Genomic DNA, 93,532 nt, shown 5'->3' on the forward strand with positions numbered 1-93,532 from the left:
GCCCTTGCGGGGGCGGACGGGGGTGGGAGCAACCCCGTCCGCCAGGGGTGCCCGCCGGGGAGGAGGCGGGCGGTTTGCGCGCGGCTTTTCAGGGAGGGGCCGCGCGCGAAAATCTCATTGCGGCCTCATCGGGGCCTGCGACAGAAGTGACCCAAGCTGCCCGGCGAGGGCGATCAGGCGGCGGTCGGAATAGCGGGGGCCGGTCAGCGTCAGACCCACGGGCAGGCCCTGCGGCCCGGTCAGGCCCGGCACGTTGACGCATGGCATGTGCAGCAGTGTCCAGATCCGGTTGAAGGTCGCGGCGCCGGTGTTCTCGGGGCCTACGGGGGCCTCGCCGGCGGTCGAGGGGGTCAGCACCGCGTCGAAGGGCGCGGCGAGGCGGTCGAACTCGGCCCGGCAGGCGGCGGCGAGGTCCAGCGCGGCCAGCAGATCGGCGCGGCTGTCGCCCTTCTCGTTTTTCAGGATCGAGACCATTTCTGGGTAAAGCGCCTCGCCCAGCTCGCGGTATTCGGCAAGGAAGGACACCCGCATCTCGGCCTGCATGATGATGCGATGCGCCTCGGTCAGCCCGTCGAAGGCGGGGGGCAGGTCCAGCACGCGGATCTCGGCGCCGGCAGCGCGCAGGCGGGCCTCGGCCTCGGCCATCGCAGCCACTGTCGCCGGCTCCGCCTTGTCCCAGACCGGGCTGCGGCAGATTGCGATCGTCGCGCCCTGCAGCGATGCCGGAGCGGGCACGTCTTCGATGCCGAAGACCTCGGCCAGCAGGTCCAGATCTTCGGCGGACCGGGCGTACCAGCCGAGCGTGTCGAAGCTGGCCGCGCAGACCTTGAAGCCTTCGTGGCTGACGAGGTTCCACGTCGGTTTGATCGCATAGACGCCGCAATAGGATGCGGGCCGGATCACCGAGCCGCCCGTTTGCGTGCCGAGCGACACCGGCACCTGACCATCCGCCACCGCCGCGGCCGAACCGGACGACGAGCCACCCGGCGTGCGGGTCAGGTCATGCGGGTTCATCGTGGCGGCGCGGCGGCCGTTCACGGCGAATTCCACTGTGTCGAGTTTGCCCATCATCACCGCGCCCGCCTTGCGCAGCATCGCCACAGCGGCGGCGTCGATATTCGGCCAATGATCCTGGAAATGCGGCGAGTTGAAGCTTGTCGGCATCTCCTCGGTGTACAGGATGTCCTTCACCCCCACCGGCAGCCCGTGCAGGGGGCCGGGCGTCGCGTCCTCGGCCCGAGCCAGCGCCGCCTCGGGGTCGAGGTGCGTCCAGGCGCGGACCTCGGCATCGCGCGCGCGCCAGCGGTCAAGGCAGGCGTCCATCAGCGCGACGGGCGTCAGATCGCCCGCCTCGATGAGGGCCAGCGCCTCGCGCGCGGTCAGCCAGTTGGGGGAGAGGGAGGTGGTCATGTCAGGCGATCCCGAGGGCGTCCCATTGCGAGCGGATCTCTTCGCCCGTGGCCGAGGCGACACCGTCGGCGGCCAAGAACCGACCCAGCAGCCGGTCGAGCGCATCAATGCGACCGGGCTGGGCGATGATCCAGGGCGAGAGCGACAGCGACAGGATGCGCCCGCCGCGCAGACGGCTTTCGTCCAGCAGCACGTCGAAGGCGGCGTCGAGCTGATACTCGTAATCGTCGATCGGCATGTTTTGTAGCCCGAGGATCTTGTGATCCGACAGGTCGTAGCTCAGCGGCAGATGGGTCAGATCCCCGGCGCGGGTGTGGAAGGCATAGGGCAGATCGTCGTTGATCCAGTCGCACAGGTATTTCGCGCCCGCATCGGCCACCAGATCGGGGGTCAGGGCGGATTGCGAATGGGACGGCGAATGCCAGCCGGTCACGGCTTGACCCGAGGCCGCACGGAGCGTGGCGAAGGCCTCGGTCACGAGAGCCTTCTCCACCTCCTCGGTGAGCTGCGAATGGTGCAGATGCCCCATGTCGACGCCCGCCGCCGCGACTTCCCAACCGCGTTTGACGATTTCCTGCATCAGATACGGATAGCGCGGGGCGAGCGCCGAGTTCATCGCCGCCGTCGCCTTCACGCCGTGCTTGTCCAGCACCTTGAACAGCCGCTCGATGCCGACGCGGTTGCCATAATCGCGCGTCGAATAATCCCAGACGGAAGGGTAGGGCCGGTCCATGCCGCCGATGGGCTTCACCGGGCTTGCCGGCATGTCCATCGGGAAATGTTCCAGATGCACGGTCGCCCAGACCAGCAGCGTCTTGCCGCCCTGCCATTGGAACGCCGGCACGTCGCGCAGATAGCGCGCGGCATAGCGGTCGTGGTCCATGCCCTTCTTGCGCAGCGGATAGTCGAAATAGCTGTCGGGGATCAGGCTCATGCCGGCTGCTCCGGGTTGAACGGCTTCATCCAGTCGGTGAAGCTGTCGTAGTAATTGGCCTCGAAATGCGCGGCGATCTCGCGCCCGGTCGCCAGCCACACCTTGTCGTGGCCAGTGACGTATTTCAGGGCTTCATCAAGGATATGCAGCCGGTGCGGCTGGCCGATCAGATAGGGGTGGAGCGGGACGCACATGACGGTGCCCGACTCCTCGCCCTCGGCATAGAGCCGGTCGAAATGGGTCTTGATGATCTCGAGGTAGTTCTTCGGCGAGATGTTCTTGAAGTTCAGCACCGGCACGTCGTTGCATTCCATCATGTAGGGAACGCTGACCAGACGGTTCTTGCTGCGGGTTTTCACCGGCATTGGCTGATCGTCATGGAACAGATCGAGCGTGTATTTGATGCCTTCCTCGGCCAGCAGATCCTGCGTCGTCTCGCCGTTCGAGATGGCAGGGCTCAGCCAGCCGTCCAGATCCTGACCCGAGGCGCGTTTGATCGTCTCGCGCGACTGGCGGATGATCTCACGCTGCTGGTCCTCGGTCATGTTGTAGAGGTAGCGGGTGTTGTAGACGCCGTGCGAGAACAGTTCCCACTCCAGCTCGCAGCAGCGTTCGATGATCTCGGGGAAGTGGTCGCAGACCGCCACGTTCAGCGAGACCGAGCCGCGCACGCCGTATTTCGCCATGACATCGGCCATGCGGTCGAAGCCGACGCGGTTGCCGTAGTCGCGCATCGAATAGTTCAGGATGTCGGGCTCAGGCCGGTACCAGACCGCACGGGTGGGCGAGGGCGGCGGGGCGAGTTCGTAGAACTCGATGTTCGGGGCCACCCAGAAGGCCACGCGGGCGCCGTTCGGCCATTCGATCTTCGGGCGGCCGGCATAGGGGGCGTGGTCATAGGCGAAGGGTTCGCGCCATTGCGTCATGGTCAGGACTCCTCGGCGCGCGCGGCCAGCTGGGCGAGAACCTCGTCCAAGGGCTTCACGTCGCCGTATTTGAAGGCAATGTCATAGAGGTTGGCGTAATGCGCGCCCTCCTCGCGGTCGGCGACCGTCTCTTCGGGGACGCAGACATGGTAGCCCAGCGACAGGGCGTCCATCACCGTGCCGCGCACGCAGCCCGAGGTCGCGCCGCCGGTGATGATCACCGTGTCGACCCGGTGCCAGTTCAGGTAGCTGGTCAGATGGGTCTCGAAAAAGCACGACGACATGCGCTTGTGCAGCTTCAGGTCGCCCTCCAGCACCTCAAGACGCGGGTCGATCTGCGCCTGCGGGTTGTCATGGCCGACCTTGTGCAGCGCCCATTCCGTGGTGCTGAGGCGCGACCACATGCCGGCGTCCGAGCCGTCCGGCAGATAGGCGACATAGCCCCAGACCACCGGCCCGCCGAGCTTGCGCACCGCCGCGGCCAGCGCATTCACGCCCTCGAACTGGCGCGGATGGCCGTCATAGGCGGTAGGAAAATTGGCCGTATCAGTATAGCGGCGCTGCAGATCCACGTTGATCAGCGCGATCTTCTGGCCCAGACCGCGTTCCGGCACGCGCGGATTGGCCTTGTAATCAAGGTAGATCTGCTTCGAGGTCTTGTCGGTGGGCAGCATCGGCTCAGTCCCGGACCATGCTCAGGGGCGCGCCATGCGACAGCGCCAGATCGAAGTCGCGCGCCTCACCGCCCGAGAGCACGGCCTTGACCATGCCCCCGCCGGCGCGGGCCTGCGGCGCGTCGAGCGGCAGGATCTCGACCCAGCTTGCGCCGAAATCGTAATGGCCGGGCGCGGTTTCCGTTCCGCCGAGCGCCGCCAGCGTCTTGCCCACGATCGCCGCATCAGCGGTGGAGATCGTCAGGCCCACGAGGCCCGTCGCACCATTCACATGCGGCACCGGCGCGGGGATGCGGGCCGAGCGGCCCTCGACGTCCGAGACGACGAAGGGCAGCGAGACATCGCCCTCGGCGCCCCAGCCGCACATCAGCAACTCCAGCGCCCAGCGGCTGCCATCGGCGATCACGTTCGACACCGGCACCGGGCCGCGGTTGGGCAGACCGGCGGCGCTCAGCGCCTCGGCGGTGGCTTGCGCCGAGGGAACGGTGAAGCTCCAATCCGCCCAGCCTTCGCCGGCTTCCAGGACGCCGCCCAGACGGTGCGAGGCCTGCGCCTCGGCCGAGGTGAAGGCGGTCAGCAGGATGTAGCTGCCGTCATCGAAGCAGACGAACTTGAATTCGGTCTTGCCGTGCTCGGTATCCGCGCGTTCGAGGATCGAGAAGCCCATTGCCGCGAAATCGGCGGCAGCGGCATCGAGGTCGTTCACGAGCAGGACGAAATGGTCGAAGGGAAGGGACACGTCAGGCTTCTTTTTTGGCTGTGATGACAGGAGGCTGCGTCACGCGCAGCGGAGGCAGGGGGGCGTCGTGGCGCGCGACCTGCACAAGACAGGATTGCGCGGAACAGCCCTGTCCCAATTCCGAGGTGCCGATATCGCGGGTCAGCACATTGGGGTTCGAGGACCGATCGGTCATGCCGTCCGGATCATAGGTCGCGCCGGTCGGCAGCAGGACGACGCCCGGCATCACACCCGCGTCGATCTGGGCGATGGCGAAGCAGGCGCCACGGGCGTTGAACACACGCAGCACGTCGCCGTCCTTGATGCCGCGCGCCTCGGCATCGGCCGGGTTCAGCTGCAGCCGCTCACGGTCCTGCACCTTGCCCTCGCGCGAGTAGCTGGAGAAATCCATCTGCCCGTGCAGCTTGCGCGGCGGCTGCGGGGTCAGCAGATGCAAGGGGGCGTCGGACGTGGCGGTGCCGAGCCATTCCTCGGGGTCCAGCCAGCAGGGGTGGCCGGGCTGGCCGGGTTCGGCAGCGGCGAGGGCCGAGTAGAGCTCGATCTTGCCCGAGGGCGTCGAGAGGGGATGCGCCAGCGGGTCAGCGCGGAAGTCGGACAGCATGACGTAATCTTCGGTGGGCTCGGGCATCTTCAGATAGCCCTGATCCCAGAAATCCTGAAACTCCGGCACGTTGATCCCGCGCGACGCCAGACGGCCCGAGATCTTCTCCCAAGCCCAGCCCAGCCAGTCGGCACTGCTGCGGCCTTCGGTGAAGGTCTCGCCATTGCCCAGACGCTCGGCCAGCGCGGCGAAGATGTCGTAATCGTCCTTCGCGCCGGCATAGGGCTCGACGACCTTGTGCATCGCCAGCAGGAACCGATCGCGCGAGGCGCCGCCGATGTCCTCGCGCTCCAGCGTCACCGTGGTCGGCAGGACGATGTCGGCATGCCGCGCGGTCGAGGTCCAGTAGCCCTCATTGACGATGATCGTCTCGGGCTGGCGGAAGGCCTCGCGCAGGCGGTTCAGATCCTGATGGTGGTGGAACGGGTTGCCGCCGGCCCAATAGACCAGCTTGATCTCGGGATAGGTCCGGGTCTCGCCGTCATAGCGGTAGTCCGCACCCGGATTGAGCAGCATGTCCGAGACGCGGGCGCAGGGGATCGACAGGCCGGTCGAATTCTTCAGTCCCGGCAGGCCGGCGAGCGGCGTCTTGTAGTCGGGATTGCCCATCGCGTTGGAGGAGCCGTAGCCGAAGGCGAAACCGCCACCCGGCAGGCCGACCTGCCCCAGAACGCAGGCCAGCGCGATGGCGGCCCAGTACGGCTGTTCGCCGTGGCGCGAGCGTTGCAGCGACCAGTTCAGCGCGACCATCACCCGTTTGCCGGGCAGGGAAAGCGCAAGGTCGCGGATCTGATCGGCCGGAATGCCGGTGATCTCGGCCGCCCATTCGGGGGTCTTCGCCACGCCGTCCGACTTGCCCGACAGATAGTCGAGATAGGGCTGCGCGTCGTTGACATGCGAGGCGAGGAAGGCCGTTTCCGCCTTGCCCTCGGCCACCACCACCTGCGTCAGCGCCATGATGAGGGCCGCATCGGTATTGGGGCGCACCGGCAGCCATTCGACTCCGAACTGATCCTCGATATCCTTGCGATAGGGCGAGACGTTGATCGTGCGCACGCGCCCACCGTCTTGGCCGGTGACGCCCGCCATGAAGCCGTCGTAACGGTGTTCGCCAATGCCGCCCGACTGGATCTCCCAGTTCTTCGCAGGCAGACCCCCGAAGGCGAGGAAGATGTCGGTATTCTCGCGGATCGAGGCCAGCGAGGTGACGGACGAGCCGATCATATTGTCGCCGACGATGCGCGGCAGGAAGGCCATTGCCGCGCCGTAGGAATAATTCGTCTCCTGATCCACATGCCCGCCGATCGCCGCGAAGAAGCGACGCACCAGCGTGCGGGCGTGGTGGATGCGGCCGGCGCTGGACCAGCCGTAGCTGCCGCCGAACAGCGCGCCGTTGCCGTGATCCCGACGCACGCGACCGATTTCACCGGCGACCAGATCCAGCGCCTCGTCCCAGTCGAGCTCGACATAGGAATCCTCGCCGCGCGCCGCGCCCTTGTCGCCCTCCAGCCAGCCCTTGCGGACCACCGGACGGGCCACGCGCAGGGGGTGATCCAGCATCTCGGGCCAGGCCTCGTTCATGCGCGAGGGGCGGGGATCATGCTCGAACGGATGCAGCGCGCGGACCTTGCCGTCCACGGTCTCGACGCGGAAGGCGCCCCAATGGGAGGCAGCGAGAGGGAGGGGTTTCGTCGAGGTCATGGGGCTGTCCGAATACGGAAGATGCGGCTGTGATGCCGGATTGAGGTCGACGCTAGGTCATAACATTTTGGCCGTCAACAACCCTATTGACGTGCCGACTGTTATGTAGGAATTTCATTTTACAGGCGCAGCTTCGTGCCTGTTTTTTGTGCATTCCTTCATCGTCCTGTTCCAAAGGAGAGCGGAATTTGAATCGCTTCAACGTCAGACAGATCGAGGCCTTCCGGGCCGTCATCACTCTTGGTGGTATGACCAAGGCTGCGGAATCATTGGGAATTTCCCAACCCGCTGTGTCACGTCTGATGGTCGATTTCCAAGAAGCGGTCGGATTCAAGCTGTTCCGGCGCTCGCGCGGGGGTGCTGAACCAACAGACGATGCCCGCCGTCTTTTTCAGCTTGTCGACAAATTCTTCGTCGGGCTCGAAGAGATGAATCAGGAAGTCCACGCCATCCGCTCGCTCGCCAGCGGGTCGGTCACCGTGGCGGCGATGGGCCCCTATGACAACGGTCTGATCCCCGAGGTCGTCGCCGGTTTTCGCCAGCGTTACCCGGATATTGCGATCCGTCTTGAAAGCCAGCCGCAGGACCGCGTGGGCGAATGGGTCGCCTCGCGCCGGGCCGATATCGGCATCGTCTCGCTGCCCATCGCCAATGGTGCGCTGAGCGTGCAGGAGCTGGTGAAGATGCCCGCGCTCTGCGTCGTGCCCGCCGGTCACGCGCTGGCCGCGAAGGAGACGATTCGCGCCGAGGATCTGTCCGACGAAAGCTTCGTCAGCTTCCCGCGCGGCGCGCCCTTCCGCTTCGAGACCGACATGCTGTTCGAGAAAAAGGGCGTCGAGCGGCGGATGCTGACCGAGGCCACGACGCATGAAGCGGTGTGCAACCTCGTGGCGGCGGGCCTCGGCGTGTCGATCGTCAGCCCCTTCTCGCCCCATCTGCGGCGCAACCCGCGCCTCGAATTCCGCCCCTTCCTCCCCGCCATGCCGATCACCCTCGGCATGGTCTCGGGCGAGGACTCCCTCTCGGTCGCGGCTCAGGCGTTCCACGATTTCATTCTGGAACAGACCGAGTCCTACAAGGCCTCGCTGGCCATGGCCGCGCGCTGATCACTCCCTCCCGACCATGGCCGCGACCCTCCCCCCGCCGGCCCCTTAGCAGGATCCTCCCATGAACGCAGAAACCTCCTTCACCCACGACTTCGATGTCGTCCCGCGCGAGACCGAGGTGGTCATCGTCGGCGGCGGCATCGTCGGCGTCTGTACCGCGCTGTCGCTGGCGCAGCGGGGCATCCCGGTCGTGCTGTGCGAAAAAGGCACGCTGGGCGAGGAGCAATCCGGCCGCAACTGGGGCTGGGTGCGCAAGATGGGCCGCGACCCGCGCGAAGTGCCGCTGATGCAGCACGCGATGAAGCTGTGGGGCAACATGACGCCCACGGTCGGCGCCGATGTCGGCTTCCGGGTCCGCGGCATCACCTATTTCGTCAACGAAGAGAAGGACCTCGTCCGTTACGAGGCCTGGATGAAAGAGGTCGAGAAATTCGGCATGGACACCCGCTGGGTGTCGAAATCCGAGATCAACTCCTTTGTCCCCGGCGCGACGCGTCAGTTCGGCGGCGGCCTGCACACGGCTTCCGACGGCTTCGCCGAGCCGCATCTGGCGACGAAGCTGATCGGCCGTGGTGCGGCCAAACTGGGCGCCAAGATCGTCGAGGGTTGCGCCGTGCGCGGCTTCGAGACCGAGGGCGGCCGCGTCACCGAGGTCGTGACCGAGAAGGGCCGCATCAAGTGCAAGCATGTGGTGCTGGCCGGCGGCATCTGGTCGTCGCTGTTTGCCCGCAGCGTCGATGTGAAGATGCCGCAGCTGAAGATGCTGAGCCAGGTGATGCGCACCCGTCCGATCGCCGGCGGTCCGCAGGGCTGTGGCTCGGGCCCCGGCTTCGGTTTCCGCGAGCGTCTGGACGGCGGCTACAACGTCGGCATGCGCTCGGCCCATGCGGTCGACATCGTGCCGGACAGCTTCCGCTACCTGAAGGATTACGTCCCGGCGCTGAAGAACGAATGGCGCGCGATGAAATTCCGCATCGGCAAGCGCACCTTCCAGGAGGTGATGATGGAGAAGGGCTGGAAGCTCGACGGCCGCTCGCCCTTCGAGAAATACCGCATCATGCGTCCCGAGCCGGGGCACAAGATCCTCGATCAGGCGACGATCAACATCAAACAGCTGTTCCCGCAGTTCAAGGACATGGTGGTGAACGAGCGCATGTCGGCCTGGATCGACGTGTCGCCCGATGCGATCCCGGTGATCTCGCCGGTCGAGGCGATCCCCGGCTTCTACATCTCCACCGGCTATTCGGGCCACGGCTTCGGCATCGCGCCGGGCGCGGGCCAGCTGATGGCCGAGTTGATCACCGGCGAGACGCCCTGCGTCGATCCGACCCCGTTCCGCCATTCGCGCTTCATCGACGGCTCGCAGATCGTCCATTGGCCGATCGGGTTCTGACCATGGGCGCGACGATGGACAACTTTCTTGTCGAGCCGGATTGGCTGCAGGCCCAGCTGGGGCAGGCCGATCTGGTGGTGCTCGATTGCTCGTGGTCGATCCCCGAGGCCGGGGTCGACAGCCGCGCCCAGTTCGAGGAACGCCACCTGCCCGGCGCGCGTTTCTTCGATCTCGATGCGGCCTCGGACGCCGGCAGCCCTTATGTGAACATGCTGCCGAGCCCGGAGCGTTTCGCCGAGGTGGCGGGCGCTTTGGGCATTGGGCCGGACACGCGGGTGGTGATCTATGATTCCAGCTACGTCTCGGCCCGCGTCTGGTGGATGTTCCGCCATTTCGGCCATGCCCACGTCGCCATCCTGAACGGCGGGTTGAAACGCTGGCTGGCCGAAGGGCGGCCGCTGGAGCAGGGGCCGGCCTCGATCCCCGCACCCGCGCTGTTCACCGCCCGGCCCGCTGAGGGCGCGGTGGCCGATTGGCGCGACGTGCAGGCGGCGCTGGCCTCTGGCAAGGCGACGGTGCTCGATGCGCGGACCTCCGAGCGGTTCACCGGCGCGCTGCCCTCGGGCTATCCGGGGGTTGCGGGCGGGCATATGCCGGGGGCGGTGAACCTGCCCTGGGGCAAGCTTCTGCCGCAATCGGGCGATTTCACCTTCGTCGCGCCGGACACCGCCGCCGAGCTGATCGAGGGCGTCGGTGTCGATCTGTCGAAGCCGGTGATCGCCACCTGTGGCTCGGGCGTGACTGCGGCGATCCTGCTGTTCCAGCTGGCGCGGGCGGGCAAGTCCGATGTCACCCTCTATGACGGCTCGTGGCACGAATGGGGCCAGCGCGACGATCTTCCGAAGGAAAGCCTATGAAATCCGACACTTTGCTGGTGTCCGCCGGACGCGCCCATGGCAATGCGGTACCGGTCAACCCGCCGGTTGTGCGCGCCTCGACCTTCCTGTTCGACAGCCTCGCGGCGTTTCAGGCGGCGGGCAAGACCCCGTTCGACGGCCCGTTCTACGGCCGCGTCGGCACGCCCACGACCTTCGCCTTCGAGGACGCGATCTGCGCGCTGGAAGCCGGGCATCGGTCGATCGCCACGGCCTCGGGGCTGGCCGCGATTTCGGCCACATTGATGGCTTTCGCCGAGACCGGCGCGCATATCCTCGTGGTCGACACGGTCTATGAGCCGGTGCGCCGCTTCTGCAACCGGACCCTGAAGCGCATGGGGGTGGAGACCACTTACTACGACCCCACCCTGGGCGCCGGCATCGCCGATCTGATCCGCCCCGAGACGACACTGATCTATCTGGAAAGCCCCGGCTCCGGCACGTTCGAAGTGCAGGATCTGCAAGCCATCGTCGCCGCCGCCAAGGCGCGCGGAGTAGCGACGGCGATCGATGCGACCTGGGCCACGCCCTTGCTGCTGAAGCCGCTGGCCTTGGGGATCGACGTATCGATCCACGCGGCGACCAAATATATCGTCGGCCATTCCGACGGCATGCTGGGCGTGATCACCACCAATGCGGCGGTGCATGACCGGGTGCGCGCGGCCTCGCAGGATCTGGGCAGCTGTGCCGGGGTCGAGGAATGCAACCTCGCACTGCGCGGCCTGCGCACCCTCGGCGTCCGGCTGGAGCGGCAAGGCGCAACGGCGCTGGCACTGGCCGAATGGCTGGAGACCCTGCCGCAGGTCGCCCGCGTGTTGCACCCTGCCCTGCCCTCCTTCCCCGGCCATGCGCTGTGGAAACGAGACTTCACCGGCGCCGCGGGTCTGTTCTCCGTCGAGCTTTCGGACCGGACCGACGGCGCCGCCGCGCGCTTCATCGACTCGCTGAAGCATTTCTCGGTCGGCTTCAGCTGGGGAGGGTTCGAGAGCCTCGTCCTGCCGATGCATCCTGAAAGCCGCTCGCTGGGCCTGTGGTCGGATCTGGGGCCGGTGATCCGGTTGCAGATCGGGCTGGAAGACCTTGAGGACCTGAAGGCCGATCTGGCTCAAGCCCTCGCAAAATGACGGCCATGGGCTGATCGACCCGGAATGGCGTCCCCGAAACGGGGCGCCTTTCACACTTGTGAAACTCTCTGCCCAGCATGCGATAGGTTTTGACAAAAACCGCCCCAAGCCGCCTCCTGTAGTCGGAGAGCGCGGCATTCGCCCGCGGGGGAGGACAATCGGCATTCGGGGCGCGATCGCACAAGGTGCGACGACGATCCTCTATTGCCCCGCCCCTGCAGGCCCGCGTTTCAACGCGATGCAACTGCCGGAGGCGCCATGCCCCTCATCCAACTCGACGACCCCGATTCCACGCTGGCGATGCTGCGCGACAGCGTCGCGGCGCTGGCCACCCGCGCCGATGGGCCCGCCACCTTCCGCCGCCGCCGCGCGGCGCAGGGCGATCTGGACCGCGCCACCTGGAGCGCCATGGCCGAGGCGGGCTTCCTCGCCCTGACCCTGCCCGAGGATATGGGCGGCATGGCGCTTGGCGATGCCGAGCTGACGGTGCTGGCCGAGGCCCTCGGCCGCGCCCTGCTGACCGAGCCTTTCGCCAATCTGGCGATCTTCCCGACCGCCCTGCTGCAAGCCCTGCCCCGGACCGATGCCAGGACCGAGCTGGCCATGGGCATCGGCAGCGGCGAGGCCATCGTGCCGGTCCTGTGGCAGGACGCACGCGGCGCCACCGCGCCCCTGACCCTGTCGGGCAGCCGGCTGAACGGCTCGGCCCACCTCGTGTCCGGCGCACTGTCGGCCACCGGTTTCCTTGCGCTGGCGCAGGACGGCGACGCGCTGGTGCTGCTGCATCTCGACGCCTCGGCCGAAGGGCTGCGCGTCACCACCCGGCCGGGCCTCGATGGGGCCGTGCTGGGCCAAGTGACGCTGCACGACACCCAAGCCGGTACGGAACTGGCGCGGGGGGCACCGGTGCAGGAGGCGCTCGACACCGCCATCGCCCGCACCCGCCTCGCACTGGCGGCAGAGCTCGCTGGCCTCGGCGCGCGGGCGCTGGAGATCACGGTCGAGTACACCTCGCAGCGGGTGCAGTTCGGCAAGACCATCGCCAGCTTTCAGGCGATCCAGCACCGGCTGGTGGACATGTGGGCCGAGGCCGAATTCGCCTGTTCCGCCTGCACCAACGCCGCCACCGCCCCCAGCGCTGAGCGTGCGCAGGCCGTGCTGGCCGCCAAGGCCCGAGCCGGTGACAGCGCCACCTCGATCACCCGGAAATCCATCCAACTGCATGGCGCGATGGGCTTCACCGACCAATGCGACATCGGCCTGTATCTGAAGCGCGCGATCACCCTGAACGCGACGCTGGGCCAACCCGAAGATCTCCGGCTGGCGTTCCTCGCTGCCGAACGCGTCGCCTGAAAGGACAGATGATGAGAAACGACCTGATCAAGACCGAGATCACCGACCACGTGGCCGTCATCACCATGGACGCGCCCCCCGTGAACGCCCAATCGCGCGCCTTCATGGAGGAACTGATCGAGGTCTTCGACGAACTCAATGAAACCCCCGGCGTGCGCTGCGTCGTGCTGACCGGCAACGGCAAATGCTTCTCGGCGGGCGCGGACATCAAGTCGCGCGCCAAGGTCGCCGATGGCGAGCCGGGCGACACCTACCGCCACCTGCGCCGCGCGCGGGAGGTGGGCTTCGTCATCATGGAGATGAACGTCCCCGTCATCGCCGCCGTGAACGGCCCGGCCTTGGGTGCGGGCATGGGGCTGGCGATCTGTTCGGACATGATCGTGGCCTCGACCAACGCGGTGTTCGGCCTGCCCGAGATCGACATCGGCCTGATGGGCGGTGTGCGTCACACGATGCGTGTGTTCCCGATGTCGCTGACCCGCCGCATGGTGCTGACCGGCTGGCGCGTCCCGGCGGCGGAACTCTATCGTCGCGGCCTGATCGAAGCCTGCGTCGAACCTGATGAGCTGATGCCGACCGCGATGGAACTGGCGCGCAACATCGCCTCGAAAAGCCCCGCCGCGATCCGTCTGGCCAAGCGCGCGCTCAACACCGTCGAGACGATGGGTCTGAAGGACGGCTACCGCTTCGAGCAGAACCTGACGGTCGAGATGACCCGCCATCCCCACAGCAAGGAAGCCATGCGCGCCTTCATGGAGAAGCGCCCCGCCGTCTTCGGGGACGACCTGTGATGCTGACACAAGCGATGCCCGAACAGCAGGATTGGAACGCGCTGACGGACGAAGACTTCCGCGCGATCTTCCGCGACTGGGTCGATCAGAACTGCCCCGCCCATCTGCGCTTCATGCGCAAGCAGCGCCCGGTCTTCGACGAGGTGGCGGAATGGTATCACGCTCTCGCGCGCAAGGGCTGGCTCTCGCCGGTCTGGCCGCAGGAATATGGCGGGATGGGGCTGAATGCCGCGAAGCACATTGTTTACGTTGAGGAATGGGCGCGCCTTGGCTGCCCGCGCATCCCCGACCACGGCATCGGCCTGACCGGGCCCTTGCTGATCGAATTCGGCACCGAGGAGCAGAAGGACTTCTTCCTGCCGCGCATCCTGTCGGGCGAACATGTCTGGTCGCAGGGCTATTCCGAACCCAACGCGGGCTCGGATCTGGCGTCCTTGCGGACCTCGGCGGTGCGCGACGGGGATGAGTTCATCATCAACGGCCAGAAGATCTGGACCACGCTCGCGCATTGCGCGAATTGGATCCTGTTGCTCGCACGGACGGACAAGGAGGCCGCGAAGCCGCAGAACGGGATCACCGTGCTGCTGGTGGATCTGACCTCGCCCGGTGTGGTCGTGCGCACCATCCCCAACTTGCGCGAGGAGGCCGATTTCTGCGAGGTCTTCTTCGACAACGTTCGCGTGCCCGCCAAGAACGTCGTGGGCGAGGTCAACGCGGGCTGGGCCTTGGCGAAGGCCGTGCTGGGCCATGAGCGCATCTTCCTCGGCGCGCCCTCGCGTCCGGAATACGCGCTGACCCGGCTGGAGATGCTGGCCGAAGATCGCGGCGCCTTTGACGATCCCGCCTTCTGCTCGCGCTACGCTAAGCTGCGGCTCGATCTCTACGACCTCGGCTCGGCCTTCGAGCGCTTCGCCAAGGTCCTGCGCGAAGGCGGCACCTTGGGCGCGGATGTCTCGGTATTGAAGCTGTTCTGCACCGAACTCTATCAGCGCATCACCGAGGAAACGCTGGCCGTCGCCGGCGAAGAGGCCCGGTTCTATGACGACCTGCCCTTGGGCGACGGCGGCCATGTCGACGCGATGAACCTGTTCCTCGATGCCCGCGCGCCGGCGATCTTCGGCGGCTCGAACGAGATCCAGCGCAACATCCTTGCCAAGGCCGTGCTCGGCCTGCCCTCACGGTGAGCGCCATGAGCGACTATGCACTCGAAGCGCGGGGGCTGACGAAGAGTTTCGGCGGCTTCCACGCGGTCAAGGACGTGGATCTGAAGGTCAAGCGTGGCTCGATCCATGCGCTGATCGGACCCAATGGCGCGGGCAAGACCACCTGCTTCAACCTGCTCACGAAGACCCTGACCCCGACCGCGGGTCAGGTGCTGCTCGACGGGCAGGACATCACCAAACTACGCTCGGCGCAGGTGGCGAAGCTGGGGCTGGTGCGCAGTTTCCAGATCTCGGCCACCTTCCCGCATCTGACCTGTCTGGAAAACGTCCGCGTCGCGCTGCAATCGAACAACGGCACCGCCTTCCAGTTCTGGCGCTCGCTGAAAGCCGTCGAACCGCTGAACGAGCGTGCCCGCGATCTGCTGGCGCAGGTGGGGCTTTCGGGGCGCGAGGACACGCCCGCGACCGAACTCAGCTACGGCAAGAAACGCGCGCTGGAGATCGCCACAACCCTCGCGCTCGATCCCAAGGTGATGCTGCTCGATGAGCCGACGGCCGGCATGGGGCACGAGGATATCGAACCGATCACCGACCTCATTCGCAAGGTCTCGGCCGGGCGGACGATCCTGATCGTCGAGCATAACCTGTCCGTCGTCTCCAGCCTCTGCGAGCGGATCACCGTGCTGCAGCATGGCGAGGTGCTGACCGAGGGGACCTATGCCGAAGTGTCCAACGATCCCGAGGTGATCACCGCCTATATGGGAGGCGTCGATGACTGAGCCCCTGCTCAAGATCCAGAATCTGGAAGCCTGGTACGGTGAATCGAAGGCCCTGCACGGCATGAGCTTCGACGTGCGCCCCGGCGAGCTGGTCACGCTGATCGGCCGCAACGGCGCGGGCAAGTCGACCACGTTGCGCTCGATCATGGGGATCGTACCGAAGCGCACCGGATCGATCCTGTTCGACGGCACCGAGCTGACCGGCAAGCGCACCTTCCAGATCGCCCGCACCGGCATCGCCTATTGCCCCGAGGAGCGCGCGATCTTCTCGTCGCTGAACGTGGCCGAGAACCTGACCCTGCCCCCGGTGCTGAAAGCCGGCGGCATCGCGGATAGCGAGCTCCTTCGACAATTCCCGAACTTGCAGCGGCGGCTGAAAAGTCAGGGCACCAAGCTCTCGGGTGGCGAGCAGCAGATGCTGGCCATCGCCCGCATCCTGCGCACCGGCGCGCGGTTCCTGCTGCTCGACGAACCCAGCGAGGGTCTGGCCCCGGTGGTTGTCAAGGAGATCGGCGAGCAGATCCGCCAGCTGAAGGCGCAGGGTTTCACCATCCTGCTGGTCGAACAGAACCTGTCCTTCGCCCGCAAGGTCGCCGACCGGCATGTCGTGGTGGAGAATGGCGTCGTTGTCGACACGCTGACCAATTCCGAGCTCGAGGCCGACATGGCCCGGGTCAAGACGTATCTGGGGGTCTGAGCCATGTTCGACCATATCTCGATCCAATTGCTGCTGGGCCAACTGCTGATCGGCCTGATCAACGGGTCGTTCTACGCCATGCTCAGCCTCGGTCTGGCGATCATCTTCGGCCTGATCCATGTGGTGAACTTCGCCCATGGCGCGCAATACATGCTGGGCGCCTTCGTGGCGCTTCTGCTGCTCAACCACCTCGGCATCCCCTATTGGGGCGCGCTGTTCATCGCCCCAGTGGTGGTGGGTGCCATCGGCTATGCGATGGAGAGGACGATCCTCAAGCCCCTGAGGAACCTCGATCATCTCTACAGCCTGCTGGCCACCTTCGCCGCCGTCCTGATCATCGAGGGGCTGATGCGGCTGGAATTCGGCTCGACCGGCCTGCCATATGCCTCGCCGCTGCCGGGCGGGATCAACCTCGGGTTCATGTTCCTGCCCTGGTATCGCGGATGGGTCGTGGTCTTCTCGCTGGTGGTCTGCATCGCGACCTGGCTGTTGATCGAAAAGACGAAGCTCGGCTCTTATCTGCGTGCGGCCAATGAACGGCCCGAGATCGTCGAGAGCTTCGGCATCAACGTGCCGCTGATGATGAGCCTGACCTATGCCTTCGGCGTGGGCCTCGCGGGGCTTGGGGGCGTGCTGGCCGCGCCGATCTATCAGGTCTCGCCGTCGATGGGCTCGAATCTGATGATCGTCATCTTCGCGGTGGTGGTGATCGGCGGTATGGGCTCGATCCTGGGGGCGATCCTCACGGGCTATCTGATCGGCATCGTCGAGGGCCTGACCAAGGTCTTCTATCCCGAAGCCTCGAACCTCGCGATCTTCGTCATCATGATCATCGCGCTGATCCTGCGGCCGAATGGCCTGTTCTCTTCGCCGGAGTCCTCCCGATGACCCGCTACCTGCTTCTGGCCGCGCTGGCCGTCGTCGCGCTGATCGCGCCGTTCTTCGTCTACCCGATCCTGCTGATGACCATCCTCTGCTTCATGGTCTTCGCCTCCAGCTTCAACCTGCTGTTGGGCTATGCGGGGCTTTTGTGCTTCGGCCATGCGATGTTCTTCGGCACCGGGGCCTATATCGGCGGCTGGCTGATGAAGGAGGGCGGGCTGTCGATCGAATTGGCCTTCCTGGTGACCGCGCTGTCGATGGCGGTGCTGGGCTGGCTGGTGGGCCTCATCTCGGCCCGTCGTGGCGGCATCCAGTTCGCGATGATCACGCTGGCAATCTCGCAATTCATCTACTTCCTGCTGCTGCGCGCGCCCTTCACTCATGGCGAGGACGGCCTGCAACGCATCCCGCGCTCGGACCTGTTCGGCGTGGTGGATGTGTCGTCGAACCTGTCGCTCTATTACCTCGTGCTGGCGATCTCGGTGGCGGCGATCTGGTTCTTCTACCGCATCGTGCATTCCCCCTTCGGCGAGGTCCTCCGGGCGATCCGCGACAACGAGGGCCGGGTGGAGTCGCTGGGCTTCGTGCCCGAACGGTTCAAGATCGTGGCCCTCACGCTGTCGGCCGGGTTGGCGGGGCTGGCGGGGGCGATGAAGGCCTCCGTGTTCCAGATCGCCACGCTGCATGACCTGTCGTTCCATGTGTCCGGCACGATCATCTTCATGGCGCTTCTGGGCGGATTGGGGACATTGGCCGGCCCGATAGTCGGCGCCGCGCTGATCGTCCTGCTGACCGACCATCTTGCGCAATTCGGCGAATGGGCGTTGATCATCCAGGGGAGTGTGTTCCTGGCGGTGATCCTGTTCTTCCGGAAGGGTCTGGTGGGCGAGCTTCAGGCATTCGTGAAGCGGAGAACGGCGCGGGCGTAGGCCTAGAAGCTTTGAAGAAACGGAAAGGCCCCGCGAGAGCGGGGTCTTTTGCATTGGCACCAGGAGATCACGGGCACGGAACGGGAGTTCGTCGCGGCAGGCCTGAATGGCCGCTTGAAGCGCGACCTGCACCCCTGAAACGCGGCAATCTTTGCGACGCCCGCGCAGGTTGATAATGTCAAACCTCGGTAGGACTCGGACCCGATATTCCGTTGATAGGTGTGTGGGGACGTCAGAGCACCCAAGAAAAGGTTGCTTTAGAATGATTTTGTCAGGACTTGATCGTGCCGACTTCGGAGCGAAGGGATAAATCTATGGCAAGCAGTTCCTATAAATTGATCATCATCCTTTTATATCTCGCGTGCTTTTTGGTTGGGTTGAGTAGGCCGAATTTCAGAGAATCATTGATTAGATGGATGACGCTTCAGGATCCCCTTGGCGTTAGGTTCCTTTTTGAGAACTTGTGGTTCGCTTTTATTAGTGCCGTTGCTTTTCTTGCATGCCTGTTTCTTATTTGAAACTCGGATCTGATGATTTCAGAAGATGCTTCACTGGCCATCTCTAGGGAACGGCAGCGTTGGCGGCCTGATCAGCAATATTGACATAGGCCCTGCTGCGTTCCCGTTTGGCGTGAGACGCTATGAGAGGAGTCCAAATTCTGTCCAATTCTACGGTGCTACGTTTAGTTTAAACCTTCCTCTTGAAGTGTCGATAACTTGCGCTCACAACTTCATGTCTCTGCGCATTGCTGCCAATACTTACGGCCAGCGCTGCACGGGCCTGCGGATGACCGGTTTGACGAAGCTGCGCCGTCACGGTGCCGGCTTGGTGAATGTCCGCACAAGGCCGAAAGCCAATAAGCAAACCATCCGCTCTCCGTCAGTAGAAAGGCCCCGCTTGCGCAGGGCCCTTTCGCCTTCCACCCACCAACCTCACACCCCCGCCTTCACCAAATGGTCCTTCCACGCCTCGCGCAGGACCTTCTTGTCGAGCTTCCCTGTCGCCGTCAGCGGCAGGCTTTCGACGAAGACCACGTCGTCCGGCAGCCACCAGCGCGCGACCTTGTCCTCGAGATAGGCCAGCACCTCGGCCGGCGCGACGCTGCTGCCGGGCTTCTTCACCACCAGCATCAGCGGACGCTCCTGCCAGCGGTCATGGGTCACGCCCACCACCGCCGCGGCCTCGACCGCCGGGTGACCCAGCGCGGCATTCTCCAGCTCGATCGAGCTGATCCATTCGCCGCCCGACTTGATCACGTCCTTCGACCGATCGGTGAGCGTCACAAACCCCTCGCCGTCGATCTTCGCCACGTCGCCCGTCGCGAACCAGCCGTCCTTGTCGACGACCTGCCCGCCGACCCCGCCGTAATAGCCCGAGGTCACCCAAGGCCCCCGCACCATCAGCTCGCCGGATGCCGAACCGTCATGCGGCAGCTCGGTGCCGTCCTCAGCGACGATGCGCAATTCGACCCCGAACATCGCCCGCCCCTGCCGCACCAGCACGTCGATCTGCTGCGCCTTCGGCAGCTCCTTGTGATGCGGCAGCAGGGTCGCGACGGTGGCGACGGGGCTGGTTTCCGACATGCCCCAGGCCTGGAAGGCGTGGATCTCGGCGGCGTGAAACCGCTCCAGCAGCGCGCGGGGCGCGGCAGAGCCGCCCATCAGCACGCGCTCGAACGGCAGGTTCGAGGTCTTCAAACCGGCTTCGTCGAGATATTTGAACAGGCCGATCCAGACGGTCGGCACACCCAGCGAGAAGCTGCATTTCTCGGCGCGAGACAGGTCGTACAGCGACTGGCCGTCCAACTTCGGCCCCGGCAGCACCAACTTCGCCCCGCACAAAGCCGAGGCATAGGGGATACCCCAGGCGTTCACATGGAACAGCGGCACCGCGAGCAGCGTCGAATCCGCGCGCGACAAATGCAGACCGTCGACCTGACAGCACAAGAAGGCATGCAGAACGGTCGAGCGGTGGGAATAGAGCACGCCTTTCGGATTGCCCGTGGTGCCCGAGGTGTAGCACAGGCCGGACGCCTGCTTCTCGTCGAACACCGGCCAGTCCAACGTCCCGTCTTCCGAGGCCAGAAGCGCCTCATAGCAGGCGAGGTCCGCGCGGCCCTTCGGCATGTGATTGGCGTCGGTCATCACGACGCGATGCTTCACCTTGCCCAACTTGTCTTCCAGCCCGTCGACCAGCGGCAGGAAGGGCGCATCGAGCAGCAGAACCTCGGCCGCGCCATGGTTCAGGATATAGTCGATCTGTTCGGGGAACAGCCGCGGATTGACCGTGTGCAGCACCGCGCCGATGCCGGCGGCGGCGTAATAGAGCTCTAGATGGCGGTGAGTGTTCCACGCCAGCGTCGCCACCCGGTCGCCCGGCTTAACGCCCAGCCGGCGCAGGGCCTGCGCGGCCTTCTTGGCGCGGCGGGCGATGCCGGCCCAATCGGTGCGAACCGTCTCGCCCTCGCAGGTGACCGAGACCACCTCGCTGCGGGGATGATAGCGTTCGGCATGGGTGAGAAGGGACGAGATCAGCAGCGGCCGATCCTGCATGAGACCCAGCATTCGCGTTCTCCAAAGTTGAAAAGGCCCGGCCACGTCGCGCGCAGCCGGGCGTTGAGCCTCACCGGGCGTCAGCCCGCGACGGCTTCAGTCTGATGCGCCGGCTCGAAGGCCAGATCGCGGTAGCCGTTCGCCGCCACGGCCTCGCAGGCCTCGCGGTATTTGTGGAAGCCGCCGGTGAACATGATCATGCCCTGCGGCTTGCCCTTCACGTTGGTGCCCATCCACCAGGTCTTGGCCTTCAGCATCAACGACCGGCTGGCGAGGACATGGATCTGGTCCATCCAGGCGTTCTCGGCCCTGAGTGAGGCCTCGACAGCGCCCTGCCCCGTCTTCTGCATATGGGCGATCAGGCCGGCGATGAAATCGACATCGTTCTCCGAGATGGTGAAGATGTTGGCCAGCGCCGCCGGGCCGTTCGGACCCGTCGTCATGAACAGGTTGGGGAAACCCTCCATGACGACGCCGAACAGCGACCGGGGACCGCCCGACCATTTGTCCTTCAGCGCCACGCCATCCTTGCCGGTGATCTCGAAGGCTAGGAGCGCCCCGGTCAAGGCGTCATAGCCGGTGGCGAGGATCAGCACGTCGAGCTCATGTTCGCCCGATTGGGTGCGGATGCCCTTCTCGGTGATCTCGACGATCGGGTCTTCGAGGCAATCGACCAGATGCACGTTCGGCCGGTTGTAGGTCTCGTAATACCCGGTATCGAGGCAGGGCCGGCGCGCGAAGATCGGATAGCCGCGCGGCTTCAGCTTCTCGGCCAGTGCCTTGTCCTCGACCGTCTCGTGGATGCGGTCGCGGACGAAATCGGCGACCTGGTCATTGGCCGATTGGTTGACCATCAGGTCCGAGAAGATGCCGAGGAAGGTATGCCCGCCATGCTGCCAGGCCTGTTCCATCAACTCCTGCCGGTGGTCGGCGGGGATGGAGAAGAACGGCCGGGTCGAGACGGGGCGCGCGCCGCCAGTGGGGTTCAGCTTGCAGGCCGCGCGGATCGAGGCGTAGTTCGCCTTCAGTTCCTCGACGTCGCGGTCCGAGACCTTGCGGTTGCGCATCGGCAGGGTGAAGCTGGGGGTGCGCTGGAACACGAACAGCTCGCAATCGGTGCGGCCGAGCGTCTGGATGATCTGCATTCCCGACGAGCCGGTGCCGAGGACGCCGACACGCTTGCCCTTCAGATCCGGCTCCTCATGCGGCCAGCGGGCGGCGCGCAGGGTCTGGCCCTTGAATGTCGAGAGGCCCGGAATGTCGGGATCGGTCGGCTTCGACAGCGGTCCGGTGGACATGACGCAATAGGTCGCCTCCAGCACCCTGCCGTCACTGGTGCGCACGACCCAGAGCTGGCGCGCGTCGTCCCATTTCGCGCTCTCGACACGCGTGTTGAAGCGGTAATGCGGCCGCAGCGTCAGCCGGTCGGCGACGAAATTGGCATAGGCGAGGATCTCGGGCTGGGCCGCGAATTGCTCGGACCAGGTCCATTCCTGCTGCACTTCCTCGGAGAAGCCGTAGCTGTAATCGACCGACAGCAGGTCACAGCGCGCGCCCGGATAGCGGTTCCAGTACCAGACGCCACCGACATCGCCGCCTTCCTCGATGCTGACGATGTTCAGGCCCATCTCGCGGAACTTGTAGGTGGCGTACATGCCGCCGAAGCCCGCACCGACGATGACCATGTCAATCCGTTCGGCCCCCGCGCCTGCGGTGGCCGTTTGTGCTCGACTCATGTCGATCCTCCCTTTGAACGAAGGCGCACGGAACCCGGCTTGCGGGTCTGCGCCGAGGGCGGCCTCCTCTGCCGCCCGATCTGGGGAGAATGAAACGCCCTCTTGCGCCGGCGATCAACGATTACAGTATATCGGTCACCTACATTCACATCCGTGAAAAGCCGGGCGTCTGACGGGCTCTCACAATTCGATATGGATCGGCGTATCGAAATCGGGCTCGGCCGGGACCGAGCGCGCGGCGTTGCGCAGGGCGCCCAGATACTTGTCGAAGTTCTTCTTGATCCGGTCGGCCACACCGCCGAGGCCCAAGGTCACCGGGCTGCCCAGAATCGTCCCCGGCATCAGCACGGCGATCGTGGCACCGCCCGCGAAGGGCACATCCTCGGCCCAGCCATAGCCACGGGCGCGAATCTCGGCGATGCGCTCGAAGATCTCGGGCACCAGCACGCGCTCGGCCGGGTTCTGCGTGGCGATATTGGCCCGGCGCACCATGTTCTCGATCTTGTCGTCGCTCATCGTCGACATCAGCACCCAACCCGCCGCCGAGCGGGTGATCGGCCGCACAGTACCCTCGTCGATGAAGAAGCGCAGGGCGTGCAGCGACTGCTTGGTCTTCAGATACTGCAGATAGACGTCGTTGCGGGTGCCGACGAAGATCCCCTCGCTGGTCGCGGCATGCACATCGTTCATCGCGTCGATGATCTGGCCCGAGCCGAACAGCGCGCGCGGCACCCAATCGCCAAGGCCCGTGACCTTGGTCGTCGGGAAATACACCCGCTTGCCGCGGTCGTAGTTCAGATAGCCGAGGTTCACGAGCGTCTTCAGCAGAACGGTGGTTGAGGACAGGGGATAGCCCAGATCCGTCGAGAGTTCGGACATGGTGCGCGGCTGCTGCGACAGGCGGAAATGTTCGAGGATCTCGAACGCGCGCATCGCGGATTTGACCTGGGCATTGGACATGGACGGGGCCTCCCCTCCCCTGAGCGACCGGAATTCACAAGTGTGAAACTCCACTTCACTCACGGATTTTTCTAGCCGCATCCAAACCTCCGTGCAATCTTTCCTGCACACCCACAGACCAGCCGCTTCCGGCGGGCATCGGACGGAAAATCAGGCGCTTGCGCCTCCGGCCCCGGTTTGCCTGCCCCCCTGAGGAGAGGGGTGCGGCGCGTCTGATGGACCGGAGGAAAGGAAGAAGTCGATGGTGGGCAGACTGGCCAACCGGGTCGCCCTTGTGACGGGCGGCGGACGCGGGATCGGCCGCGCAATCAGCGAGGCCTATGCCCGCGAAGGCGCGAAGATCGGCGTGCTGGACCTGAAGCTTGAGGTGGCCGAGGAATGCGCCGCGGCGATCCGTGCCGCCGGCGGCGAGGCCATCGCGTTGAAGGCGAATGTGGCCGACCGCGAGGAGGTCTTCACCGCCGCCGCACAGCTGAAGCATGCCTTCGGGCCGATCACCGTGCTGGTCAACAACGCGATGTACAACCGCTACGGCCCGCTGGAAGAGCAGACCGAGCCGATGATCTCGCGCATGATCGACGTGGGCCTGAAGGGCGTGATCTGGGGCTATCAGGCCTGCGTGCCACAGATGCGCGATGCAGGCGGCGGCGTGATCGTCAACATCGCCTCGCCCTCGGCCGTTTTGGCGATGAAACACGGCATCATGTACTCGGCGATCAAGGCCGCGGTTGCTGCCGCGACCCGCTCGGGCGCGGCAGAATTCGGGCCGGACAATATTCGCGTCACCGCCGTCGCACCGGGGCCGACGCAAACCGACGGCGCCAATCTGGTGGTGAGTGAAGAGGCCTGGGAACGCCGGCGGCAGCGCATGCCGATCGGCCGTCTGGGCCAGCCGCAGGACATGGCCAATGCCGCCGTGTTCCTCGCCTCGGACGAGGCCAGCTTCGTCACCGGCGACATGCTTTTCGTGGATGGGGGCGTGACCTACGCCTTCTCGTGATGACCCGGCGGGGAAGGAGGAGCCCCGCCAAACCCTTGGGAGGAAGACCATGACGACATTGAAGAAAACCGGCGCCTCGGCGCTGTTCCTTGCCTGCACCGCGCTGACCGCTGCCCCCGCCTATGCCGATTTCTCGGACGGCGTGATCCGCATCGGCGTGATGAATGACCAATCGGGCCCCTATGCCGACAACTGCGGCACGGGCTCGGTGACCATGGCGCGCCTCGCCATCGAGGACCACGGCGGCGAAATCAACGGCACGCCCATCGAACTGGTGATCGCCGATGACCAGAACCAGCCCGACATCGGCGTCTCGACCGCCCGTCGCTGGGTCGAGGAAGAGGGCGTCGACGCCATCGTCGGTTGCTCGGCCTCGTCGATCGCGCTGGCCGTGCAGGACGTGATGCGCCAGAACAACCGCCCCTATCTGGTGGCCGGCACCGCGACCACGGAAACCACAAACGGCCAGTGCTCGCCCATGACGACGAACTGGGCTTATGACACCTATACGCTGGCCCGCGGTTCGGTGAATGCGCAGCTGGAGCAGGACAACCTGAGCTGGTACTTCATCACCGTCGACTACACCTTCGGCCACCAGTGGCAGGAAGACGCCACCCGCTTCATCGAAGCCGCCGGTGGCGAGGTGCTCGGCTCGACCCTGCATCCGCTGGGCGCCACCGACTTCTCGTCGCAACTGCTGCAGGCGCAGGCCAGCGGCGCGCAGGTGATCGGTATCGCCAACGCCGGCGCCGACCTTGGCAACGTCATCAAACAGGCCGAGGAATTCGGCATCGTCGCCGCCGGCCAGACCATCGCGCCGCTGGGGATCTTGGTGAACAACGTGCACGGCATCGGCTTGCAGGCGACGCAAGGTCTGATCTTCTCGGCCGCCGCCTATTGGGATTACGACGAGGGCACCCGCGCCCTGACCGCGCGCTACAACGAGGCCTATGACGGCCGCTACCCGAACGAGGCCCAGCTGGTCACCTATTCGGCGGTGAACCACTTCCTCACCGCGCTGGAATCGACCGGCACGGACGAGGGCGTCGCGGTCATGGACCAGATGCGCGCCACCCCGGTCAACGACCCGATCATGCACGATGTGTCGATCCGCGAGGACGGCGTGGTCATGCATCCGATGGTCATGGTCCAGGTGAAGGCGCCGGGCGATTCCTCGGGCGACTGGGACTACTACCAGCCGCTGGGCCAGATTGCCGCCGACCAATCCTGGCGGACCCGCGAAGAGAGCGCCTGCTCGCTCTTCACGCAGTAACCCTTCCTCCCCGCCTCGGGCGACCGGCCTTCGTCGGTCGCCCCTTTTCCTTTTCGGACCCGATGATGACAGCCCAATCCGACGCCAAGATCGTCGCGACCCGCGTCGTGGCGACCCCTGACATGCTGGGCGAGAGCCCGCTGTGGGACGCCCGCCGCGCCCGGCTTTACTGGGTGGACGGCGTGTCGCGCCTGATCCGCTACCACGAGCCCGCCACCGGCACCTCCGGCCAATGCGAGACGCCGACCACCGTCGGCTCCATCGGCCTGTGCGAGGATGACCGTCTGGTCGCCGGTCTGGTCGACGGCTTCTACCTGATCGACGCCGACACCGGCGCGGTCGCGCCCCTCTACCTGCCGCCCCGCAACGAGAAGATGCGTTTCAACGACGGCAAGGTCGACCGGCAGGGCCGTTTCGTCTGTGGCGGCATGGGCGTCTTCGCCGAGCCGGTCGGAGAACTGGTGCGCGTCGATGGCGCCGGCCGGGCCGAGGTTCTGGCCAACGGCATCCGCATCTCGAACGCGCTGTGCTTCAGCCCTGACGGCAAGACGATGTATTTCGCCGATAGCCTCGACCGCTTCATTCGCGCCTATGACTATGAGGATGGCGAGCTGTCGCGCCCGCGTGTCTTCGCCGATACCCAGCAGTTCAACTCGGGCCCCGATGGCGCAACCGTCGATGCCGAAGGACATGTCTGGGTCGCCTTGGTGAACGTCGGCAAGATCGCCCGCTTCACCCCGTCCGGCAAGCTGGAGCGCGTGCTGGAGGCCCCGACCGACATGCCGTCCTGCATGGCGTTTGGCGGGCCGGATCTGTCGACGCTTTACGTCACCTCGATCAAGGACAGCGGCTCGGGCCGCGCCATTTCGCGCCATCCGCAGGGTGGCCATCTCTTCGCCATCGACGGCCTCGGCATCAAAGGCCTTGAGGAACCGCGCATGCGCCTGACGACCCCGGAGACCCCCGATGCGTGACGCTTTCGACGCCCTTTTCGCGCCCGCCAGCGTGGCCCTCGTCGGCGCCTCCGACGATGCCTCGCGTATCGGCGGCCGCCCGTTGCGCTACCTGCGCGAGGCCGACTTCAAGGGCCGCGTCCTGCCCGTGAACCCCAAGCGCGAGACGGTACAAGGCCTGCCCGCCTTCCCCTCGATCACCGAACTGCCCGAGGTTCCGGATACCGCGATCCTCGCCCTGCCCGCTTCGGCCACCCTGCAGGCCGTGCAGGATTGCGCCGCGAAGGGCGTGAAATCCGCCGTCATCTTCTCGGCCGGATTCGCGGAAACCGGACACGAGGGCGAGGCCCTGCAAGCCCGCCTCACCGCCACGGCGCGTGAGGCCGGGATGCGGCTTCTCGGCCCGAACTGCCTCGGCGTGTTCAACCCGGCGCTGGGGTATTACGGCACGTTCAGCGTCGTGCTGGACACGGCCTTCATCACCCCCGGCCCAGTCGGCATCGTCTCGCAATCCGGGGCTTACGGCGCGCATCTCGCGCATCTCGCGCGCAATCGCGGCCTTGGCATCAGCCAATGGATCACCACCGGGAACGAGGCTGATATCGACGTGGCCGAGGCGCTGAACCACATGGTCCGCCAGCCCGATACACGCGTCGTCATGGCCTATGCCGAGGGCGTGCGCGACCGCGATCTGTTCATCGAAGCGCTGGAAACCGCGCGTCAGCTGCACAAGCCCATCGTCTTCATGAAGACCGGCCGTTCGGCTGTCGGTGCGGCGGCGGCCGCCTCGCATACCGCGGCTCTGGCCGGGTCGGATGGCGTGTTCGACGCCGTGTTGCGCCAATTCGGCGTACACCGCGCCGCGACGACCGCCGAGCAGATCGACGTCGCCTATGCCGCCGCCTCGGGCCGGTTCCCGCAGGGTGACCGGGTGGGCATCTTCACCATGTCCGGCGGCTTCGGCATCCAATTGGCCGACGATCTGGAGAGCGCGGGCCTCGATGTCGCGCCGATGCCGGATGACGCGCAGAAGGAACTTCTGGACCTCCTCCCCTATGCCTCGCCGCGCAACCCGGTCGATGCGACCGCGCAGGCGGTGAGCGATCTCAACGTTCTGAAAGCCTGCGTGCGCACGATGATGGAGCGCGGCAGCTATGACGCCTTCTCCGCGATCCTCGGCACCGGGCCGGGGTCCAAGACCTATGCCGACCCGCTGCGCAAGGCGCTGATGGAGGCATTGGCGGGCCACGACGACAGCATCCGCGCGCTGACCATGTCCGCCCCGGTCGATGCGGTCCGCAGCTACGAGGCCGACGGCTTCCTCGTCTATGAGGACGGCTCGGCCCTGGCGCACTCGCTTGGGGCTTTGGCGAAATTCCGGCAGGCCTTTGCCCGACCGGCCTCCAACCCCGCGCCGATGGCCCCTCTGCCCTTGCCCAAAGGCCCGCTCTCCGAGGCCCGCGCCAAGGCGCTGCTGAAACAAGCCGGCATCCAGTTCGCCGACGAACAGCTCGCCACCGATCCCGACGCAGCGGTCACGGCGGCCGAGGCACTCGGCTATCCGGTCGTGGTGAAGATCTGCTCGCCCGACATAGCCCACAAGACCGAGATCGGCGGCGTCGCGGTGAACCTGAAGGACGCCGCTGCCGTCCGGCAAGCGACGCAAGACATCCTCGCCCGGGCCGCCGAAAAGGCCCCCGGCGCGACGGTCGAAGGCGTGCTCGTCGCGCCCATGGTGCAAGGCGGGGTTGAGACCATCGTCGGCGTCACCCGCGACCCAGTCCTTGGGCCGGTCGTCATGTTCGGCTTGGGCGGCATCTTCGTCGAGGTGCTGAAGGACGTGACCTTCCGCGCCGCCCCCTTCGACGTCCCTGAAGCCCACCGCATGATCCGCGAAATCCGCGGCTTCCCGCTTCTGGAAGGCGTGCGCGGGGCCGGAGCCTCGGACATCGACGCATTGGCGCAGCTGCTCTCGGACCTGTCGCGCTTTGCCGCCACGCATCGCGACGGGGTGATCGGCATCGACCTGAACCCGGTGCGTGTGCTGCCCGCGGGCCAAGGCGTCATCGCCCTCGACGCCCTCATCGAACTGGAGGCCTCATGAAAGATCTCGCCGCCCAAGTGCAGGAGCTGATGGACCGCGAGGCGATCCGCGACTGCCTCTACCGCTATTGCCGGGGCATCGACCGCGCCGACGAGGCCGCCCTTCGCTCCAGCTACTGGCCCGATGCCACCGACCGGCACGGACCCTACTCAGGGCCGGTCGAGGGCTTCATCGACTGGGCCAAACGCGTCTGGGCCACCGGGCCGCGCAACATCCATGTCGTGTCGAATATCCTCATCACCTTCACCGGCCCCGAGGGCGCCGAGGTCGAAAGCTACTTCACCGCCCATCAGCGCGGCGCCGGCCCGGATGGCGTAGTGCGGCAGGTGATGCTGATCGGGCGCTATTGCGACCGGTTCGAGAAGCGCGGCAGCGAATGGCGCGTCGCTTCCCGCACCGTGGTCTATGACTGGGCCGAGGATCAGCCCGTCCCCGAGGGGACAGAGGCCGAGCACTTCGGCCCGCGCCAGCCGATCGGCGGCAGCCATCCGCAGGACCCCGTCTACCATATCGGCGCGCCCGCCCCGGCGCAGGAAGGACGCGCATGACGACAGACCTCCAGCCCGTGTCCGTCGATGATTACAAACAGGCCATGCGCCACGTCGTCTCGCCGGTCGCCGTCGTCACATGGCTGCATGCCGACACGCCCGAGGGGCTGACGGTCACCGCCATCTGCTCGGCCACCACAGAGCCACCGACCCTCGTCGTCTGCATCCGCGGCGACAAGCCTGCGGCCGAGCGTATCCGGCGAGCGGGCCATTTCGCCGTGAGCTTCCTCAGCGATGAACAGGCCGAGATCGCCCGCCGCTTCTCGTCCCACCCCGGCGACGAGGCCGAGGCCTTCGACCCGGCGCTCTGGTCCACCGGCCCCTCCGGCGCGCCCCGGCTGGACAAGGCGATCAGCCGCTTCGACTGCGCCGTGGAACAGGCCTTCGACCAAGGCAGCCACACCGTCTTTCTGGGCCGCGTCACCGATCTGGGCACCGCCCCCGGCGCGAGCCTGCTGTACCGCGACGGCTTCTTCCGTCGCCTATCCCCGGAGTAAGACCCCATGACCCGAACCTGCCTTGTCACCGGTGCCGCAGGCGGCATCGGTCGCGCACTCATGTCCGAATTGTCCGAACCCGGCACGGAGATGATCGCCGTCGATCTGCCCGGCAGCGGCGTTCTGGACCTGCCCGACAGCCGGAATTTCGAATGCGACCTCTCCGACGAGGCGCAAATCCTCGCCCTCTGGCAGCAGCTGGATGCCGAGGGTCTGGCGGTCACCGTGCTGGTCAACAATGCCGCCATGGGCCCCACGATGGCCCCGACAGTTGAGACTGACATTGCGCATTTTCGCCTAACTTTGCGCACTAACTCGTATGCGCCATTTCTGATGGCCCGAGAGGCCGCGACGCGCATGCCGAACGGCGGGGCGATCGTGAACACCGCCTCGCTGGCCGGCGTCCTTGGGAACCCGTGCCGGAACGCCTATGCCGCGTCGAAAGCCGCGCTGATTTCGATGACACGCTCGCTGGCCTGCGAATGGGCCGCGCGCGGCATTCGCGTGAACGCCATCGCGCCGGGCTATGTCCGCACGCCGATGGTCGCCGCGCTGGAGGCCGCCGGGAAAGCCGACCTCAGCGCCGTGCGGCGCCGCATCCCGATGGGCCGTCTGGCCCGCGCCGACGAGATGGCTTCGGCCATCGGCTTCCTCGCCTCGGACCGCGCGCGCTATGTCACGGGCACCATACTGGGCGTCGATGGCGGGTGGCTGTCCTTCAACCAGCCGGGCGACGCGCATCCCCCAGCCGACACGGTGCCCGAGGCCGAACTCAGCCCCCCTGCCCCGCCGACCGGCCCGCGCCGCGTGGTCATCACGGGGGCGGCGGACGGCATCGGCGCCGCCCATGCCGCGCGCTTCATCGCCGGCGGGGACAGCGTCATCCTGCTCGACCGCAATGCCGAGGCGCTGGCCGCCCGCGGCAAGGCTCTCGGTCCCCAGGCAACCGCCCTGCCCTGCGACGTCAGCGACGATGCCGCGGTCGAGGCCGCCTTCGCCCAGATCGGCGCCGTTGATGTGCTGGTCAACAACGCGGCCATCGCTGACACGTTCAAACCCGCCGAGGAACAGGATTTCGCCGACCTGCACCGCACCTTCGAGGTCAATCTCACGGGCGCCTTCGCCTGCATCAAGGCCGCCCTGCCCCGGCTCCGTCCGGGCGGCGTGATCGTCAACATCGGCTCCATCGCGGGGCTGGTCCCCATGGCCCCGCGCCACGCCTACGGGGCCTCCAAGGCCGGGATCGACATCCTCACCCGCTGCCTCGCGGCCGAGCTGGGACCGCAGGGCTTCCGCGTCGTCACCGTCGCGCCGGGCTACATCCGCACGCCGGGCGTCGCCGCGCTCGAGGCCAAGGGGCAGGTCGACAGCCGATCGATCCGCGCGCGGATCCCGATGGGCGACCTTGGCCGGCCCGAGGATATCGCCGAGGCCGTGCATTTCGTGGCCTCCCCCGCCGCCAGCTATATCAACGGCACGCTCTTGGGCGTGGACGGCGGCTGGAACGCCTTCGGCAGCGCCGGAGAGGCCAGCGAGCAGCCCTGATCAGGCGTCGTCGGCACCGATCTCGATGGCCTGCACGCGCGGCTCCAACCGCCGTGCAGCGCCCATCAACCGACCCATCAGATGGGTGCGCAGGTAATTCGCCTGATAACGCCCCTTGGTGCGCAACATCAGCGTGCCGCCCACGATCCCTTCCTCAGTGATGCCCTGCATCCACGCCCGCGCCGTCGCCGGATCCCCCGCCGCCAGCAGCGTCAGCAAGCGCGGCCAGACCTGCCCCTGCGGCACTTCCGTGGGGGCGCTGGCGGGGAAGCGGACGATCTTGCTCTCCTCCGCCTGCGGGACGGCGGCTTGGCCCTCCTGCGGATTCATCCGCGCCTCGAAATCGCGGCCGACGCGCGCCCAGTCGGGGCGGCTGGCCGCCAGCAGCTCGTCGATCCCCAGACCGTATTCCGCCACCCTGCCCCGCGCCGAGGCCCGCTTCAGCTTCAGCCACTCTCGCGCCCGGAACTCGGCCATCACCCGCTTGACCGTGCGCTCATCCACCGACCACATCCGTGCCAGATCGGCCTGCGCCACCGCCAGCGTATCCGTCGCCCAATTGTAGCGTGCGGTGATCGCGAGGATCAGGCGCAAGACCAGCCGCTGCTCTGCCGGGCTTGAGGCCAGCGCCATGGCCCCCAGCGCCGTGAGCAGGTCGTACTTGCGCGAAGCGGCCCCGTTGCCAACGGGTTTGAGGACGCTCATGGCGAATCCTTGGGTTTGTCCGTATGGACGTGTTGCTCGATCCGGGTCGTTGCCCGAGAGGTGGGATTGCGTCGTTTCGGGCCGTTCTGGTCCACTTCCGTTGGAAGGTCCAGACCCGGATCCAACGCTTTTCCCATCTTCCACGGAATTTACGTTGGGACGGTTCCGAGTGTCAACGATTCTGTGACCAAAGCCTGCCAGCCGGGCCTGGTGATCCCTGATCCTGACCCAAAACCGATTTAAAAAATCGGGTTGCTTGGTATTAGGGGACATCCTGTGTGTCACCCCATTGCGGGTCCTTTGTCCCCCCAAGCGTGGTGGCGGGCCTTCCGGTGTCCCCCTAAGTCTGGGGTTTCGCGCCGTATTCGCCCTGCCGACCCTGCCCGGCCGAATCGCGGTACTGCGGGTGCATTTCGTCCCCGCCATCCGAATCAGCGACGGGCCAAAAGTCCCTGTAACCAAAGTGCTATCCGGACCCGAGGGACGTCGCAGTGTCCCCGCGGGGACAGAATGCATCAAAACGTCCTTTAGGGAAAGATCCGGATTTACGCTTTCTGCATTTCCGCGTAAATTCCGATCATCGAGCAAACAACGTTGAGAGACCGCCATGTTCACGCATGAAGACCTGTCCCGCCTTCAGGCGCAGTCCCTGAAGATGCAGGGCTGGATCCGGCAGCAGACCTATTCGCCCGAGCACGAGAAGACGCTGCGCCGTTTCTCCAGCTGGGAATTGGGAGAGTTGATCCTGAAGGTCAACCAATCCACCCTGCGCGGCAAACTGGCCGCGGACCCCTCGCTCCCTCAGGGCCTTGTTGAGGAGGATGGCCGCCAACGCTGGTTCACCCTCGACGAGATCAACGAGATCCGCCGCCGTCTGCGCATCAACCGCCAGTCGCTGCAGCCGCGCCGCCCCGCGGGGAAACGCGCGCTACGGGCCGCCATCGCCAACTTCAAAGGGGGCGCCGGCAAGTCGACCGTCGCCCTGCACTTCGCCCATGCCGCGGCGCTGGATGGCTACCGCGTGCTGACCGTCGACTTCGACCCGCAGGCGACGCTGAGCCACTCGATGGGCCTATCCGACGTGGCCGAAGAATACACCGTTTGGGGCATCATGGCGCGCGACCTCATCCGCGAGACGGAGCGCATGAACTCCACCGCCCGCGGCGCTGAGAGCGGGACCGCCCTGCCCCAGCGCAAGCTGCCCTCGTCGATCACCGAGATGGGCCTCGCCGATCTGCGCCTCACCGACTTCATCAAGCCGACCAGCTGGTCCACGATCGACATCGTCCCCAGCTGTGCCAACGCGGCCTTCGTCGAATTCGCCAGCGCGCAGTATCGGCACCTGAACCCGGAATGGTCGTTCTTCGCGGCGGTCTCGCGCTTCCTTGATAGCCTGCCCGACGACAGCTACGACTTCATCATCTTCGATTGCCCGCCCGCCATTGGCTATCAGTCGATGAACGCGGTCTTCGCGGCGGACATGCTCTATATCCCCTCGGGCCCCGGCTATTGGGAATACGATTCCACCACCTCCTTCATCGGCCAGCTCGGCGAGGCGCTGGAGGATTTGAGCGGGTTCTCGGGTCTTGTCCCCGCGGGGACATTCTCGCTGCCGAAGGCGTTTCTGGACCTGCGCTTCCTGATTACGCGCTATGAGCCGAACAATGATCTGCATCGTGCGATGCAGGAAGCCTTCGGCAAGGTGTTCGGCGATAGGATGGCCGAGCACCCGATCGAGCTGACCCGCGCGGTCGAGCAATCGGGACGCTTCCTATCCTCGGTCTATGAGATCGACTACCGGCAGATGACGCGGGAAACCTGGCGTCGGGCGCGGCTGTCCTTCGATCGGGCCTACGAGGAATTCCGCACCCATGCGCTGAACGCCTGGGATCAGATGGAGGATAAGGCATGAGCAAGCGCCGGATTTTCGACATCGGCTTTCCGGCCGACGAGACGCCCGCCGCGCAGCCTGCGGCGCCGGCTGTCCCCGCGGGGACAGAAGCCTCGGCGCGTCGCGGGCCGATGGCCGCCGCGATCACCGAGAACGCCGATGCCCTGCGCGAGCGCGCGCAGATCGAGACCCGGATCCGGGCCGAGAATGACGAGTTGGCGCATGAGTTCGTGCGGCTGCGCAAGCTGGGACTGGTCGTCGACCTGATCGATCTGGACGCCATCCGCGCCGAGGAGCTGACCCGCGACCGCGCCGCCGGACGGGACGAGGATATTGACGAGCTGAAGGAATCGATCCGAGAGATCGGCCTGTCGAACCCGATCCGCGTCGTCGCGCGCGGTGACGGGTTCGAGCTGATCCAGGGCTTCCGCCGGTTGATGGCTTTTCGCGAGCTGCACGCGGAAACCGGTGACGAGCGGTTCGCGAAGGTCCCCGCGGGGCTGGTACCGCCGGGTGACGGGATCGACATGCTCTATCGCCGGATGGTCGATGAGAACATGGTGCGCCGGGACATCTCGTTCGCCGAGATGGCCGAACTGGCGCGCGCCTATCACGCCGATCCTGAGACGCCGGCAGGCACGTTGGATGCGGCGATCGCGGCGCTGTTCGGCTCGGCCAATCGGCAGAAGCGGGTCTACATCCGTAACTTCGCCAAGCTGCTCGATGCGCTTGGTGGGGCGCTGATGCATGCGCCGTCGATCCCGCGGGCGCTGGGGTTGTCGCTTTGGAAGGCCGTGGATCGTGACCCGTCGCTGGTCGCGCGGGTGTCGCGCAAGCTGGCCGCCGAGCCGCAGCGAGACGCGGATCGGGAGTTGGCGATCCTGCGCGAGATGGCCGAGAGCCCGGCGCCCGTCAGTTCTGAGGTCGAGGCCAAGCCGCGCAAGCCCGGCGCGAAGACAACGCTGCGCGTGCCGCACGGTGGGATGATCGCGCAGTGCACGGCATCGGACGGCCGCGTTGAGCTGCGCCTGCCGCGCGACTTTTCGGCGGTGGACCGGATGCGGCTGGAGAAGGCGGTGGCGGCGTTTCTTGCTTCGCTCGACGACTGAGTGTCCCCATGGGGACGGGAAAATTGGAGGGCCCCGGCGCGAGAGTGCCGGGGCCTTTTCCTTGATGTGGGCCGTGGTGATACGGCGGGGCAGGGCAGGGCGGCGGATGCTGGTTCGGCGGATTGACTCTGCGAGGGGAGGATTGGTGGCGACCGGATGGTGCGGCTCTCCCGGTGCATGTTCAGTTGGGTTGGGTGACGAGATTGCGGCCTGTCCCCGTGGGGACAAGGGGACGAACTGGCGCGGCGTCGGGCACACGTTGCGCCAGGGTGAGGCATCGGTTTTCGCCTGTGGTGATGAGTGTTTAGAGTTATGCTCAAGTGGTGCGCAAAAGGATCGAATTATGCGCAACAATGGAGTGAAGGTTTTCTTCTGTCTCGGGATGCCGCGCCGCCTTGCGTCCCCGCGGGGACAGCTCTGAAAGCCCTCATTTGCCACTTTCCGCCAACTTCCCGGCGGGGCTTCCGGCGCCGTAAGATCCCGGCCGGGAGGAACGGATATGGCGGCGCTGTCTCAGCACATTGCGAAGGTCTATCAAACGGCCAGCGATCCGGGCGCGGCGGCGCGCTCGCGTCTGGCGGCGTCGTGGCGCCGGTCCCTGGCGCATCACGGGTTGGACCCGGCGCAGCGGCGCGAGGTGCATCGGGTCACCGACACCACGCTCTCCAGCCATCGCGAACGGGCCGAGGCGATGCTGCTCGTTGCGCGACCCAAGCTGGATCAGTTGTACCAACTCGTCGGCAGCTCGGGCTGCGGGGTGTTGCTGACCGACGCGCAGGGCGTGGTCCTGGATCTGCGCGCGTCAGTCAGTGACCAATCGGTGTTCGAGGCCTGGGGGCTGCATCCCGGCGCGGATTGGTCCGAGGCCTCGGAAGGTACCAACGGCATCGGTACCTGCATCGCGGAACAGCGCCGGGTGATCATCGACCGCGAACAACATTTCTTCGCCCGCAACACCGCGATGAGCTGCATGGACGCGCCGATCTTCGGGCCTGAGGGCGAGCTGATCGGCGCGCTGGACGTGTCCTCGGCCCGGGCGGACCAGACCGAGGGGTTCAACCGGCTGATCGCCGCGACGGTCGCGCAGACCGCCCGGCAGATCGAAGCCGACCATTTCCGCGCCTCGTTCCCGCGGGCCCGGATCGTCGTCGCCGATCAGGACGACAGCGAGGCCGCGACGCTGCTGGCCGTCGACAGCGACGATCTGGTGATCGGCGCGACGCGGGGGGCGCGCAAGGTCTTCGGGCTGAACGCGACGGGGCCGGTGCGGTCGGTGCCGGCCTCGGATCTGTTCGGGCGCGAGGACGGCGCGCGCGGGTTCGAGAAGGCCGAACGCGCAGCGGTGATGCGGGCCTTGGCGCGGGCGCAGGGCAATGTGTCCGAGGCCGCGCGGGCGCTGGGGGTCGGGCGGGCAACGCTCTATCGCCGGATGAACCGGCTGGGGATCGACCAGAACCTCGCCTGACCTGTCTCAAACATGAGACAGGTGGCCGCGACAGGCCGCTTGCCCCCGGCTGACAGACTCAAGCCCGCCGCACATCCTCAACTCATCCCCGGTGGAGGACCGGGACGGGTAACGGAGGATCCCATGAACGAGATGACGCAGATCGCCGGCGAGTACACTTCGCCGTTCAAGACCCGCTACGACAACTTCATCGGCGGGAAATTCGTGGCCCCGGTCAAGGGCCAGTATTTCGACAACATCACCCCGATCACCGGCGCCAAGGTCTGTGAAGTGGCGCGTTCCTCGGCCGAGGATATCGAGCTGGCGCTCGACGCCGCGCATGCCGCCAAGACCGCCTGGGGCAAGACCTCGGCGGCAGAACGCTCGAACGTGCTGCTGAAGATCGCTGACCGTATTGAGGCCAACCTCGAGCGCATCGCCACCGCCGAGACCTGGGACAACGGCAAGCCGATCCGCGAGACGATGGCCGCCGACATCCCGCTGTCCGTCGATCATTTCCGCTACTTCGCCGGTGTCCTGCGCGCGCAGGAAGGCAACATGTCGGAAATCGACCATGACACCGTGGCCTATCACTTCCACGAGCCGCTCGGCGTCGTCGGCCAGATCATCCCGTGGAACTTCTCGGTGCTGATGGCGGCGTGGAAACTGGCGCCTGCGCTCGCCGCCGGCAATTGCATCGTGCTGAAGCCCGCCGAGCAGACCCCGGCCGCGATCATGGTGCTGGCCGAGGTCATCGCCGACCTGCTGCCCGCCGGTGTGCTGAACATCGTCAACGGCTATGGCGCCGAAGTGGGCGCCCCGCTGGCCCGCTCGCCGCGCATCGCCAAGATCGCCTTCACCGGTTCGACGGAAACCGGCCGCAAGATCATGCAGGCCGCGACCGAGAACCTGATCCCGGTCACGCTGGAGCTGGGCGGCAAGTCGCCGAACATCTTCTTCTCGGACGTGATGGCGCAGGATGATGCGTTCCTCGACAAGGCCGTCGAAGGCTTCGTGCTGTTCGCCTTCAACCAGGGCGAAGTCTGTACCTGCCCGTCGCGCGCGCTGATCCAGGAAGACATCTACGAGGAGTTCATCGCCCGCTGCATCGCCCGCGTGAAAGCCATCAAGCGCGGCGACCCGCGTGACATGGCCACCATGGTCGGCGCGCAGGCCAGCGAAGAGCAGCAGAACAAGATCCTGTCCTACCTGACCATCGGCGTCGAGGAAGGGGCCGAGGTTCTGGTCGGCGGTGGCGCCGAGCGCTTCAACGGCGAGCTGTCGAACGGCTTCTACATCCAGCCGACGATCCTGAAGGGCCACAACAAGATGCGGGTCTTCCAGGAGGAAATCTTCGGCCCGGTCGTCTCGGTCACGACCTTCAAGACCGAGGAAGAGGCCCTGCAGATCGCCAATGACACGATGTACGGCCTCGGCGCCGGCGTCTGGACGCGGGACGGCACCCGGGCCTATCGCTTCGGCCGCAACATCGAGGCCGGCCGCGTCTGGGTCAACAACTATCACGCCTATCCGGCCCATGCGGCCTTCGGCGGCTACAAGCAGTCGGGCATCGGTCGCGAGACGCACAAGATGATGCTCGACCACTACCAGCAGACCAAGAACATGCTGGTCAGCTACAACCCGAACAAGCTGGGCTTCTTCTAAGGTTGGACGTTTAAGCCACGCATCGGGTTGATCCGGAACCCCGTGGGTCCGGTGCCGAAAGGGACCGGATCCTCCTCCCCTCGGGGTATCGAGCCGCCGACCTCCTCCCGGGTCGGCGGTTTTTCGTTGTGCCGTCAGAGGGCGGGGCAGGGGGGCTTTACAATCCTGACAAAAATAATAAGAAAAAAGATACCCAGTCTTGGACCCCGACTCGAATGCGGGGGCGCGGCCCGGCAGCAACGTCATCTTCTGATCGGAGGCTTCCGTGCGACATGCCGAGACACGCGATTTTCTTCAGCGCCTTCTGGCGAGCGATCCGGGCGCGGGCGGGGACACCGGCTGCGACGCCGGTATCGACGGCGGCGTCAACTGGGGCCTTGTCGAAGGTCTCCTCGATCGCAGCCGGGCCGAAACACGCCGCGAGAACACGGGGCGTCGCGATGGCCTGCGATAAGTCCGACCAACCCCGCCTGCGCCCCGGCCGTCCGGATGAGCAACGGTTGGACGATCTGCAGGCCGATCCTTTCGACCGCTTCACCCTGTCGTTGATGCGCTGGCATTTTCAGGGCTTCGCCGAGCCCGAGTGCCAAGGATGGCTGAGCGCCCTGCGGCTGGCGACCGAGGTCGTCGGTCCCGCCCGCGCCCCCGCGCTGTGCTATGACATCGTGGCCTTGGTCGAGGTGGTGCGTGCGACCCGGCGTAGCGTTTTCCGCTTCAACCCCGAGGCTTGCGCCGGCTGTCGCCAATGGGTGACGCCGGAAGAGCGCCGGATGCTGTCACTGCTGTCGGCCCTGCGCTCGGGCCGCGACGGCCTTGCGGCGACGCAGGCGCAATTGCTGAGCGACGGGCGGCCCAATGCCGATCTGATCCGTGTGGCCGGGGTCTATCTGGCCCGCCATGACGAGCGCGCGCGACAGGCGGCGTGAGTGTGAGTTTCCTCGACGATTGATCTGCCATCGTTCCCGGCAGGACAGTCGACCTTGCCGCGTCGGATCTCTCCGGCGCGGCCTTTTGTTGCCCACCATCCGCATCGCAGCCGCGATCAGCCGTTCCGCGTGGTCTCGTAGCCATAGTCGACGGCGAGGTTGGTCATTGCTTTCAACGCGGTGCGCAGGCCTTCCTCGTTCACGCGGAAGGTCGGCTCGTGGTGGAAGCCCGAGCGGTCGGGATCGCCCTCGTCCAGCCCCACGCCCACGGTGAAGAACATCAGGGGCGCGATGGCCGAGAAGTTGGACACATCGTCGAGGAAGCAATTGTCGACCTCGACGACCGGCTTGTCCGCCGGCGCCGCCCGGTCGAGCGAGGGACGCATGCGCCGGGTCAGCTCGGGGTCGTTCTGCACCAGCGGCACGCGCATGTACCAATCGACCTCGGCCCGCCCGCCGGCCGCTTCGGCGATGCCGCGGCAGACGGCCTCGACCCGTTCCTCCAGATAGGGGCCGGTCGCGGGATCGGTGAAACGCAGGGCGCCCTCCATCTCGGCCGTCTCGGGGATCACGTTGAACTTGGTGCCACCCTTGAAGATGCCGATCGACAGCGTCACGGCATTCTCGTTCACGTTGACATTCTTCGCCGGGATCGCCTGCAGCGCGGTCAGGATCTGTGCGCCGATCAGCAGCGGATCGACGGTGCGCCAGGGGAAGGCGCCATGCCCGCCGCGCCCGTGGATCTTGATGCGCATCAGGTTCATCGCATAGGTGCCCGCGCCCTCGTGCACGCGGATCTCTCCGGCGGTGCCGGGACGTTCGTCCTGCAGGACGTGGAAGCAGAAGAAGGCGTCGGGCTTGGGGTCGTCGAACACCCCGTCCGCCACCAGCCGCGCCGCGCCCGAGAGCCCCTGCCAGTCCGGCGCGGGGCCTTCCTCGGCCGGCTGGAACACCAGCATGACCTTGCCCTTGATCGAGGCGCGTTCGGCCACGAGGATCTCGGCCACCGCCATCTGCACCGCGGTATGCGCATCATGGCCACAGGCATGCATCACCGGCACCGTCTCGCCGCCCCAGATCCCGGTCTGGCCCGAGGCGAAGGGCAGGCCCGTCGTCTCGCGCACCGGCAGCGCATCCATGTCGGCCCTGAGCGCCACGCAGGGGCCGGGCTGGCCGCCCTGCAGGATGCCGATCACCCCGGTGCTGCCGCCGAGGCCGCGGCGGACCTCGTCAAAGCCCAGCCGCTCCAGATGGTCGGCGACGATGCCGGCGGTGCGGAACTCCTGATTGCCGAGCTCAGGGTTGGCGTGGAAATCGCGGCGCCATTCGATCATGCGGTCGAAGATCGCATCGGCATGGGCGGAGAGGCGCGCGGCCAGAGGGGTGTCGGTCATGGGATCGGGCTCCGGTTTCAGGCGACCAGCCACAGCGAGATCGCCGGGAACAGGATCAGCAGGAGAAGGCGCAGGATGTCCACACCGATGAAGGGCATCACCGCCCGGTAGATCCGCCCAAGGCCGATGTGCCGAGCGATCGAGTTGATGACGAAGACGTTCATGCCGATGGGCGGGGTGTTCACGCCGAGGGTCACGGTCATCACGAAGATCACCCCGAACCAGATCGGATCGAAACCCAGCGAGGTGATCACCGGGAAGACGATTGGCAGGGTCAGGAGGGTGATCGCCAGCTCGTCCATGATCGCGCCGAGGATCAGGTAGCCGATCAGGATCAGCGCCAGCACGCCGTAAGGGCCGACCGGCTGGTTCGCGAGGAAGCCGATCAGCGCGGTGGTGGTGCCGGTGACGGTGAGGAAATAGCCGAAGGCCAGCGCGCCGATCACCAGCGTGAAGATCGCGGCGCTCATGGCCAGCGCCTCGGCCAGACACTCAAGGGTCGCCCGAAAGCCCAGACGACCGCGAAGGGTGCCGATGGCCCAGGCGCCGAAGGCTCCGATGCCGGCGGCTTCGGTCACGGTGAAGATGCCGCCATAGATCCCGCCGATGATCAGCCCGAACAGAAGCGCGATGGCCCAGACGCTGCGCAGGCTGCGCCATTTGTCGGCCCAGCTGCTGTCTTGGGCGACCGGCAGGCGCGAGGGGCGCAGGAAGGAGATCATGACGATGACCGAGGCATAGAGTGCCAGCCCCAGCAGCCCCGGCAGGATGCCGGCGATGAACAGGTCGGCCACGTCCTGCTGGGTGATGAAGCCATAGAGCGCGAAAACGGCCGAGGGCGGGATCATGATCCCCAAGGTTCCCCCCGCCGCGATCACCCCCGCCGAGAGCGCGCCGTCATAGCCGTTGCGCTCCATCTCGGGGAGGGCCACGCGGGTCATCGTCGCGGCGGTCGCCATCGACGAGCCGTTCACCGCCGCGAACCCCGCCGAGGCGACCAGCGCCGAATAGCCCATGCCACCCCGGAAGCGACCGAGCCAGGCCTGGCTCGCGCGGAACATCTCGAGGCTCAGGTCGCTTTTCGCGGCAAAAGTGCCCATCAGGATGAACATCGGGATGATCGAGAATTCATAGGCAGTGAGCGAGTTGAACGCGACCTGGCTGAGCATGCTGATCGCGGGATCGATCCCCACCACCATCGAGAAACCGGCGATGCCGGCGATGGCCATGGCGATGCCGACGGGCACGCGGATCAACAGCAACACGACCAGCAGGGCAAAGCCCGAGAGGGCGATTTCAGTCTGGGACATCGTCCGGTCCTTGAAGGAAGGGGCCTTGGGAAGCGGTCCCGTCGCCCTGAAGGCGGCGGGACGGTTGATCAGGCAGTGGCTGAAGGTCGGCGCAGGGCGAGGAGGCCGATCAGGGCCACGAAGCCTGCCAGCGCGATGCCGAGGGTCATCGCCGCGTGGAAGGCCCAGACCGGCAGGCCCAGCTCGGCCGTCTGCAGGTTCGACGCCATGTTACGCCACGCCCGCTGCGCCATGGCCACGGTCAGGCCGATCAGGAACAGCGCGGTGATCGCGCGGGCCACGGCATCCATCGCCACCTTGCCGCGCGGGCCCATAAGCCCCCAGAGCCCGTCGATGGTGATGTGCTCGCGCCGGTGGGTGGCCACCGCGATGCCCCAGGCCAGCGCCAGCCCCTGCGCCATGCGCGTCAGGTCGAAGCTGTCCATCAGGGCCGAGTTGAAGCCGTAGCGCAGGACCACATTGGCGAAGGTGATCAGCGTGACCACCCCCAGCATCAGGCTGGCCGCGACCTCGGTCCCGCGCAGGAAGCGCTCCATTACTGCGCCGCCTCGACCGCCGCTTCCAGCTCGGCGCGAATCGCCACCGGATCGAGCCCGGCTTCGGTCATCGCCGCGGCCCAGCGGTCATAGGAGGGTTGCGCGGCCTCGTGCCAGGCGGCCAGTTCCTCGGGCGTCAGCTCGTGGATCGTGTGGCCCTTGTCGGCAAGCACCTGCATGCCGGCATTCTCGAACTCGACCCAGCTCGCGCCGACATTCACCGCCCATTCCGAGTTGCAGACGCTGTCCACCGCCGCCTGCATCTCGGGCGAGAGGGCGTCGTAGCGCGCCTTGTTGATGACGATCCCGGCGCCGACATAATAGAGCGTGTCGGCGATGTGATAGGGCACGGCGTCGGTGATGCCGAAGAAGTCGATCGAGCCCCAGGGGAAGGTGATCGCATTGGCCACGCCGCGCTCGATCGCCTGCCGCGCCTCGGTCGCCGGAACCTGCACGGCCGAGCCGCCGAGATCGGCGATGAAGCGGGCCAGTGCGCCGCTGCCGGGGCGCACCTGCAGGCCGGCCACGTCCGAGGGCAGGGCGATCGGCTGCGCGGAATGCAGCGCGCCCGGCGCGCCGACATGGGCGAGGCAGAAATGCACGTCCGGCATCTCTTGGGCGGCGTATTGACCGTACCATTCATTCACCGCGACCGAGGCCACGTCACGCGGCACTTCCAGCGAATAGGGCAGGTCGATCAGATCGGCGATCGGGAAGGCGCCCGGCGTGTAGCCGAAATTGACCCAGGCCGCGTCGACGATGCCGTCGCGCACCATCGCGTAATGGTCGGCCGGCGCGCCCATCTGGCCCGCGGGGAAGACCTGCACATCCAGCGCGCCGCCCGAGGCCTCGGCCAGCGCGTCGCCCCAGGCGTGGACGTCGTTGTCGAAGTAATGGCCCGGCGGCAGGAAATGCGAGAAGCGGAGCGAATCCGCCAGCGCGGGGCTGGCGCAGACGAGGATCAGGCCCAGGGCCGTGGTCGCCCGGATCGAGAGGTTGTTGAGCATCGGTCTTTCCCTTGTTGGTCTGTTTTCGGTCTTGTTGTCAGGGGGTCAGGCGAGGGCCTCGGCCGCGAAGGCCGCCAGTACCTCGGTCAGCAGCGCTATCATCTCGTCGAGCTGCGGCTCGGTCAGGATCAGCGGCGGGGTGATCATCAGCCATTCGCCATAGCGCCCGCCGGCGGTGCTGCGCGAATACAGCAACAGGCCCTTCTCCAGCCCCAGTTCGACGATCCGGGCGATGGATTTGCGCGACGGCGGGAAGGCGGTCTTGGTCGTCTTGTCAGCGACGATCTCGATCGCGCGCAGCAGCCCGAGGCCCCGGACGTCGCCGACGATGGGCGAGGTCTCGGCCAGCGCCTGCAGCCGCTCGCCCAAAAGGACGCCCATGCGCTCGGCATTGCCGATCAGGTCCTGCTCCATCCCCTCGCGCAGCACCGCCTCGCCCACGGCGCAGGACAGGGGGTTGGCGCTGTAGGTATGGCCGTGCAGGAAACCGCCGGCGTCGACCACCGTCTGCACCATCTCGCGCGAGGTCAGCACCATGCCGAGCGGCGTGTAGCCGGCGGCGACGCCCTTGGCCAAGGTGACCATGTCGGGACGGGCATCGGGCCAATGCTCGGCGGCGAGGAAGCGACCGGTGCGCCCGGCTCCGCTCATCACCTCGTCGAAGATCAACAGGATGCCGTGCCGCGTGCAGATCTCGCGCACGGCGGTGTAGTAATGGTCCGGCGCGACCAAGGCGCCGGTGGCCAGCCCGCCGACGGGTTCGAGGATGAAGGCCAGAACGCTCTCCGGCCCTTCCTCGAGGATCGCCTGTTCCAGCGCCTGCGCGCAATCGCGGGCATGGGTGTCGGCGTCGATATTGCCCGGCGTGCGGTAGGTGAAGGGGGCTGGCACGCGCGGCATGATCCGCATCACCGGCTCGAACACGGCATCAGTCTCGGGGTCGCCGGTGATCGCCGCCGCGCCCAGCGTCGCGCCGTGGTAGCCGGGGTTGCGCGCCAGAACCTTCCAGCGCGAGGCCTCGCCCTTTGCGACCGCATGTTGCCGCGCGAGCTTGATCGCCGCCTCGGTCGCCTCGGACCCGCCCGAGACCACGAACACCCGCTCGAACCCCGGCCCGGCGAGGGTGGCGACGCGCTCGGCCAGTGCGATATTGGCCTCGTTCTCGAACAGCGCGCGCGAGGCGTAGCAGACCTTGCCGGCCTGCTCGGCCATCGCCGCCAGAACCTTGGCGTTGCCATGGCCGATATTGCTGACCACCGGCCCCGAGGTCGCGTCGAGATAGCGTTTGCCCGCGGTGTCCCACATGTAGATCCCCTCGGCATGCGAGATCATCGGGCGGCGTTTGGCGTCGAGCGGTGTGTAGAACACCTGAATCGGGCCGCCGCGCTCGGTGAAAGGGCTTTGGGGGGAGGTCATGTCGGCATCCTTCTGTCGTCCTCGGGTGGATCGGAACAGCCGGAATCACCCTTCGTTGTTCAGCGTACAATTACGGATTTGCGTCTGGCAACGGATTTATTGTACGCCGAACAATAAGCGCCGAAATGAGGCGCCCGGACCAAGCCCCTGGGCTGGTTTGCCTGAATTTTAGGCGATGGGAGAGGCGAGCTGCGCTTCGAGGCCCGCCACGAAGGCTTCGACATAGATCGCGAAGGCGCCGTCCATCGGCCGGGTCGCGCCATTCTGCCAACGCAGGATGAAGGCGCGGCCCATCATCGGCCCGGCCATCTGCGCCAGCATCGGATGCCGCGCGGCGTCGATCCCGGCCGGGAAGCCGGTCAGATAGCCCTCCAGATCCGCGGCATCGGGCGGCACCATGGCGAATTCCTGCGTGGTGAAGCCGACCATGCCGCCGATCACCGCGTTATAGGCGTCGATCAGCGCCTCGTCGCGAAAGCCTGCCTCGTGCAGCTTGGACAAGATCCCCTCGACCAGATCGACGTCGACCGAGGCGTTGGAGACAAGGTTCACCCCGATCAGCGGCGCGGCATTGGGGTGGCGGGCAATCGCCTCGCGGTACCGGGTGAACAGCGTCCGCAGCCAGTCCTGCCACACCAGATCCGAGGTCGGCACGACGTTGCGCAAGACAACGGTGACGATCTCGGCGATCAGGAAATGGCGGCTGGGCGTGTACCAATAGATCGCCGTCGGATAGCAACCGAGGGCCTTGGCGACGCTGCGGATCGAAAAGCTCTGTAACCCGTCCTCATCGATCAAGCGCAGGGCTGTCTCGACGATCTGGGCCTTCGACAGCTCGGGCGCGTCGTTTTGTGGCCGGCCACGGCCTCGGGCACCCGGCGTTGTCGTCTTGGCCATGGGGCGACCCCTTCCTGCTGCGCGCCCGGTCATGGAGTTGACGGGTGCGCCATCGGTAGCCCCGGCCCGACATGGACTGCAACCATTTTGGTGCCTTGATTGCCGGTCGAACCGTTTGTGCCGATTGGATGTGCGTCGTTGAACAAGCGCGCGCGACAGGGAAGGCGCGCTTTCCGGGCGTCCATCATCGCTTTCGGTGCTGGAGCAGGGGGGCGGGGCCCAAGCCGATCGCGCCGCGCGGGGATTATGGCGCGCCGTCGACGATCATCATCGGGCAACCGCGCGAGCAGGTCTCGACGCGCGCCTCGATGCCGTAAAGCTCGCGGATCAGGGCGGGGCGCAGCACCTCCAGCGTCGGGCCGGTGGCAACGATGCGGCCATTGGCGACGGCGATGGTCGTCGTGCAGACGCGCATCACCTGATTGAGGTCATGCAGCGCAAGGATCGCGACTGCCCCGGTACGCTCGACATAGGCGCGCAGGACTTCCAGCACTTCGTACTGCCGGTACAGATCCAGCGCAGAGGTCGGCTCGTCCAGCAAGATCACCCGGGGCTGCGAGACCAGCGTCTGGCCGATGGATACCAACTGCCGCTGCCCGCCCGAGAGTTCGGCCAGCTGCTTGCCCGCCAGCGCCTCGATCTTCAGAAGCTGCAGGATCTCGTCGACGGCGTGAAGCTCGTCTTCGGTCAAGCGCCAGCCGCCGCGGCCCTGCTTCAGCGACAGGATCACCGATTCATAGACGCTGAGGGCCGCGTTCATCCCGGTGTCCTGCGGCATGTAGCGCAGGCTGGCCTTGTCAGTCCCGGACAGCCGGACCTCGCCGGCGCCGGCCAATTGCCCGGCGATGCGGCGGAACAGGGTGGACTTGCCGGCCGCATTGGGCCCGACCAGCGCGGTCAGCGAGCCGCCGGGCAGGGGCGGGGTCGAGACATCGGCATAGATTACCTTGCGGCCGTAGCGGGCCTCGACCCGGTCGAGTTGCAGGCTCACCATTGGCGCCTCCCATGCGTGAAGATCAGCGTGGCGAAGAAGGGCACGCCCACAAGCGCGGTGATGATGCCGATGGGCAGCGACGCGCCGGGCAGCAAGACCTTCGACAGAACCGAGGTGGCCGAGAGGATCAAGGCGCCCGCAAGGATCGAGCCGGGCAGGAAGAAGCGTTGATCCTCGCCCAGAAGCAGGCGGGCGATATGGGGCCCGACGATGCCGATGAAGCCGATGGTGCCGACGAAAGATACGGGCACGGCGGCCAGAAGCGAGACCAGCATCAGCGTCTCGAACCGAAGGCGGCGGACGGGGACACCCATGGCGGCGGCGCGGGTCTCGCCCAGACGGATCGCGGTCAGCGCCCAGGCGCGGCGGGCGAACAGCGGCGTGCACAGGATCAGGATCGCGCCGGTGATGAAGACCTTGGGCCATGTCGCCTTGGTCAGGCTGCCCATGGTCCAGAACACCACGGCGGCCAGCGCCTGTTCCGAGGCGAAGTATTGCAACAGCGCCAACAGGGCGTTGAAGGTGAAAACCAAGGCGATGCCCAGCAGCACGATGGTTTCCACCGTCACGCCGCGCATTGACGACAGGCCGAACACCAGAAGCGAGGCCGCCATCGCCAGCAGGAAAGCATTGGCCGGCACCATCAGCGTCAGCGCGCCGGGGAACAGCGCCACGCCCATCACCATCGCCAGCGCCGCGCCGAAGCTGGCGGCGGCGGACAGGCCCAAGGTGAAGGGGCTGGCCAGCGGGTTGGCGAGGATCGTCTGCATCTGCGCGCCGGCCAGCGACAGGCAGCCGCCGACGGTGACCGCCATCAGGGCGACGGGCATGCGGATGTCCCAGACGACGACGCGCATCTGCACCCCGGCCTCACCCGGCCACAGGATCGTGCGCAGGACATCGGCGAGGGGGTATTGCGTCGGCCCGACCGAGATGTCGATCGCGACGGACAGGATCAGCAGCAGTGCCAAGCCCCCCAGCACGACGAGGCGTCGCAACACGAGCCGGTGGTAGGGATGGGCGGCAGAGGCGGGAATGGCGGTGTCTTGGGTGGACATGGCTGGCATCAGAGTGAAAGGGCCGGCCCCCGCGAAGGGGACCGGCCGGGTGGTCAGTTCAGCGAGACCCAATAGCCGGGCACATAGGGGATCGGCAGGAACCGCTCGTGCAGCTCGCGCAGGGTCGCGTCAGGATCGAGATCGGCGAAGAGCTCCGGGTGCAGCCAGGTGGCGAGGCGCTGGACGGCCACGAAGCTGTAGGGGTTGTTGTAGAACTGGTGCCAGATGGCGTGGACATTGCCGTCCTCGACCGCGCGGATGCCGGTGAAGGCCGGGCGTTCCATCAGCGTTGCCAGCTTGCCGCGCTGCACGTCCAGATCCGCGCCCGGACCGACGCCGATCCACGAGCCGCCGGGGACATAGGCCTCCCAGTTGCCGCCGGTGACGACCACGACCTCAGGGTCCGAGGCGATGATCTGCTCGGCATTCACGGTGCCGAAGGTGCCGGGGATGAAGGGCGTCGCCATGTTGGTGCCGCCGGCGACCTCGACCATCTGGCCGAAATTCTCGGCGCCGAAGGACATGCAGCAATCCTCGGAATAGCCGCCGGCGCGCTCGACGAAGGTCAGCGGGCGGTGCAGGTCGGATTGCGCGGCGATGACGTCGGTGACGCGGGCCATCTGCTCGGTGAAGAAGGCGTTGAACTCGGCCGCGCGGTCCTCTTCGCCGAAGAGTTCGCCGATGATCTCCATCGAGGCCAGCGTGTTCTCGAACGGACGCTCGCGGAAGTCGACATAGACGATCGGGATGCCGACCTCGGCGAGGATCTGCTCGTATCCGGCCTCGTTGGTGGCGGCCATCGATTCGAGGTTCATGATCATCACGTCGGGCTGTAGGGCCACGGCCTGCTCGACGTCGAAGGTGCCGTCCTTGAAGCCGCCGAAGGTCGGGATCTCGTCGATCTGCGGGAAGACGGCCTGATAGGCGGCATAGGTGTCGGGATCGGCCTGCAGCATGTCATCGCGCCAGCCGACGACACGGGCGAAGGGGTTCTCGGCTTCCAGCACTGCGGTGAAGAACGCCTGACGGCCTTCGCCCAGAATGACGCGCTGCACCGGGGCGTCGATCTCGACCTGACGGCCGGCGATGTCGGTGATGACGATCGGATCGGCGAGCAGCGGGCTGGCGGCGAAAAGACCCAGCGCGGAGGCGCCAAGCAGGGAACGGAGAGAGGGCATCAGTACCTCGTGGGTGTTGGTTGAGGCTCGCCTAGATTTACCGACAAAACTTGTCAAGAATATATTCTGACTTGTTTGGTCAGGTTTTCCGGCGTATCCGCGCGCTGATTTCTCAGGACCGACCCCATGACTGATTCCGCTGCCTTTCCCGCCCGCTCCAACCGTGATCTGCGCGACGAGATTCGCGATTACTGGTCCGACCGGGCGGCGGGTTTCGACCTCGATCCCGGTCACAAGATCGCCGAAGGGGCCGAGCGCGCGGCCTGGGCGGCGCTGTTCACCCGGCATCTGGGCGCGGGTGAGGGGCGGGCCCTGCTGGATCTGGCCTCGGGCACCGGCGAGATTGCGCTTTTGTGCCATGAGCTGGGGTTCCGGGTGACGGGCCTTGATTGGGCAGAGCCGATGCTGGAGCGCGCGCGGGCCAAGGCAGAGGGTACGGGCGTGACGTTCCTGCAGGCGGATGCCGAGCGGACGATGCTGCCGGACAGCAGTCAGCAGGCGATCATCACCCGCCATCTGGTCTGGACGCTGATTGACCCGGCGGCTGCCTTTGCCGAGTGGTTCCGGGTGCTGGCACCGGGCGGCACGCTGTTGATCGTCGACGGGGATTGGGTGAACAAGAGCTGGCTGTCGCGCCTGCTGGGGCGTCTGGCACCCAGCCCGCATGCGCGGATGGATGCGGGGATGGCGGCGCGGCATGCGTCGATCATCGACCGGGTCCACTTCCGTGACGGGGCGCGGCTCGACCGGGTGGCGGGTATGTTGCGGGAGGCAGGGTTCACCGATCTGCGGCTGGAACCTCGATTGGGCGCGATCAATCGGGCGCAGGCCAGCCAGTTCGGTTGGAAGAAAGCGATGATGCGCCGTAGCGAGCATCGCTATGCCATCAGTGCCGTGAAGCCCAAGGTCTGAAGCCGGGGCTATGAAACCCGTCACGGGTTGAGCGGGTTTCCCTTTGGACGGTCCTTGTCGGGCCGGGAAGGAGGGCGCGATGCAAACCCCTGAGATCGAGATCCTGGAGGCTCGCCTGTTGGCGCAAAGGGCGGTGCTGGCGCGGCTGATCGCGCTGTTGCCCGAGGGTGACCGGCGCGGGCTCACCGACTGGCTTGTGCAGGCGACGATGGCCCCGGACGGGCAGGAAGATCCCGGCGCCGTTCCCGTGGCCGGCGTGCCCGGCAGCATGGCCCGCGCGGCCGAGCTGGATGAAATTCTTGCGCTTGTTAAGGGTCTGGAGCGACGGGATTAACTTAGGCTGCTCAAAGGGTTGCATGGATGCGCGCCGGGTGGTGCCTATCCCGCGCAGCGGGATCCCGCTGAAAACCATGGAACGAACGCTTGCCTCGATTGTTTGGCTTGTGGGCGCCGGGTCCGGCGCCTGACAGCAGACGACCCGCTGGGAGTTCCCCATGACCTCGCTCTCTCCATCACGCTCGTGGCGCCTTGGCGCCCCGGGGGAGATGCGCTTGGCCGGATCGCTGCCGCCTTTCCTATGCAGCCTGTCCCGCCAGACGGAGGAGCGCCCATGACCAACCCCTCATCGCAACCCCCGGCCTTCCGCACCTCGCGGCGCCGCTTTCTGGGCGGGACCGCCTCGGTCGCGGCGCTGGCCGGTCTGGCCCGCCCCGGCGAGGCGCAGGACCAACCCGATCCGCGCGCGGCTCTGGACGGCTACACGCCGGAATTCCTCAGCGCCGCCGAATGGGCCTTCATCGTCGCCGCAACCGCACGGATCATTCCGTCCGAGGGCGACGGCCCCGGCGCCATCGAAGCGCAGGTGCCGGTGTTCATCGACCGCCAGCTGGCCGGCGAGTTCGGCGCGGCGACGGACCTGTACATGGAAGGTCCCTTCGTTGCGGATGCCGATCCCAATTTCGGCCTGCAAACCCCGCTGACCCCGGCCGAGATCTACCGTGAGGGCATCGCCGCCTTCGACCAATGGTGCCAGCAGGAGCAGGGCAGCAGCTTCGCCGACCTCGACGCGTCGGCACAGGACGCGGCCCTGACCGCCCTGTCCCGTGGCGAGGCGGGCCTTGCCCCCGAGGTGCGCGATTTCTGGACCCACCTGCTGCAGAACACCCGCGAGGGCTATTTCGCCGATCCGATGTATGGCGGCAACGCGGGCATGCAGGCGTGGGTCTATATCGGCTACCCCGGCGCCCGCGCGAATTTCCGCGAATGGGTGGGCCGCGACGAGCCCTATCCGATGGGTCCCGTCAACATCGCCGGCGAGAGGGCCTGAGCCATGGCACGCACTGATCCGAAGAAGGACGTCGTCATCGTGGGCCTCGGCTGGACCGGCTCGATCATGGGGATTGAGCTGGCGCAGGAGGGGCTGGAGATCCTCGCGCTGGAACGCGGGCCGGACCGCGCGACGGTGCCGGATTTCCAATATCCCAAGGTCATCGACGAGCTGAAATACGGCATCCGCTACGGCTTCATGCAGAAGCCGAAGAACTCCACCCTGACCGTCCGGCGCACGCTGGAGGAAACCGCCCTGCCGATGCGCAAGCTGGGCTCCTTCCTTCCCGGTGACGGGGTCGGCGGCGCGGGCATCCATTGGAACGGCCAGACCTGGCGTCCGATGGCCGAGGAATTCCGCCTGCGCTCGTATGTGGAGGAGAATTTCGGCGCCGATCTGATCCCCGAAGACATGACGATTCAGGATTGGGGCGTCAGCTACGAGGAGTTGGAACCCTATTTCGACCGGTTCGAATACATGGCCGGGATCGCGGGGCAAGCGGGCAATATCAACGGCGAGATCCAGCCCGGCGGCAACCCGTTCGAAGCGCCGCGCAGCCGGGGCTATCCGATGCCGCCGATGCCCGAGCAGACCGACATGCGCTTGTTCCGCGAGGCGGCGACGGCGATGGGCTATCATCCGTTCCCGCGCCCCTCGGCCAATGCCACGCAGGCCTATGTCAATGAATACGGCATGCAGCTGGGGCCCTGCAATTACTGCGGTTTCTGTGAGCGTTATGGCTGCATCAACTATTCCAAATCCTCGCCGCAGACCTGCGTTCTGGATGCGCTGAAGCGCTATGACAACTTCAGCTACCGGGTGAATTCCGAGGTGCTGCGCGTCGATCTGGCAGCGGATGGCCAGACCGCGACCGGCGTGACTTATTGGGATGACGAGGCGCAGGAGGAAGTGACCCAGCCTGCCGATCTGGTGATCCTCGCGGCCTATCAGCTGCACAATGTCCATCTGATGCTGCTGTCCGGCATCGGCGAGCCCTACAACCCGCAGACCGGCGAGGGGGTGACGGGCAAGAACTACGCCTATCAGATGAACGGCGGCACGACGCTGTTCTTCCGCGACCACCATTTCAACCCCTTCGCGGCGGCGGGTTCGTCTGGCACCAGCATGGACGATTTCGCCATCAACCAGATCGATTTCGCGGCCGAGGGCTTTATCGGCGGCAGCTACATCACCGCCGGTCTGTCCAATGGCCAGCCCATTCGCGGGATCTCTCTGCCCGAGGGCACACCGGGCTGGGGCGCCGAGTGGAAGCAGGGGATCGGCGAATGGTACGGGCATTCGATGTCCATCGGCTCGCACGGGTCGAACATGTCCTATCGCGACTGCTATCTGGACCTCGATCCGACCTATACCGACCGGCATGGGCGGCCGTTGATGCGGATGACCTTCGACTGGAAACGCAACGACATCCGCATGACCCAGTTCATGAAGCGGCAGATCGAGCCGATCGCCCAGTCGATGAACCCCGACAGCTGGCGCTCAAGCTACAAGTCCGGGGGCGCGCGCTATGACATCCGGCCCTACCAGACGACGCATAACGTGGGCGGCGCGATCATGGGGACGGATCCGAACAGCTCGGCCGTGAACCGCTATCTGCAGGCCTGGGGGCAGCACAATGTCTTCGTGCTGGGCGCCGGGGCCTTCCCGCAGAACATCCAATACAACCCGACCGGCGCGGTGGGCGCGCTGGCCTATTGGGCGGCCGATGCCATCCGGCGCGACTATCTGCCCAACCCGCGCCCGCTGATGTGAGGAGGGGATCATGCGCACATTTCTCAGGATCATCGGCGTTCTCGTCGTCATTGCCGTCGTGGCGTTCCTCGCCTTCCTGTTCATCCCCGTGCAGCGCACGCCCGCACAGGCCGCGCTGCCGGACAGTTGGACGCCCGAGGAGGGTCAGGGCGAATACGCCATGCGGCTCGGCGATTGCATGGCCTGCCACACCGCGCCGGGGGGCGAGCCCTTCGCCGGCGGGCGCGAAATCGAAAGCCCGCTCGGCGTGATCTATGCCTCGAACATCACGCCCGACAATCAAACCGGCATCGGCGGCTGGTCTCTCGATGACTTCCGCGCCGCGCTTTATGACGGGGTGGGGCCGGACGGCACTCATCTGTACCCGGCGATGCCCTATGAAAACTTCGGTCGCATCAGCGAGGAAGATGTCCGGGCGATGTACGACTACTTCATGAACGACGTGCCCCCGGTGGACAACGCGGTCTCCGAGACCGCCTTGTCCTTCCCGTTCAACCAACGTTGGGGCTTGCGGGCGTGGAACTGGGTGGCCCTGTCGGATGCGGCGGGCTTCACGGCGGAATCCACGGACCCGGAACTGTCGCGCGGGGAATACATCGTCGAAGGGCCGGGGCATTGCGGCGCCTGCCACTCGCCGCGCAACGCGATCATGGCGGAGGCGGCGCTTGATGGCTCGGACCCGCAATTCCTCGCGGGCGGCGAGATCGCCGGTTGGACAGCGCCGGCGCTGCGAGGGCCCAACAGCGCGATCCGGGGCTGGAGCGCCGACGAGGTCGCGGCGATCATGGGCACGGGCCGCAACGCACATTCGGCGGTGAACGGCGAGATGCAGCTGGTGGTGCAGGATTCTTCGCAATACTTCACCGACGAGGATCTGCAGGCCGTCGGCGCCTATCTGGTCAGCCTGAATGACGACGGCCCGGCGCCCGAGGTGACGGATGACGGCGCGACCGAGGCGCTGCTGGCCTCGGCCGATCCGTCGATGGCGCTGGGGGCGCGGCTGTACCTCGACAATTGCAACGCCTGTCACTTTGCCAACGGGCAAGGCGCGGACGAGGTGTTCCCGGCACTGGCGGGCAATTCGCTGGTGACGGCGGCGCAACCGACCGGGCTGATCTCGATGATCCTGAACGGCTCGGAACTGCCGTCGACCGCGGCGCGGCCCTACCGGTTGCGGATGCCGGGCTTTGCGGCGCGGCTGTCGGATGACGAGGTCGCGGCACTCGCCAGCTTCGTGCGGCAGGGTTGGGGCAATGCCGCCGCCCCGGTCGAGGCCGGAAGCGTCGCGGATCTGCGCGATCAGGGGGACGCGGCGACCCACTGACGCGGGCAGCGGGGCGATCCTTCGGGGTCGCCCCGTCCTGTGCCGATGTCAGGGGGGCGGAACCTTGACCCCGTGCGGCGTGGCTGCCCATAGTCGGCCAGTTGCGACACGGGGCCCCGCGCCCTTTTGGGGGGCCATGGGCATGCACGATGAACAAGGGCCCGAGGGTCACGCGGGCGGTATCCGCGCCCTGAGCCTGCGCCAGATCGAAGTCTTTCACGCGGTCTATTCGACGCGCTCGATCTCCGGTGCGTCGCGGCTGCTCAATGTCTCGCAGCCGACCCTCAGCCGGACCCTGCGGCGGATCGAGGATGTGCTGTCGATCGCCCTGTTCCGGCGCAGCGCGACCGGCCTGATGCCCACCATCGAGGCGCAGCTGATCCATGCCGAGGTGGACGGGCTGATGCGCCGGCTGGACGGGCTCGGCGCGCGCATCCGCGACATCGCCTCGGGCGGGGCGGTGCCGTTCCGGCTGGGGGCGACGGCAAGCGTGGCGCGCGGTCTGGTGCCCCGGGCGCTGAGCGAGATTGCCCGCGCTGCACCGGAGTCCGAGCTGTTCCTCGACGTGCTGCCGGTGGATCAGATCGCCGAATACCTTGTGGCCGGGACGGGGCAATGCGTGATCACCATGGCGCCGGTCGATCACCCGATGCTGGTCTCGGCGGTGCTGGGGCAGGGGGCGCTGGTCGCCGTCGTGCCCGCCGAGCATCCGCTGGCCCGGCGCCCGGTGCTGGAGCCGGGCGATCTGGCGGGGGTGGACATGATCACCTTTCAGGTCGATGGCCCGCATCAGCAGGCGATCCGCGCCTTCCTGCAGCCGGCGGGCGTCATCCCGCGCTCGCGCGCCGTGGTGCGCTTTGCCGATACCGCCATCGCGCTGGCGGCCGAGGGGCTGGGCGTGGCGCTGGTCGACACTTTCACTACCATGGCCCCTTTGGGCGAGCGGGTGGTGAAACTCCCGCTGGCCCACGCGCCGCGTTTCGACGTTCAGGCGCAATGGAATCCGGGGCATCCCAGCTCGGATCACTTCCGGCAATTCCGGCAGGTGCTGGAGACGTTGCTGCGACAACAGGAATCGACCCAAGGCATGCCCTGAAGGCATAGCGTTCCGATCCTTTGGTCATTGAACACATGCCGATTTGCGCTCATGGTCAGCCCACGTTTGTCAGGGAGGACAACATGGCATTTCACCCCATTTCCCGTCGCACCGTGCTCGGTGCGGCGCTCGGCACCGCATTCGCCTTCTCGGCCGCCGCCTCGGCGCAGGCGACCGAGATCACGCTGGGCGCGCTGCGCCTGACCAGCCACTCGCCCACCTATATCGCCCTTGAGCGTGGCTATTTCGCCGAGGAAGGGCTGGAGGTCGAGCTGGCCTTCTTTGAGAGCTCGGCGGCGATGGCCGTGGGCGTCGCCGGCGGCGATCTGGATTACGGCGTGACCTCGATCACCGGCGGGCTGATGAACCTCGCGCAGCGGGGCGTGGTCAAGGTGATCGGCGGCGCGCTGGCCGAGGATCCGGCCGTGGAAGGCGCGGTGATCCTCGCTTCGAACGCGGCCTATGACGCCGGGCTGACCGAGCCGTCGATGCTGCCGGGGCATAGCTTTGGTGTGACCACGGCGGGGTCGAGCTTCCATTACATGCTCAGCCGCATCGCCGAGGGCGAGGGCTTCGAGATCGGCGACGTCACCATGCGCCCGCTGCAGCAGGTCGGCGCGATCGTCGGCGCCATCACCTCGGGGCAGATCGACGCCTGGGCCATCCAGCCCTCGATCGCCAACCGTCTGGTCAACGAGGGTGCGGCGCATCGCATCGGCGCGATCTCGGATTACGATCCCAGCTATCAGGTGACGGCGATCTTCACCTCGACCGAGATCGCCTCGGAAGAGCGCGAGCAGACCGAAGCCTTCCTGCGCGCCCTGTCGCGCGGCGTCGCCGACTATAACGCGGCCTTCGTCGACAAGACCGCTTCGCAGGAAGACGTCGATGCGCTGATCGACATCGTGCACGGCTATGTCAATTCCGACACCCCGCGCGAGACCTTTGCCCGCAGCCTGACCGAAGGCTCGATGCGCATCAACGAAGGCCTGTCGCTGTCGACGACCTCGGTGCAGGCGCAGCTCGACTGGATGCAGGCCGAGGAACTGGTCAGCAGCGACATCACCCTCGAGATGCTGGTCGACCCGTCCTACGTCGAGACCCACTGACCCCGGCGGGCCCGGACCTGCGCCGGGCCCCTCCCCCTTTCCCGCGACATTCAAACAGGAGGGCGTCATGGACCTCGTGGTCGACACGCTCAGCCATGCCTATGGCAATGTCACCGTCCTTCAGGACATCGATCTGACCATCCCCTCGGGGCAGATCGTCTGCCTCGTCGGCCCCTCGGGCTGCGGGAAATCGACCCTCCTGCGGATGATCGGCGGGCTGGAACGGCCGACGCAGGGCGCGGTGCGCCTTCTGGGCGAGCCCCCGCGCGACAGCCTGAACCCGCTGACCTTCGTGTTCCAGCATTTCGCCCTGCTGCCCTGGCGCAATGTCGAGGACAACATCCGCCTCGTGCTGGAGGACCACCGGCTGCCCAAGGCCGAGGTCGCGCGCATCATCGACGATGTGCTGGCCCGCACGCGGCTGACGGATTTCGCCAAGGCGTTGCCCAAGCAGCTGTCGGGCGGCATGAAGCAGCGCGTCGCCATCGCCCGCGCGCTGGCGGTGCGGCCGGCCTGCATGCTGATGGACGAGCCCCTCTCGGCGCTGGACAGCCAGACGCGCGAATTGCTGATGGAAGACCTGATTTCGCTGTGGACGCGCGAGCCCTTCACCGCCGTCTACGTCACCCACAACCTTGCCGAGGCGGTCCGGCTGGGCCACCGCGTCGTGGTCCTCTCGCGCCGTCCGGGCCGGGTGCATGATGTCGTCGACATCGACATTCCCCTGCAGGACCGCCACGCCGGCATGCCCGAGCTGGAGAAGACCCAGGCCCATCTGTGGGAGCTGATGCGGCGCGAGGCCCAGGTGGCCGATATGGAGCTGATCGATGGCTGACACCCCCCTCCTCGCGGCCGGAACCCTCCCGCCGTCCCGCCCCGTCACCCCGGCCAAGGGCCAGCCCGTCCCCTTCCGCGGCGGCGGCTTCCAGCCGGTGCCCATCCGCGGCGTGGCGATCCTCGTTTTCGTGCTGCTGATCGCGGCGCTGGAGCTCGGCACCCGCACCGGCGTGATCTCGAACCTGACGATGCCGCCGCCCTCGGCCATCGTCGAGACGCTGTGGAACCTCGCCGCCTCGGGCCGGCTGTGGACGCATCTCTACCCGTCGCTGACCCGCCTCGTGATCGGCGCGGCAATCGGCACCACTCTGGGCATCGCCATCGGCACGATGATCGGCCTCTTCAGCCTTGCCCGCGCGGGCCTCGTGCCGCTGGTCTCGGCGCTGTTCCCGATCCCGAAGATCGCGCTGCTGCCCTTGTTCGTGATCTGGTTCGGCATCGGCGAGTCGTCGAAATACGCGCTGATCGCCTTCGGCACCTTCACCCCCACCGTCGTCGCCACCTTCGGCGCCGTCGACAATGTCGACCGCACGCTGATCCGCATGGGCCAGAGCTTCGGCCTGTCGTGGTGGTCGGTGGTGCGCAAGATCGTGCTGCCCGGCGCGTTCCCCGGCATCCTCTCGGGCCTGCGGGTGTCGATTGCCATCGGCATCATCCTTCTGGTCGCCGCCGAAATGCTGGGCGCGGAGCACGGCATCGGCGCCTATATCCTCGAAGCCGGCTCGCTCTATGACCTCGAACGCCTGTTCGCCGGCGTGACCGTGCTCTCGGTGATGGGGGTGACCCTGTCCTGGCTGATCGGCCTGCTGGAACGCCGCTTCCTGTCCTGGAGATCGTAACATGCTCGCCCTGCAAAAGACCGAGGCCGCGCCGGGATTGTCCCTGCGCGAGGTGGCCGAGCCCGGCCTGCCGCAAGCCGGCGAGGTGGTGCTGGCGATCGAGGCGACCGGCGTCTGCGGCACCGATGTCCACATCGCCCATTGGACGCTGGGCTATGAATCGATGACCTCGGCGATGCCGGTGACCATCGGGCATGAGACCTGCGGGCGGGTGCTGCGCGTCGGTGCGGGCGTCGATCCGGCGCTGATCGGGCGGCGGGTCACGGTCCGGCCCTCGGTCCTGTGCCACGCCTGCCCCGCCTGCCTCAGCGGTGACGAGGACAATTGCACCGGCCGTCGCGGCGTCGGCATCGGCCGCAACGGGGCCTTCGCGCCGTTCCTGACTGTGCTGGCCGAGAATTGCGTGCCCGTGCCCGACGGCATGGCCGCCGAGATCGCGGCACTGACCGAACCCCTGACGGTCTGCCGCGAGGCGGTGGACACGGCCGGTCTGAAAGGCGGCGAGCGGGTGCTGATCCTCGGGCCCGGCAGCATCGGGCAGGGCATCGCGCTGTTCGCCGAAGCCGCCGGCGCGGGCGAGATCGCCATCGTTGGCCGCGACGACGCGGCGCGGCTGCAGCGGCTCAACGCGCTCGGGTTTCCGAACACCGTCGACAGCGCCGGCACCAGCCTGCGCGCCGCGTTGGCGCCATGGCTGGAGACGGGCGGATTCGACGTGATCCTCGAGGCCACCGGCGCGCCCTCGGTGATCCCCGAGGCCCTGTCGGTGCTGGCGAAACGCGGCACCTTGGTCGTGGTCGGCATCCATCCCGCCCCGGCGCAGGTGGATCTGACGGCGCTGGTGCGCAATCACCAGTCGATCCGCGGCTCCTACCGCGCGCCGGTCGCCACCTGGGCCGAGGTCCTGACCTTCCTTGACCGGAATGCCGAGCGCGTGGGCCGGATGATCTCGCATCATTTCCCGATGAGTGAGGCCGACCGCGCCGTGGCCGAGGCCGGTGGCAAGGCCGCGTCGAAGGTCATGGTCCTGCAGGAGGCCCCGGCATGAGCCTGCGCGGCGCGGCCTTCCTGTGCCTGTGGAACGATTTCGACCGCTCGATGACCGAGGAATACGAGCGCTGGCATACGCTGGAACATGTGCGCGAGCGGGTCGCGGCCCCCGGCTTTCTCGCCGCCCGGCGCTATGGCGATCTGGCGCGGGCCGAGAACCGCTACCTCACGCTCTATGACCTCGCGGACATGGCGGCGCTGAGCACGCCGGACTATGCCGATCTGCAGGCCAATCCGACGCCCTGGTCGGCCCGGATGCGCCCGCATTTCTCGAATGTGCTGCGCATTCCCTTCCATCGCATCGCCTCCGAGGGCGAGGGCTTTGCCGCCCATGTCGCGCTTCTCGCCTATGAGATCGCCGAGAGCGACAGCACCGCCGCCGAGGCTCTGGCCGAGCGCCTCGCGGCCCGGCACGACCGGGGGGAGAGCGTCGCTTTCCATGTCGGGCGGGCGCAGGACGTGCCGGCGTATGGCGTGTTCCAGCTGCAGGCCGATGCGCGGCCCGGGGTGCAGATCCTCGTCGCCATCGAGGAATGCACCACGCCCGAGGCGGCGGCAAAGTCGCTTCAGGCCCTGCGCGACGATCAGGCCCGCAACGCCCCGGACGCCCGTATTCTTCGGGCCGAGACCAGCGGTTTCCTCTATGCCGTGGGGCATGAGGAGGCCGTGACGCGCTGGCGACGGCAACATAAGGTGCCGTCCCTGGACTGAACCCTCCGACCCTAGCCTGATCCACGCCCTCGTCCCGCCGGACGGGGGCGTTTTGCTTGCCGCCGCCGCGTCTGGAGGTTTGACACCCCGCGCTCGCTTCCGTAAAATCGCACATATGAGCGATAAGCGCACAGAATGGACGCGACATGAGTGAGAGACGGGCCGCAAGCGAGGCCGAAACCGAGGTTCTGATCGTCGGCGGTGGGCTGGGGGGCGTGAGCGCCGCTCTGGCCGCGACGCGACAGGGCGCCCGCGTGATCCTGACCGAGGCCCTGCCGTGGCTGGGCGGCCAGCTGACCGCGCAGGGCGTGCCGCTGGACGAGGGGCCCTGGGCCGAGACGCTGATCCACTCGGCCAGCTACGACCAGTTCCGCCGCGCCATCCGCGCCGAATACCGCGCGACCATGCCGCTGACCGAGGCCGCGCGCGCTAACCCGAGGCTGAACCCGGGGCAGGGGAATATCGGCACTCTGTGCCATGAGCCCCGGATCGCGGTCGGCGTGCTGAACGGCCTCCTCGCGCCCGCCATCGCGGCGGGTCGGCTGGTGCTGCGCCATGGCCTGACCCCAGTCGCCGTCGAGACCGAGGGCGACCGGGTCCGCGCGGTGACCTTCGAGACGGCGGAAGGCGAGACGCTGGTCATCGCGGCCCGGCTGGTGATCGACGCGACCGAGACCGGCCAGCTGCTGCCCATGGCGCAGGTCGAGCATATCCTCGGTGCCGAAAGCCGCGAGGACACGAGCGAGCTGCATGCCATCGACGGCCCCGCCGATCCGATGGATCAGCAGGCGATCACCTGGGGCATGGCCCTGTCGTATGACCCGGACGGCGATCACACCATCGAGCGCCCCGCGCGCTATGAGGTGTTCCGCGACATGCAACTGCCGTTCTGGCCCGGGCGTCAGTTCGGCTGGACTGTCAGCGACCATGTCACCCATGCGCCGCTGGAACGCGCGCTCTTCGCCGGGGACAGCGACGCGCCCTATCTGTTCGACCTGTGGCATGCCCGGCGGATCGCGTGGCGGCGCAACTTTACCCCCGGCGCCTATCCCAGCGACATCACCATCGCGAACTGGCCGCAGATGGATTACTGGTTCCGCCCCGCCGTCACCGGCGATGCCGCCGCTGATCTGGCCACGATCGAGGACGCGCGGCAGCTCACCCTCTCGTTCCTGTATTGGATGCAGACCGAGGCGCCGCGCCACGATGGCGGCTATGGCTATCGCGGGTTGATGGCACGCGGGGATGTGCTGGGCACCGAGGACGGCACCGCGATGCAGCCCTATTGGCGCGAGGGCTACCGGATCCGCGCGGCCTTCACCGTGCTGGAGCAGCATATCGGCTGCGCCGCCCGTCCGGGGCAGGATCAGGCCGAGGTCTTTGCGGATTCCGTCGGCATCGGCGCCTATCGGATCGACTTGCATCCGAACACGCTCGGCAATCGCAACACGGTCGACATCGATTGCTTCCCGTTCCAGATCCCGCTCGGCGCGCTGCTGCCGGAGCGGGTGCAGAACCTGCTGCCGGCCTGCAAGAACATCGGCACGACGCGGATCACCAATGGCGCGTTTCGCGTGCATCCGGTGGAATGGAGCATCGGCGAGGCCGCCGGGACGCTGGCCGCGTTGTCCTTGCGTGAGGGGCTGGTGCCGCAGGCCTATGCCTCGGGCGCGAAGCTGGACGATCTGCAGGGCGTGCTGCGCGCGGATGGCGTTCTGCTGGAATGGCCGCGTTACGGCGCGCTGACGCCGCGGACGCGGACAGGCTACAGGCCGCCCGCCGCCTGAGCCCAAAGGTCGAACGAAAAACGCCCGCGACTGGATCGCGGGCGTTTTGCTTTTGGGGGCTGGCGGCTCACGCGGTGCGGGCGCGGCGGGCCTTTCGGGCGGTCAGGATCCAGCTGATGGCGAACAGCAGGCACAGCACCAGGAACACCGCGCTTATCGGCCGCTCGAGGAACACCATCAGATCGCCGCGCGCCAGGGTCAGGGCCCGGCGGAAATGGTTCTCCATCATCGGCCCCAGCACGAAGCCCAGAAGCAGGGGTGCGGCCGACAAACCGGCATAGCGCATCGCCAAGCCCAGCAGGCCGAAGCCCAAGGTGACAAAGACGTCGAAGGTCGAGAAATTGACCGTGTAGACGCCGACGCAGATGAACAGGATGATGCTGGGGAACAGCAGGCGGTAGGGGATCGACAGCAGTTTCACCCAGATGCCGACCAGCGGGATGTTCATCACCAGAAGGATCAGGTTGCCGATCCAGAAGCTAGCGACGAGGCCCCAGAACAGCTCGGGCTGCGACGAGATCACCGTCGGCCCCGGCGTGATGCCGTGGATGATCAGAGCGCCCAGCATGATTGCCATCACCGCATCGCCGGGAATGCCGATCGCCAGCGTCGGGATGAAGGCGGTCTGCGTTGCCGCGTTGTTCGAGGCCTCGGGCGCCGAGATCCCCTCGATCGCGCCCTTGCCGAAGCGGTCGGGATCGCGGGCCACGCGTTTCTCCAGCGCATAGGCCATGAAGCTGGCGACCAAGACGCCGGTGCCGGGCAGGATGCCGACGATGGAGCCCACGGCACTGCCGCGCAGGGTGGGGGCGATGGTCTGGCGCAGCTCGGCCCGGCTGGGCATCATCTCGCGCAGGGTCATGCGGTTGGTGCTGGGACGGCCGTTGTCGCGGCCGATATTGGCCAGAACCTCGGCCACGCCGAACAGGCCCATGACCACGGCAACCATGTTGAGGCCGTCGAACAGCTCGGGCAGGCCAAAGCCGTAGCGCACCGAGCCGGTCTGCGGATCGGCGCCGACCAGCCCGAACAGCAGGCCCATGGCGACGGCGATGAAGCCGCGCAGCGGGCCGCCGCTGGCCAGCGTCACGGCGGCCATCAAGCCCAGCAGCATGACGGTGAAGTACTCGGCCGAGGAGAAGCTCAGCGCGACGGAGACCAGCGCCGGCGCGAGGGTTGCCAGCAGGATGATCCCGATGGTGCCCCCCGCAAACGAGGTCAGCGCGGTGACCAGCAGGGCGACGCCCGCCTTGCCCTGCTGCGCCATCGGATAGCCGTCCAGCGCGGTGATCGCCGACGAGGGCGTGCCGGGCAGGTTCATCAGGATCGAGGCGGTCGAGCCGCCGAAGGCCGCGCCGTAATAGATGCCCGACAGCATGATCAGCGCATGGGTCGGCTCCAGATAGAAGGTGACCGGCAGCAGCATGGCGATGGCGGTGATCGCGCCGAGGCCGGGCAACACGCCGACCACCATGCCCAGCGTGACGCCGGCAAGGCAGATCAGCAGGGCCATCGGCGTCAACGCCACCGAAAAGCCCAGGGCCAGGTTCGAGATGAGGTCCATGACCTACTCCGGCAGAAGGGGGATGTTGAGGCCGAGGCCGTAGACGAACAGCCCGGCAAAGCCCGCGGCCAGCAGGACGCCAAGGCCGAAGGTCTCGACAACGCGGCTTTCCGAGGAGGCGCAGGCACAAAGCGCGGTCGCGGCAACGACCGCGATGCCGAGGCCGCCCAAGGGCAGGAGCAGCGCGAAGGCGATCATCGCGGCCGAGACGAAGACGATGGGGCGCAGGGCAGGGCGGTCGGGGCCGGGTTCCGCGCGCAGGGCGAAGACGCCAAGGCCCATCAGCAGCAACAGCAGCGACACGGCCTGCGGGAAGGCGCCTTGGCCGATGCGGCGCAGCGAGCCGAGGTCCATGGACCACGCGCCATAGAGGCCGATGGCGGCCACGGCCAACGCCAGCCCGGCGGCCAGCAGGTTCTGCGAAGAAAATCTGTTCATCGGAGGTCCGGGATGCGCGGGGGCCGGTCGTTCCGGCGCCCCGCCATTTGGTCTTGGCATGAGGTCCTGCCGTAAGGTCTTACTCGGCGGATAGACCCAATTCGGTGATCAGGCCACCCCAGCGCTCGGTCTCGCGGGCGATGAAGGCGTCGAAACCGGCGGCGTCGAGGCTCATCGGGTCCAGCCCGGTGGCCGCGAGGCGGGTCAGCACGGCGTCCGATTCCAGCGCCGTCGCGACCGAAGCGTTGAGCTGCGCGACGATCTCGGCATCGGTGCCGGCAGGGGCCAGCAGGCCGAACCAGCCGAGGATCGGCTCGAACTCGGGCATCGCGGCTTCGGCGACGGTCGGCGTGTCGGCCAACGTCTGCACCCGCTCGGCCGAGGTCACGGCCAAGGCGCGGATCTGGCCGCTGTCGATCAGCGAATCCGAGCCCGAGACGGTGTCGAAGGCGAAGTCCAGAACGCCGCCCATCAGGTCGATGTTCTGCGGGCCCGAGCCGCCGTAGCTGACCGGGATCGCCGTCAGGCCGGCCGCATCGAGGAAGGTCGCCGCCGCCAGCGCCGTCAGCGTCGCGCCGCCGCCCCCGGCGGCATAGGTCAGCGTGTCAGGCTCGGCGCGCGCGGCGTCGATCAGGCCCTGCAGGTCGGCATAGGGCGCCTCGGGGCCGGTGGTGATGACGATCGGCGTGCTGGCGATGCCCGAGACGCCGGTGAAGGCCTCGGCAGTGAAATCGAGGCTGGGGTAATAGGCGAAGCTGCCGGAATAGCCGCTGGTCACGAATAGCAGGGTATAGCCGTCGGCATCCGCATGGGCGACCTCGCGCGCGGCGATGGTGCTGCCGGCGCCGGGCTTGTTCTCGACGACGACGGGCTGGCCGAGGTCCTCGGACAGCTCCTGCGCGACGAGGCGGGCCAGCGTGTCGGCCGGACCGCCCGGCGCGAAGCCAACGACCAGCGTGACCGGGCGGGCCGGGTAGTCGGCCGCCTGCGACAGGGCCGCGCCCGTGCCGAATGCCAGAGCCGTGGTGGCCAGCAGGCCGGTGAGAAGCGGGGTTTTCACGTCTTTTCCTCCTCCGAAAGACAAATATCGTGCGCAGAGCGCTCACATGTGCGATAATAGGGTATGAAATTGCAGACTGTCAAGAAACCGCCCACCCCTGTAGACATCCGACAGGGGCGCGGGGACGGGTCAGGATGCGCGGCGAGGGCAAAGACATGAGCGATTCCAAGAACTACAACACCTCCTTCGCGCGGGGGCTGGACGTGATCCGGGCCTTCGACGCCCGCAATCCGCGCCTGACGGTGGCCGGGGTGGCGGATCGCACCGGGCTGGACCGGGCCGTCGCGCGTCGCCTTCTGCTGACGCTGGTCGAGGAGGGCTATGCCCGGCAGGACGGCAAACTGTTCGAGTTGAGCTCGAAAGTGCTGACGCTGGGCTACAGCTATCTCTCGGCGATGAGCCTCGATCAGCGCCTGCAGCCCAATCTGGACGCGCTGTCCAAGGATCTGGGGCAGGCGGTCTCGGTCTCGGTGCTGGACGGCGCCGAGACGATCTTCATCGCGCGCTCGGATCAGGCGGGACAGGTGATGGCCTATGTCGTGCGCACCGGGCTGCGGCTGTCGGCCTTCACATCGGCCTCGGGGCGGGTGCTGCTGTCGGGCCTCGCGCCCGAGGAGGTTGCGCGCCGTCTGGAACAGGCCCAGGTCGTCGCGCTGACGCCCTACACCAAGACCGATCCCGAGCAGATCCTGACCGAGATCGCCCGCGTCCGCGCCGCCGGTCATTGCGTGAACGAGCAGGAGTTGGAGGAGGGCCTGCTCAGCGTCTCGGTGCCGGTGCGCGGGGTGGACGGCCGGATCGTCGCGGCGCTGAACACCAACTGCAACCACGCGCGGGCGCTGAGCACCGGCTTCGTCGACACGGCGCTGCCGGCTCTGCACCGCGTCGCGGCCGAGATTGCGGCACTGATCCCCTGACCCAGCGGATGTGAAGCGACCTGACGGAAGCAGGCGCGCCCAATTCTGATGCATTGCCCCATGTTTCGCCGTGCCGGCGCAGGCTGGCACGCGCGGATGGATGACGGCATCGGCGAATCATGAAACCGGTTTCATTTCAGGAAACCGGCGTCGGATTCGGTTTCCCCACCGTCTGATGGAGGAATCAATGCCCCAACCCGACCGCGCCCGGCACCTTGCCCTTGGCGCCTTCTTTCACCCGACCGGCCACCACATCGCCGCGTGGCGCGATCCTGAGGCGCAGATCGATGCCGGCACCAATATCGACCATTACCTCGACCTCGCGCGCGAGGCCGAGAGGGGGCGCTTCGACTTCATCTTCCTCGCCGATGCCCTCGCCACGCGGCACGGCAACCTCGACGCGCTCAGCCGTTGGCCGCAATACATGGCCTATTTCGAGCCGACGACGCTGCTGGCGGCGATGGCGACCGTCACCCGGCATGTCGGGCTGATCGCCACGGCGACGACCTCGTTCAACGAGCCCTACAACATCGCCCGCCGCTATGCCTCGCTCGATCATCTCAGCCGGGGGCGGGCGGGCTGGAACATGGTGACCTCGTCGAACCAGAACGAGGCCCGCAACTTCTCACGCGAGGCGCATTTCAGCCATGCCGACCGCTATGCCCGCGCAGAGGAATTCGTGCAGGTGGTCAAGGGGCTATGGGACAGCTGGGAGGATGACGCCTTCCTGCGCGACCGAGCCGAAGGGCGGTATTTCGACCCTGCCAAGCTGCATCGTCTGGACCATGAGGGGCCGCATTTCCAGGTGCGGGGCCCGCTCAACGTGGCGCGCCCGCCGCAGGGCCAGCCGGTGCTGGTGCAGGCCGGGGCCTCGGAGGCGGGAAAGGCCTTCGCGGCGGCGCATGCCGAGGTGATCTTTACCGCGCAGACCGACCTGCAGGCCGCGCGCGCCTTCCGGGACGAGATGCGCGAACGGCTTCGCGCCCTCGGCCGCGACCCTGACGGGCTGAAGATCATGCCGGGGCTCAACCCGATCCTTGGCCGCGACCGGGCCGAAGCCGAAGCCAAGCGCGATGCGCTGGCGGCGCTGATCCCGGAGGCCTTGGGCAAGGAGTTGCTGGCGCCGATCGTGCCCGAGCTGGATCTGTCCGGCCTCGACCCCGACCGGGCGCTTTCGCCCGAGATCCTGCCGGCGACCACCAATGCCTCGGAATCGGGGCTGGCGACCTTCCGTCGGCACCTGGCCGAGGGGATGACCCTGCGCCAGATCTGGACCCGTCACGCCAATGCCCGGGGGCAGAACAGCCTGTGCGGCACCGCGAAGGATGTCGCCGATCACATGCAGGAATGGTTCGAGGCCGGGGCCGTCGATGGCTTCCTGATCCAGCCCTCGGTCCTGCCGACGGGGTTGAGCACCTTTGTCGATGCGGTGATCCCCGAGCTGACGGCGCGCAGCCTGTTCCGCCAGCACTACGAGGGGCAGACCCTGCGCGACAACCTCGGGCTGGCCCGTCCGGCGAATCGCCACGCCGAAACCGGCCCCCATGCCGCGATGGCCATCCTGTGAGCGCCCGTCGCTTCCTCAGCGCTGCCGCGAATTTGGGCAGCCCCATCGCAATCCCCTAGAAAGCCCTGTTTCCGGGTGACTTCGCCTTGGCGATGAAACCGGTTTCACGATTGATGAAACCGGTTTCAAGTGTCACTCATCCCGACATCCCAAGGAGTCCTTCGATGACCTTCAAGATCTCGCTTCCGGCCCTGACCCCGCTGCTGGCGCCGGCTCTCGCCACGGCGCTTGCCGGCCCTGTCATGGCGCAAACGCTGCGCCCGGTGACGCTGGTCGCCGGGGCCAGCACGCTCAACATCGCCTATCCGAACGACACGCTGCCGCAGACGCTGGGCTATTGGGCGGAGGAAGGGCTGGATGTCGAGGTTCTGACCACCGGCGGCACGCTTCAGGCGATCCAGCAGCTGGTCGCCGGCGGCGCGCAATTCGCCGAGGGCAATGTCGGCGCCTTCCTGCAGGGCATCGCCAACACTCAGCTGCCGCTGCGCGTGCTGGTCGCCTATGGCGTGACCGACTGGCAGTTCGTGGTGCCCGCGGGCAGCGAGATCCAGGATGCCGCCACGCTGGAAGGGCACCGGGTCGGCATGGTCTCGTTGGCAACCGGGGGCCTGCCGCTGATGCGCTCGTACCTTGCCGAAGCAGGCATCGACCCGGACTCGGTCGAGGTGATCCCGGTCGGCTTCGGCGCCGCACCCGTCGAGGCCCTGCGCAACGGCGAGGTCGACGCGCTGCTCTACTGGGGTTCGGCCGTCGCCGCCTTCGAGAACGCCGGTCTGGAGATGGAGACCTTCGCGCCCGAGGCCTGGACCCAGCGTCCCGATTACGTTCTGGGCACCACCCGCGCCGCCTACGAGGCCGACCCCGAGGCCGCCATCGGCATGGCCCGCGGGATGGCCCGCGCGATGCTGTTTGCCGAGACCAACCCGGAATGCGCCCTGCAGCTGCAATGGCGCGAATACCCGGATTCGCGCGCGCAGGGGCCGGACGAGGACACCTCGGTCGCCTGGGATCTCAACATCCTCAACGCCAAGCTGGACGCGCTGCGCATGACCCGCGCGCTGTCGGACGACATGTTCGGCCGGGTCGACGCGCCCTATTGGGAGGCGCTGCAGGCCTATCTGGTGGAAACCGCGCAGATCCCGGCGCCGGTCGCGCCCGAGGATTTCCTCGTCACCGAGGCGGGCTTCTTCGAGGCGGTCAACGACTTCGACCATGACGCGGTGATCGCCCAAGCCATGGCGTGCGACTTCTGATGCGGGACGCGCTGTCACAGACCGCGCCGGGGCCGGATATGCTTGCCATATCCGGTCTCACCAAGCGCTATGCCGGGCGGGGCGGCGAGGGGGTTCTGGCCCTAAGCGATGTCGACCTGTCGATCGCGCGCGGGCAGTTCATTTCGGTCGTCGGGCCCTCAGGCTGCGGGAAGTCGACGCTGCTGAAGATCCTCTCCGGGATCCTCGAACGCAGCGCCGGAGAGATCCGTCTGGACGGGCGGCCGATGTCCGGGCCGGACCCGCGCGTGGGGCTGGTGTTTCAAGCGCCGCAGCTGTTGCCGTGGCTGACCGTGACCGAGAATATCCTCGTGCCGGCCCGCGTGCAGAAGCTGGATCTGCGTGCCGCACGGGCCCGCGCGGCCGAGCTGATCGAGATGGTCGGCCTCACCCCCTTCGCCACCAGCTATCCGCGCGAATTGTCGGGCGGCATGCAGCAAAGGGTCGGCATCTGCCGCGCGCTGATCCATGACCCCGAGCTGTTGCTGATGGACGAGCCCTTCGGCGCGCTTGACGCCATGACGCGCGAGACGATGAACAACGAGCTGCAGCGCATCTGGGCCTCCAGCGGCAAGACGGTGATGCTGATCACCCATTCCATCCCCGAGGCGGTCTATCTGGCCGACCGGGTGATCGTGATGACGCCGCGCCCGGGTCGGATCGTCGATGACATAGCGGTCGATCTGCCGCGCGCCCGCACGCTGGAGATGCACAACACGCCGGAATTCGGCCGCCACGTCGCCCGCATCCGCCGCCACTTCAATTCCGAGGGGACGCTCGACGCATGAGCCGCCATCGCAGAACCGCCACCAATGCCCTCCAGCACCTCCTGTTGCTGGCCGCGATCTTGCTGTTGTGGGAAGCCGCCGTGCGCCTGTTCGACGTGCCGCAGATCGTGTTGCCCACGCCGTCGAGCATCCTGCAGGCGCTGATCGGCCTGTTGGGCAGCAGCACCTTCTACCGCCATCTGGTCGTTACCTTGGGCGAGATCCTCGCCGGCTTCGGGCTGGGCGCGGTCGGGGGGACGGTGCTGGGCGTGGTGATCGGCCTGTCGCCGACGATGTATCGCCTGCTGTTCCCCTATGTCGTCGCCTTCGAGACCATGCCCAAGGTCGCCATCGCGCCGATCATCGTGGTCTGGGCGGGCTACGGCATGACCTCGAAGGTGATCATCACCGCGCTGATCGCCTTCTTCCCGCTGTTGGCGAACACGGTGATGGGCCTGCGCTCGGCCCCGCGCGAACAGATCGAGATGCTGGTCGCGGCCACGGCCTCGCGCTGGCAGGTGTTCCATATGGTCCAGTTCCGCCACGCCCTGCCGCAGATCTTCACCGGGCTCGACATCGCCATCGTGCTGTCGGTGATCGGCGCCATCGTCGGTGAATTCGTCGGCGCGCGGGCGGGCTTGGGCTATCTGATCCTGCAGTACAATTTCAACTTCAACATCGCCGGCACCTTCGCCGTCCTGTTCATCCTCTCGGCCATCGGCATCGTGCTGCACTGGATTGTCGCCAGCCTGCACACCCGCATCGTGTTCTGGGTCGAACACGACGCCCTGCACCGCGAGGCCTGAGCATGACCGCCACCCCCTCCGCCGCCACGCTGGACGCCGGGATCCGCGCCCTTGGTCTGGACATTGCCCTGCGCGATGCCGCCGAGCTGGCCGGCCGCCATCCCGGCACCCATCCTGACAATTTCGGCGCCGGTCTGGTGGCGCGACCCGCCGACACTGCCGCGCTCGCCGGGCTGGTGCGCTGGTGCCGGGCCGAGGGCATCGCGCTGGTGCCGCAAGGTGGGCTGACCGGACTGGTCGGCGGCACGGTCAGCGCGCCGGGGATGCTGGCGGTCTCCACCGACCGGATGACGGCGATCGAGGCGATCGACGCGGCCTCCGGCATCGCGGTGGTGCAGGCGGGCGCGACGCTGGAGGCGGTGCAGCAGGCCTGCGCGGCGGTCGGGATGGAGCCGGGCATAGACCTCGGCTCGCGAGGGACGGCGACGATCGGCGGGCTGGTATCGACCAATGCCGGCGGGATTCAGGCCTTCCGTCACGGCGTCATGCGGCACCGGGTGCTGGGGCTGGAGGCAGTGCTGCCGGATGGAAGCCTGCTGTCCGACATGACGCAGGTGGTGAAGAACACCACCGGCTATGACGTGAAGCAGCTGCTGATCGGGGCCGAGGGGACCTTGGGCATCGTCACCCGCGTGGTGCTGAAGCTATCGCCCTTGCCGGCGGCCCGCGCCGTGGCGCTGCTGGCCCTGCCGGATGCCACGGCGGCCTTGCGGCTGGGTCAGGCGCTGAACGCCGATCCCGCGCTGTCGTTGCAGGCCTGCGAGCTGATGACCCGCGATTTCCTTCATCTGAACGCCGAGGCACAGGGCACCAGCTTGCCCGGCGGCGTGGCCGAGGCCCCGGTGACCTTGCTTGTCGAAACCGCCGGGGCCACGCCCGAGGGGGCGGCCGCCGCGCTGGAAACCGCGTTGGACGCCCTGTGGGAACCTTGCGGCCTTCTCGACGGGATCGTCGCGCAAAGCCTCGATCAGGCGCGCCGGCTTTGGCATCTGCGCGAGGACATGTCGGTCTTCGCCGCCCGCTATCCCGGCTATCTGTCCTGTGACATCTCGGTCCCGCCCGCCCGGGTAGGCGAGGCCACGGCCCGCATCAACGCCGCCTTGGCCGAGGTCGAGCCGGGCCTCTCGGCCCTTGTCTTCGCGCATCTTCTGGACGGCAATCTGCATGTCATCCCGCGCCGCGGCGGGCTGACGCCGGCCCTGCGCGCCCGGCTGGAGGACGCGATCTACGGCGGCCTCGCGGCGATGGGTGGCGCGATGAGCGCCGAACACGGTATCGGCAGCAAGAAACAACGCGCCTATGAGGCGCATGTGCCCGCCGCCAAGCGGGCGATGGTTGCGGCGATCAAGGCCGTGCTCGATCCGGCGGGGCTGTTCAACCCCGGCAAGATCGTCGCGGTCCAGGGAGAACAGGCATGAGCGAACCAACCGGCAAACCGGGATTGCGCGACGTGGCCCGCGAGGCGGGTGTGTCGCTGGCCACGGCCTCGCGCGCGATGTCGCAGCCTGACCTCGTGTCCGAGGCCGTGCGCGCCCGTATCGCCGAGGCCTCGGACCGGCTGGGCTATGTCGCCAACCGCACCGCGCGGCGCCTCAGCCAGCATCGCAGCGAAACCATCGGCGTAATTGTGCCCAGCATCGGCAACCCGCTGTTCGCCCCGGCGCTGGACGGGGTGCGCAGCGTCTTGGACGCGCAGGAATACGGCATGCTGATCGCCTCGGCCGAGCGTGACCCGGCGCGCGAACTCAAGCAGATCCGCACGATGATCGAACATGGGGTCGACGCCGTGCTGACGCTGATGCCCGAGCATGATCCGGCGCTGTTCCCCTTCGTCGCCCGGACCGGCACGCCGGTGGTCTATGTGACCAGCACCGCGCCCGAGGCCCCCGTGCCGCTGGTCGATTTCGACAACCCCGCCGCCATGACCGAGATCGTCCGTCATGTCATCGCGCAGGGCCATCGGCGGATCGGCGTCCTCACCGGCTCGCGCGAGAGCACGCCGGTGATTGGACAGCGCCTCGATGCCGCCTTGGCCGAGTTGACGCGCGCCGGCCTGACCCCGCCCGCCGATTGGGTCGTCGAGGCCGATTATGCCTCGGACGAGGCCCGGGCCGGGGCGCGCCGGCTTCTGACCTGTACTGAGCGTCCGACCGCCATCGTCTGTACCGGCGACCAACACGCCGTCGCCACGGTGATCGAGGCGCAGGCGCTCGGCATCGACGTGCCCGGTGCGCTCAGCGTGACGGGGTGCAACGACGTCTCCATCGCCCGCCTGTGCAATCCGCAGCTGACCACCCTGCACATCCCCTACCGGTTGCTGGGCGAACAGGCCTGTCGGCATGCCCTGTCGCTGCTGAGCGGTGAGAGCGTGCCGGACCGTACCGTCCTCGATCACCGACTCGTGGTCCGTGACAGCGTCGCCGCCCCCAAGGAAGGCCCATCCCTGTGACCCTCGATCCCCGCGTGAAACCCGATACGATCGCCACCCATGCCGGGCGCCATCCCGCCGCGCATGGCGGCTCGGTCAGCCCGCCGGTGGACCGTGCGGCGACGCGGATCTTCACCGATCTGGCCGAGATCGAGGCCGCGCATGCCGAAGCCGGGGTGACCGGTCGCCTGAGTGCTTTCCTCGGCTCTCGCGGGGCCGACCAGGTTGCGGAGGCCATCGCCGCGCTGGAAGGGCCCGGGGCCGTCGCCACATTGACCAGCTCGGGCATGAGCGCGCTGGCGATCACCTTTCTCGCGTTCCTCGGGCAGGGCGACCATTTGTTGCTGCCCGACACCGTGTTTGGGCCGACCCGCGACATGGCGCGCGACTTGTTGGGCCGGATGGGGATCAGCTTTGACCTCTACCACCCGCTCGCCTCCGAGGCTGAGTTCCGCGCTTGCCTGCGTCCCAACACGCGGATGGTGCTGACCGAAAGCCCCGGTTCCAACACCTTCGAGGTGCAGGACGTGCCGATGATCGCCCGCGTCGCGCATGAGGCCGGCGCGCTGGTGGCGATCGACAATTCCTGGGCGACGCCGCTGCTGTTCGCCCCTCTGGCACACGGGGTCGATCTGTCGATTTGCGCCGCGACCAAGTACCTCGCCGGGCATTCGGACCTGATCCTCGGCACCATCGCCGGCCGCCGAGAGCTGATGACGCAGGTGATGACCACGCAACGGCAGATGGGCGACACGCCCGGCGCCGATGACGCCTGGCTGCTGGCGCGCGGCCTGCGGACCCTGCCGCTGCGGCTGCGCCAACACGATGCCTCTGGGCGCCGCATCGCCACGGCGTTGCAGGCCCGGCCCGAGGTGCGTCAGGTGCTGCATCCCGCGCTGCCCGATGCTGCGGGCCATGCCCTTTGGGCGCGGGATTTCACAGGGGCCACCGGCCTGTTCGGCGTGGTGCTGGACCCGCTGGAGCGCCCGGCGCTGGAGGCCTTTCTGGGTGCGCTGCGGCTGTTCACGCTGGGCTACAGCTGGGGCGGGTTCGAAAGCCTGATCCTGCCCGTGGCCGCGGATACAGGCCGCCAACATCTGCCGATGCCCGACGGCACCCTTTTGCGGCTTCACGTCGGGCTTGAAGACCCCGACGACCTGCTTGCCGATCTCGACGCCGCCTTCGCGGCCCTGCCGAAAGCCTGAGCCATGACGATCCCCGTCTCCCGCGTTGCCGCGATGCCGTTCTTCCCCCTGCACGAGCCCCCGGCGACCGGGCCGCAGGGCCAGCCGCTGCGCCGGCTGAACCTCAACGAAAGCCCGATGCCGCCCAGCCCCGGCGTGATCGCCGCGATGGCCGAGGCCGCCGGTGGTGCCCACCGCTATCCCGATGGCGAGGCGATGGCGCTGATGCAGGCCCTCTCGGCCAAGACCGGGCAGCCGCTAGACCACCTCTTTGTGGCGGCGGGTTCGAACGAATTGCTGGCCGCCTCGGCCGAGATCGCGCTTGATCCCGGTGACGGCATGGTCGCGCCGGTGCCGGGCTTTCCGACCTATGCCAAGCTCGCGCGCCAACGCGGCGCGGTCTTCACCGGTGTGCCGGTCACGGCGGAGGGGCGGCTGGATATCCCGGCGATGCTGGCCGCGGTGACCCCGCAGACGCGGCTGATGTTCGTCTCCTCGCCCCACAACCCGACTGGCGCGGTGATGACCGCCGCCGAGATCGAGGCGCTGGTCTTGGGCCTGCCGCCGCATGTCCTGCTGCATTTCGACGAGGCCTATTACGAATTCGGCCGCGCCGCCGGCGGGCCGGACGCGCTGCCGCTGCTGGCCCGGCGCGAGGGGCCCTGGATCGCCACGCGGACCTTCTCCAAAGCCTATGGCCTCGCGGGCGCGCGGGTCGGCTACGGGATCGCCGCGACGCCGGTTCTGGCGCAGGCGATCCGCAAGGTGCGTCCGAATTTCAGCCTGAACATCATGGCCTTGGCCGGTGCCGTCACTGCCCTGTCCGAAGAGGCCGAACTGCACGCCCTTCTGGAAAGCGCCGCGACCGAGCAGGCCTATCTGGCCAAGGGTATAACAGAGCTCGGCTTCACGCCTTTGACCGGGGCCGCGAATTTCGTCGCCGCCCTGAAACCGGAGGGGGCGGGCGATCTGCAAGGCGCGCTGCGCGAGCGGGGCATCCATGTCTCGGGCTTCGATCTTGGCGGTCGCGCCGCCCTGCGCATCACGCTGGGCACGCGCGCGGATCATGACGCGGTGCTTCTGACCCTGCGCGAGGTCCTGACCGCCAACGTTTGACAAGCGCGACCGGCGCTTTCACACTTGCCGTCTCGTTTTGCCAGCACTCCGGACCCGTATGGCCCGCAAGACCCTTCTGACGTCGCTTCTGCACACCGTGTCCAAGGACCCGTCGCGCGATGACGTGTTGGCGGCGCTGTGGCGGGCCAATTACCCTCAGGCGGCGGACCCGGCGCTGGACGGCGAACTGGACAGTGCCATCGACTCGCTGCGCGAGATGGGCGAGCGGTTCGGCTCCAACATCGACTTGCGGCGCCTTCTCAGCCAGTTCCAGAACCCCGCGCTGCTGGTTCGGGGCGACGGCACGGTCTACGACCTCAACGCCCGCGCGCGGGCCGGGCTGTCGATCCAGATCGACGAGCCGTTGGATCATCTGGGCATCCAGCTGGCACAGGGGCAAAGCCTGTCCGATCTGGTGCGCCGCAGTGCCGACAGCCGGGGCAATGCGGGCGTTCAGCTGCTGCGCGGCTACGCCGGGCCGAGCGAGCGTGAAGTCACCGTCGCCCTGATCGAGACCGGGGAATCCCACGGGCTGGCGCTGTTGTTCGTCATCGACCCCTGCCTCAGCGACGAGGTGGCGGTGCAGATCGGCCGCAGCAACGACCTGACCGAAGCCGAGACGGCGATCCTGCAAGCCTTCCTCAAGGGCGAATCCCTCGCCGATATCGCCACGGCCCGCGACCGGTCGCTGGCGACGGTGCGGACGCAGTTCAACACGATCCTCGCCAAGTTCGGCGTCTCCACGCAGGCGGCGCTGGTGCGGGTGGTGCTGGGCCTGTCCTCGTTCCTGAACGAGGTCGAGACGCTGCGCCCGGTCTTTGAACATCCTTACCGGCGCAAGTTCCTGATCCCCGGCCCCGGCGGGCGGGCGATTGAGTTCTACGTCGCCGGCGCGCCCGAGGGGCGGGCGGTACTGCACCCCTCGGATGTGCTGAGCTACACCTTCTCGGCCGAGGTGGAGAAGCTGCTGCATGCGGCGGATCTGCGGATGATCTCGGTTGCGCGGCCCGGCATCGGCGGGACGGATCCGGCGCCCTCGGGGATGCGGATGGAACAATGCCATGCCGAGGATGTCGCCGCCGTGCTGCACACTTTGTCGATCCGCGATTATGTGCTGTTCGGCTCGGGCCTGTCGTCGCCGATCTCGATCTACCTCGGGGGGCATCTGCCGGGCAATCTGCGCAACGTGGTGCTGAACACGCCGATCCTGCCGCGCGACTTCTTCCGCCATGATCAAGGCGAGGCGATCCCGGTGCTGCATGCGCTGATGCGGGCCGCTTGGAATTCGCCCAAGTTGTTGCGTTTCCTTCTGAAAAGCTGCGAGGCGCATATCCGTCTGGTAGGCGCCCGGCGCTTCATCGCCACGCAATTCGCCGCAATTCCGATGGACAAGGAAGCGGCCCTGCGCCCGGAGAACACGCGCGAGCTGCAATATGCGATGGATTGCCAATACACCTTGGGCAATCGGCGCGACGAATCCGATTTCCTGCTGATGGCCTTCGATTGGAGCCCGTGGATTCAAGCCTGCAAATCCCAGATCACCGTGCTGCATGGCACCGGCAATCCGGTGATGATCCCGGCGATCTACGACCGGTTTCAGGCGGCCTATCCGGGGCAGGTCCGGCTGTGGCCCCTGCAAGGCGCCGCCGCCGCGCCGGGTTTGACGCATCCTGAGGGGATCGTGGCCTGCCTTGCCGGCTGTTTTGATGGCGCGGGCCTGAGCATCGAAGCCTGAAGCCGCGACCTTTCAGGCAATGCCGAGCCGTCTTTACCCCAAATGCAGTATGCGGGTGGCTCAAGGGATTGGTTAAGACCTTAGAACGCGCCGCGCCGAAAGCGTCATGCGCCGGTCATCCCCGTCCTGCAAGGATCGTCGTCATGGATATCACCCTGCATCGCGCCGCCATCCATTGCGGCATTTGTCATGCTCCGGTCGTGCGCCGGGCCCTGACCGAAGGCGCGGAGGAGCTGGGCTGTCCCCTGTGCAACCTGTGGGATTCTGCCGAGACCGTCCGCCGCGAGGCGATGCGGGCGCATCTGATGGGCAGCGGGACGGCCTCGGCCGCACCGGTATGGTGTGGCGCGCCGCACAAGCTGCCGGATCGCTTCGTGGTTCAGCGGTAGGTATAGCCGAAGGACAGGCCGAATGCGCCGTCGTCGACAGGTGCATTGCCCTGACGCGCAGCGCGTAGCCAAAGGCGGCCGTGGACCTGTGTGTCGGCAAAATCGGCCTCGGCTGGGAAGGCCGCGCCCTGCGCCCAGAGACCGCCGAGGAACTCCGATCCTTTGAGGCTGAGCCCCGCCGCGAAACGGGTCTCGGCAAGATCCAGATTGCCATAGCAGGTCAGGTCGCGCAGATCCGCCGCGCCCCCGAAGTGGCAGCCGCGGAACGTCGCGGTGCCTCGGAACTCGGCGCCCTTCAACGTCGTCGCGTCGAAATGCGCGGCATCGAAGCGGGCGTCATTGGCGAAAAGCGCACCGGACAGGTCCAGAGGCCCCTCGACACGCGCGTCATGGAACCAGCTGAGCCCGTCGAACCGCGCACCCGTCGCGATAAGCCCGCCCTTGAAGACCGCGCCCCGGAAATCCACGCCGCACAGCGCGAGGCCGGTCAGGTCCAGTACGCCTTCGACCGTGACGCCCGCCAGATCGACGGCTTCGCCGTGTTTCCACGGATTGCTGAGAAGGGCGCGGATCTCGGCGGGTTTCATGCGTCAACCGTGGACAGGATCTCGTCGATCCACGGCAACGCCAGATCGTCGGCCATGTCCGACCCCGAGGCATCATGCGTGACGCGCTCGCCCACGCGCTCCGCGCCGGCGCCGGTCAGGATCTCTTCCAGCCGCTTGCCGCCGTAGTTGAAGGTCTCGGGGTATTCGCTGTCGCCCATGCCGAAGATCGCGAAACGGATGCCCGACAGGTCCGGTTTCGCCGCCTCCATCGCCTCGGCGAAGGGCTGGGCCGAAGCCGGCAACTCGCCATCGCCATAGGTTGAGGTGACGACGACATAGAAGGTACCTGCGTCGAAGCCCGCCGGGTCGAAATCCGACAGGTTGGTCACGCTGGCATCATGGTCGGACAGGTGGCTGGCGATGTCTTCGGCCAGCATCTCGGCATTGCCGGTTTCGGTGCCATAAAGGACGGCGATCTGCATCAGCTCTCTCCGGTCTGCTGCGCGATGCTCCGCATCTGCGCGATCGTGGGGATCTTGCGGCGAACGCGCCCCTCGGGGGCTTCCGCGCGCTCGGCGGCGTCGATGCGCTGCCATTGCTCGTAATGCACGGCCCCGGGGACGAGGGCCAGCAGGCCGTCGCGTCCCGGTTTGGCCGGGGTCACGGTGGCGAGGTCGGCGGCGATGCGGGCGGCAACGCCCTGCGCATCGGCGCGGTTTTCCGGGATCGTGCCACGCGGCCCGCGTTTCAGCCAGCCGGTGGCATAGAGGCCGGGGGCGATAAAGCCCTCGGCATCCGCGCCGGGCGTGTCGCCTTCAAACCCGATGGCGGTCAGCACGGTGTCGCAGGGCAATACCATCCGCGCGTCGCCCTGACGGAAGCGGGCGGCGGTCACGTGGGTAGCACCCTCGATCTCCTCGGGCGTCCAGCCGAAATGGAAATGGATCTCGCACGTGGCACCCTCGGGCGCATGGCCCTCAAGATGCTGCAACGCCTCGACAATCTTGCCCTCGCCGCTGAGGCCATGGACATGGATCGCGGCCTGTTCCAGCCGTCCGAGTTCCCGGATCATCACCGGATCGAACTTGGCCGCATCCGAGGGCGAACGGCCCACCACATCGATCCGCCGCACATCGCCGCATTGCACGGCCGCAGCCTCCGACAGGTCCGAGCCGTGGAATTCCCCCGCACCCTTGGCCAGCAACCGCACGAGGTCCACCGCGACATTGCCATTGCCGACGATCACCACGCGCTCGCTGATCGTGACGGGGTTCGCGTCCGGATGATCGTTCAGCGCCCGCGTCACCACGCCCGAGCCCAGAACGCCCGGCAGGTCGTCGCCCTTCACGCCGAGCCGCCGGTCGGCGGACAGGCCCGTCGCCAGCACGACCGCGTCATAGAGGCCCTGCAGCGCCTCCAAATTCACCGTCTCGCCCAAGCGCACATCGCCGAAAAAGCCCACGCCCTGCCGTTCGAACAGCCGCTCGAACTGCCGGATCACGGCCTTGGTGCCTTGGTGATCCGGGGCCACGCCGTAGCGGATCAAGCCATAGGGCACCGGCAACGCGTCGATAATGTCTATCCGCGCCTCGGGCAGGAGTTTCGCCAGCGCCTGCGCGGTGAAACAACCCGAGGGACCGGCGCCGATGATCGCGATCTGGTGCATGTCAGGCCTCCTCAAGGCGCGCCCAGGGGTGTGGGCGGCCGGTCAGATCGACATAGAGCGACTTCTGCGCCTGATAGGCACGGATGCCCTCGCGGCCCTTTTCGCGGCCGGTGCCGGCATCCTTCTCGCCGCCGAAGGGGGTGGAGATGGAGAATTGCTTGTAGGTGTTGATCCAGACCGTGCCCGTAGTGATGGCGCGGCCGATCCGGTAAGCCTTTGGAAAGTCACGGGTCCAGACGCCACAGGCGAGGCCGTAATCGTTGTCGTTGCCCAAGGCGATGACCTCGTCCTCGCTATCGAAGGGCATGACAACCAGCACCGGGCCGAAGACTTCCTCGCGGCAGATGCGGTCCTCATTGGTCACGCCCGATAGGATCGTCGGCAGGTAATAGGCGCCGTTGTCGTAAACCCCGCCCTCGGGCGCATGGCCGCCGCAGAGCACCGTCGCGCCGTCCGCCACCGCGCGCGAGACATGCTCGGCGACAGCGGCGCGGTGGTCTTGATGCACCAATGGCGCGACCTGCGTGGCCGGGTCCATCGGGTCACCGACGACGAGCGCCTTCGTCGCGGAGACCAGACGGGGGACAAACTGGTCGTAGATCGCGCGTTCGACGAACAGCCGAGACCCCGCGATGCAGCTCTGGCCCGAGGACGAGAACATGCCGAACAGGATGCCCGCGATGGCGAGCTCCGGGTCGGTATCCTTGAAGACGATGGTCGGCGACTTGCCGCCCAATTCCAGCGAGATGGGCATCAGCTTTTCCGCCGCCTGTTTCGCCAGGGTCCGGCCGGTCGAGGTGCCGCCGGTGAAGCTGACGCGCTTGATCGCGGGGTGTTCGACCAGCAGGTTGCCGATCTCGCGGCCCGCGCCGGGCAGGACCGAGAACAGGCCTTTGGGCAGGCCCGCTTCCTCGACGATCCGGGCCAGTTCCAGCGACACGAGGGGCGACCAGCTGGCCGGTTTCAGCAGCACCGCGTTGCCGGCGGCCAGGGCGGGCGCGACCTTCTGCGCATCGGACGCGATGGGCGAGTTCCACGGCGTGATCGCGGCGACCAGTCCCAGCGGTTCATGCACCGACATCGTCAGGTAATCGCCGCGCGGGGTGGTCAGGTCGTCGTCGAGCGTTTCCAACGCGGCGGCGAAATAGCGGAAGGTCGCGGCGGCCGAGGCCACCAGCGCGCCCGTCTCGCGCAGGGTCTTGCCGGTGTCGCGGGTCTGGATGAAGGCGATGCGGGCGGCATTGGCCTCGATCCCGTCGGCGATGCGGGCGAGGTAGCGCGCGCGCTCATGCGGCTTCAGCCCGCGCCACGCGGGATCGGCCTGCGCCTTCAGCGCGCGGGCAATGGCACGCTCGCCATCTGCGCGGCTCGCGCCCTTGAGCACACGGTTGACCGAGCCATCGGCGGGATAGTTCGAGGTGATCTCGGCCCCGGTGCCGATCTCCCATTCGCCGCCGATGAAAAGGCGACCATCCGGCAATTCATGGGTCATATCGCCACCTCATTCCTGCGATTCATCACCTCGCGGGCCACGGAATAGACGGTGGCGAGCGAGGTCTTGGGGTTGTCGGGCGAGGGCTTGCCTTCGATGTGCATGGCATAGTCGGCCGCGCCCGAGGTGACCCGGTATTCGTGGATGTTCTGGCTGACACTCGGGTCCGCGACCATCTCGACGCGGGTGGCCTCGAAGCCCAACCCGGCCAGCGCCAAGGTCGCCGCGACATTGGCGTTCTTGGGATAGGCCAGAGCCGCCTCACGGGCGTTGCCGGTGAAGAAGGTGGCGGGCTCGGTCAGCGCGGGCAGGTCCAGAAGGCCCTCGGCCGGGGTGCCCTTCCACGCGAGCGGCGGCTTGCGCGACGTGTAGACCACGCTGTCGATGCCCGAGGGTTTCAGCGCCGCCAGCAGGTCCACTCCGCCGATGGCGCCCGCGGGCAGGACGACGCGGGTGCCGCCCTTGCGCGCGGCCTCGGTGACGGCGTGGTGGAGATTGGCGTCGGCCAAGGCGCCGATGGAGACGACGACGCATTCCACGCCCGACAGCAGCGCCGGCACGACGGTTTCCACCACCGCCGAATGGCCCGCGCATTCGACGATCAGGTCCGGCCCGGCGGCGATCAGCGCGGCGGCTTCGGTCACCACCTCGGCGCCCGAGGCGCGCGCGGCCTCGGCCTGCGCCGGGCGCACCAGCAGCGTCACGCGTTCGGGCGTCTGGCCCTCGCTTGCCAGCACGTCCAGCAGCGCGCGGGTGATGTTGCCGTAGCCGATCACTCCCAGATGCATGGCGTCAGACCTTGTTGCCGGCGGCACCGGCGGGCGGGCCCGAGAAGGTCTCGCCGAAGGGGCCAATGGCGACCATGTCGATCTCGATGAGACGCGGACCCTCGGCAGCCAGCGCCTCGTCCAGCGTCGCGCCGAAGGCCTCGACGGAGTCGATCTTCACATGCGGCAGGCCGATCGAGGCGCAATGCGCGGCGAAATCGGGGGTCTGCAGGGTCGAGTAATGATAGCGGCTATCGTATTGCGCGGTCTGGATATTCTTGATCACGCCGTAAGCCTGATCGTTCATCAACACGAAGACGATGGGCGCGCGCTCCTGCACGGCTGTGATCATCTCGGCGATGCCCAGCTGCGTGCCGCCGTCGCCGATGAGCGTGATCGCCTTCGGCCCGTCCGAGGCCAAAGCGGCCCCCACGCCCATCGCCACGCCCTGACCGATGCCGCCGCCGAGCGCATGCACACCGTGGCGCGGATCGGCGAAGGTGACGTAGCGGTTGCCGAAGGTCGAGTTCGAGATCGTCACGTCGCGCACCCAGGGATGGCGGCCCTTGGCGACCCGTTCGACCAGCGCATCGGCGACGACCTGATAGGGTCCCATCTGCGCCCGCAGCCGCCCCTCGGCGGTCGCCCGCGCGGTGGCCACGTCGAAGGCGAGCTGCGGATCGACATCCAGCTTTTCGGGCAGCAGGGCCAGCAGACGGCGCAGCGTGTCGGCGGCGTCACCGTGGACGAACAGCTCCACCGGGTAGTTGCGGCCACCTTGCGACGGCTCGGCGTCGATCTGCACCAGCGGACGCGGCAGGCGCATGGCGTTGTTCAGCGTCTCGTTGCCGCGCAGGCGCGAGCCGACGACCAGCATGAAGTCGCAGCTGGCATAGAGCGCCTGCGCCTCGGGCGTCATGTTGTAAGCACCGAGATTGGCCGGGTTTTCCTCGCTGACCACCGCGCGGCCGTTGGTCGAGGTGACGACGGCCACGCCGCGTTTCACCAGCTCGGCGGCCTCGGCCTGCGCGCCACGGGCACCACCGCCGAGCCAGAGCATCGGCCGCTTCGCCTCGCGCAGCATCTCGGCCAGCGCGGCGATGGCGGTGTCGGACGCCCGAGGCCGCTGGGCCTCGGGCGGGGTGATGCGGGTCGCGGTCACGGTCTTCGAGCGTTGCACATCGACCGGGATTTCCAGCGCGACGGGGCCCGAGGGCGCGCTGATCGCAGCGGAGACGGCGGCGGTCAGGGTGCCGATGGCGCTCTCGGCGGACCAGAGGCGGAAATAGGCCTTGGAGATGCCCTTCAGCATCTCGGGCTGGCGCGGCACGTCATGAATCGGCGCGCGGTCGCGGTCGGCGAAGCCCAGATCGACGGTCGAGGTGATGTGCAAAAGCGGCGTGCCGGCGGTCAGCGCCTCGACCTGCGCGCCGGCGGCATTGCCGGCGGCGGTGCCCGTTGAGGTCATCACCACACCCATCTGCCCCGAGACGCGAGCCCAGGCATCGGCCATGTTCATGGCCCCGGCCTCGCCGCGGGCGGGGACGAAGCGGATGCGGCCCTGACGCGCGACGGCGTCGAGGATCGGCATGTTGTGGATCGAGATCACGCCGAAGATCGTGGTGACGCCGATGTCGGCCAGATAGCGGGCGATGAATTCGCCGACGGTTTCAGTCTGGGCGATGGGATCGTGTTTCATGGCGGTCACCTCAGATATGGCGGGACAGGCCGCCCGAAACTTCGAGCTGGGCACCGGTGATGTAGCTGGCGGCCCGAGAGCCGAGGAAAGCGATGGCGGCGGCGGCCTCGGAGGCGTCGCCGAGACGACCCAGGGGAATGCCCTTGTCGCGGGCGAGGTTGGCGTACCATTCCTCGCGGCTGACGGACTGGTCGGGGCGCTCGGCGAAGCGGCGGGTCCATTGGCCCGAGCCGATGAGCCCAACGAGGATCGAGTTGACGCGGATATCCGGTGCGAACTCGACACTCAGCGATTTCAACAGGTTCTGCACACCGGCGCGGGCCGAGGAGGTGCAGACCATGTGTTTCTCGGGCTGGTAGGCCAGCAGCGAGTTGACCGCGACGATGGCGCCGTTGCTGTCGCGCAGCAGGGCTTCGAAGGCGCGGATCGGGTGGATCTGGCTGAAGAGCTTCAGCTCGTATTCCGCGCGCCAATCGTCATCGGCGGTATTGGCGAAGGTGCTGACCCGGCCTTGGCCGGCGTTGTTCACCAGCAGGTCGACCTTGCCGAAACGGGCCTGAACCTCGGCCGCGAAGCCGGTGACGGCCTCGGGCTCCAGTACGGAAAACGCCTTCCACAGGATGCGCTCAGACCCATAGTCGCGGGCCAGAACGGCGGCGACATCGTTCAGCCGGCTCTCGCCGCGCGCACAGAAGGCGACCGAGGCGCCTTGGTCCAAAAGCAGCCGCACCGTGGCAAGCCCGATGCCCGAGGAGCCGCCGGTGACGACCGCGACCTGTTTGTCATAGGGAAGGCTCATCTCACTTCTCCCTCAGCTCGGGGAAACCGGGATCGGGGCGGCCCTGCATCACCGCGCGTTGGGCGGCGGTGGGGGCTCCGGCGGTCATCCATTGGTCCATCTTCTCGGGGTCGTCGCGTGGCCAGACCTGCGCCTGATGGGTGGCCTCGTCGATCTGCTGGATCTCGGCGGTGAACTCGATCACGAAGCCCGAGGGCGAGACGTAATAGGCGAAGGGATTGTCGCCCGGCCCGTGCCGCCCCGGACCCCAGGTCGGCACTACGCCCACCTGCTTCATCCGGCCGATCGAGCGCATGAATTCGTTGATCGAGGGCAGCTCGAAGGCGACGTGATTGACCGAGGGGTAGAAACCCCGCACCAGCGCGATGGAATGGTGGTCCGAGGCGCAGCGCAGGAAGATCATCTGGTCGGCGGAATAATCCGAGACGCGGAAGCCCAGCGTCTTGCAGTACCAATCCGCGACCCCGTCCATGTCGCCCGAGTTCAGCACGACATGGCTGACCTTGCGGGGCTTGGCGAATTGATCGAGCGGCTCTTGCTTCAGCCCGCCCGCACGGAACCGCAGGCGGCGGTTGTCGGGGTCGAGCATCTCGAACCCGTAGCCGCCGACGAAATCGTCGAACTCGGCGGGCGCGCCGAGGACGGCCTCGCCCTGTGCCACCAGCCAGTCATGCAGCGCATCCGTCGACGCGATGTCGGGCATGGCGAAATGGACATAGTCGATGCCATAGACCGGGCCGTCCTTCAGCCCGTAGATGAAAGCCTCGGAGCCGGTGCCGCGGAAATAGACCTCGCCGTCGCCTTCATGCGCCAGCGTCAGGCCCCAATTGTCGAGGTAGAACTTCTTGGTGGCGGTGACGCCGGGGGCGCGCATCACGAGGCCGCGCAGGCTGCCGACGCGAACGGGATCGGTCATGGGGTGACTCCTTTAGCGGCGTGGGTCTTGAGGACGGCAGCGAGGGCCTCGGGCGCCTGCTGATGCAGGGCATGGCCCGCGCCGGGAATGAGGGTGAGCGCGCCGCGATGGGCGGCTTGGATCGCGGCATGGGCGGCGCGGGATTGCTCGGGCGGGGTCACGACATCCTCGGCCCCGACGACCACGGCGGTGGGGACGGAAAGCGCGGCGCAATCGGCGCTGAGGTTGCCCGAGGCGAGCATCCGCACCGCCTGCGCGTAGCCGGGCAGTTTGATCTTTGCCATGCCCTCGGTGACATTGGCCACCAGATCCGGGTGGCTCTCGGGCTGGAACACCAGCCGGGGCGCGCGGGTACGGGCGAACTCGGGCGCGCCGAGGCGCTGGAGGTCATCGAGGCGGGCGGCCTGTTTCTCGGGCAGGTGGCCGGGGGACGCGCTGCCGCCCTGCGCACAGGAGGCGAGGGTCAGGGTCTCAATCCGTTCGGGGTGGGTCCTGGCAAAAGCGGCGCCGATCAGCGTGCCCAGCGAATGGCCGAGCAGGTGGACTCGGGTGAGGCCGCGTGCGTCGAGGAAGGCCTCGAGCGCCTCGGCATAGTCGACCGCCGTGGGCCAGTCCTGCGCCAGTGCCTCGCTGGGGCCGTAGCCGGGGGCCTCCCACGCCAGCACACGCCAGCCGGGAAGCGCGGCGGCGAGCGGGTCGAAGGCGCGCGCCTCGGAGCCGATGCCATGCAGCGCGACCAGCACGGGGCCGTCGCCCGGATGCTCGCGCCAGCCGAACCCGGCGGCGATATGGTCGCGCGCGCTCATGACACGAAGACGTAGCCGTTGTTCACCGGCATTGTCTGGCCGGTGAGGGTGAGCGAGGCCTCGGACAACAGGAACGCGACGGTGCCGGTGACCTCCTCGGCCGATTGGGGCCCGGGAACGGCGCGGCCGTCACCATAGAGCGCGTGACGGGCGGCGGGGACGTATTCGGTGCTCTCGGTCGTCAGGATGCCCGGCGCGATGCAGGTGACGCCGACGCGGTCGGGGCCCATCTCGCGCGCGAGGCTGCGGGTCATCGCCATCACCGCGCCCTTGGAGGCGGTGTAGGCCAGCAGCCGGGGCGCGCCCCAGATCGCGGTGTCGGAGGCGACATTGACCACCCGGCCCGAGCCCGAGGCCCGCAGCATCGCCGAACAGGCTCGGGTCATCAGCCAGGTGCCGCGCACGTTGACGCGGTGGACACGGTCCCAGAGCTCGAGCTCGATATCCTCGAACGCCATGCCGCCGACATTGGTGGCGACGGCGCCGTTGTTGACCAGCCCGTGGAGTTCGCCCTCGGTCGCGGCGATATCCTCGGCCAGAGCGGTGATGCTGGCGGGATCGCCCAGATCAACCGTCACCGCCCGCGCGCCCAGCTCGGACGCAGCGGCCTGCACCCCGGCAGTGTCGATATCCGCCAGCACCAGCCGCGCGCCCTGGGCCGCGCAGGCCCCGGCGAACACGCGACCAAGGCCGCGCGCCGCGCCGGTGATGAGGATCGTGCGTCCGGTCAGCATCACTCGGCCGCCACGGCGAGTTCGGCTTCGATCTGTTCCTTGGCCGCGCGGGTCAGGATCTGGCGGATGCGCGACACGCCGAGGTCGTGCTGGTAGAGCATCTCGCGCTTGCGGGCGTCGTCGGGCATGCCTTCCAGCATCACGCGGTCCTGCTCCAGCACATGCCAGTGGTTGGCTTCCAGCTTGGCGCGGTAGAGGAAGCGCCAGCTGTCACGGGCGATCCCCTCGACCTTGCGCAGGCGCCAGAAGAAGACCTTGCAGGTGGTCTCGTCCACGGGCGTGGTGAAGCCGACGATCCGCATGTTGCCGCCGGGGCCGGCCGCGGGCGGATAGGGGATGTCGAGGAAGCAATACATGTTGCCGGGGAAGACGGCGAATTCGGCCCAGTCGAAATTGTCGCCGACCTGACCCACGCGGGTGACGTGGAAGCCGTTGTCGGTCTTGTCGAGCTTCATCAGGTCCTGCTTCGAGCCGTAAGCCAGCGTGAAGCTTTCGGAATGCAGGTAGCAGCCGTGCATCGGGTCGGCGAGGTTGTCGAGCGCGTAGCGGTAGTTCGTCTCCCAGACCGAGGTACACAGGAACCCGGTCCATTCGTCGCCCACCAGTTCCGGCGGCATGACCAGCTCGGGCGGCTCGGGCTGGGTGAGCGAGGGGATATAGACGAAGACGGCATCCGAATGCTCGGTGACGTGGAAGTTCTTCAGCGCCTTGCGGCCCTCCATGGCGCATTCGGGCATGGCGGGCACGCGGACCACGACGCCTTCGCCGTTGACGATCACGCCATGGTAGCGGCAGCCGATATTGCCCTCATGGATCTCGCCATAGGAGAGCGGCGCGCCGCGGTGGGGGCAGAAATCCTCAACGCAATTGATCGAGCCGTCGGGCTTGCGCCAGAGGACCAGCTTCTGGCCCAGAAGCTTCACGCCATGGGGCTTGGTGGCTTTGACCTCGACGGATTTGGCGACCGGGTACCATTGGCCCAGAAGGCCGGTGTTCACGCGGTCCTCGATCAGGGCTTTCTTGTCGATGCTCATGGCGGGCTCCTGGGACAGGGTAAGGGGTGAGGCGGGGTGAAACCCCGCCCTACGGGTCAGCTCAGCCGGCGGCCTTTGCGCCCTTGGCGGGACGCGGGATCTTGGCGACCGGGTGCTCGGGCGGATAGGTCGGGGTGACCGGCTTCGGGTTGCCGATCAGCACGCACATCAGCGCCTCTTCGATGCCCTCGTTGCGCAGGCCACGATAGACGCCCGGCGGGCAGGAAATGAGGTCGCGCTCGGTCAGGACGGTTTCGACCATCTCGCCCTTGTGCTCGATGAAGAAGCGGATCTTGTGGCCCTTGAGGATGAAGAAGATCTCCTCGGCGTCGCGGTGGATATGCAGCGGGCCTTCGCAGCCGGCGGGCAGGACCATGGTCGAGAAGGTGAAATTCTCGGCCGGCACGACGTTCTCATCCGCATCGACGCCGGTTGCGCCGGTGCCGACATAGCGCATCTGGGCGCGGCGATAGACCGGGTCGAAATCGGCCTGGAATTTCAGCGCGTCCCAATCCAGCGTCCGGGTCGCATAGGTCGCGGTGCGGCTGGTGATCCAGCTCTCCAGCGTCATGCCCTCGGGGATGACCACGTCATCGGGTTCGATCGAGGGGAATTTCTTCGGAGCGGTGCTCATGGAAGTCTCCAGTTCTGCGGGGAGGAAGCGGCGGGCTGAGGGGCTGGCCGCAAGGATTGGGAGGGGGTCAGTGTTCTTTCTTCGGCAGGTAGTGCAGCAGCCGCTCTTCCGCCCAGACGAGGACCGAGTAGAGCAGGATGCCGATGACCGTGAGAAGCACGATCGAGTTGAACACCATCGCCGCATTGGCCTGACCGCCGCCGTAGCTGATCAGGAAGCCAAGGCCGGTGTTGCCGCCCACCAGCTCGCCGACCGTCACGCCGATCACGGCAAGGGTCGAGGCGATGCGCAGGCCGGCCATCAGGTTCGGCAGGGTCGAGGGGAATTCGACCTTCATGAAGATCTGCCAGCGGGTCAGCGAATAGGCGCGGGCGAGGTTCACCATGTCGCGGTCGACGGTCTTCATCGCGGCCAGCACGTTCACCAGCACCGGGAAGAAGACGATCAACACGGTGACCAACAGTTTCGGCGTGGCATTGTAGCCGAACCACATGATGAACAGCGGCGCGAAGGCGACCTTGGGCGCGATCTGCAATGCGAGGATATAGGGCGAGAGCACGCGCTCCCAGAATTCCGACAGGCCCAGCAGGTAGCCGATGGCGGCGCCGAGGGCCGAACCGATGCCGAAGCCCAGCACGGTATAGAGCGCGGTCGAGAGCGTGTTCTCGATCAGATCCTCGCGGCGATACATCCGGCCCAGCTCCGACAGCATGTCGGTGATCGTCGGGATGATGAATTTCGGCACGCCGAGGGCGGGCGGCAGGAACTGCCAGACCAGCAGCACAAGGGCCAGGATCGTCACGGCGACGAGCTTTTGCGTGGTGGCTTGCGACATGGGGGCCTCGGCTGGCTGGAAGGAGAAGGGCAAGTCTCTCCCCGCCGCCGCCCGTTGGGGCGACGCTTGCGTGGCGGGGAGAGGGAAGGAGCGGTTACTCGGTGACGAATTCGTTGGTGTAGACGTCGGCGATCGGCACCGCCTCGTTCACGATCTCGTCCTCGACATAGAAGTTCTGGACTTCCAGCAGCTGCGCTTCGTCGAAGGCGCCGATCGGGCGGTCGCCGTCTTGCGCGTAGACGTTGTCCACATACATCCGCATGATGCGCTCGATCTGCTCGACATTCTCGGCATGGCGGTCGACGTAGCCGACATAATCCAGCGCCGCCTGATGCGGGTCGGCGATGATGTCGTTGATCGCGTGGATGGTCGCCTGCACGAAGCCGCGCACGGCCTCGGGATGCTCGGCGATGTAGCTGTCGGATGCGATGATCGCCTGTGCCTGCGCCGGGAAGATCGAGCGCGCCGGCACGGTGGTCAGCTCGACGCCCGCGTCCTCGATGGCGACGATCCATTCCGGCACGCCGGACATCGCCTGAATGGAACCGGCGATCATGTTCTGGATGATGCCGCCCGGCCCGAGCGCCTGCACATCGGCATCCGAACGGGTCATGCCCTCGGAGGCCAGCACGGCGAGCAGGTTGTAATAGGTGGTGTCCTGGAAGCCGATGACGCCGATGGCATGGCCGCCCAGATCGGCCGGGCCGGTGATGCCGCTGTCATTGCGCCAGGCGATCTGCGTGATGCCCTGACCGCCCAGCAGCGCGACGCCGCGAATGGGCAGGCCGTTGGCGCGCACGATCATCGCCGTGTCGCCCATGCCGCCACCGAGGTCAGCGTTGCCCACGGCCACCTGCGTCGCCACATCGGCGCCGCCCTGACCGATGCGGAAGGTCACGTCGAGGCCGGCTTCCTCGTAGTAGCCTTTGCCGAGCGCCAGCTGGAAGGGCGCGAAGGCGGGCAGGAAGTCGGGGGCGGGGAAGAGATAGGTCAGCGCGGTCTGGGCCGAAGCGGCGGCACCCGAAACCGCCAGCGCGGCGGCGAGGCCGAAGCCGAGGAAGGAATGCTTCATGGTCGTTCTCCTGTTGGGTCTTATCGTTGTCGTTCGTCAGGCGGCGCGCCGGTCGAGCTTCAGCAGGGTGAAGATCTCGTTGGCGTATTCGTGGATCTCGGTCATCTGGCGGCGGGCCAGCGGATGCTCGCGGTTGGGCAGCGCGATGGGGATCTCGCGCTGGACGGTGCCGGGACGTTCCGACAGCACCAGCACGCGGTCCGACATGATCACCGACTCGGCGAGGTCATGCGTGATCAGGAGCGTGGTGATCCCCGCCTCCTTGATCGTCTCGGCAAAGCTGTCCTGAATGAGCAGCTTCGTCTGCGCATCGAGGGCCGAGAACGGCTCATCGAGAAGGATGATATCGGGGTCGATGGCCAGCGTCCGGGCCAAGGCCGCGCGCTGCCGCATCCCGCCCGAGAGCTGGTAGGGATAATGGTTCTCGAAGCCCTTCAGATGGCAGCGTTCCAGCTCCGCCATGGCACGGTCGCGGCGTTCCGACTTGGACACGCCCCGCGATTCCAGCCCGAATTCGACGTTCTTGATGATCGTCCGCCACGGCAGCAGCAGGTCTTTCTGCAGCATGAAGCCGACATGCGGGTTGGGCTTCGTCACCAGCTGGCCCGAGACCTTCACCTGCCCGCTGGTCGGCTGATAGAGGCCCGCAGTCATCGACAGGATCGTCGACTTACCGCAGCCCGAAGGCCCGACGACCGAGACGAATTCGCCCTTCTCGACCTTGAAGTTGATGTCGTTGACGGCGGTCAGTTCCTGCCCCGAGGGCAGGGCGAAGGTCTTCGAGACGTGGTCGAACTCAAGCGCCATAGCCGTTTTCCGCATAGGCCGCGTCCAGATCGGCATTGAGCGCCTTCAGCTCGGTTTCCAGCAGCGCCAGATCCCAATCGGTGCGGCCCGAGATGGGCGCGGTCACGCCCTTGGCCTTCAGCCCGGCGGCGACGGCGGCGAAGTCGTGTTCCTTCGTGCCCATGATCTCCATCAGCGCGGCGGCGAGGGCCTGTTCGGCCTCGGTCAACGGACGGCCCAGCGACTGATGCGCCAACGCGGGGCGCGAGGTGTCGCGGGCGCGCTGCGAGAGTCGGTCCTTGAAAGCGTCCATCGGCGTCTCCTGTGCTGGCTTCCCTTCCGCGTGGCCCCGTTTCGATTTGGACTTGCGAAAGCGTTCATATTAGAACATGCTGTTCATTATTGGCGCAGGCAAAGATTCGGTCAAGAAGAATCTTGAAGAAAGCGGGCCACGACCCGCCGGCGCCTTTGGAAAGGGCAGGTGGCCTGCGATTGCAGCATGCCCTGACCCGACGTAAGACAGGGAAGAGCGGAGGATCTGTGCGTGAGTGACGAGACCGAAACCGAAGGTGCCAGCTATTCCGTTCCGCCTGTGCACCGGGCTTTCCGCCTGTTGCGGCACATCGCCGGCGGCGCGCGCTGCTCGAACGCCAGCGCCACGGCCCGCGAATTGGGCATCAACCGCACCACGCTGATCCGCCTCCTGCACACGCTCGAGGCCGAGCGCATGATCGAGACGCATGACGAAGGCCTCAGCTGGCAATTGGGGCCGGGCATGATTGCGCTGGCCGCCGATGCGTTGAAATCGCGGGATGTGGTGCGGGTGGCGCAGCCGGTGATGGCGCGGCTGGTGACGCAGCTCGGGCTCTCGGCGCATATGGGTATCCTTGAGGGGACAGAGATCATCTACCTGCTGCGCGAGACGCCGAATTCGCATCTGGTGAGCAATGTCCGCGAGGGCTCGCGCCTGCCCGCCCATGCGACGACCATCGGCCGCATCCTGCTGGGTGCCTTGCCGGAGGGCGAGCTGGAGCGGCGCTATGCCGGCGCCGATCTGTCCACCTTCACCGACAAGACTGCCGCGTCGATGCAGGCGCTGAAAGCACAGATCGAGGGTGATTGGGTGAAGGGTGTTGCCTGGAGTTCCGGCAATTTCGAGCGCGGGATCGGTTCCTGCGCGGCGGCGATCTATGACCATCAGGGGCGGGCTGTTGCCGGTCTGAACGTCACCGGGCCGGAGGGGCAGTTCCAGCCCGACACGCCCTTGGCCGCGCAGATCGAAAGCGCGGTGCGGGAAGCGGCCGCCGAGGTCTCGGCGGCCTTGGGGTATTCGGGCTGAGAAGGGCGCCGAGGTCTCAGACCTCGGCCGACCATGCCTGATAGCCGTAGACCCAATCGGCATTGCCTTGGGTTTTCAGCCATTCATTCGCCAAGGACGAGCGCTGGATCTCGGACGTCCGCGGAATGCGCGCCTGCTCGTAGCGGGTGAGCGCTTCGGGTGCGGTCTCGGGTGTGGCGCCTTCCAGCGCGCGGGCCAGCACTACCGCATCCTCGATCGCCATGCAGGCCCCCTGCGCCATGAAGGGCACCATCGGATGCGCGGCATCGCCCAAGAGGCTGATCCGCCCCGTCGACCAATGCGGCATCGGCTCGCGCACATGCAGGGCCGAGCGGGTCACCGATTCACAGGCATCGAGCAGCGCGCGGGCCTGCGGGTGGAAATCGGCGTAATGGCCGCGCAGTTCGGCGATGTCGCCGGGGAGCGTCCAACCTTCCTCGGCCCAGCCCTCCTGCTTGTGGGTGGCGAAGACGAAGATCTCCTGCCCGTGGGTCAGCGGGAAGGTGACGATCTGCCGGTCGGAGGAAGGCCCCCACCATTTGGTGAACGCGTCAAGGTCCGGCAGGTCGCCGCCCTTCTCACGCGGGAAGACGGCGCGCCACGACACCAGCCCGGTGAATTGCGGATGGTCGGGGCCGAAGACCGCCTCGCGCACCGGGGAGTGGATGCCGTCGGCACCGATCACCACATCAGCGCGGATCACATCACCGTCGGACAACTCGGCCCAAGCACCCTCGGCATCCTGCCCGACCGTCTTCACGGTGGCGCCGAAGCGCAGCACGCCCTCGGGCAGCAGGGCCTCCAGCGCGGCCAGCAGGTCGGCGCGGTGCACGGTCAGCTGCGGCGCGCCGTAGCGGGCCTCGGCAGCCTCGGACATCGGCAGGCGCGAGGTCTCCTCGCCGCTGTCCCAGGTCCGGCTGATGCGGTGGGTCGGACGGGCCGCATTCTTGCGCAGATCCTCGCTGGCGCCCAGACGGTCCAGCGCATGCACGGCATTCGGGGTCAGGTTGATATCCGCACCCACGCGGCCGAACTGGCGCGCCTGTTCATAGACGGTGACGGTGTGACCCATGCTGCGCAGGGCAATGGCGGCACAAAGCCCGCCCACGCCGCCGCCACAGATCGCGATATTCAGCATCTGCCTTCTCCAAGCTGTGCAATAATGAACGATTTATTCAAGTATGGACAGTTGGCGAGAGTCGGTCAAGCCTGCTGGCAAGGCATACGCCCCCGGCCGCCGTCCCGGCGGAGCGGCTGCGCAAGATTTCGGCACGTGGCGGGGGGTCAGGCCGGGATGTCAGCGAAAGCGGCGGTGCCGTCCGTGAACAGCGCGACCACCAGTGGCCCATGCGGCGGCGCATAGGCGGAGTGGCGGTGCCGGTTCCGAGGGAGCGAGACCTCGTTGCCGGGCGAGACTTCTTGTCCGGCGACGGAGAGGTGGCGGATCGGCCGGTCCGCCGTGATCCGCAGGTGCAGCACCTCGCCCTCCGGCGTCGCAGTCACCGTCAGGCGGGGCGGTTGGGCATCAGGCGGCCGCCGGCCCCCCCGGGGCGGCGGGGGGGGGGGCAGGGCGGGGGCGGGGGGGTGGTGGGCTGGGTTCTGTACCCGCCGCTCTCGACCCGT

The 93,532-nt window shown here is 67.2% G+C and carries 89 protein-coding genes and 1 pseudogene; 49 read left to right on the forward strand and 41 right to left on the reverse strand.

Annotated features, from left to right (window positions below):
• Positions 1 to 114: 114 nt before the first annotated feature.
• The 6 genes from BCY78_RS15100 to BCY78_RS15125 are packed head-to-tail and all read right to left on the reverse strand — an operon-like array spanning position 115 to position 6,985.
• Positions 115 to 1,410, reverse strand: coding sequence for an amidase (locus BCY78_RS15100; RefSeq protein ID WP_068303548.1), 1,296 nt, complete (start codon positions 1,408 to 1,410; stop codon positions 115 to 117).
• 1 nt (position 1,411) lies between these two features.
• Positions 1,412 to 2,344 (reverse strand): polysaccharide deacetylase family protein, encoded by a 933-nt coding sequence (locus tag BCY78_RS15105; protein WP_068303551.1) that lies wholly within the window; start codon positions 2,342 to 2,344, stop codon positions 1,412 to 1,414.
• Positions 2,341 to 3,270 carry a polysaccharide deacetylase family protein gene (locus tag BCY78_RS15110; protein ID WP_068303554.1) on the reverse strand — a complete coding sequence of 310 codons (930 nt, stop codon included), beginning with the start codon at positions 3,268 to 3,270 and terminating at the stop codon, positions 2,341 to 2,343. Before BCY78_RS15110 ends, BCY78_RS15105 begins: the two co-directional genes overlap by 4 nt.
• Before the next feature lie 2 nt (positions 3,271 to 3,272).
• The gene (locus tag BCY78_RS15115; protein WP_068303557.1) at positions 3,273 to 3,944 is read right to left on the reverse strand and encodes an isochorismatase family protein; all 672 of its coding nucleotides are present in this window, start codon (positions 3,942 to 3,944) and stop codon (positions 3,273 to 3,275) included.
• A 4-nt stretch (positions 3,945 to 3,948) separates the two neighbouring features.
• The gene (locus BCY78_RS15120; RefSeq protein WP_068303560.1) at positions 3,949 to 4,683 is read right to left on the reverse strand and encodes a VOC family protein; all 735 of its coding nucleotides are present in this window, start codon (positions 4,681 to 4,683) and stop codon (positions 3,949 to 3,951) included.
• Position 4,684: 1 nt separating this feature from the next.
• Positions 4,685 to 6,985, reverse strand: coding sequence for a molybdopterin-dependent oxidoreductase (locus BCY78_RS15125; RefSeq protein WP_068303563.1), 2,301 nt, complete (start codon positions 6,983 to 6,985; stop codon positions 4,685 to 4,687).
• 248 nt (positions 6,986 to 7,233) lie between these two features.
• On the opposite strand from BCY78_RS15125, the pseudogene BCY78_RS26315 reads away from it, so the two are divergent.
• Positions 7,234 to 7,308 (forward strand): annotated as a pseudogene (locus tag BCY78_RS26315) (hypothetical protein); the annotation flags it as partial.
• Here BCY78_RS26315 and BCY78_RS26015 read toward each other — a convergent pair.
• Entirely contained in the window at positions 7,279 to 7,431 is a 153-nt protein-coding gene (locus BCY78_RS26015; RefSeq protein ID WP_233499416.1) for a hypothetical protein, read from the reverse strand. The pseudogene BCY78_RS26315 and the gene BCY78_RS26015 sit on opposite strands and share 30 nt — an antisense overlap.
• On the opposite strand from BCY78_RS26015, the gene BCY78_RS15130 reads away from it, so the two are divergent.
• From BCY78_RS15130 to BCY78_RS15180, 11 genes are all read left to right on the forward strand, one after another.
• The gene (locus BCY78_RS15130; protein ID WP_233499417.1) at positions 7,414 to 8,091 is read left to right on the forward strand and encodes a LysR substrate-binding domain-containing protein; all 678 of its coding nucleotides are present in this window, start codon (positions 7,414 to 7,416) and stop codon (positions 8,089 to 8,091) included. The two genes, BCY78_RS26015 and BCY78_RS15130, sit on opposite strands and share 18 nt — an antisense overlap.
• 61 nt (positions 8,092 to 8,152) lie before the next feature.
• Positions 8,153 to 9,484 (forward strand): FAD-binding oxidoreductase, encoded by a 1,332-nt coding sequence (locus tag BCY78_RS15135; RefSeq protein WP_068303569.1) that lies wholly within the window; start codon positions 8,153 to 8,155, stop codon positions 9,482 to 9,484.
• 14 nt (positions 9,485 to 9,498) lie between these two features.
• On the forward strand, positions 9,499 to 10,341 hold the full coding sequence (locus BCY78_RS15140; RefSeq protein WP_083195074.1) for a sulfurtransferase: 843 nt from the start codon (positions 9,499 to 9,501) through the stop codon (positions 10,339 to 10,341).
• On the forward strand, positions 10,338 to 11,483 hold the full coding sequence (metC, locus tag BCY78_RS15145; protein WP_139103184.1) for a cystathionine beta-lyase: 1,146 nt from the start codon (positions 10,338 to 10,340) through the stop codon (positions 11,481 to 11,483). The genes BCY78_RS15140 and metC (BCY78_RS15145) overlap by 4 nt, the downstream gene beginning before the upstream one ends.
• Before the next feature lie 258 nt (positions 11,484 to 11,741).
• Positions 11,742 to 12,836 carry an acyl-CoA dehydrogenase family protein gene (locus tag BCY78_RS15150; protein ID WP_068303574.1) on the forward strand — a complete coding sequence of 365 codons (1,095 nt, stop codon included), beginning with the start codon at positions 11,742 to 11,744 and terminating at the stop codon, positions 12,834 to 12,836.
• An 11-nt stretch (positions 12,837 to 12,847) separates the two neighbouring features.
• Positions 12,848 to 13,627 carry an enoyl-CoA hydratase/isomerase family protein gene (locus BCY78_RS15155; RefSeq protein ID WP_068303577.1) on the forward strand — a complete coding sequence of 260 codons (780 nt, stop codon included), beginning with the start codon at positions 12,848 to 12,850 and terminating at the stop codon, positions 13,625 to 13,627.
• Positions 13,627 to 14,811, forward strand: coding sequence for an acyl-CoA dehydrogenase family protein (locus tag BCY78_RS15160; protein ID WP_233499418.1), 1,185 nt, complete (start codon positions 13,627 to 13,629; stop codon positions 14,809 to 14,811). Before BCY78_RS15155 ends, BCY78_RS15160 begins: the two co-directional genes overlap by 1 nt.
• A gap of 5 nt (positions 14,812 to 14,816) precedes the next feature.
• Complete coding sequence (locus BCY78_RS15165) at positions 14,817 to 15,569, forward strand: ABC transporter ATP-binding protein (protein ID WP_068303579.1); 753 nt, start codon at positions 14,817 to 14,819, stop codon at positions 15,567 to 15,569.
• Positions 15,562 to 16,266: an ABC transporter ATP-binding protein gene (locus BCY78_RS15170; protein ID WP_068303582.1), complete on the forward strand. Its 705-nt coding sequence runs from the start codon at positions 15,562 to 15,564 to the stop codon at positions 16,264 to 16,266. The genes BCY78_RS15165 and BCY78_RS15170 overlap by 8 nt, the downstream gene beginning before the upstream one ends.
• Before the next feature lie 3 nt (positions 16,267 to 16,269).
• Positions 16,270 to 17,154: a branched-chain amino acid ABC transporter permease gene (locus BCY78_RS15175; RefSeq protein WP_068303585.1), complete on the forward strand. Its 885-nt coding sequence runs from the start codon at positions 16,270 to 16,272 to the stop codon at positions 17,152 to 17,154.
• Positions 17,151 to 18,077 (forward strand): branched-chain amino acid ABC transporter permease, encoded by a 927-nt coding sequence (locus tag BCY78_RS15180; protein ID WP_068303588.1) that lies wholly within the window; start codon positions 17,151 to 17,153, stop codon positions 18,075 to 18,077. Before BCY78_RS15175 ends, BCY78_RS15180 begins: the two co-directional genes overlap by 4 nt.
• A 932-nt stretch (positions 18,078 to 19,009) precedes the next feature.
• Here the strand turns inward: BCY78_RS15180 and BCY78_RS15190 are convergent.
• From BCY78_RS15190 to BCY78_RS15200, 3 genes are all read right to left on the reverse strand, one after another.
• Positions 19,010 to 20,641 (reverse strand): long-chain fatty acid--CoA ligase, encoded by a 1,632-nt coding sequence (locus BCY78_RS15190; RefSeq protein ID WP_068303593.1) that lies wholly within the window; start codon positions 20,639 to 20,641, stop codon positions 19,010 to 19,012.
• 68 nt (positions 20,642 to 20,709) lie between these two features.
• Positions 20,710 to 22,365: an NAD(P)/FAD-dependent oxidoreductase gene (locus tag BCY78_RS15195; protein WP_068303595.1), complete on the reverse strand. Its 1,656-nt coding sequence runs from the start codon at positions 22,363 to 22,365 to the stop codon at positions 20,710 to 20,712.
• 180 nt (positions 22,366 to 22,545) lie between these two features.
• Positions 22,546 to 23,325: an IclR family transcriptional regulator gene (locus BCY78_RS15200; RefSeq protein WP_068303597.1), complete on the reverse strand. Its 780-nt coding sequence runs from the start codon at positions 23,323 to 23,325 to the stop codon at positions 22,546 to 22,548.
• Between the two features lie 241 nt (positions 23,326 to 23,566).
• Between BCY78_RS15200 and BCY78_RS15205 the strand changes: the two genes are divergently transcribed.
• From BCY78_RS15205 to BCY78_RS15235, 7 genes are all read left to right on the forward strand, one after another.
• Positions 23,567 to 24,325 carry an SDR family NAD(P)-dependent oxidoreductase gene (locus BCY78_RS15205; protein WP_199523165.1) on the forward strand — a complete coding sequence of 253 codons (759 nt, stop codon included), beginning with the start codon at positions 23,567 to 23,569 and terminating at the stop codon, positions 24,323 to 24,325.
• 49 nt (positions 24,326 to 24,374) lie between these two features.
• The gene (locus tag BCY78_RS15210) at positions 24,375 to 25,598 is read left to right on the forward strand and encodes an ABC transporter substrate-binding protein (protein ID WP_068303600.1); all 1,224 of its coding nucleotides are present in this window, start codon (positions 24,375 to 24,377) and stop codon (positions 25,596 to 25,598) included.
• Between the two features lie 65 nt (positions 25,599 to 25,663).
• Entirely contained in the window at positions 25,664 to 26,572 is a 909-nt protein-coding gene (locus tag BCY78_RS15215; RefSeq protein WP_068303769.1) for an SMP-30/gluconolactonase/LRE family protein, read from the forward strand.
• On the forward strand, positions 26,565 to 28,655 hold the full coding sequence (locus BCY78_RS15220; protein WP_068303603.1) for an acetate--CoA ligase family protein: 2,091 nt from the start codon (positions 26,565 to 26,567) through the stop codon (positions 28,653 to 28,655). The genes BCY78_RS15215 and BCY78_RS15220 overlap by 8 nt, the downstream gene beginning before the upstream one ends.
• The gene (locus tag BCY78_RS15225) at positions 28,652 to 29,203 is read left to right on the forward strand and encodes a nuclear transport factor 2 family protein (protein WP_068303606.1); all 552 of its coding nucleotides are present in this window, start codon (positions 28,652 to 28,654) and stop codon (positions 29,201 to 29,203) included. The genes BCY78_RS15220 and BCY78_RS15225 overlap by 4 nt, the downstream gene beginning before the upstream one ends.
• The gene (locus tag BCY78_RS15230) at positions 29,200 to 29,700 is read left to right on the forward strand and encodes a flavin reductase family protein (RefSeq protein WP_068303609.1); all 501 of its coding nucleotides are present in this window, start codon (positions 29,200 to 29,202) and stop codon (positions 29,698 to 29,700) included. Before BCY78_RS15225 ends, BCY78_RS15230 begins: the two co-directional genes overlap by 4 nt.
• A 6-nt stretch (positions 29,701 to 29,706) precedes the next feature.
• Positions 29,707 to 31,245, forward strand: a complete 1,539-nt coding sequence (locus tag BCY78_RS15235; RefSeq protein ID WP_068303612.1) for an SDR family oxidoreductase — start codon at positions 29,707 to 29,709, stop codon at positions 31,243 to 31,245.
• Here the strand turns inward: BCY78_RS15235 and BCY78_RS15240 are convergent, their stop codons facing one another.
• Positions 31,246 to 31,950, reverse strand: coding sequence for a hypothetical protein (locus tag BCY78_RS15240; protein WP_068303613.1), 705 nt, complete (start codon positions 31,948 to 31,950; stop codon positions 31,246 to 31,248).
• Positions 31,951 to 32,557: 607 nt separating this feature from the next.
• Here BCY78_RS15240 and BCY78_RS15245 point away from each other — a divergent pair.
• From BCY78_RS15245 to BCY78_RS15270, 6 genes are all read left to right on the forward strand, one after another.
• Positions 32,558 to 33,862 carry an AAA family ATPase gene (locus tag BCY78_RS15245; protein WP_068303614.1) on the forward strand — a complete coding sequence of 435 codons (1,305 nt, stop codon included), beginning with the start codon at positions 32,558 to 32,560 and terminating at the stop codon, positions 33,860 to 33,862.
• Positions 33,859 to 34,950 carry a ParB/RepB/Spo0J family partition protein gene (locus tag BCY78_RS15250; RefSeq protein ID WP_068303615.1) on the forward strand — a complete coding sequence of 364 codons (1,092 nt, stop codon included), beginning with the start codon at positions 33,859 to 33,861 and terminating at the stop codon, positions 34,948 to 34,950. The genes BCY78_RS15245 and BCY78_RS15250 overlap by 4 nt, the downstream gene beginning before the upstream one ends.
• A 499-nt stretch (positions 34,951 to 35,449) precedes the next feature.
• A complete protein-coding gene (locus BCY78_RS15255; RefSeq protein ID WP_083195066.1) occupies positions 35,450 to 36,415 on the forward strand; it encodes a GAF domain-containing protein in 966 nt (321 codons plus the stop codon).
• Positions 36,416 to 36,538: 123 nt separating this feature from the next.
• A complete protein-coding gene (gene adh, locus BCY78_RS15260) occupies positions 36,539 to 38,059 on the forward strand; it encodes an aldehyde dehydrogenase (protein ID WP_068303618.1) in 1,521 nt (506 codons plus the stop codon).
• Between the two features lie 265 nt (positions 38,060 to 38,324).
• Complete coding sequence (locus BCY78_RS15265) at positions 38,325 to 38,513, forward strand: hypothetical protein (RefSeq protein WP_068303621.1); 189 nt, start codon at positions 38,325 to 38,327, stop codon at positions 38,511 to 38,513.
• Positions 38,500 to 38,985: a hypothetical protein gene (locus tag BCY78_RS15270; protein WP_068303622.1), complete on the forward strand. Its 486-nt coding sequence runs from the start codon at positions 38,500 to 38,502 to the stop codon at positions 38,983 to 38,985. Before BCY78_RS15265 ends, BCY78_RS15270 begins: the two co-directional genes overlap by 14 nt.
• Positions 38,986 to 39,101: 116 nt before the next feature.
• On the opposite strand, the gene BCY78_RS15275 is transcribed toward BCY78_RS15270, so the two are convergent.
• The 9 genes from BCY78_RS15275 to BCY78_RS15315 all read right to left on the reverse strand — a co-directional run bounded on the left by BCY78_RS15275 (position 39,102) and on the right by BCY78_RS15315 (position 48,775).
• A complete protein-coding gene (locus BCY78_RS15275; RefSeq protein ID WP_068303623.1) occupies positions 39,102 to 40,379 on the reverse strand; it encodes a M20 family metallopeptidase in 1,278 nt (425 codons plus the stop codon).
• 17 nt (positions 40,380 to 40,396) lie between these two features.
• Positions 40,397 to 41,689: a TRAP transporter large permease gene (locus BCY78_RS15280; RefSeq protein WP_068303625.1), complete on the reverse strand. Its 1,293-nt coding sequence runs from the start codon at positions 41,687 to 41,689 to the stop codon at positions 40,397 to 40,399.
• A 68-nt stretch (positions 41,690 to 41,757) separates the two neighbouring features.
• Positions 41,758 to 42,225 carry a TRAP transporter small permease gene (locus tag BCY78_RS15285; RefSeq protein WP_068303629.1) on the reverse strand — a complete coding sequence of 156 codons (468 nt, stop codon included), beginning with the start codon at positions 42,223 to 42,225 and terminating at the stop codon, positions 41,758 to 41,760.
• Positions 42,225 to 43,232, reverse strand: a complete 1,008-nt coding sequence (locus BCY78_RS15290) for a TRAP transporter substrate-binding protein (RefSeq protein ID WP_068303631.1) — start codon at positions 43,230 to 43,232, stop codon at positions 42,225 to 42,227. Before BCY78_RS15290 ends, BCY78_RS15285 begins: the two co-directional genes overlap by 1 nt.
• A 45-nt stretch (positions 43,233 to 43,277) precedes the next feature.
• The gene (locus BCY78_RS15295; RefSeq protein WP_083195067.1) at positions 43,278 to 44,648 is read right to left on the reverse strand and encodes an aspartate aminotransferase family protein; all 1,371 of its coding nucleotides are present in this window, start codon (positions 44,646 to 44,648) and stop codon (positions 43,278 to 43,280) included.
• Between the two features lie 168 nt (positions 44,649 to 44,816).
• A complete protein-coding gene (locus tag BCY78_RS15300) occupies positions 44,817 to 45,545 on the reverse strand; it encodes a TetR/AcrR family transcriptional regulator C-terminal domain-containing protein (RefSeq protein WP_068303636.1) in 729 nt (242 codons plus the stop codon).
• 244 nt (positions 45,546 to 45,789) lie between these two features.
• Positions 45,790 to 46,539: an ABC transporter ATP-binding protein gene (locus BCY78_RS15305; RefSeq protein WP_068303641.1), complete on the reverse strand. Its 750-nt coding sequence runs from the start codon at positions 46,537 to 46,539 to the stop codon at positions 45,790 to 45,792.
• Positions 46,533 to 47,597: an iron ABC transporter permease gene (locus tag BCY78_RS15310; protein WP_233499419.1), complete on the reverse strand. Its 1,065-nt coding sequence runs from the start codon at positions 47,595 to 47,597 to the stop codon at positions 46,533 to 46,535. Before BCY78_RS15310 ends, BCY78_RS15305 begins: the two co-directional genes overlap by 7 nt.
• 53 nt (positions 47,598 to 47,650) lie before the next feature.
• A complete protein-coding gene (locus tag BCY78_RS15315) occupies positions 47,651 to 48,775 on the reverse strand; it encodes an ABC transporter substrate-binding protein (protein ID WP_068303643.1) in 1,125 nt (374 codons plus the stop codon).
• Positions 48,776 to 48,901: 126 nt separating this feature from the next.
• Here BCY78_RS15315 and BCY78_RS15320 point away from each other — a divergent pair, with 126 nt between their 5' ends.
• The 12 genes from BCY78_RS15320 (at position 48,902) to BCY78_RS15375 (ending at position 61,540) form a co-directional block, all read left to right on the forward strand.
• Positions 48,902 to 49,687, forward strand: a complete 786-nt coding sequence (locus BCY78_RS15320) for a class I SAM-dependent methyltransferase (RefSeq protein WP_068303645.1) — start codon at positions 48,902 to 48,904, stop codon at positions 49,685 to 49,687.
• A gap of 79 nt (positions 49,688 to 49,766) precedes the next feature.
• Positions 49,767 to 50,021, forward strand: a complete 255-nt coding sequence (locus BCY78_RS15325) for a hypothetical protein (protein ID WP_068303648.1) — start codon at positions 49,767 to 49,769, stop codon at positions 50,019 to 50,021.
• Between the two features lie 276 nt (positions 50,022 to 50,297).
• On the forward strand, positions 50,298 to 51,014 hold the full coding sequence (locus tag BCY78_RS15330; RefSeq protein WP_068303651.1) for a gluconate 2-dehydrogenase subunit 3 family protein: 717 nt from the start codon (positions 50,298 to 50,300) through the stop codon (positions 51,012 to 51,014).
• Between the two features lie 3 nt (positions 51,015 to 51,017).
• Complete coding sequence (locus BCY78_RS15335) at positions 51,018 to 52,787, forward strand: GMC family oxidoreductase (RefSeq protein WP_068303654.1); 1,770 nt, start codon at positions 51,018 to 51,020, stop codon at positions 52,785 to 52,787.
• 10 nt (positions 52,788 to 52,797) lie between these two features.
• Positions 52,798 to 54,111, forward strand: coding sequence for a cytochrome c (locus BCY78_RS15340; protein WP_068303657.1), 1,314 nt, complete (start codon positions 52,798 to 52,800; stop codon positions 54,109 to 54,111).
• A 142-nt stretch (positions 54,112 to 54,253) separates the two neighbouring features.
• Positions 54,254 to 55,207 carry a LysR family transcriptional regulator gene (locus BCY78_RS15345; protein ID WP_158515944.1) on the forward strand — a complete coding sequence of 318 codons (954 nt, stop codon included), beginning with the start codon at positions 54,254 to 54,256 and terminating at the stop codon, positions 55,205 to 55,207.
• An 83-nt stretch (positions 55,208 to 55,290) separates the two neighbouring features.
• A complete protein-coding gene (locus BCY78_RS15350) occupies positions 55,291 to 56,316 on the forward strand; it encodes an ABC transporter substrate-binding protein (protein WP_068303663.1) in 1,026 nt (341 codons plus the stop codon).
• Positions 56,317 to 56,383: 67 nt separating this feature from the next.
• Complete coding sequence (locus BCY78_RS15355; RefSeq protein WP_068303666.1) at positions 56,384 to 57,151, forward strand: ABC transporter ATP-binding protein; 768 nt, start codon at positions 56,384 to 56,386, stop codon at positions 57,149 to 57,151.
• Positions 57,144 to 57,992: an ABC transporter permease gene (locus BCY78_RS15360; protein ID WP_068303670.1), complete on the forward strand. Its 849-nt coding sequence runs from the start codon at positions 57,144 to 57,146 to the stop codon at positions 57,990 to 57,992. Before BCY78_RS15355 ends, BCY78_RS15360 begins: the two co-directional genes overlap by 8 nt.
• Before the next feature lies 1 nt (position 57,993).
• Positions 57,994 to 59,040 carry a zinc-binding dehydrogenase gene (locus BCY78_RS15365; protein ID WP_068303672.1) on the forward strand — a complete coding sequence of 349 codons (1,047 nt, stop codon included), beginning with the start codon at positions 57,994 to 57,996 and terminating at the stop codon, positions 59,038 to 59,040.
• Positions 59,037 to 59,753: a hypothetical protein gene (locus BCY78_RS25620; RefSeq protein ID WP_068303676.1), complete on the forward strand. Its 717-nt coding sequence runs from the start codon at positions 59,037 to 59,039 to the stop codon at positions 59,751 to 59,753. Before BCY78_RS15365 ends, BCY78_RS25620 begins: the two co-directional genes overlap by 4 nt.
• Positions 59,754 to 59,899: 146 nt before the next feature.
• A complete protein-coding gene (locus BCY78_RS15375) occupies positions 59,900 to 61,540 on the forward strand; it encodes an FAD-dependent oxidoreductase (protein ID WP_068303679.1) in 1,641 nt (546 codons plus the stop codon).
• A 67-nt stretch (positions 61,541 to 61,607) separates the two neighbouring features.
• On the opposite strand, the gene BCY78_RS15380 is transcribed toward BCY78_RS15375, so the two are convergent.
• From BCY78_RS15380 to BCY78_RS15390, 3 genes are all read right to left on the reverse strand, one after another.
• Positions 61,608 to 63,104, reverse strand: a complete 1,497-nt coding sequence (locus BCY78_RS15380; RefSeq protein WP_068303682.1) for a tripartite tricarboxylate transporter permease — start codon at positions 63,102 to 63,104, stop codon at positions 61,608 to 61,610.
• Positions 63,105 to 63,107: 3 nt separating this feature from the next.
• Entirely contained in the window at positions 63,108 to 63,542 is a 435-nt protein-coding gene (locus tag BCY78_RS15385; RefSeq protein WP_068303685.1) for a tripartite tricarboxylate transporter TctB family protein, read from the reverse strand.
• A gap of 79 nt (positions 63,543 to 63,621) precedes the next feature.
• Positions 63,622 to 64,602, reverse strand: coding sequence for a tripartite tricarboxylate transporter substrate binding protein (locus BCY78_RS15390; RefSeq protein ID WP_083195071.1), 981 nt, complete (start codon positions 64,600 to 64,602; stop codon positions 63,622 to 63,624).
• A gap of 155 nt (positions 64,603 to 64,757) precedes the next feature.
• Between BCY78_RS15390 and BCY78_RS15395 the strand changes: the two genes are divergently transcribed.
• The 11 genes from BCY78_RS15395 to BCY78_RS15445 all read left to right on the forward strand — a co-directional run bounded on the left by BCY78_RS15395 (position 64,758) and on the right by BCY78_RS15445 (position 76,782).
• On the forward strand, positions 64,758 to 65,519 hold the full coding sequence (locus BCY78_RS15395; RefSeq protein WP_068303779.1) for an IclR family transcriptional regulator C-terminal domain-containing protein: 762 nt from the start codon (positions 64,758 to 64,760) through the stop codon (positions 65,517 to 65,519).
• A gap of 187 nt (positions 65,520 to 65,706) precedes the next feature.
• Entirely contained in the window at positions 65,707 to 67,086 is a 1,380-nt protein-coding gene (locus tag BCY78_RS15400) for an LLM class flavin-dependent oxidoreductase (RefSeq protein WP_068303781.1), read from the forward strand.
• Positions 67,087 to 67,250: 164 nt separating this feature from the next.
• Positions 67,251 to 68,339 (forward strand): ABC transporter substrate-binding protein, encoded by a 1,089-nt coding sequence (locus BCY78_RS15405; RefSeq protein WP_068303688.1) that lies wholly within the window; start codon positions 67,251 to 67,253, stop codon positions 68,337 to 68,339.
• Positions 68,340 to 68,377: 38 nt separating this feature from the next.
• Positions 68,378 to 69,145, forward strand: a complete 768-nt coding sequence (locus BCY78_RS15410; protein WP_068303691.1) for an ABC transporter ATP-binding protein — start codon at positions 68,378 to 68,380, stop codon at positions 69,143 to 69,145.
• Positions 69,142 to 69,930: an ABC transporter permease gene (locus BCY78_RS15415; protein ID WP_068303693.1), complete on the forward strand. Its 789-nt coding sequence runs from the start codon at positions 69,142 to 69,144 to the stop codon at positions 69,928 to 69,930. The genes BCY78_RS15410 and BCY78_RS15415 overlap by 4 nt, the downstream gene beginning before the upstream one ends.
• Positions 69,931 to 69,932: 2 nt before the next feature.
• A complete protein-coding gene (locus BCY78_RS15420; RefSeq protein ID WP_068303695.1) occupies positions 69,933 to 71,348 on the forward strand; it encodes an FAD-binding oxidoreductase in 1,416 nt (471 codons plus the stop codon).
• Positions 71,345 to 72,379 carry a LacI family DNA-binding transcriptional regulator gene (locus BCY78_RS15425; RefSeq protein ID WP_068303697.1) on the forward strand — a complete coding sequence of 345 codons (1,035 nt, stop codon included), beginning with the start codon at positions 71,345 to 71,347 and terminating at the stop codon, positions 72,377 to 72,379. Before BCY78_RS15420 ends, BCY78_RS15425 begins: the two co-directional genes overlap by 4 nt.
• Entirely contained in the window at positions 72,376 to 73,563 is a 1,188-nt protein-coding gene (gene metC / locus BCY78_RS15430; protein WP_199523166.1) for a cystathionine beta-lyase, read from the forward strand. The genes BCY78_RS15425 and metC (BCY78_RS15430) overlap by 4 nt, the downstream gene beginning before the upstream one ends.
• Positions 73,564 to 73,566: 3 nt before the next feature.
• The gene (locus BCY78_RS15435) at positions 73,567 to 74,658 is read left to right on the forward strand and encodes a histidinol-phosphate transaminase (RefSeq protein ID WP_068303699.1); all 1,092 of its coding nucleotides are present in this window, start codon (positions 73,567 to 73,569) and stop codon (positions 74,656 to 74,658) included.
• Between the two features lie 58 nt (positions 74,659 to 74,716).
• The gene (locus BCY78_RS15440; protein WP_068303702.1) at positions 74,717 to 76,393 is read left to right on the forward strand and encodes an alpha/beta hydrolase; all 1,677 of its coding nucleotides are present in this window, start codon (positions 74,717 to 74,719) and stop codon (positions 76,391 to 76,393) included.
• A 143-nt stretch (positions 76,394 to 76,536) separates the two neighbouring features.
• Complete coding sequence (locus BCY78_RS15445; protein ID WP_068303704.1) at positions 76,537 to 76,782, forward strand: hypothetical protein; 246 nt, start codon at positions 76,537 to 76,539, stop codon at positions 76,780 to 76,782.
• On the opposite strand, the gene BCY78_RS15450 is transcribed toward BCY78_RS15445, so the two are convergent.
• The 16 genes from BCY78_RS15450 to BCY78_RS15525 all read right to left on the reverse strand — a co-directional run bounded on the left by BCY78_RS15450 (position 76,773) and on the right by BCY78_RS15525 (position 90,883).
• Positions 76,773 to 77,369, reverse strand: a complete 597-nt coding sequence (locus BCY78_RS15450) for a pentapeptide repeat-containing protein (protein ID WP_068303707.1) — start codon at positions 77,367 to 77,369, stop codon at positions 76,773 to 76,775. The two genes, BCY78_RS15445 and BCY78_RS15450, sit on opposite strands and share 10 nt — an antisense overlap.
• On the reverse strand, positions 77,366 to 77,812 hold the full coding sequence (locus BCY78_RS15455) for a flavodoxin domain-containing protein (RefSeq protein WP_068303710.1): 447 nt from the start codon (positions 77,810 to 77,812) through the stop codon (positions 77,366 to 77,368). The genes BCY78_RS15450 and BCY78_RS15455 overlap by 4 nt, the downstream gene beginning before the upstream one ends.
• Positions 77,812 to 78,996, reverse strand: a complete 1,185-nt coding sequence (locus tag BCY78_RS15460) for an FAD-dependent oxidoreductase (protein WP_068303714.1) — start codon at positions 78,994 to 78,996, stop codon at positions 77,812 to 77,814. The genes BCY78_RS15455 and BCY78_RS15460 overlap by 1 nt, the downstream gene beginning before the upstream one ends.
• A gap of 1 nt (position 78,997) precedes the next feature.
• Positions 78,998 to 80,488, reverse strand: a complete 1,491-nt coding sequence (locus BCY78_RS15465; RefSeq protein ID WP_068303717.1) for an aldehyde dehydrogenase — start codon at positions 80,486 to 80,488, stop codon at positions 78,998 to 79,000.
• Positions 80,485 to 81,276, reverse strand: a complete 792-nt coding sequence (locus BCY78_RS15470) for an aspartate dehydrogenase (RefSeq protein WP_068303720.1) — start codon at positions 81,274 to 81,276, stop codon at positions 80,485 to 80,487. Before BCY78_RS15470 ends, BCY78_RS15465 begins: the two co-directional genes overlap by 4 nt.
• A gap of 4 nt (positions 81,277 to 81,280) precedes the next feature.
• A complete protein-coding gene (locus BCY78_RS15475) occupies positions 81,281 to 82,954 on the reverse strand; it encodes a thiamine pyrophosphate-binding protein (protein WP_068303723.1) in 1,674 nt (557 codons plus the stop codon).
• Between the two features lie 10 nt (positions 82,955 to 82,964).
• Positions 82,965 to 83,753: an SDR family oxidoreductase gene (locus BCY78_RS15480; RefSeq protein WP_068303726.1), complete on the reverse strand. Its 789-nt coding sequence runs from the start codon at positions 83,751 to 83,753 to the stop codon at positions 82,965 to 82,967.
• 1 nt (position 83,754) lies between these two features.
• Positions 83,755 to 84,669 carry a VOC family protein gene (locus BCY78_RS15485; RefSeq protein ID WP_068303728.1) on the reverse strand — a complete coding sequence of 305 codons (915 nt, stop codon included), beginning with the start codon at positions 84,667 to 84,669 and terminating at the stop codon, positions 83,755 to 83,757.
• On the reverse strand, positions 84,666 to 85,475 hold the full coding sequence (locus BCY78_RS15490) for an alpha/beta fold hydrolase (protein ID WP_068303730.1): 810 nt from the start codon (positions 85,473 to 85,475) through the stop codon (positions 84,666 to 84,668). Before BCY78_RS15490 ends, BCY78_RS15485 begins: the two co-directional genes overlap by 4 nt.
• Entirely contained in the window at positions 85,472 to 86,209 is a 738-nt protein-coding gene (locus BCY78_RS15495) for an SDR family oxidoreductase (protein ID WP_068303784.1), read from the reverse strand. The genes BCY78_RS15490 and BCY78_RS15495 overlap by 4 nt, the downstream gene beginning before the upstream one ends.
• A complete protein-coding gene (locus BCY78_RS15500) occupies positions 86,209 to 87,243 on the reverse strand; it encodes an aromatic ring-hydroxylating dioxygenase subunit alpha (protein WP_068303733.1) in 1,035 nt (344 codons plus the stop codon). The genes BCY78_RS15495 and BCY78_RS15500 overlap by 1 nt, the downstream gene beginning before the upstream one ends.
• A 61-nt stretch (positions 87,244 to 87,304) precedes the next feature.
• On the reverse strand, positions 87,305 to 87,877 hold the full coding sequence (locus BCY78_RS15505; RefSeq protein WP_068303736.1) for a cupin domain-containing protein: 573 nt from the start codon (positions 87,875 to 87,877) through the stop codon (positions 87,305 to 87,307).
• A 67-nt stretch (positions 87,878 to 87,944) separates the two neighbouring features.
• Positions 87,945 to 88,712 carry an ABC transporter permease gene (locus BCY78_RS15510; RefSeq protein ID WP_068303738.1) on the reverse strand — a complete coding sequence of 256 codons (768 nt, stop codon included), beginning with the start codon at positions 88,710 to 88,712 and terminating at the stop codon, positions 87,945 to 87,947.
• A gap of 94 nt (positions 88,713 to 88,806) precedes the next feature.
• Positions 88,807 to 89,784, reverse strand: a complete 978-nt coding sequence (locus BCY78_RS15515) for an ABC transporter substrate-binding protein (protein WP_068303741.1) — start codon at positions 89,782 to 89,784, stop codon at positions 88,807 to 88,809.
• A gap of 36 nt (positions 89,785 to 89,820) precedes the next feature.
• Positions 89,821 to 90,591 (reverse strand): ABC transporter ATP-binding protein, encoded by a 771-nt coding sequence (locus BCY78_RS15520; RefSeq protein ID WP_068303744.1) that lies wholly within the window; start codon positions 90,589 to 90,591, stop codon positions 89,821 to 89,823.
• Complete coding sequence (locus tag BCY78_RS15525) at positions 90,581 to 90,883, reverse strand: recombinase-like helix-turn-helix domain-containing protein (RefSeq protein WP_068303747.1); 303 nt, start codon at positions 90,881 to 90,883, stop codon at positions 90,581 to 90,583. The genes BCY78_RS15520 and BCY78_RS15525 overlap by 11 nt, the downstream gene beginning before the upstream one ends.
• 231 nt (positions 90,884 to 91,114) lie before the next feature.
• Here BCY78_RS15525 and BCY78_RS15530 point away from each other — a divergent pair, with 231 nt between their 5' ends.
• Positions 91,115 to 91,909 carry an IclR family transcriptional regulator gene (locus tag BCY78_RS15530; protein WP_199523167.1) on the forward strand — a complete coding sequence of 265 codons (795 nt, stop codon included), beginning with the start codon at positions 91,115 to 91,117 and terminating at the stop codon, positions 91,907 to 91,909.
• Positions 91,910 to 91,925: 16 nt separating this feature from the next.
• On the opposite strand, the gene BCY78_RS15535 is transcribed toward BCY78_RS15530, so the two are convergent.
• On the reverse strand, positions 91,926 to 93,047 hold the full coding sequence (locus BCY78_RS15535; protein WP_068303753.1) for an FAD-dependent monooxygenase: 1,122 nt from the start codon (positions 93,045 to 93,047) through the stop codon (positions 91,926 to 91,928).
• A gap of 146 nt (positions 93,048 to 93,193) precedes the next feature.
• The gene (locus BCY78_RS15540) at positions 93,194 to 93,412 is read right to left on the reverse strand and encodes a hypothetical protein (protein WP_139103188.1); all 219 of its coding nucleotides are present in this window, start codon (positions 93,410 to 93,412) and stop codon (positions 93,194 to 93,196) included.
• Positions 93,413 to 93,532 lie beyond the last annotated feature (120 nt).

It is taken from the genome of Pararhodobacter sp. CCB-MM2, assembly GCF_001691415.1.
GTDB lineage: Bacteria > Pseudomonadota > Alphaproteobacteria > Rhodobacterales > Rhodobacteraceae > Pararhodobacter.

What these genes read in the sequence shown, in the direction of transcription:
- BCY78_RS15100 (WP_068303548.1), bottom strand. Translation starts at nt 1,410, where the DNA reads ATGACCACCTCCCTCTCCCCCAACTGGCTGACCGCGCGCGAGGCGCTG.
- BCY78_RS15105 (WP_068303551.1), bottom strand. Translation starts at nt 2,344, where the DNA reads ATGAGCCTGATCCCCGACAGCTATTTCGACTATCCGCTGCGCAAGAAG.
- BCY78_RS15110 (WP_068303554.1), bottom strand. Translation starts at nt 3,270, where the DNA reads ATGACGCAATGGCGCGAACCCTTCGCCTATGACCACGCCCCCTATGCC.
- BCY78_RS15115 (WP_068303557.1), bottom strand. Translation starts at nt 3,944, where the DNA reads ATGCTGCCCACCGACAAGACCTCGAAGCAGATCTACCTTGATTACAAG.
- BCY78_RS15125 (WP_068303563.1), bottom strand. Translation starts at nt 6,985, where the DNA reads ATGACCTCGACGAAACCCCTCCCTCTCGCTGCCTCCCATTGGGGCGCC.
- BCY78_RS15130 (WP_233499417.1), top strand. Translation starts at nt 7,414, where the DNA reads ATGAATCAGGAAGTCCACGCCATCCGCTCGCTCGCCAGCGGGTCGGTC.
- BCY78_RS15135 (WP_068303569.1), top strand. Translation starts at nt 8,153, where the DNA reads ATGAACGCAGAAACCTCCTTCACCCACGACTTCGATGTCGTCCCGCGC.
- BCY78_RS15140 (WP_083195074.1), top strand. Translation starts at nt 9,499, where the DNA reads ATGGACAACTTTCTTGTCGAGCCGGATTGGCTGCAGGCCCAGCTGGGG.
- metC (WP_139103184.1), top strand. Translation starts at nt 10,338, where the DNA reads ATGAAATCCGACACTTTGCTGGTGTCCGCCGGACGCGCCCATGGCAAT.
- BCY78_RS15150 (WP_068303574.1), top strand. Translation starts at nt 11,742, where the DNA reads ATGCCCCTCATCCAACTCGACGACCCCGATTCCACGCTGGCGATGCTG.
- BCY78_RS15155 (WP_068303577.1), top strand. Translation starts at nt 12,848, where the DNA reads ATGAGAAACGACCTGATCAAGACCGAGATCACCGACCACGTGGCCGTC.
- BCY78_RS15160 (WP_233499418.1), top strand. Translation starts at nt 13,627, where the DNA reads ATGCTGACACAAGCGATGCCCGAACAGCAGGATTGGAACGCGCTGACG.
- BCY78_RS15165 (WP_068303579.1), top strand. Translation starts at nt 14,817, where the DNA reads ATGAGCGACTATGCACTCGAAGCGCGGGGGCTGACGAAGAGTTTCGGC.
- BCY78_RS15170 (WP_068303582.1), top strand. Translation starts at nt 15,562, where the DNA reads ATGACTGAGCCCCTGCTCAAGATCCAGAATCTGGAAGCCTGGTACGGT.
- BCY78_RS15175 (WP_068303585.1), top strand. Translation starts at nt 16,270, where the DNA reads ATGTTCGACCATATCTCGATCCAATTGCTGCTGGGCCAACTGCTGATC.
- BCY78_RS15180 (WP_068303588.1), top strand. Translation starts at nt 17,151, where the DNA reads ATGACCCGCTACCTGCTTCTGGCCGCGCTGGCCGTCGTCGCGCTGATC.
- BCY78_RS15190 (WP_068303593.1), bottom strand. Translation starts at nt 20,641, where the DNA reads ATGCTGGGTCTCATGCAGGATCGGCCGCTGCTGATCTCGTCCCTTCTC.
- BCY78_RS15195 (WP_068303595.1), bottom strand. Translation starts at nt 22,365, where the DNA reads ATGAGTCGAGCACAAACGGCCACCGCAGGCGCGGGGGCCGAACGGATT.
- BCY78_RS15200 (WP_068303597.1), bottom strand. Translation starts at nt 23,325, where the DNA reads ATGTCCAATGCCCAGGTCAAATCCGCGATGCGCGCGTTCGAGATCCTC.
- BCY78_RS15205 (WP_199523165.1), top strand. Translation starts at nt 23,567, where the DNA reads ATGGTGGGCAGACTGGCCAACCGGGTCGCCCTTGTGACGGGCGGCGGA.
- BCY78_RS15210 (WP_068303600.1), top strand. Translation starts at nt 24,375, where the DNA reads ATGACGACATTGAAGAAAACCGGCGCCTCGGCGCTGTTCCTTGCCTGC.
- BCY78_RS15215 (WP_068303769.1), top strand. Translation starts at nt 25,664, where the DNA reads ATGACAGCCCAATCCGACGCCAAGATCGTCGCGACCCGCGTCGTGGCG.
- BCY78_RS15220 (WP_068303603.1), top strand. Translation starts at nt 26,565, where the DNA reads ATGCGTGACGCTTTCGACGCCCTTTTCGCGCCCGCCAGCGTGGCCCTC.
- BCY78_RS15225 (WP_068303606.1), top strand. Translation starts at nt 28,652, where the DNA reads ATGAAAGATCTCGCCGCCCAAGTGCAGGAGCTGATGGACCGCGAGGCG.
- BCY78_RS15230 (WP_068303609.1), top strand. Translation starts at nt 29,200, where the DNA reads ATGACGACAGACCTCCAGCCCGTGTCCGTCGATGATTACAAACAGGCC.
- BCY78_RS15235 (WP_068303612.1), top strand. Translation starts at nt 29,707, where the DNA reads ATGACCCGAACCTGCCTTGTCACCGGTGCCGCAGGCGGCATCGGTCGC.
- BCY78_RS15240 (WP_068303613.1), bottom strand. Translation starts at nt 31,950, where the DNA reads ATGAGCGTCCTCAAACCCGTTGGCAACGGGGCCGCTTCGCGCAAGTAC.
- BCY78_RS15245 (WP_068303614.1), top strand. Translation starts at nt 32,558, where the DNA reads ATGTTCACGCATGAAGACCTGTCCCGCCTTCAGGCGCAGTCCCTGAAG.
- BCY78_RS15250 (WP_068303615.1), top strand. Translation starts at nt 33,859, where the DNA reads ATGAGCAAGCGCCGGATTTTCGACATCGGCTTTCCGGCCGACGAGACG.
- BCY78_RS15255 (WP_083195066.1), top strand. Translation starts at nt 35,450, where the DNA reads ATGGCGGCGCTGTCTCAGCACATTGCGAAGGTCTATCAAACGGCCAGC.
- adh (WP_068303618.1), top strand. Translation starts at nt 36,539, where the DNA reads ATGAACGAGATGACGCAGATCGCCGGCGAGTACACTTCGCCGTTCAAG.
- BCY78_RS15270 (WP_068303622.1), top strand. Translation starts at nt 38,500, where the DNA reads ATGGCCTGCGATAAGTCCGACCAACCCCGCCTGCGCCCCGGCCGTCCG.
- BCY78_RS15275 (WP_068303623.1), bottom strand. Translation starts at nt 40,379, where the DNA reads ATGACCGACACCCCTCTGGCCGCGCGCCTCTCCGCCCATGCCGATGCG.
- BCY78_RS15280 (WP_068303625.1), bottom strand. Translation starts at nt 41,689, where the DNA reads ATGTCCCAGACTGAAATCGCCCTCTCGGGCTTTGCCCTGCTGGTCGTG.
- BCY78_RS15285 (WP_068303629.1), bottom strand. Translation starts at nt 42,225, where the DNA reads ATGGAGCGCTTCCTGCGCGGGACCGAGGTCGCGGCCAGCCTGATGCTG.
- BCY78_RS15290 (WP_068303631.1), bottom strand. Translation starts at nt 43,232, where the DNA reads ATGCTCAACAACCTCTCGATCCGGGCGACCACGGCCCTGGGCCTGATC.
- BCY78_RS15295 (WP_083195067.1), bottom strand. Translation starts at nt 44,648, where the DNA reads ATGACCTCCCCCCAAAGCCCTTTCACCGAGCGCGGCGGCCCGATTCAG.
- BCY78_RS15300 (WP_068303636.1), bottom strand. Translation starts at nt 45,545, where the DNA reads ATGGCCAAGACGACAACGCCGGGTGCCCGAGGCCGTGGCCGGCCACAA.
- BCY78_RS15305 (WP_068303641.1), bottom strand. Translation starts at nt 46,539, where the DNA reads ATGGTGAGCCTGCAACTCGACCGGGTCGAGGCCCGCTACGGCCGCAAG.
- BCY78_RS15310 (WP_233499419.1), bottom strand. Translation starts at nt 47,597, where the DNA reads ATGTCCACCCAAGACACCGCCATTCCCGCCTCTGCCGCCCATCCCTAC.
- BCY78_RS15315 (WP_068303643.1), bottom strand. Translation starts at nt 48,775, where the DNA reads ATGCCCTCTCTCCGTTCCCTGCTTGGCGCCTCCGCGCTGGGTCTTTTC.
- BCY78_RS15320 (WP_068303645.1), top strand. Translation starts at nt 48,902, where the DNA reads ATGACTGATTCCGCTGCCTTTCCCGCCCGCTCCAACCGTGATCTGCGC.
- BCY78_RS15325 (WP_068303648.1), top strand. Translation starts at nt 49,767, where the DNA reads ATGCAAACCCCTGAGATCGAGATCCTGGAGGCTCGCCTGTTGGCGCAA.
- BCY78_RS15330 (WP_068303651.1), top strand. Translation starts at nt 50,298, where the DNA reads ATGACCAACCCCTCATCGCAACCCCCGGCCTTCCGCACCTCGCGGCGC.
- BCY78_RS15335 (WP_068303654.1), top strand. Translation starts at nt 51,018, where the DNA reads ATGGCACGCACTGATCCGAAGAAGGACGTCGTCATCGTGGGCCTCGGC.
- BCY78_RS15340 (WP_068303657.1), top strand. Translation starts at nt 52,798, where the DNA reads ATGCGCACATTTCTCAGGATCATCGGCGTTCTCGTCGTCATTGCCGTC.
- BCY78_RS15345 (WP_158515944.1), top strand. Translation starts at nt 54,254, where the DNA reads ATGCACGATGAACAAGGGCCCGAGGGTCACGCGGGCGGTATCCGCGCC.
- BCY78_RS15350 (WP_068303663.1), top strand. Translation starts at nt 55,291, where the DNA reads ATGGCATTTCACCCCATTTCCCGTCGCACCGTGCTCGGTGCGGCGCTC.
- BCY78_RS15355 (WP_068303666.1), top strand. Translation starts at nt 56,384, where the DNA reads ATGGACCTCGTGGTCGACACGCTCAGCCATGCCTATGGCAATGTCACC.
- BCY78_RS15360 (WP_068303670.1), top strand. Translation starts at nt 57,144, where the DNA reads ATGGCTGACACCCCCCTCCTCGCGGCCGGAACCCTCCCGCCGTCCCGC.
- BCY78_RS15365 (WP_068303672.1), top strand. Translation starts at nt 57,994, where the DNA reads ATGCTCGCCCTGCAAAAGACCGAGGCCGCGCCGGGATTGTCCCTGCGC.
- BCY78_RS25620 (WP_068303676.1), top strand. Translation starts at nt 59,037, where the DNA reads ATGAGCCTGCGCGGCGCGGCCTTCCTGTGCCTGTGGAACGATTTCGAC.
- BCY78_RS15375 (WP_068303679.1), top strand. Translation starts at nt 59,900, where the DNA reads ATGAGTGAGAGACGGGCCGCAAGCGAGGCCGAAACCGAGGTTCTGATC.
- BCY78_RS15380 (WP_068303682.1), bottom strand. Translation starts at nt 63,104, where the DNA reads ATGGACCTCATCTCGAACCTGGCCCTGGGCTTTTCGGTGGCGTTGACG.
- BCY78_RS15385 (WP_068303685.1), bottom strand. Translation starts at nt 63,542, where the DNA reads ATGAACAGATTTTCTTCGCAGAACCTGCTGGCCGCCGGGCTGGCGTTG.
- BCY78_RS15395 (WP_068303779.1), top strand. Translation starts at nt 64,758, where the DNA reads ATGAGCGATTCCAAGAACTACAACACCTCCTTCGCGCGGGGGCTGGAC.
- BCY78_RS15400 (WP_068303781.1), top strand. Translation starts at nt 65,707, where the DNA reads ATGCCCCAACCCGACCGCGCCCGGCACCTTGCCCTTGGCGCCTTCTTT.
- BCY78_RS15405 (WP_068303688.1), top strand. Translation starts at nt 67,251, where the DNA reads ATGACCTTCAAGATCTCGCTTCCGGCCCTGACCCCGCTGCTGGCGCCG.
- BCY78_RS15410 (WP_068303691.1), top strand. Translation starts at nt 68,378, where the DNA reads ATGCTTGCCATATCCGGTCTCACCAAGCGCTATGCCGGGCGGGGCGGC.
- BCY78_RS15415 (WP_068303693.1), top strand. Translation starts at nt 69,142, where the DNA reads ATGAGCCGCCATCGCAGAACCGCCACCAATGCCCTCCAGCACCTCCTG.
- BCY78_RS15420 (WP_068303695.1), top strand. Translation starts at nt 69,933, where the DNA reads ATGACCGCCACCCCCTCCGCCGCCACGCTGGACGCCGGGATCCGCGCC.
- BCY78_RS15425 (WP_068303697.1), top strand. Translation starts at nt 71,345, where the DNA reads ATGAGCGAACCAACCGGCAAACCGGGATTGCGCGACGTGGCCCGCGAG.
- BCY78_RS15435 (WP_068303699.1), top strand. Translation starts at nt 73,567, where the DNA reads ATGACGATCCCCGTCTCCCGCGTTGCCGCGATGCCGTTCTTCCCCCTG.
- BCY78_RS15440 (WP_068303702.1), top strand. Translation starts at nt 74,717, where the DNA reads ATGGCCCGCAAGACCCTTCTGACGTCGCTTCTGCACACCGTGTCCAAG.
- BCY78_RS15445 (WP_068303704.1), top strand. Translation starts at nt 76,537, where the DNA reads ATGGATATCACCCTGCATCGCGCCGCCATCCATTGCGGCATTTGTCAT.
- BCY78_RS15450 (WP_068303707.1), bottom strand. Translation starts at nt 77,369, where the DNA reads ATGAAACCCGCCGAGATCCGCGCCCTTCTCAGCAATCCGTGGAAACAC.
- BCY78_RS15455 (WP_068303710.1), bottom strand. Translation starts at nt 77,812, where the DNA reads ATGCAGATCGCCGTCCTTTATGGCACCGAAACCGGCAATGCCGAGATG.
- BCY78_RS15460 (WP_068303714.1), bottom strand. Translation starts at nt 78,996, where the DNA reads ATGCACCAGATCGCGATCATCGGCGCCGGTCCCTCGGGTTGTTTCACC.
- BCY78_RS15465 (WP_068303717.1), bottom strand. Translation starts at nt 80,488, where the DNA reads ATGACCCATGAATTGCCGGATGGTCGCCTTTTCATCGGCGGCGAATGG.
- BCY78_RS15470 (WP_068303720.1), bottom strand. Translation starts at nt 81,276, where the DNA reads ATGCATCTGGGAGTGATCGGCTACGGCAACATCACCCGCGCGCTGCTG.
- BCY78_RS15475 (WP_068303723.1), bottom strand. Translation starts at nt 82,954, where the DNA reads ATGAAACACGATCCCATCGCCCAGACTGAAACCGTCGGCGAATTCATC.
- BCY78_RS15480 (WP_068303726.1), bottom strand. Translation starts at nt 83,753, where the DNA reads ATGAGCCTTCCCTATGACAAACAGGTCGCGGTCGTCACCGGCGGCTCC.
- BCY78_RS15485 (WP_068303728.1), bottom strand. Translation starts at nt 84,669, where the DNA reads ATGACCGATCCCGTTCGCGTCGGCAGCCTGCGCGGCCTCGTGATGCGC.
- BCY78_RS15490 (WP_068303730.1), bottom strand. Translation starts at nt 85,475, where the DNA reads ATGAGCGCGCGCGACCATATCGCCGCCGGGTTCGGCTGGCGCGAGCAT.
- BCY78_RS15495 (WP_068303784.1), bottom strand. Translation starts at nt 86,209, where the DNA reads ATGCTGACCGGACGCACGATCCTCATCACCGGCGCGGCGCGCGGCCTT.
- BCY78_RS15500 (WP_068303733.1), bottom strand. Translation starts at nt 87,243, where the DNA reads ATGAGCATCGACAAGAAAGCCCTGATCGAGGACCGCGTGAACACCGGC.
- BCY78_RS15505 (WP_068303736.1), bottom strand. Translation starts at nt 87,877, where the DNA reads ATGAGCACCGCTCCGAAGAAATTCCCCTCGATCGAACCCGATGACGTG.
- BCY78_RS15510 (WP_068303738.1), bottom strand. Translation starts at nt 88,712, where the DNA reads ATGTCGCAAGCCACCACGCAAAAGCTCGTCGCCGTGACGATCCTGGCC.
- BCY78_RS15515 (WP_068303741.1), bottom strand. Translation starts at nt 89,784, where the DNA reads ATGAAGCATTCCTTCCTCGGCTTCGGCCTCGCCGCCGCGCTGGCGGTT.
- BCY78_RS15520 (WP_068303744.1), bottom strand. Translation starts at nt 90,591, where the DNA reads ATGGCGCTTGAGTTCGACCACGTCTCGAAGACCTTCGCCCTGCCCTCG.
- BCY78_RS15525 (WP_068303747.1), bottom strand. Translation starts at nt 90,883, where the DNA reads ATGGACGCTTTCAAGGACCGACTCTCGCAGCGCGCCCGCGACACCTCG.
- BCY78_RS15535 (WP_068303753.1), bottom strand. Translation starts at nt 93,047, where the DNA reads ATGCTGAATATCGCGATCTGTGGCGGCGGCGTGGGCGGGCTTTGTGCC.